The 115,343-nt window shown below is 42.0% G+C and carries 107 protein-coding genes, 19 tRNA genes, 3 rRNA genes and 1 other annotated feature (1 of these 130 only partly in view); of the genes, 113 read left to right on the forward strand and 16 right to left on the reverse strand.

Annotated features, from left to right (window positions below):
* The 30 genes from LG369_RS01685 to LG369_RS01830 all read left to right on the forward strand — a co-directional run.
* A protein-coding gene (locus LG369_RS01685) for a hypothetical protein (protein ID WP_225750046.1) crosses the window boundary here: on the forward strand, positions 1 to 367 show its 3' portion. The gene continues 2 nt to the left of window position 1, outside the view; the window shows 367 of its 369 coding nt (coding positions 3–369); its start codon straddles the left edge of the window (only 1 of its three bases is visible, at position 1); its stop codon occupies positions 365 to 367.
* Positions 368 to 499: 132 nt separating this feature from the next.
* The gene (locus tag LG369_RS01690) at positions 500 to 1,192 is read left to right on the forward strand and encodes a phosphoglycerate mutase (protein ID WP_016466134.1); all 693 of its coding nucleotides are present in this window, start codon (positions 500 to 502) and stop codon (positions 1,190 to 1,192) included.
* Between the two features lie 121 nt (positions 1,193 to 1,313).
* The gene (gene rpmG, locus LG369_RS01695) at positions 1,314 to 1,466 is read left to right on the forward strand and encodes a 50S ribosomal protein L33 (protein ID WP_001809375.1); all 153 of its coding nucleotides are present in this window, start codon (positions 1,314 to 1,316) and stop codon (positions 1,464 to 1,466) included.
* Positions 1,467 to 1,475: 9 nt separating this feature from the next.
* On the forward strand, positions 1,476 to 1,652 hold the full coding sequence (gene secE, locus LG369_RS01700; protein WP_004254104.1) for a preprotein translocase subunit SecE: 177 nt from the start codon (positions 1,476 to 1,478) through the stop codon (positions 1,650 to 1,652).
* A gap of 49 nt (positions 1,653 to 1,701) precedes the next feature.
* Positions 1,702 to 2,238, forward strand: a complete 537-nt coding sequence (nusG, locus tag LG369_RS01705; protein WP_006149705.1) for a transcription termination/antitermination protein NusG — start codon at positions 1,702 to 1,704, stop codon at positions 2,236 to 2,238.
* A 107-nt stretch (positions 2,239 to 2,345) separates the two neighbouring features.
* Positions 2,346 to 2,417, forward strand: a tRNA-Glu gene (locus LG369_RS01710).
* A 229-nt stretch (positions 2,418 to 2,646) separates the two neighbouring features.
* A 16S ribosomal RNA gene (locus tag LG369_RS01715) occupies positions 2,647 to 4,194 on the forward strand.
* A gap of 50 nt (positions 4,195 to 4,244) precedes the next feature.
* Positions 4,245 to 4,317, forward strand: a tRNA-Ala gene (locus tag LG369_RS01720).
* Positions 4,318 to 4,442: 125 nt separating this feature from the next.
* Positions 4,443 to 7,343: ribosomal RNA gene (locus LG369_RS01725) — 23S ribosomal RNA — on the forward strand.
* A 77-nt stretch (positions 7,344 to 7,420) separates the two neighbouring features.
* Positions 7,421 to 7,536 (forward strand): 5S ribosomal RNA (gene rrf, locus LG369_RS01730).
* Together the 16S, 23S and 5S rRNA genes with 19 tRNA genes alongside form the textbook arrangement of a ribosomal RNA operon.
* A 4-nt stretch (positions 7,537 to 7,540) precedes the next feature.
* Positions 7,541 to 7,613: transfer RNA gene (locus tag LG369_RS01735), tRNA-Val, on the forward strand.
* A 2-nt stretch (positions 7,614 to 7,615) separates the two neighbouring features.
* Positions 7,616 to 7,688: transfer RNA gene (locus tag LG369_RS01740), tRNA-Asp, on the forward strand.
* 18 nt (positions 7,689 to 7,706) lie between these two features.
* Positions 7,707 to 7,779 (forward strand) — tRNA-Lys (locus tag LG369_RS01745).
* A 5-nt stretch (positions 7,780 to 7,784) separates the two neighbouring features.
* Positions 7,785 to 7,866, forward strand: a tRNA-Leu gene (locus LG369_RS01750).
* 12 nt (positions 7,867 to 7,878) lie between these two features.
* Positions 7,879 to 7,951 (forward strand) — tRNA-Thr (locus LG369_RS01755).
* Positions 7,952 to 7,978: 27 nt separating this feature from the next.
* Positions 7,979 to 8,050: transfer RNA gene (locus LG369_RS01760), tRNA-Gly, on the forward strand.
* Between the two features lie 7 nt (positions 8,051 to 8,057).
* Positions 8,058 to 8,143 (forward strand) — tRNA-Leu (locus tag LG369_RS01765).
* A gap of 11 nt (positions 8,144 to 8,154) precedes the next feature.
* Positions 8,155 to 8,228, forward strand: a tRNA-Arg gene (locus tag LG369_RS01770).
* A gap of 14 nt (positions 8,229 to 8,242) precedes the next feature.
* Positions 8,243 to 8,316, forward strand: a tRNA-Pro gene (locus LG369_RS01775).
* Between the two features lie 5 nt (positions 8,317 to 8,321).
* Positions 8,322 to 8,395 (forward strand) — tRNA-Met (locus LG369_RS01780).
* Between the two features lie 13 nt (positions 8,396 to 8,408).
* Positions 8,409 to 8,482 (forward strand) — tRNA-Ile (locus LG369_RS01785).
* A gap of 10 nt (positions 8,483 to 8,492) precedes the next feature.
* Positions 8,493 to 8,582 (forward strand) — tRNA-Ser (locus tag LG369_RS01790).
* 10 nt (positions 8,583 to 8,592) lie between these two features.
* Positions 8,593 to 8,666, forward strand: a tRNA-Met gene (locus LG369_RS01795).
* A 4-nt stretch (positions 8,667 to 8,670) separates the two neighbouring features.
* Positions 8,671 to 8,743 (forward strand) — tRNA-Phe (locus tag LG369_RS01800).
* Positions 8,744 to 8,762: 19 nt separating this feature from the next.
* Positions 8,763 to 8,833, forward strand: a tRNA-Gly gene (locus LG369_RS01805).
* Positions 8,834 to 8,865: 32 nt separating this feature from the next.
* Positions 8,866 to 8,939, forward strand: a tRNA-Ile gene (locus tag LG369_RS01810).
* Between the two features lie 6 nt (positions 8,940 to 8,945).
* Positions 8,946 to 9,033: transfer RNA gene (locus LG369_RS01815), tRNA-Ser, on the forward strand.
* Between the two features lie 129 nt (positions 9,034 to 9,162).
* Positions 9,163 to 10,311: a DUF4767 domain-containing protein gene (locus LG369_RS01820; protein WP_225750047.1), complete on the forward strand. Its 1,149-nt coding sequence runs from the start codon at positions 9,163 to 9,165 to the stop codon at positions 10,309 to 10,311.
* Between the two features lie 171 nt (positions 10,312 to 10,482).
* Positions 10,483 to 11,211, forward strand: coding sequence for an ABC transporter ATP-binding protein (locus LG369_RS01825; RefSeq protein WP_225750048.1), 729 nt, complete (start codon positions 10,483 to 10,485; stop codon positions 11,209 to 11,211).
* Positions 11,204 to 12,724, forward strand: coding sequence for an ABC transporter permease/substrate-binding protein (locus LG369_RS01830; protein ID WP_004251515.1), 1,521 nt, complete (start codon positions 11,204 to 11,206; stop codon positions 12,722 to 12,724). Before LG369_RS01825 ends, LG369_RS01830 begins: the two co-directional genes overlap by 8 nt.
* A 145-nt stretch (positions 12,725 to 12,869) precedes the next feature.
* On the opposite strand, the gene LG369_RS01835 is transcribed toward LG369_RS01830, so the two are convergent.
* On the reverse strand, positions 12,870 to 13,421 hold the full coding sequence (locus LG369_RS01835) for a TetR/AcrR family transcriptional regulator (protein WP_004251513.1): 552 nt from the start codon (positions 13,419 to 13,421) through the stop codon (positions 12,870 to 12,872).
* Between the two features lie 136 nt (positions 13,422 to 13,557).
* Here LG369_RS01835 and LG369_RS01840 point away from each other — a divergent pair, with 136 nt between their 5' ends.
* Positions 13,558 to 14,451 carry a cation diffusion facilitator family transporter gene (locus LG369_RS01840; protein ID WP_225750049.1) on the forward strand — a complete coding sequence of 298 codons (894 nt, stop codon included), beginning with the start codon at positions 13,558 to 13,560 and terminating at the stop codon, positions 14,449 to 14,451.
* A 79-nt stretch (positions 14,452 to 14,530) separates the two neighbouring features.
* Positions 14,531 to 15,568 carry a zinc-binding dehydrogenase gene (locus tag LG369_RS01845; protein ID WP_225750484.1) on the forward strand — a complete coding sequence of 346 codons (1,038 nt, stop codon included), beginning with the start codon at positions 14,531 to 14,533 and terminating at the stop codon, positions 15,566 to 15,568.
* Positions 15,569 to 15,792: 224 nt separating this feature from the next.
* Here LG369_RS01845 and LG369_RS01850 read toward each other — a convergent pair whose 3' ends face one another.
* Positions 15,793 to 16,794: a LacI family DNA-binding transcriptional regulator gene (locus LG369_RS01850; protein WP_225750050.1), complete on the reverse strand. Its 1,002-nt coding sequence runs from the start codon at positions 16,792 to 16,794 to the stop codon at positions 15,793 to 15,795.
* 168 nt (positions 16,795 to 16,962) lie between these two features.
* Here LG369_RS01850 and LG369_RS01855 point away from each other — a divergent pair, with 168 nt between their 5' ends.
* From LG369_RS01855 to LG369_RS01865, 3 genes are all read left to right on the forward strand, one after another.
* On the forward strand, positions 16,963 to 18,141 hold the full coding sequence (locus LG369_RS01855; protein ID WP_225750051.1) for a galactokinase: 1,179 nt from the start codon (positions 16,963 to 16,965) through the stop codon (positions 18,139 to 18,141).
* Positions 18,142 to 18,159: 18 nt separating this feature from the next.
* Complete coding sequence (locus LG369_RS01860; protein ID WP_225750052.1) at positions 18,160 to 19,641, forward strand: UDP-glucose--hexose-1-phosphate uridylyltransferase; 1,482 nt, start codon at positions 18,160 to 18,162, stop codon at positions 19,639 to 19,641.
* 69 nt (positions 19,642 to 19,710) lie between these two features.
* A complete protein-coding gene (locus tag LG369_RS01865) occupies positions 19,711 to 20,115 on the forward strand; it encodes a PaaI family thioesterase (protein WP_006152721.1) in 405 nt (134 codons plus the stop codon).
* A 64-nt stretch (positions 20,116 to 20,179) separates the two neighbouring features.
* On the opposite strand, the gene LG369_RS01870 is transcribed toward LG369_RS01865, so the two are convergent.
* Together LG369_RS01870 and LG369_RS01875 are read right to left on the reverse strand one after the other, a co-directional pair.
* Positions 20,180 to 20,566, reverse strand: coding sequence for a bleomycin resistance protein (locus LG369_RS01870; protein WP_225750053.1), 387 nt, complete (start codon positions 20,564 to 20,566; stop codon positions 20,180 to 20,182).
* Positions 20,567 to 20,577: 11 nt separating this feature from the next.
* Positions 20,578 to 21,405 carry an exodeoxyribonuclease III gene (locus LG369_RS01875; protein WP_225750054.1) on the reverse strand — a complete coding sequence of 276 codons (828 nt, stop codon included), beginning with the start codon at positions 21,403 to 21,405 and terminating at the stop codon, positions 20,578 to 20,580.
* Positions 21,406 to 21,667: 262 nt separating this feature from the next.
* Between LG369_RS01875 and LG369_RS01880 the strand changes: the two genes are divergently transcribed.
* From LG369_RS01880 to trpA, 12 genes are all read left to right on the forward strand, one after another.
* Positions 21,668 to 23,413 (forward strand): ABC transporter ATP-binding protein, encoded by a 1,746-nt coding sequence (locus LG369_RS01880; protein WP_225750055.1) that lies wholly within the window; start codon positions 21,668 to 21,670, stop codon positions 23,411 to 23,413.
* Entirely contained in the window at positions 23,403 to 25,145 is a 1,743-nt protein-coding gene (locus tag LG369_RS01885; RefSeq protein WP_225750056.1) for an ABC transporter ATP-binding protein, read from the forward strand. Before LG369_RS01880 ends, LG369_RS01885 begins: the two co-directional genes overlap by 11 nt.
* 103 nt (positions 25,146 to 25,248) lie before the next feature.
* Complete coding sequence (locus LG369_RS01890) at positions 25,249 to 25,941, forward strand: sugar transferase (protein ID WP_004251491.1); 693 nt, start codon at positions 25,249 to 25,251, stop codon at positions 25,939 to 25,941.
* Positions 25,942 to 25,980: 39 nt separating this feature from the next.
* On the forward strand, positions 25,981 to 27,207 hold the full coding sequence (locus LG369_RS01895; RefSeq protein ID WP_004251488.1) for a DegT/DnrJ/EryC1/StrS family aminotransferase: 1,227 nt from the start codon (positions 25,981 to 25,983) through the stop codon (positions 27,205 to 27,207).
* A 60-nt stretch (positions 27,208 to 27,267) separates the two neighbouring features.
* Positions 27,268 to 27,499: a binding site (T-box leader), on the forward strand.
* Positions 27,500 to 27,684: 185 nt separating this feature from the next.
* Positions 27,685 to 28,863: a tryptophan synthase subunit beta gene (trpB, locus tag LG369_RS01900; RefSeq protein WP_004251478.1), complete on the forward strand. Its 1,179-nt coding sequence runs from the start codon at positions 27,685 to 27,687 to the stop codon at positions 28,861 to 28,863.
* 534 nt (positions 28,864 to 29,397) lie between these two features.
* The gene (trpE, locus tag LG369_RS01905) at positions 29,398 to 30,759 is read left to right on the forward strand and encodes an anthranilate synthase component I (protein WP_225750057.1); all 1,362 of its coding nucleotides are present in this window, start codon (positions 29,398 to 29,400) and stop codon (positions 30,757 to 30,759) included.
* On the forward strand, positions 30,756 to 31,322 hold the full coding sequence (locus tag LG369_RS01910; protein ID WP_225750058.1) for an aminodeoxychorismate/anthranilate synthase component II: 567 nt from the start codon (positions 30,756 to 30,758) through the stop codon (positions 31,320 to 31,322). Before trpE ends, LG369_RS01910 begins: the two co-directional genes overlap by 4 nt.
* Before the next feature lie 10 nt (positions 31,323 to 31,332).
* On the forward strand, positions 31,333 to 32,337 hold the full coding sequence (gene trpD, locus LG369_RS01915) for an anthranilate phosphoribosyltransferase (protein WP_225750059.1): 1,005 nt from the start codon (positions 31,333 to 31,335) through the stop codon (positions 32,335 to 32,337).
* A complete protein-coding gene (trpC, locus tag LG369_RS01920) occupies positions 32,334 to 33,101 on the forward strand; it encodes an indole-3-glycerol phosphate synthase TrpC (RefSeq protein ID WP_225750060.1) in 768 nt (255 codons plus the stop codon). Before trpD ends, trpC begins: the two co-directional genes overlap by 4 nt.
* Positions 33,088 to 33,687, forward strand: coding sequence for a phosphoribosylanthranilate isomerase (locus tag LG369_RS01925; protein ID WP_225750061.1), 600 nt, complete (start codon positions 33,088 to 33,090; stop codon positions 33,685 to 33,687). Before trpC ends, LG369_RS01925 begins: the two co-directional genes overlap by 14 nt.
* Positions 33,665 to 34,888 carry a tryptophan synthase subunit beta gene (trpB, locus tag LG369_RS01930; protein ID WP_225750062.1) on the forward strand — a complete coding sequence of 408 codons (1,224 nt, stop codon included), beginning with the start codon at positions 33,665 to 33,667 and terminating at the stop codon, positions 34,886 to 34,888. The genes LG369_RS01925 and trpB (LG369_RS01930) overlap by 23 nt, the downstream gene beginning before the upstream one ends.
* Entirely contained in the window at positions 34,881 to 35,663 is a 783-nt protein-coding gene (gene trpA, locus LG369_RS01935; protein ID WP_225750063.1) for a tryptophan synthase subunit alpha, read from the forward strand. Before trpB (LG369_RS01930) ends, trpA begins: the two co-directional genes overlap by 8 nt.
* Here the strand turns inward: trpA and LG369_RS01940 are convergent.
* A complete protein-coding gene (locus tag LG369_RS01940; RefSeq protein ID WP_225750064.1) occupies positions 35,632 to 36,294 on the reverse strand; it encodes a prepilin peptidase in 663 nt (220 codons plus the stop codon). The genes trpA and LG369_RS01940 overlap by 32 nt on opposite strands.
* A 70-nt stretch (positions 36,295 to 36,364) precedes the next feature.
* Between LG369_RS01940 and LG369_RS01945 the strand changes: the two genes are divergently transcribed.
* The 8 genes from LG369_RS01945 to LG369_RS01980 all read left to right on the forward strand — a co-directional run bounded on the left by LG369_RS01945 (position 36,365) and on the right by LG369_RS01980 (position 40,274).
* A complete protein-coding gene (locus tag LG369_RS01945; RefSeq protein ID WP_225750065.1) occupies positions 36,365 to 36,820 on the forward strand; it encodes a GNAT family N-acetyltransferase in 456 nt (151 codons plus the stop codon).
* An 85-nt stretch (positions 36,821 to 36,905) separates the two neighbouring features.
* Entirely contained in the window at positions 36,906 to 37,655 is a 750-nt protein-coding gene (truA, locus tag LG369_RS01950; RefSeq protein ID WP_225750066.1) for a tRNA pseudouridine(38-40) synthase TruA, read from the forward strand.
* Positions 37,645 to 38,418, forward strand: coding sequence for a bifunctional hydroxymethylpyrimidine kinase/phosphomethylpyrimidine kinase (locus LG369_RS01955; RefSeq protein ID WP_225750067.1), 774 nt, complete (start codon positions 37,645 to 37,647; stop codon positions 38,416 to 38,418). Before truA ends, LG369_RS01955 begins: the two co-directional genes overlap by 11 nt.
* Positions 38,396 to 38,863, forward strand: coding sequence for an ECF transporter S component (locus LG369_RS01960; RefSeq protein WP_195183890.1), 468 nt, complete (start codon positions 38,396 to 38,398; stop codon positions 38,861 to 38,863). The genes LG369_RS01955 and LG369_RS01960 overlap by 23 nt, the downstream gene beginning before the upstream one ends.
* Positions 38,864 to 38,914: 51 nt before the next feature.
* Positions 38,915 to 39,139: a YqgQ family protein gene (locus LG369_RS01965; protein WP_024053574.1), complete on the forward strand. Its 225-nt coding sequence runs from the start codon at positions 38,915 to 38,917 to the stop codon at positions 39,137 to 39,139.
* 5 nt (positions 39,140 to 39,144) lie between these two features.
* A complete protein-coding gene (locus LG369_RS01970; protein ID WP_225750068.1) occupies positions 39,145 to 39,525 on the forward strand; it encodes a rhodanese-like domain-containing protein in 381 nt (126 codons plus the stop codon).
* An 85-nt stretch (positions 39,526 to 39,610) separates the two neighbouring features.
* On the forward strand, positions 39,611 to 39,838 hold the full coding sequence (locus tag LG369_RS01975) for a DUF4190 domain-containing protein (protein ID WP_225750069.1): 228 nt from the start codon (positions 39,611 to 39,613) through the stop codon (positions 39,836 to 39,838).
* 190 nt (positions 39,839 to 40,028) lie between these two features.
* The gene (locus tag LG369_RS01980) at positions 40,029 to 40,274 is read left to right on the forward strand and encodes a hypothetical protein (RefSeq protein WP_225750070.1); all 246 of its coding nucleotides are present in this window, start codon (positions 40,029 to 40,031) and stop codon (positions 40,272 to 40,274) included.
* Between the two features lie 34 nt (positions 40,275 to 40,308).
* Here the strand turns inward: LG369_RS01980 and LG369_RS01985 are convergent, their stop codons facing one another.
* Positions 40,309 to 41,034 (reverse strand): pseudouridine synthase, encoded by a 726-nt coding sequence (locus LG369_RS01985; protein WP_225750071.1) that lies wholly within the window; start codon positions 41,032 to 41,034, stop codon positions 40,309 to 40,311.
* A 161-nt stretch (positions 41,035 to 41,195) separates the two neighbouring features.
* Between LG369_RS01985 and typA the strand changes: the two genes are divergently transcribed.
* The gene (typA, locus tag LG369_RS01990) at positions 41,196 to 43,037 is read left to right on the forward strand and encodes a translational GTPase TypA (protein ID WP_006148957.1); all 1,842 of its coding nucleotides are present in this window, start codon (positions 41,196 to 41,198) and stop codon (positions 43,035 to 43,037) included.
* Positions 43,038 to 43,056: 19 nt separating this feature from the next.
* Positions 43,057 to 43,311: a DUF3165 family protein gene (locus LG369_RS01995; RefSeq protein WP_004251425.1), complete on the forward strand. Its 255-nt coding sequence runs from the start codon at positions 43,057 to 43,059 to the stop codon at positions 43,309 to 43,311.
* Between the two features lie 53 nt (positions 43,312 to 43,364).
* On the opposite strand, the gene LG369_RS02000 is transcribed toward LG369_RS01995, so the two are convergent.
* Entirely contained in the window at positions 43,365 to 44,333 is a 969-nt protein-coding gene (locus tag LG369_RS02000) for an aromatic acid exporter family protein (RefSeq protein ID WP_225750072.1), read from the reverse strand.
* Between the two features lie 229 nt (positions 44,334 to 44,562).
* On the opposite strand from LG369_RS02000, the gene LG369_RS02005 reads away from it, so the two are divergent.
* From LG369_RS02005 to LG369_RS02110, 22 genes are all read left to right on the forward strand, one after another.
* On the forward strand, positions 44,563 to 45,129 hold the full coding sequence (locus tag LG369_RS02005) for a mechanosensitive ion channel family protein (RefSeq protein ID WP_225750073.1): 567 nt from the start codon (positions 44,563 to 44,565) through the stop codon (positions 45,127 to 45,129).
* A gap of 51 nt (positions 45,130 to 45,180) precedes the next feature.
* Positions 45,181 to 46,086 carry a magnesium transporter CorA family protein gene (locus LG369_RS02010; RefSeq protein ID WP_004251417.1) on the forward strand — a complete coding sequence of 302 codons (906 nt, stop codon included), beginning with the start codon at positions 45,181 to 45,183 and terminating at the stop codon, positions 46,084 to 46,086.
* A 16-nt stretch (positions 46,087 to 46,102) separates the two neighbouring features.
* A complete protein-coding gene (locus tag LG369_RS02015; RefSeq protein WP_225750074.1) occupies positions 46,103 to 46,630 on the forward strand; it encodes a YqeG family HAD IIIA-type phosphatase in 528 nt (175 codons plus the stop codon).
* 2 nt (positions 46,631 to 46,632) lie between these two features.
* Positions 46,633 to 47,739: a ribosome biogenesis GTPase YqeH gene (yqeH, locus tag LG369_RS02020; protein WP_225750075.1), complete on the forward strand. Its 1,107-nt coding sequence runs from the start codon at positions 46,633 to 46,635 to the stop codon at positions 47,737 to 47,739.
* A 213-nt stretch (positions 47,740 to 47,952) separates the two neighbouring features.
* Positions 47,953 to 48,264: a ribosome assembly RNA-binding protein YhbY gene (gene yhbY, locus LG369_RS02025; RefSeq protein ID WP_000060171.1), complete on the forward strand. Its 312-nt coding sequence runs from the start codon at positions 47,953 to 47,955 to the stop codon at positions 48,262 to 48,264.
* Between the two features lie 48 nt (positions 48,265 to 48,312).
* A complete protein-coding gene (locus LG369_RS02030; RefSeq protein ID WP_225750076.1) occupies positions 48,313 to 48,942 on the forward strand; it encodes a nicotinate-nucleotide adenylyltransferase in 630 nt (209 codons plus the stop codon).
* The gene (yqeK, locus tag LG369_RS02035) at positions 48,942 to 49,535 is read left to right on the forward strand and encodes a bis(5'-nucleosyl)-tetraphosphatase (symmetrical) YqeK (RefSeq protein WP_225750077.1); all 594 of its coding nucleotides are present in this window, start codon (positions 48,942 to 48,944) and stop codon (positions 49,533 to 49,535) included. Before LG369_RS02030 ends, yqeK begins: the two co-directional genes overlap by 1 nt.
* Positions 49,536 to 49,889 (forward strand): ribosome silencing factor, encoded by a 354-nt coding sequence (rsfS, locus tag LG369_RS02040; protein WP_225750078.1) that lies wholly within the window; start codon positions 49,536 to 49,538, stop codon positions 49,887 to 49,889.
* Between the two features lie 109 nt (positions 49,890 to 49,998).
* Positions 49,999 to 50,739 carry a class I SAM-dependent DNA methyltransferase gene (locus LG369_RS02045; protein WP_225750485.1) on the forward strand — a complete coding sequence of 247 codons (741 nt, stop codon included), beginning with the start codon at positions 49,999 to 50,001 and terminating at the stop codon, positions 50,737 to 50,739.
* Positions 50,740 to 50,748: 9 nt separating this feature from the next.
* A complete protein-coding gene (locus tag LG369_RS02050; protein ID WP_225750079.1) occupies positions 50,749 to 51,846 on the forward strand; it encodes a nucleotidyltransferase in 1,098 nt (365 codons plus the stop codon).
* 217 nt (positions 51,847 to 52,063) lie between these two features.
* Positions 52,064 to 53,677 carry a ribonuclease Y gene (locus tag LG369_RS02055; protein WP_049494305.1) on the forward strand — a complete coding sequence of 538 codons (1,614 nt, stop codon included), beginning with the start codon at positions 52,064 to 52,066 and terminating at the stop codon, positions 53,675 to 53,677.
* 136 nt (positions 53,678 to 53,813) lie between these two features.
* Complete coding sequence (gmk, locus tag LG369_RS02060; protein WP_000775049.1) at positions 53,814 to 54,440, forward strand: guanylate kinase; 627 nt, start codon at positions 53,814 to 53,816, stop codon at positions 54,438 to 54,440.
* 24 nt (positions 54,441 to 54,464) lie between these two features.
* Positions 54,465 to 54,779 carry a DNA-directed RNA polymerase subunit omega gene (gene rpoZ / locus LG369_RS02065; RefSeq protein WP_004251389.1) on the forward strand — a complete coding sequence of 105 codons (315 nt, stop codon included), beginning with the start codon at positions 54,465 to 54,467 and terminating at the stop codon, positions 54,777 to 54,779.
* Between the two features lie 84 nt (positions 54,780 to 54,863).
* Positions 54,864 to 57,260: a primosomal protein N' gene (locus tag LG369_RS02070; protein WP_225750080.1), complete on the forward strand. Its 2,397-nt coding sequence runs from the start codon at positions 54,864 to 54,866 to the stop codon at positions 57,258 to 57,260.
* Positions 57,261 to 57,271: 11 nt separating this feature from the next.
* The gene (gene fmt / locus LG369_RS02075) at positions 57,272 to 58,207 is read left to right on the forward strand and encodes a methionyl-tRNA formyltransferase (RefSeq protein WP_225750081.1); all 936 of its coding nucleotides are present in this window, start codon (positions 57,272 to 57,274) and stop codon (positions 58,205 to 58,207) included.
* Positions 58,200 to 59,513 carry a 16S rRNA (cytosine(967)-C(5))-methyltransferase RsmB gene (rsmB, locus tag LG369_RS02080; RefSeq protein ID WP_225750082.1) on the forward strand — a complete coding sequence of 438 codons (1,314 nt, stop codon included), beginning with the start codon at positions 58,200 to 58,202 and terminating at the stop codon, positions 59,511 to 59,513. Before fmt ends, rsmB begins: the two co-directional genes overlap by 8 nt.
* Positions 59,514 to 59,528: 15 nt before the next feature.
* A complete protein-coding gene (locus LG369_RS02085) occupies positions 59,529 to 60,266 on the forward strand; it encodes a Stp1/IreP family PP2C-type Ser/Thr phosphatase (protein ID WP_225750083.1) in 738 nt (245 codons plus the stop codon).
* Positions 60,263 to 62,149: a Stk1 family PASTA domain-containing Ser/Thr kinase gene (gene pknB / locus LG369_RS02090; RefSeq protein WP_225750084.1), complete on the forward strand. Its 1,887-nt coding sequence runs from the start codon at positions 60,263 to 60,265 to the stop codon at positions 62,147 to 62,149. Before LG369_RS02085 ends, pknB begins: the two co-directional genes overlap by 4 nt.
* An 86-nt stretch (positions 62,150 to 62,235) precedes the next feature.
* The gene (locus tag LG369_RS02095; protein WP_225750085.1) at positions 62,236 to 62,994 is read left to right on the forward strand and encodes a threonine/serine exporter family protein; all 759 of its coding nucleotides are present in this window, start codon (positions 62,236 to 62,238) and stop codon (positions 62,992 to 62,994) included.
* Position 62,995: 1 nt separating this feature from the next.
* Positions 62,996 to 63,445, forward strand: coding sequence for a threonine/serine exporter family protein (locus tag LG369_RS02100; protein WP_225750086.1), 450 nt, complete (start codon positions 62,996 to 62,998; stop codon positions 63,443 to 63,445).
* Positions 63,446 to 63,607: 162 nt separating this feature from the next.
* Positions 63,608 to 64,780 (forward strand): hydroxymethylglutaryl-CoA synthase, encoded by a 1,173-nt coding sequence (locus LG369_RS02105; protein WP_006155513.1) that lies wholly within the window; start codon positions 63,608 to 63,610, stop codon positions 64,778 to 64,780.
* Positions 64,780 to 66,054, forward strand: coding sequence for a hydroxymethylglutaryl-CoA reductase, degradative (locus tag LG369_RS02110; protein ID WP_225750087.1), 1,275 nt, complete (start codon positions 64,780 to 64,782; stop codon positions 66,052 to 66,054). The genes LG369_RS02105 and LG369_RS02110 overlap by 1 nt, the downstream gene beginning before the upstream one ends.
* 35 nt (positions 66,055 to 66,089) lie before the next feature.
* Here the strand turns inward: LG369_RS02110 and LG369_RS02115 are convergent, their stop codons facing one another.
* Both LG369_RS02115 and LG369_RS02120 read right to left on the reverse strand, forming a co-directional pair.
* Entirely contained in the window at positions 66,090 to 67,055 is a 966-nt protein-coding gene (locus tag LG369_RS02115) for a LacI family DNA-binding transcriptional regulator (protein WP_225750088.1), read from the reverse strand.
* Positions 67,036 to 68,490: a sucrose-6-phosphate hydrolase gene (locus LG369_RS02120; protein ID WP_225750089.1), complete on the reverse strand. Its 1,455-nt coding sequence runs from the start codon at positions 68,488 to 68,490 to the stop codon at positions 67,036 to 67,038. Before LG369_RS02120 ends, LG369_RS02115 begins: the two co-directional genes overlap by 20 nt.
* A 364-nt stretch (positions 68,491 to 68,854) precedes the next feature.
* On the opposite strand from LG369_RS02120, the gene LG369_RS02125 reads away from it, so the two are divergent.
* The gene (locus LG369_RS02125) at positions 68,855 to 70,750 is read left to right on the forward strand and encodes a sucrose-specific PTS transporter subunit IIBC (RefSeq protein ID WP_225750090.1); all 1,896 of its coding nucleotides are present in this window, start codon (positions 68,855 to 68,857) and stop codon (positions 70,748 to 70,750) included.
* 307 nt (positions 70,751 to 71,057) lie between these two features.
* A complete protein-coding gene (scrK, locus tag LG369_RS02130) occupies positions 71,058 to 71,945 on the forward strand; it encodes a fructokinase ScrK (protein WP_225750091.1) in 888 nt (295 codons plus the stop codon).
* 42 nt (positions 71,946 to 71,987) lie between these two features.
* On the opposite strand, the gene LG369_RS02135 is transcribed toward scrK, so the two are convergent.
* On the reverse strand, positions 71,988 to 73,178 hold the full coding sequence (locus tag LG369_RS02135) for a cation diffusion facilitator family transporter (RefSeq protein WP_049494294.1): 1,191 nt from the start codon (positions 73,176 to 73,178) through the stop codon (positions 71,988 to 71,990).
* A 270-nt stretch (positions 73,179 to 73,448) separates the two neighbouring features.
* On the opposite strand from LG369_RS02135, the gene LG369_RS02140 reads away from it, so the two are divergent.
* The 12 genes from LG369_RS02140 to LG369_RS02195 all read left to right on the forward strand — a co-directional run bounded on the left by LG369_RS02140 (position 73,449) and on the right by LG369_RS02195 (position 86,915).
* Positions 73,449 to 76,133, forward strand: coding sequence for a cation-translocating P-type ATPase (locus tag LG369_RS02140; protein WP_070677663.1), 2,685 nt, complete (start codon positions 73,449 to 73,451; stop codon positions 76,131 to 76,133).
* Positions 76,134 to 76,236: 103 nt separating this feature from the next.
* Positions 76,237 to 76,647, forward strand: coding sequence for a peptide deformylase (locus LG369_RS02145; RefSeq protein ID WP_006148926.1), 411 nt, complete (start codon positions 76,237 to 76,239; stop codon positions 76,645 to 76,647).
* A 119-nt stretch (positions 76,648 to 76,766) separates the two neighbouring features.
* The gene (locus LG369_RS02150; RefSeq protein WP_006155852.1) at positions 76,767 to 76,931 is read left to right on the forward strand and encodes a hypothetical protein; all 165 of its coding nucleotides are present in this window, start codon (positions 76,767 to 76,769) and stop codon (positions 76,929 to 76,931) included.
* A 79-nt stretch (positions 76,932 to 77,010) separates the two neighbouring features.
* Complete coding sequence (yaaA, locus tag LG369_RS02155) at positions 77,011 to 77,733, forward strand: peroxide stress protein YaaA (protein WP_225750092.1); 723 nt, start codon at positions 77,011 to 77,013, stop codon at positions 77,731 to 77,733.
* A 287-nt stretch (positions 77,734 to 78,020) separates the two neighbouring features.
* Positions 78,021 to 79,307, forward strand: a complete 1,287-nt coding sequence (locus LG369_RS02160; RefSeq protein ID WP_225750093.1) for a homoserine dehydrogenase — start codon at positions 78,021 to 78,023, stop codon at positions 79,305 to 79,307.
* 1 nt (position 79,308) lies between these two features.
* Complete coding sequence (thrB, locus tag LG369_RS02165) at positions 79,309 to 80,178, forward strand: homoserine kinase (RefSeq protein ID WP_225750094.1); 870 nt, start codon at positions 79,309 to 79,311, stop codon at positions 80,176 to 80,178.
* A gap of 124 nt (positions 80,179 to 80,302) precedes the next feature.
* On the forward strand, positions 80,303 to 81,241 hold the full coding sequence (msrB, locus tag LG369_RS02170; RefSeq protein ID WP_225750095.1) for a peptide-methionine (R)-S-oxide reductase MsrB: 939 nt from the start codon (positions 80,303 to 80,305) through the stop codon (positions 81,239 to 81,241).
* Positions 81,242 to 81,418: 177 nt separating this feature from the next.
* Positions 81,419 to 82,678, forward strand: coding sequence for a TRZ/ATZ family protein (locus tag LG369_RS02175; protein ID WP_225750096.1), 1,260 nt, complete (start codon positions 81,419 to 81,421; stop codon positions 82,676 to 82,678).
* A gap of 180 nt (positions 82,679 to 82,858) precedes the next feature.
* Positions 82,859 to 83,954, forward strand: a protein-coding gene (gene prfB, locus LG369_RS02180; RefSeq protein WP_142321362.1) for a peptide chain release factor 2 whose coding sequence is annotated in 2 segments (ribosomal slippage) — positions 82,859 to 82,930 and positions 82,932 to 83,954 — 1,095 coding nt in all. Because the reading frame shifts where the segments join, the coding sequence is not laid out codon by codon here.
* A gap of 15 nt (positions 83,955 to 83,969) precedes the next feature.
* The gene (ftsE, locus tag LG369_RS02185) at positions 83,970 to 84,662 is read left to right on the forward strand and encodes a cell division ATP-binding protein FtsE (protein WP_004251332.1); all 693 of its coding nucleotides are present in this window, start codon (positions 83,970 to 83,972) and stop codon (positions 84,660 to 84,662) included.
* Complete coding sequence (gene ftsX / locus LG369_RS02190) at positions 84,655 to 85,581, forward strand: permease-like cell division protein FtsX (protein ID WP_225750097.1); 927 nt, start codon at positions 84,655 to 84,657, stop codon at positions 85,579 to 85,581. Before ftsE ends, ftsX begins: the two co-directional genes overlap by 8 nt.
* A gap of 179 nt (positions 85,582 to 85,760) precedes the next feature.
* Entirely contained in the window at positions 85,761 to 86,915 is a 1,155-nt protein-coding gene (locus LG369_RS02195) for an MFS transporter (RefSeq protein ID WP_225750098.1), read from the forward strand.
* 41 nt (positions 86,916 to 86,956) lie between these two features.
* On the opposite strand, the gene LG369_RS02200 is transcribed toward LG369_RS02195, so the two are convergent.
* Entirely contained in the window at positions 86,957 to 87,577 is a 621-nt protein-coding gene (locus LG369_RS02200; protein WP_225750099.1) for a TVP38/TMEM64 family protein, read from the reverse strand.
* A 136-nt stretch (positions 87,578 to 87,713) separates the two neighbouring features.
* Here LG369_RS02200 and LG369_RS02205 point away from each other — a divergent pair, with 136 nt between their 5' ends.
* The 18 genes from LG369_RS02205 to dtd all read left to right on the forward strand — a co-directional run bounded on the left by LG369_RS02205 (position 87,714) and on the right by dtd (position 108,329).
* Complete coding sequence (locus tag LG369_RS02205) at positions 87,714 to 90,359, forward strand: DEAD/DEAH box helicase family protein (RefSeq protein WP_225750100.1); 2,646 nt, start codon at positions 87,714 to 87,716, stop codon at positions 90,357 to 90,359.
* A 52-nt stretch (positions 90,360 to 90,411) separates the two neighbouring features.
* On the forward strand, positions 90,412 to 90,741 hold the full coding sequence (locus LG369_RS02210) for a nucleotide pyrophosphohydrolase (RefSeq protein WP_225750101.1): 330 nt from the start codon (positions 90,412 to 90,414) through the stop codon (positions 90,739 to 90,741).
* Between the two features lie 15 nt (positions 90,742 to 90,756).
* Positions 90,757 to 92,487, forward strand: a complete 1,731-nt coding sequence (locus tag LG369_RS02215; RefSeq protein ID WP_225750102.1) for a DUF2075 domain-containing protein — start codon at positions 90,757 to 90,759, stop codon at positions 92,485 to 92,487.
* A gap of 53 nt (positions 92,488 to 92,540) precedes the next feature.
* Complete coding sequence (locus LG369_RS02220; RefSeq protein ID WP_225750486.1) at positions 92,541 to 92,945, forward strand: YbgA family protein; 405 nt, start codon at positions 92,541 to 92,543, stop codon at positions 92,943 to 92,945.
* Entirely contained in the window at positions 92,929 to 93,294 is a 366-nt protein-coding gene (locus LG369_RS02225; RefSeq protein ID WP_225750103.1) for a TIGR02328 family protein, read from the forward strand. Before LG369_RS02220 ends, LG369_RS02225 begins: the two co-directional genes overlap by 17 nt.
* Positions 93,295 to 93,449: 155 nt before the next feature.
* Positions 93,450 to 93,815 (forward strand): type II toxin-antitoxin system RelE/ParE family toxin, encoded by a 366-nt coding sequence (locus LG369_RS02230; protein WP_225750104.1) that lies wholly within the window; start codon positions 93,450 to 93,452, stop codon positions 93,813 to 93,815.
* Positions 93,805 to 94,098, forward strand: coding sequence for a helix-turn-helix domain-containing protein (locus tag LG369_RS02235; protein WP_000797747.1), 294 nt, complete (start codon positions 93,805 to 93,807; stop codon positions 94,096 to 94,098). The genes LG369_RS02230 and LG369_RS02235 overlap by 11 nt, the downstream gene beginning before the upstream one ends.
* 351 nt (positions 94,099 to 94,449) lie before the next feature.
* On the forward strand, positions 94,450 to 96,699 hold the full coding sequence (gene metE, locus LG369_RS02240; RefSeq protein WP_225750105.1) for a 5-methyltetrahydropteroyltriglutamate--homocysteine S-methyltransferase: 2,250 nt from the start codon (positions 94,450 to 94,452) through the stop codon (positions 96,697 to 96,699).
* A 63-nt stretch (positions 96,700 to 96,762) separates the two neighbouring features.
* On the forward strand, positions 96,763 to 97,623 hold the full coding sequence (gene metF / locus LG369_RS02245) for a methylenetetrahydrofolate reductase [NAD(P)H] (RefSeq protein WP_225750106.1): 861 nt from the start codon (positions 96,763 to 96,765) through the stop codon (positions 97,621 to 97,623).
* A 339-nt stretch (positions 97,624 to 97,962) separates the two neighbouring features.
* Positions 97,963 to 100,185: a polyribonucleotide nucleotidyltransferase gene (gene pnp / locus LG369_RS02250; protein ID WP_225750107.1), complete on the forward strand. Its 2,223-nt coding sequence runs from the start codon at positions 97,963 to 97,965 to the stop codon at positions 100,183 to 100,185.
* Positions 100,186 to 100,199: 14 nt separating this feature from the next.
* A complete protein-coding gene (gene cysE, locus LG369_RS02255; protein WP_004251281.1) occupies positions 100,200 to 100,817 on the forward strand; it encodes a serine O-acetyltransferase in 618 nt (205 codons plus the stop codon).
* Between the two features lie 34 nt (positions 100,818 to 100,851).
* Entirely contained in the window at positions 100,852 to 101,613 is a 762-nt protein-coding gene (locus LG369_RS02260) for a nucleoside phosphorylase (RefSeq protein ID WP_225750108.1), read from the forward strand.
* A gap of 43 nt (positions 101,614 to 101,656) precedes the next feature.
* Positions 101,657 to 103,000 carry a cysteine--tRNA ligase gene (gene cysS / locus LG369_RS02265; RefSeq protein ID WP_225750109.1) on the forward strand — a complete coding sequence of 448 codons (1,344 nt, stop codon included), beginning with the start codon at positions 101,657 to 101,659 and terminating at the stop codon, positions 102,998 to 103,000.
* Positions 102,993 to 103,379 (forward strand): Mini-ribonuclease 3, encoded by a 387-nt coding sequence (locus tag LG369_RS02270; RefSeq protein ID WP_004251273.1) that lies wholly within the window; start codon positions 102,993 to 102,995, stop codon positions 103,377 to 103,379. The genes cysS and LG369_RS02270 overlap by 8 nt, the downstream gene beginning before the upstream one ends.
* Before the next feature lie 2 nt (positions 103,380 to 103,381).
* Complete coding sequence (locus LG369_RS02275; protein ID WP_225750110.1) at positions 103,382 to 104,251, forward strand: helix-turn-helix domain-containing protein; 870 nt, start codon at positions 103,382 to 103,384, stop codon at positions 104,249 to 104,251.
* A 112-nt stretch (positions 104,252 to 104,363) separates the two neighbouring features.
* The gene (locus tag LG369_RS02280) at positions 104,364 to 105,494 is read left to right on the forward strand and encodes an ABC transporter ATP-binding protein (protein ID WP_074324849.1); all 1,131 of its coding nucleotides are present in this window, start codon (positions 104,364 to 104,366) and stop codon (positions 105,492 to 105,494) included.
* Positions 105,495 to 105,638: 144 nt separating this feature from the next.
* The gene (locus LG369_RS02285; protein ID WP_004251252.1) at positions 105,639 to 107,855 is read left to right on the forward strand and encodes a RelA/SpoT family protein; all 2,217 of its coding nucleotides are present in this window, start codon (positions 105,639 to 105,641) and stop codon (positions 107,853 to 107,855) included.
* Between the two features lie 30 nt (positions 107,856 to 107,885).
* Positions 107,886 to 108,329, forward strand: a complete 444-nt coding sequence (gene dtd / locus LG369_RS02290) for a D-aminoacyl-tRNA deacylase (protein ID WP_225750111.1) — start codon at positions 107,886 to 107,888, stop codon at positions 108,327 to 108,329.
* Positions 108,330 to 108,369: 40 nt separating this feature from the next.
* Here dtd and LG369_RS02295 read toward each other — a convergent pair whose 3' ends face one another.
* The 5 genes from LG369_RS02295 to LG369_RS02315 form a co-directional block, all read right to left on the reverse strand.
* Entirely contained in the window at positions 108,370 to 109,020 is a 651-nt protein-coding gene (locus LG369_RS02295) for a metal-dependent transcriptional regulator (protein ID WP_070677619.1), read from the reverse strand.
* Positions 109,021 to 109,258: 238 nt separating this feature from the next.
* Complete coding sequence (tpx, locus tag LG369_RS02300) at positions 109,259 to 109,753, reverse strand: thiol peroxidase (protein ID WP_000206542.1); 495 nt, start codon at positions 109,751 to 109,753, stop codon at positions 109,259 to 109,261.
* 120 nt (positions 109,754 to 109,873) lie between these two features.
* On the reverse strand, positions 109,874 to 110,806 hold the full coding sequence (locus tag LG369_RS02305; RefSeq protein ID WP_004251243.1) for a metal ABC transporter substrate-binding protein: 933 nt from the start codon (positions 110,804 to 110,806) through the stop codon (positions 109,874 to 109,876).
* A 26-nt stretch (positions 110,807 to 110,832) separates the two neighbouring features.
* Positions 110,833 to 111,681: a metal ABC transporter permease gene (locus LG369_RS02310; protein WP_004251242.1), complete on the reverse strand. Its 849-nt coding sequence runs from the start codon at positions 111,679 to 111,681 to the stop codon at positions 110,833 to 110,835.
* Positions 111,678 to 112,400 (reverse strand): metal ABC transporter ATP-binding protein, encoded by a 723-nt coding sequence (locus LG369_RS02315; protein ID WP_006152594.1) that lies wholly within the window; start codon positions 112,398 to 112,400, stop codon positions 111,678 to 111,680. The genes LG369_RS02310 and LG369_RS02315 overlap by 4 nt, the downstream gene beginning before the upstream one ends.
* 180 nt (positions 112,401 to 112,580) lie before the next feature.
* Here LG369_RS02315 and LG369_RS02320 point away from each other — a divergent pair, with 180 nt between their 5' ends.
* Both LG369_RS02320 and LG369_RS02325 read left to right on the forward strand, forming a co-directional pair.
* Positions 112,581 to 114,473 (forward strand): M13 family metallopeptidase, encoded by a 1,893-nt coding sequence (locus LG369_RS02320; protein ID WP_225750112.1) that lies wholly within the window; start codon positions 112,581 to 112,583, stop codon positions 114,471 to 114,473.
* An 87-nt stretch (positions 114,474 to 114,560) separates the two neighbouring features.
* Positions 114,561 to 115,325, forward strand: a complete 765-nt coding sequence (locus LG369_RS02325) for a hypothetical protein (protein ID WP_225750113.1) — start codon at positions 114,561 to 114,563, stop codon at positions 115,323 to 115,325.
* Positions 115,326 to 115,343: the final 18 nt, after the last annotated feature.

A 115,343-nucleotide genomic window follows, 5' to 3' on the forward strand; every position in this document is an offset into this window, starting at 1 on the left:
GAAGACAAAAACACTAGCACAAGTAGATGGCTTTATTGGTATTATTGCAGGGGCAATTTTAGCTTTCTTACCGATTTTTATGGTATTTCTTGCAGCCATTTCTGAAGACGAAGATGCTGCAGGGCTAATTTTGGGCATTATTTTCATTGTTTTCTCTTTAGTGAAAATTGCAACCCTCATTCTTGGAATCCTCTCACTTATCTACTATAAGGATGACAATCGTATTTCACTAGCACCATCGATTCTATTTATCGTTGGATCTGTAGTTGCCTTGATTCCTTTCCTTGGGTGGATTGGTGGAATCGTCCTTGTCATTGGTGGAGCTTTGTACCTAGCAAGCTTGAAACAATTTAGAATTGAAGAATAAATTATTTTTTAGGGAAGAGTCCAAGAGCTCTTCTCTTTTTCGTTGATTTTAACTAGCTTTTTTGTGAAAAATTGTGTAAAATAGAATAGATAAACGAGGGCGACCTCGAAAAATAAAAGGAGAATCCAACTAATGGTAAAATTGGTTTTTGCTCGCCACGGTGAGTCTGAATGGAACAAAGCTAACCTTTTCACAGGATGGGCTGACGTAGATCTTTCTGAAAAAGGTACTCAACAAGCTATCGATGCTGGTAAATTGATCAAAGAAGCTGGTATTGAATTTGACCAAGCTTACACTTCAGTATTGAAACGTGCTATCAAAACAACTAACCTTGCACTTGAAGCATCTGACCAACTTTGGGTTCCAGTTGAAAAATCATGGCGCTTGAACGAACGTCACTACGGTGGTTTGACTGGTAAAAACAAAGCTGAAGCTGCTGAACAATTTGGTGATGAGCAAGTTCACATCTGGCGCCGTTCATACGATGTATTGCCTCCAGCAATGCCTCGTGATGATGAGTACTCAGCTCATACTGACCGTCGTTACGCTTCACTTGATGACTCAGTAATTCCAGATGCTGAAAACTTGAAAGTGACTTTGGAACGCGCTCTTCCATTCTGGGAAGACAAAATCGCTCCAGCACTTAAAGATGGTAAAAACGTATTCGTAGGTGCACACGGTAACTCAATCCGCGCTCTTGTAAAACACATCAAACAATTGTCAGACGACGAAATCATGGATGTGGAAATTCCTAACTTCCCACCATTGGTATTCGAATTTGACGAAAAATTGAACGTTGTGAAAGAATACTATCTTGGAAAATAATGTAAAATAGAGTCTAGGATTAATCCTAGGCTTTTTTATTTTGAAAATAGGAAAAACTGATAATATAATTTAACTTGTCAAAGACAGGGATTCTTGTTATAATAGTTAAGATGGAGGCGCTATGGCACTGAAAAAAGCAAGTCTAGCCTGTGCGGTTTGTGGTTCGAGAAACTACTCAATTAAAATTAGTGGGAATCCAAAACCGACTCGCTTAGAAGTAAATAAATTTTGTAAACATTGTGGTAAATACACAACACATAGAGAAACGAGATAGGAGATAAAAATGGGTTTTATTAAGGATATCTTTACTCTTCTTAAAGATACAACTTGGCCAACTCGAAAACAAAGTTGGGTAGATTTTAAATCTATCATGGAATACACTGCCTTCTTTGTAGTTATTATTTATATTTTTGACCAATTAATCGTTAGCGGATTAATTCGATTCATTAATATTTTTTAAAATAGAACAAATTCACTGAAAGAAGTTTACTGTTAAGAAAGGAAAAAAGATGGATAGTTTTGACAAAGGATGGTTTGTCCTACAAACATATTCTGGTTATGAAAATAAAGTAAAAGAAAATCTCTTGCAACGTGCACAGACATACAATATGTTGGATAACATCTTGCGTGTTGAAATCCCAACTCAAACTGTACAAGTTGAAAAAAATGGGAAGAAAAAAGAAGTTGAAGAAAATCGTTTTCCAGGTTATGTTCTTGTAGAGATGGTTATGACAGATGAAGCTTGGTTTGTAGTGCGTAACACACCAAACGTTACTGGATTTGTTGGGTCACACGGTAACAGATCTAAACCAACTCCACTATTGGAACAAGAAATCAGAGATATCTTGGTATCAATGGGACAAACTGTACAAGAATTCAATATCAATGTTGAAGTAGGTCAAACTGTCCGTATTATCGATGGTGCCTTTGCTGATTACACAGGAAAAATTACTGAAATTGATAATAACAAAGTGAAGATGATTATTTCAATGTTTGGTAATGATACAGTAGCAGAAGTAAACTTGAATCAAATTGCTGAATTGTGATTGCCGACATTCTATTTGTAGCTATTGACTCTAGTCAACTAATTTTTTATAAAACCAGTTGACAAGATTCTAAAAGTAGGTATAATAGAAAGAGTTGACAAGCTCAAGGTCCGTTGGTCAAGGGGTTAAGACACCGCCTTTTCACGGCGGTAACACGGGTTCGAATCCCGTACGGACTATGGGTGTATCGCGGTTGATGGAAACAGGTTATAAAAAAAAGTTAAAAAAACCTGTTGACAGAGAAAAGTGACTGTGATATACTAATATAGTTGTCGTAAGCGCGACAAAGACCTTTGAAAACTGAACAAGACGAACCAATGTGCAGGGCACTACAACATGAAGTTGTAGTACTGAACAATGAAAAAACAATAAATCTGTCAGTGACAGAAATGAGTGAGAACTCAAACTTTTAATGAGAGTTTGATCCTGGCTCAGGACGAACGCTGGCGGCGTGCCTAATACATGCAAGTAGAACGCTGAAGTTGGTGCTTGCACCGAGCGGATGAGTTGCGAACGGGTGAGTAACGCGTAGGTAACCTGCCTGGTAGCGGGGGATAACTATTGGAAACGATAGCTAATACCGCATAACAGTAGATATCGCATGATAGCTGCTTGAAAGGTGCAATTGCACCACTACCAGATGGACCTGCGTTGTATTAGCTAGTTGGTGAGGTAACGGCTCACCAAGGCAACGATACATAGCCGACCTGAGAGGGTGATCGGCCACACTGGGACTGAGACACGGCCCAGACTCCTACGGGAGGCAGCAGTAGGGAATCTTCGGCAATGGACGGAAGTCTGACCGAGCAACGCCGCGTGAGTGAAGAAGGTTTTCGGATCGTAAAGCTCTGTTGTAAGAGAAGAACGAGTGTGAGAGTGGAAAGTTCACACTGTGACGGTATCTTACCAGAAAGGGACGGCTAACTACGTGCCAGCAGCCGCGGTAATACGTAGGTCCCGAGCGTTGTCCGGATTTATTGGGCGTAAAGCGAGCGCAGGCGGTTAGATAAGTCTGAAGTTAAAGGCTGTGGCTTAACCATAGTACGCTTTGGAAACTGTTTAACTTGAGTGCAAGAGGGGAGAGTGGAATTCCATGTGTAGCGGTGAAATGCGTAGATATATGGAGGAACACCGGTGGCGAAAGCGGCTCTCTGGCTTGTAACTGACGCTGAGGCTCGAAAGCGTGGGGAGCAAACAGGATTAGATACCCTGGTAGTCCACGCCGTAAACGATGAGTGCTAGGTGTTAGACCCTTTCCGGGGTTTAGTGCCGTAGCTAACGCATTAAGCACTCCGCCTGGGGAGTACGACCGCAAGGTTGAAACTCAAAGGAATTGACGGGGGCCCGCACAAGCGGTGGAGCATGTGGTTTAATTCGAAGCAACGCGAAGAACCTTACCAGGTCTTGACATCCCTCTGACCGCTCTAGAGATAGAGTTTTCCTTCGGGACAGAGGTGACAGGTGGTGCATGGTTGTCGTCAGCTCGTGTCGTGAGATGTTGGGTTAAGTCCCGCAACGAGCGCAACCCCTATTGTTAGTTGCCATCATTCAGTTGGGCACTCTAGCGAGACTGCCGGTAATAAACCGGAGGAAGGTGGGGATGACGTCAAATCATCATGCCCCTTATGACCTGGGCTACACACGTGCTACAATGGTTGGTACAACGAGTCGCAAGCCGGTGACGGCAAGCTAATCTCTTAAAGCCAATCTCAGTTCGGATTGTAGGCTGCAACTCGCCTACATGAAGTCGGAATCGCTAGTAATCGCGGATCAGCACGCCGCGGTGAATACGTTCCCGGGCCTTGTACACACCGCCCGTCACACCACGAGAGTTTGTAACACCCGAAGTCGGTGAGGTAACCTTTTAGGAGCCAGCCGCCTAAGGTGGGATAGATGATTGGGGTGAAGTCGTAACAAGGTAGCCGTATCGGAAGGTGCGGCTGGATCACCTCCTTTCTAAGGATAAGGAATGCACATTGGTCTTGTTTAGTCTTGAGAGGTCTTGTGGGGCCTTAGCTCAGCTGGGAGAGCGCCTGCTTTGCACGCAGGAGGTCAGCGGTTCGATCCCGCTAGGCTCCATTGGTGAGAGATCACCAAGTAATGCACATTGAAAATTGAATATCTATATCAAATAGTAACAAGAAAATAAACCGAAAACGCTGTAGTATTAATAAGAGTTTATGACTGAAAGGTCAAAAAAGTAAGGTTAAGTTAATAAGGGCGCACGGTGGATGCCTTGGCACTAGGAGCCGAAGAAGGACGTGACAAACGACGATATGCCTTGGGTAGCTGTAAGTAAGCGATGATCCAGGGATTTCCGAATGGGGGAACCCAACAGGTACTACCTGTTACCCATATCTGTTAAGGATATGAGGAGGAAGACGCAGTGAACTGAAACATCTAAGTAGCTGCAGGAAGAGAAAGCAAAAGCGATTGCCTTAGTAGCGGCGAGCGAAACGGCAGGAGGGCAAACCGAAGAGTTTACTCTTCGGGGTTGTAGGACTGCAATGTGGACTCAAAGATTATAGAAGAATGACATGGGAAGGTCAGCCAAAGAGAGTGAGAGCCTCGTATTTAAAATAGTCTTTGTACCTAGCAGTATCCTGAGTACGGCGGGACACGTGAAATCCCGTCGGAATCTGGGAGGACCATCTCCCAACCCTAAATACTCCCTAGTGACCGATAGTGAACCAGTACCGTGAGGGAAAGGTGAAAAGCACCCCGGGAGGGGAGTGAAATAGAACCTGAAACCGTGTGCCTACAACAAGTTCGAGCCCGTTAATGGGTGAGAGCGTGCCTTTTGTAGAATGAACCGGCGAGTTACGATATGATGCGAGGTTAAGTTGAAGAGACGGAGCCGTAGGGAAACCGAGTCTGAATAGGGCGCTTTAGTATTATGTCGTAGACCCGAAACCATGTGACCTACCCATGAGCAGGTTGAAGGTGCGGTAAGACGCACTGGAGGACCGAACCAGGGCACGTTGAAAAGTGCTTGGATGACTTGTGGGTAGCGGAGAAATTCCAAACGAACTTGGAGATAGCTGGTTCTCTCCGAAATAGCTTTAGGGCTAGCGTCGACATCAAGATTCTTGGAGGTAGAGCACTGTTTGGGTGAGGGGTCCATCCCGGATTACCAATCTCAGATAAACTCCGAATGCCAATGAATTATGGTCGGCAGTCAGACTGCGAGTGCTAAGATCCGTAGTCGAAAGGGAAACAGCCCAGACCACCAGCTAAGGTCCCAAAATAATTGTTAAGTGGAAAAGGATGTGGGGTTGCACAGACAACTAGGATGTTAGCTTAGAAGCAGCTATTCATTCAAAGAGTGCGTAATAGCTCACTAGTCGAGTGACCCTGCGCCGAAAATGTACCGGGGCTAAAACAATTTACCGAAGCTGTGGATACCTTTATAGGTATGGTAGGAGAGCGTTCTATGTGTGGAGAAGGTGTACCGTGAGGAGCGCTGGAACGCATAGAAGTGAGAATGCCGGTATGAGTAGCGAAAGACAGGTGAGAATCCTGTCCACCGTAAGACTAAGGTTTCCAGGGGAAGGCTCGTCCGCCCTGGGTTAGTCGGGACCTAAGGAGAGACCGAAAGGTGTATCCGATGGACAACAGGTTGATATTCCTGTACTAGAGTATGTAGTGATGGAGGGACGCAGTAGGCTAACTAAAGCAGACGATTGGAAGTGTCTGTCTAAGCAGTGAGGTGTGAATTGAGTTAAATGCTTAATTCTATAACATTGAGCTGTGATGGGGAGCGAAGTTTAGTAGCGAAGTTAGTGACGTCACACTGCCAAGAAAAGCTTCTAGCGTTTAAACATACTCTACCCGTACCGCAAACCGACACAGGTAGTCGAGGCGAGTAGCCTCAGGTGAGCGAGAGAACTCTCGTTAAGGAACTCGGCAAAATGACCCCGTAACTTCGGGAGAAGGGGTGCTGACTTTATGTCAGCCGCAGTGAATAGGCCCAAGCAACTGTTTATCAAAAACACAGCTCTCTGCTAAATCGTAAGATGATGTATAGGGGGTGACGCCTGCCCGGTGCTGGAAGGTTAAGAGGAGTGCTTAGCGCAAGCGAAGGTATGAATTGAAGCCCCAGTAAACGGCGGCCGTAACTATAACGGTCCTAAGGTAGCGAAATTCCTTGTCGGGTAAGTTCCGACCCGCACGAAAGGCGTAATGATTTGGGCACTGTCTCAACGAGAGACTCGGTGAAATTTTAGTACCTGTGAAGATGCAGGTTACCCGCGACAGGACGGAAAGACCCCATGGAGCTTTACTGCAGTTTGATATTGAGTGTCTGTACCACATGTACAGGATAGGTAGGAGTCTATGAGATCGGGACGCCAGTTTCGAAGGAGACGTTGTTGGGATACTACCCTTGTGTTATGGCCACTCTAACCCGGATAGGTGATCCCTATCGGAGACAGTGTCTGACGGGCAGTTTGACTGGGGCGGTCGCCTCCTAAAAGGTAACGGAGGCGCCCAAAGGTTCCCTCAGAATGGTTGGAAATCATTCGCAGAGTGTAAAGGTATAAGGGAGCTTGACTGCGAGAGCTACAACTCGAGCAGGGACGAAAGTCGGGCTTAGTGATCCGGTGGTTCCGTATGGAAGGGCCATCGCTCAACGGATAAAAGCTACCCTGGGGATAACAGGCTTATCTCCCCCAAGAGTTCACATCGACGGGGAGGTTTGGCACCTCGATGTCGGCTCGTCGCATCCTGGGGCTGTAGTCGGTCCCAAGGGTTGGGCTGTTCGCCCATTAAAGCGGCACGCGAGCTGGGTTCAGAACGTCGTGAGACAGTTCGGTCCCTATCCGTCGCGGGCGTAGGAAATTTGAGAGGATCTGCTCCTAGTACGAGAGGACCAGAGTGGACTTACCGCTGGTGTACCAGTTGTCTTGCCAAAGGCATCGCTGGGTAGCTATGTAGGGAAGGGATAAACGCTGAAAGCATCTAAGTGTGAAACCCACCTCAAGATGAGATTTCCCATGATTTTATATCAGTAAGAGCCCTGAGAGATGATCAGGTAGATAGGTTAGAAGTGGAAGTGTGGCGACACATGTAGCGGACTAATACTAATAGCTCGAGGACTTATCCAAAGTAACTGAGAATACGAAAGCGTAAGGTTTTCTTGATATTTGATAGATATTCAATTTTGAGTAGGTATTACTCAGAGTTAAGTGACGATAGCCTAGGAGATACACCTGTACCCATGCCGAACACAGAAGTTAAGCCCTAGAACGCCGGAAGTAGTTGGGGGTTGCCCCCTGTGAGATATGGAAGTCGCTTAGCTCGAGGGAGTTTAGCTCAGCTGGGAGAGCATCTGCCTTACAAGCAGAGGGTCAGCGGTTCGATCCCGTTAACTCCCATAGGTCCCGTAGTGTAGCGGTTATCACGTCGCCCTGTCACGGCGAAGATCGCGGGTTCGATTCCCGTCGGGACCGTAATAACGAAAGTTATTTGACTCGTTAGCTCAGTTGGTAGAGCAATTGACTTTTAATCAATGGGTCACTGGTTCGAGCCCAGTACGGGTCATATTTGCGGGTTTGGCGGAATTGGCAGACGCACCAGATTTAGGATCTGGCGCTTAACGGCGTGGGGGTTCAAGTCCCTTAACCCGCATAATAGAAATCAGCCGGCTTAGCTCAGTTGGTAGAGCATCTGATTTGTAATCAGAGGGTCGCGTGTTCAAGTCATGTAGCCGGCATTTTTTTTAATATAAACCAGAGTCGATGCGAACGTAGTTCAGTGGTAGAACACCACCTTGCCAAGGTGGGGGTCGCGGGTTCGAATCCCGTCGTTCGCTTAGAGAGGCCGGGGTGGCGGAACTGGCAGACGCACAGGACTTAAAATCCTGCGATTGGTAACGATCGTACCGGTTCGATTCCGGTCCTCGGCATATATTGAAGAGCACCCTTAGCTCAACTGGATAGAGTACCTGACTACGAATCAGGCGGTTAGAGGTTCGACTCCTCTAGGGTGCATTAAACATTAAACTCGGGAAGTAGCTCAGCTTGGTAGAGTACTTGGTTTGGGACCAAGGTGTCGCAGGTTCGAATCCTGTCTTCCCGATTGATGGCGGTGTAGCTCAGCTGGCTAGAGCGTCCGGTTCATACCCGGGAGGTCGGGGGTTCGATCCCCTTCGCCGCTATAATGATCTTGTTGGACCTTTAGCTCAGCTGGTTAGAGCTCTCGGCTCATAACCGAGTGGTCGTAGGTTCAAGTCCTACAAGGTCCATTGAAATGTTGGAGGATTACCCAAGTCCGGCTGAAGGGAACGGTCTTGAAAACCGTCAGGCGTGTAAAAGCGTGCGTGGGTTCGAATCCCACATCCTCCTTTATTATTAACGCGGGATGGAGCAGCTCGGTAGCTCGTCGGGCTCATAACCCGAAGGTCGTAGGTTCAAATCCTGCTCCCGCAATATTGGCTCGGTAGCTCAGTTGGTAGAGCAATGGATTGAAGCTCCATGTGTCGGCGGTTCGATTCCGTCTCGCGCCATTTTTTAATATGATACTATGCGGGTGTAGTTTAGTGGTAAAACTACAGCCTTCCAAGCTGTTGTCGCGAGTTCGATTCTCGTCACCCGCTTTGAACTTTGTTCAAGTACCAAGTTTTTACTTGGGCGCGTAGCTCAGGTGGTTAGAGCGCACGCCTGATAAGCGTGAGGTCGGTGGTTCGAGTCCACTCGTGCCCATTAATAGGAGAATTACTCAAGAGGCTGAAGAGGACGGTTTGCTAAATCGTTAGGTCGGGTAACTGGCGCAAGGGTTCGAATCCCTTATTCTCCGTAATTAAAGAGCTTTATAGCTCTTTTTTTATTGCCTTAGTCTTATATTATTCTTTTTATAACTCTTAAACATTTGATATAATGTAATTGAAATCACTACAATAATTAGATAACTATAAAGGAGTTGGTTATGGAAGAAAAGAGTATTTTAGGAGGGTTGCTAGTTCTATTCATAAGTCTTTTTATGTTTGGCTGTAGTAATCATAGCTCCGAAAGTTCTAATCAGGGGCTCGATTTATCAACAACTGTTAGTCAATCAAATACTAATGAACTAACTTCCGTAGAGTCTAAGAAAAATTTTAAAGAATTCTACAAGCCAGTTTTTGATAATTATCAAAAAATACTTTCTACACCGAAGGATGTAAATGCAATCTCTGGTCTCTATAAGAGTTTACAAGGCACTGAACGCCCTATCAATAGTTGGTCTCTTGAAAATGCAGTTTTTCAATCAGATAAGATGAGTTATGCCTATGCGGATCTTAATCAAGATGGTGTAGATGAATTATTAGTAGGCGTTGAGCAATCTAATGGTGATTATTTTATTTCGGGTCTTTATTATCTTGTAAATGAGAAACCGGTTCTTTTAGCAGAAGGTTTTGTAGCCGGCCATGGTGGTGCTAGAAATTCTATGAATATCTATAAGGGTGGTGATATCCTGGAATTAAGTTGGTCCTCTGGAACAGGAGAAGGTAGAGGAGTACTCTATCATCTTAATTTATACCAGCAAGTTGCAAGTAAACTACAAGAACAGGATATTCGAGTTCCTGGGAATAAAAGTTTGCACTCTGACTTTGGTAAGACAGAAGCCGAATTAATGAACTTCAAGCAACTAGATTGGCAGAAATTTGAAAGCTCTACTAGCACGACAATTTCGGGAGAAAAGCAGAAAGCACCATGGAATGCTAGCAAGTCTGCTAAATTAGAAGCCTTCATAAAAGGGTGGGGAGAAAGACTAGGACAACCCAATTACCAAAAGGGAATCTCAGGAGGAGATGTGGGGGCTGACCACCTCTATACACTTAGGGATGATGGACCAAGTGAGAAAATGAATGCTGAGTATACGGATACAGGTCTAGGAAATGCTCAGTACCGAATTGTAGAGCGTTATAGCAATTGGGATAAGTACCCGGATGTGCATAGTTACTTTTTTGCGATAACTAACACAGGAGAAACGATTGTTTTTCATTCACCAACGACAAATGGTGGAATCATGTACTTAAAACCGACAGAAAATACAGAGATCCAAGCAGAGTTTAAACGTTTGGTAGAAGAAGAATAATCAATCATAATGGAGAGTTTGGCCTTAGCCAAACTCTTTTTCTTATATATGATTTCAAGTCAAAATTGTTGACAGATGTAATTTCTAGCATTACAATATTATATTAATGATTACACTCTTATAAAAAGTGAGATAAGGATCTTAGCTTTTAAGGAGATGGTGAGGAAGAATATGATTGAATACAAACATGTAGCCTTGCGCTACACGGATAAGGACATTTTAAAAGATGTCAATCTCCGCATTGAAAATGGAGAATTCATGGTGCTAGTGGGTCCTTCAGGATCTGGAAAGACCACCATGATCAAGATGGTGAACCGTCTCTTGGAGCCGACTGATGGCAATATCTATATGGACGGAAAACGGATCAAGGACTATGATGAACGGGAATTACGTCTTTCTACCGGCTATGTCCTTCAAGCCATTGCTCTTTTTCCAAATTTAACGGTTGCTGAAAATATTGCACTGATTCCTGAGATGAAGGGCTGGAGTAAGGAACAAATAGCCACTAAAACAGAAGAACTCTTGGACAAGGTGGGTCTGCCTGCTGCAGAGTATGCAGAGCGCATGCCTAGTGAGTTATCAGGTGGGGAGCAACAACGGATTGGGATTGTGCGGGCCATCATTGCGGAGCCAAAAATCTTACTGATGGATGAGCCTTTCTCTGCTCTCGATGCCATTTCTCGCAAGCAGTTGCAGGCTCTGACAAAAAAATTGCACAAAGAGTTTGGTATGACCACTATCTTCGTGACTCATGATACGGACGAGGCCTTAAAAATAGGCGATCGAATTGCTGTTTTACAGGATGGGGAGATTTGCCAGGTCGCTGACCCTGAAACAATTTTACAAGCACCTGCGACAGACTTTGTAGCAAACTTGTTTGGAGGTGTCCTTCATGTCTAATTTCATTTCAATCTTTCAGGAGCGATTTAGTGAATGGGTAACAGCTCTGGGTCAACACCTACAATTATCTCTTTTGACCTTATTGGTCGCTATTTTTCTGACCATCCCACTTGCGGTTTATCTAAATGGTCACAAAAAAGTAGCGACCTGGGTGCTACAAGTTGCAGGTATCTTCCAGACCATTCCTTCAATGGCTTTGTTGGGGCTCTTTATTCCTTTCATGGGGATTGGAACCTTACCAGCACTCACAGCCCTTGTCATTTACGCTATTTTCCCGATTTTAGAAAATACAATCACAGCCCTGAATGGCATTGATCCTAGTCTTGAGGAGGCAGGGATTGCTTTTGGGATGACCAAGTGGGAGCGACTCAAGAAGTTTGAAATTCCACTTGCCATGCCTGTCATTGTATCGGGGGTTCGAACAGCGACCGTTATGATCATTGGGACAGCGACTCTAGCAGCTCTTGTGGGAGCTGGTGGATTGGGCTCCTTTATCCTTTTGGGAATTGATCGTCGGAATGCTAGTCTCATTTTAATCGGAGCAATCTCATCAGCCATCTTGGCCATTCTCTTTAATGTCATTCTCAAATACTTGGAAAAGGCAAAATTGCGTACGATTGTTTCGACCTTTGCTGTCATGGTCCTTGGTTTGGGAGTTAGTTATGTTCCAAGCATCATTCCACATAATGAGAAAGACAATCTCGTCATTGCTGGGAAGTTAGGACCTGAACCTGAGATTCTCATGAATATGTATAAACTTCTCATCGAGGAAAATACGGATATGACGGTGACGGTTAAACCCAATTTTGGGAAGACAGACTTTCTTTACCAAGCGCTGAAAAAAGGGGACATTGATATCTATCCAGAATTTTCTGGGACAGTGACAGAGAGTCTCCTCCAATCATCTCCACAAATTGGGCATGACCCGGAAAAGGTTTACGAGGTGGCTCGTGATGGTATTGCCAAACAGGATCAACTAGCCTTTCTTAAACCCATGGCTTATCAAAATACTTATGCTATAGCAGTTCCTAAAAAAATTGCGCAAGAATATGGGCTTAAGACGATTTCAGACTTGAAAAAAGTAGAAGGACAGCTCAAGGCGGGATTCACTCTGGAGTTTAATGACCGTGAGGATGGAAACAAGGGTTTGCAGTCTGTTTATGGATTGAATCTCAATGTGGCAACCATGGAGCCAGCTCTTCGCTACCAAGCCATCCAGTCAGGGGACATTCAAATTACAGATGCTTACTCAACAGATGCTGAAATTGCTCGCTATGATTTAGTGGTTTTGGAGGATGATAAACAACTCTTCCCTCCATACCAAGGCGCTCCACTCATGAAAGCTGAATTACTCGAAAAACATCCTGAGTTGGAAGCAGTACTCAATAAACTAGCTGGTAAAATCACCGAGAGCCAGATGAGTCAGATGAACTATCAGGTTGGTGTGGAAGGCCAATCAGCTGAAGAAGTGGCGCGTGATTTTCTAGTCCAGGAAGGATTGCTGAAGAAGTAAACTCTAGTTAGCTTTAGCTACGAACTTGTTCAAATAAGTTAGAATGATAAACCCATCTTGCTTTTGTGCAGGATGGGTTTTTGTGTAAGTTTAAGTCAAGAAATAAATACAATTAGCTAATCTAATAGAATTAAAAGTGTAAGAACTAGAGTAGTTTTTTTTCAGTCTTCATTTCCATGACGTCTAAGTAAAATCTCACTACTTGGTCTTCTTTATAAGATTTCCCCTTTTTCAGCCACCAGGTCAATGTCTCGATAAAGTTAATTACTACAAAATGCTTGAGGTAGGAAGCGGGAATGTTAGGATAGGAAACTTGCAAGTCCTCTGCTACCATAGGATAAACATGGTGTTCCAGTTCTTTCTGTAATTGACGGAGGAAGTAGTCATTTTTTGAGAAAAGAAGACTGGTCACGTGGTCTTGATTTTTCTTAAAATGCAAAAAAATATGTGTCAAATATGCTTCGATGCTAATATTTTCCTCGCGTTCAAAAAGGTGGTGAAAGAGATAGAGGCAAAGCTGGTCTAGGAGTAATTCTTTACTTTCATAATGGCTATAAAAGGTGGAACGACCAACATCTGCTAGGTCTATTATCTCCTGAACGGTGATTGTTTCAAAGTTTTTTTGATTTAGTAATTGCAAAAAAGCAGCATAGATGGCTTTTCGAGTCTTGGTAATGCGACGATCTTGAGTACTCATATGAACAATTTGAACAAACTGTTCAGTAACGTACATAGCGAACAGTTAGCCCCTATCCTTTCTTTTTGGAATGAGATATAATACTAGTAAAGATAATAATTATACTACTACTATTATACCAAAGGAGAATAAAAAAATGACAACAAATCGTGCTGTTTGGCTGGCTTTTTTCTTAAATCTAAGCTTTGCCATTGTTGAATTTATCGCAGGTGGAGTATTTGGTTCGAGTGCTGTTCTTGCTGACTCTGTTCATGACTTGGGAGATGCAATAGCAATTGGGCTATCAGCCTTTCTAGAAACAATCTCCAATCGTGAAGAGGATAGTCATTACACTTTGGGCTACAAACGATTTAGCCTCCTAGGAGCTTTGATAACGGCTGTGATTCTTATGACAGGATCTGTACTTGTCATTTTGGAAAATATCACAAAAATGTTTCATCCACAACCTGTTAATGATAAGGGCATCCTCTGGCTTGGAATCATTGCGGTTACTATAAATGTGTTAGCAAGTTTAGTGGTTCGTAAAGGAAAAACAAAGAATGAATCTATTCTTAGCCTGCATTTTCTAGAAGATACTCTGGGCTGGCTGGCTGTTATCCTGATGGCAATTATTCTCCGATTTACAGACTGGTATATTTTGGATCCGCTCTTATCTCTTGTCATTTCTTTCTTTATTCTATCAAAAGCCATTCCACGTTTTTGGTCTACTCTCAAGATTTTCTTGGATGCTGTGCCAGAAGGAGTAGATATCAAGCAAGTCAAGAGTCGCTTAGAGCAATTGGACTATGTTGCTAGTGTCAATCAGCTCAATCTCTGGACTATGGATGGTTTGGAGAAAAATGCCATTATCCATGTTTGTCTCGAGCATGTCAAGCATATGGAAGTTTGTAAAGAATCCATTCGAGACATACTCAAAGATTGTGGTTTTCAAAATATTACCATTGAAGTGGATGCAGACTTAGCAAGCCACCAGGTCCATAAGCGTAATATGGCAGAGCTAGAAGCAAACCATGATCTCGATCATCATTGATGAGGCGTAGTATAAGTGAGCGAAAGCTTCATAAAAAGTGTATACTTGAAATAAGTTAGATACAGAGAGGTAAATGTTTATGAAATCAGCAGTCTATAAAAAAGCAGGTCAGGTTGGTATTGAAGAGGTTAAACGTCCAAGCATTCAAGAAGCGGATGATGTGATTATCCGTGTGGTTCGTGCTTGCGTATGTGGTTCAGACCTATGGAGTTACCGAAATCCAGATATTAAAGCGGGACATAAAAATAGTGGACACGAAGCGATTGGAATCGTTGAAGAAACTGGAGAAGCCATTACAACGGTCAAGCACGGTGATTTTGTGATTGTACCATTTACTCATGGTTGTGGGGAATGTGATGCCTGTCGTGCTGGTTATGATGGGACTTGTGACCGCCATATTGGCACCAACTGGTCAGGTGGTGTCCAGGCTGAGTATATCCGTTTCCACTATGCCAATTGGGCACTTGTGAAAATTCCAGGTCAACCTTCAGATTATAGCGAAGGCATGCTCAAGTCACTTTTAACACTTGCTGATGTCATGCCGACCGGTTACCATGCAGCGCGTGTGGCTAATGTGCAAAAAGGCGACAAGGTTGTGGTAATTGGGGATGGGGCTGTTGGCCAATGTGCTGTCATCGCAGCTAAGATGCGTGGAGCTTCACAAATTATCCTTATGAGTCGTCACGAAGATCGACAACAAATGGCCTTGGAGTCAGGAGCGACAGCTGTTGTGGCCGAACGTGGTGAAGAAGGCATTGCCAAGGTGCGTGAAATCCTCGGAGGAGGAGCAGATGCAGCACTTGAGTGTGTTGGTACTGAGGCGGCTGTTGAACAGGCTCTGGGTGTCCTTCATAATGGCGGTCGTATGGGAATTGTTGGTGTGCCTCACTATAATAACCGTGCCCTTGGTTCGACCTTTGCTCAGAATATTTCTGTTGCGGGTGGAGCAGCTTCTGCAACAACATACGATAAGCAATTCTTGCTCAAAGCTGTTCTTGATGGTGATATCAATCCAGGTCGCGTCTTTACTTCAAGCTATAAACTAAAAGATATCGACCAAGCTTATAAGGCTATGGATGAACGCAAGACTATCAAGTCTATGATTGTGATGGATTAATACTCTTCGAAAATCTCTTCAAACCACGTCAGCTCTATCTGCAACCTCAAAACAGTGTTTTGAGCTGACTTTGTCAGTCTTATCCACAACCTCAAAGCAGTGCTTTGAGCAACCTGCGGCTAGCTTCCTAGTTTGCTCTTTGATTTTCATTGAGTATAAAAAGAAAATCCTAATAGAGAACTGAAAAGCTCTTATTAGGATTTTTTTATGTTCAAGTGTTGTACTTAATGCAAGGTGCTTTCTCTTAACGTTAGTTTGGTTCCAAGCATAGTGAGGCTTGGAATTTTACGCCCATGAAGAACTTCTCTGTTAAGAATATCCATTCCTGTACGTCCCATTTCTTCGGTGTAGACTGAGATACTGGAAAGGGGTGGGAACACTTGCTTGGTTAGAATAGTATCATTAAAGGAAATAATGCTGACGCGCTCTGGTATGCTGATGCTGGCTTCTTGAAGGGCGCGAAGGGCACCGATTGCCAAACTATCACTAGCTGCAAAAAAGGCTTGTGGAAGTTTATCTCCTAATTTTTCGATAGCCTCTTTCATCAAGTCATATCCAGATTGGGCAGTAAATAGACCTTGGAAAATGAATTTTTCGTTATAAATTCCTTTTTCTTGTGTATAGGATTTAAAGTAACCTAAGCGTTTGTCTGCGATGACTTCTTCTTGGTCAGTAGTCGTTTCAAGACCGGATAAGATACCAATCTTCTTAATCCCGTGGTCTGTAAAGTAATCGACTACCTGTCTAACAGCATTATTAAAATCTGTAATGACACAGGTATGGCCCAAGGCGATGGTGTCACTATCAAGAAAAACTAGAGGTTTTTGATATTCTTCAAATGAGGCAATCTGTGCTTGGCTAAATTTTCCAATACAAAGAATTCCAATAACTTCTTCACTGAGCGTGAAAGGCTGGTCATTAAAATAGCGCAGAATATCATAATCTAATTCTTGAGCTCTATTTTCAATCCCTAGTCGAATCTGGTAGTAGTAGAGATCTTCCAACTCTCCCTGTTCACTGACCCACTGGATGATGGCAATCTTTTGTTTCAGTTTGTGACTTTCACCAGTTTTGAGATGTTTGGTATAGCCTAGTTCTTCGGCAACGGTTAAAATACGATGTCTGGTTTCTTCTGTCACAGATAGACTCTGATCGCGATTGAGGACACGGGATACAGTTGCGATTGAGACAGAGGCTAACTGAGCAATATCTTTGAGTGTAGCCATAATTCCCCTCCTTTTTAGGTTATTATATCATATTTTTTTATCTTTTTACTCATAGTTTAGTAAAATATCGGTAAAAATGTTGACCAAAGCAAAACCCTTGGGTACAATAGAAGAAAACGATTACAAGGTAAACTTTTTTACCTAACAAATTGTCAAAGGAGAATTCATATGACACAACATCTTACTGCTGATGCACTTCGCAAGGACTTTCTTGATGTTTTTGGTCAAGAAGCAGATCAAACCTTCTTCTCACCAGGCCGTATCAACTTGATTGGGGAACATACTGACTACAACGGTGGCCATGTTTTCCCAGCTGCTATTTCACTAGGAACTTATGGAGCAGCACGCAAGCGTGATGACCAAGTTTTGCGTTTCTACTCCGCAAACTTTGAGGACAAAGGCATTATCGAAGTTCCTCTGGCTGACCTTAAGTTTGAGAAGGAGCACAACTGGACTAACTATCCAAAAGGTGTCCTTCATTTCTTGCAAGAAGCTGGGCATGTGATTGATAAAGGTTTTGATTTCTATGTCTATGGGAATATCCCAAATGGTGCTGGTTTGTCTTCATCTGCATCCTTAGAGCTTTTGACTGGTGTCGTGGCAGAATATCTCTTTGACCTAAAATTGGATCGTCTAGATTTAGTAAAAATCGGGAAATTGACAGAGAATAACTTTATTGGTGTTAACTCTGGTATCATGGACCAATTTGCTATCGGTATGGGGGCAGACCAACGTGCCATTTATCTGGATACAAATAGTTTAGAATATGACTTGGTTCCCCTTGATTTGAAGGACAATGTTGTTGTTATCATGAACACTAACAAACGCCGTGAACTTGCAGATTCTAAATACAATGAACGTCGTGCTGAATGTGAAAAAGCAGTAGAAGAACTCCAGGTGGCCTTGGACATTCAAACCTTGGGTGAATTGGACGAGTGGGCTTTTGATGAGTTCAGTTACCTCATCAAAGACGAAAATCGCTTGAAACGTGCGCGCCATGCTGTTCTTGAGAATCAACGTACCCTTAAAGCACAAGCAGCTCTTCAAGCTGGAGATTTGGACAAATTTGGTCGTTTGATGAATGCTTCTCACGTTTCACTTGAGCACGATTACGAAGTAACTGGCTTGGAATTAGATACCCTTGTTCATACAGCTTGGGCTCAAGAAGGTGTTCTTGGTGCTCGTATGACAGGAGCTGGCTTTGGTGGTTGTGCGATCGCCTTGGTTCAAAAGGATGCTGTTGAGTCCTTTAAGGAAGCTGTAGGCAAGCACTATGAAGAAATCGTTGGTTACGCTCCAAGTTTCTATATCGCTGAAGTGGCAGGTGGAACTCGCGTTCTTGAATAGTCAGAAGGAGGTTTTCTAGTGACCTTAGTAGAAAATTTTGTGACCAAAGTCATTGCAGAAAGTAGCTTTGAAGAGTTGGATCGGATCTATCTGACCAATCGTGTTTTAGCACTGGTGGGAGATGGAGTTCTTGAAGTTGAGACTGATCAGGATGATTTGATCGAACTAAAAGATCAGCTTGTCGAGGAAGCCGTTCGATTGGAAACGATTGAAGATAGTCAGGCTGCGCGTGAGATTCTCGGTGCTGACCTCATGGATTTGGTAACCCCTTGTCCAAGTCAGGTTAATCGTGATTTTTGGGATACCTATGCTCAGTCACCAGAGCAGGCAATTGCGGATTTCTACCAACTCAGTCAGAAGAATGACTACATCAAACTGAAGGCTATCGCAAAGAATATTGCTTATCGTGTACCATCTGACTACGGTGAACTAGAGATTACCATCAATCTCTCGAAGCCTGAAAAGGATCCAAAAGAGATTGCGGCAGCTAAGTTGGTTAAGTCGAGTAACTATCCTCAATGCCAGCTCTGTATGGAAAATGAAGGCTATCATGGCCGTGTCAATCATCCAGCTAGAAGCAATCACCGGATTATTCGTTTTGATATTTCTGGGCAGGAGTGGGGCTTCCAGTATTCGCCTTACGCTTACTTTAATGAGCACTGTATTTTCCTAGACAGCAAACATCGTCCTATGGCTATTAGTCGCCAAAGTTTTGAACGTTTGTTAGCGATTGTGGAGCAGTTTCCAGGCTACTTTGCTGGTTCGAATGCAGACTTACCAATCGTGGGTGGTTCCATCCTGACCCATGATCATTATCAAGGTGGTTGTCATGTTTTCCCAATGGAAGTGGCTCCTATTCAGAAAAACTTTACCTTTGAAGGTTTTGAAACTGTCAAAGCAGGAATTGTCCAGTGGCCTATGTCTGTGATTCGATTGACGTCGGATTCAAAAGACGAGCTGACTAACCTTGCGGATAAAATCTTGCTGGCTTGGCGTCAGTATTCTGATCCAAGTGTTCAGGTCTTGGCGGAAAGCAATGGAACACCGCACCATACCATTACACCGATAGCCCGTAAACGAGATGGGCAGTTTGAGTTAGACTTGGTTTTACGGGATAACCAAACATCTCCAGAGCATCCAGATGGTATCTATCATCCCCACAAGGATGTCCAACATATCAAGAAGGAAAATATCGGCTTGATAGAGGTCATGGGTTTGGCAATCTTGCCACCACGCTTGAAGGAAGAAGTGGAGCAAGTAGCAGCTTACCTAGTCGGAAAGGATGTTTCAGTAGCAGATTATCACCAAGAATGGGCAGATGAGTTGAAAGAATCCCATCTTGGATTGACTGACAAAGACCAAGCTCTTAATATCGTCCAAGAATCTGTTGGAAAAATCTTTGCTCGAGTTTTGGAAGATGCAGGAGTTTACAAGCAAACAGAAGAAGGACAAGCTGCCTTTATGCGCTTTGTGGAGCTGGTTGGTATTTTGCCCGAATAAGTGCTTCTCTCTTGCGTAGAGTCTTGAAAAGTAGTATCATAGTGTCGTTTGAAGTATCAGGAGGAACGTATGAAAGATTTTCACTTTGACGCTATATCTGCCTTTGAAAATTACGAAATTGAAAAAATGAGAGATGGTCACGTGGTGGTGACGACAAAAGTAGTGGACTCTTCACTCAACTACTATGGAAATGCCCATGGAGGCTATCTATTTACCCTTTGTGACCAAATCAGTGGTCTTGTGGTGATTTCGCTAGGATTAGACGGGGTGACACTCCAGTCTTCCATCAATTATCTGAAAGCTGGAAATCTAGGGGACGTTCTCACTATCAAGGGAGAATGTGTCCACCAAGGACGCACCACTTGTGTCGTCGATGTTGACATCATCAACCAAGATGGCCGAAATGTCTGCAAGGCAACCTTCACCATGTTTGTCACAGGACAACGATCTGAAGATAGACAGGTGAGGATATAGGAAATATAAAAAAGAGGCAGATGCCTCTTTTTTTATTACTTTTCCACTCTAATGATTTATTATTCTATTCACTAAATCTTAAAAAATAGCCATCTGGGTCTAAAACTGCAAATTCATGAGGATAGATATAATGGTCGCCAACCAGAAATTCTCTTTTGGTCAAAGGACGATGAATAGGATAGTTAGATTCGATTACTTTCTGATAGAGTCGAGGAACATCCTTTATGCCAAAGGAGATATTGACACCACGCCCGAAAGGATAAGTCAGTTGGGATAATTCTTCTGCGTTGCCTTCTTCTAGCATAAGTTGGCAGTCTTCAAGCGAAAGGAAGAGAAATTTTTCCTCTGGACGCTCGTATTCGACAGAGAATCCCAATAAGTCGCAGTAGAAGTGACGCGATTTCTCGATATCCGATACGACAAATTCAGGGATGACAGCTTGATAGTCCATTCGTTTTCTCCTTAGAAATCAATCTCCAAGACAATCGGTGTATGGTCTTGGCGTGCGCCTGAGTCAATCATGTCTGACTTGGTAACCTTGTCTGCTACACGGTTACTTGTGAGCCAGTAGTCGATTCTCCAGCCTGTGTTGTTGATTTTTGAAGTCTTGCTGCGTTGTGCCCACCAAGTATAGCGTTCTGGCACATCGCCGTGGAGGTGGCGGAAGGTATCTGTAAATCCTGTTGCTAGAAGGTTTGTAAATCCTTCACGTTCTTCGTCTGTAAATCCTGGTGAACGGCGGTTGCTGGCTGGGTTGGCAAGGTCAATTTCCTTGTGGGCAACATTGTAGTCTCCTGTTGCTAGGACAGGTTTTTGCTTGTCTAGTTGAGCCAAGTACTCTGCATATTTGACATCCCAGACTTGACGTTCTTCCAAGCGTTTGAGGCCATCACCAGCGTTTGGTGTGTAAACTTGGGTCACGAAAAATGTATCAAATTCTATGGTAATGATGCGACCTTCCGAGTCCATAGTAGAAGGAGCACCGATTTCCGGGAAGCTGATAGTTGGAGTGAGTTCTTTCTTGTAGAGGAACATGGTTCCAGCATAGCCTTTACGAGCAGGTTCTTGAGAGGAACGCCAAGTATTTTCATATCCAGGGAAGAGTTCTTCTAACACCTCGAGGTGTTTTTTAGTAGGCCCTGTAGCTGAAAGCTTGGTTTCTTGGATGGCAATGATATCAGCGTCTTCGGCTACCAAGGTTTGTAGGACATCTTGTGATAATTTCGCACGCGCAGAGTCGCTCGTCAATGCTGCATTGAGGGAATCAATATTCCATGAGATCAATTTCATAATGTTTACCTTTTCATTCAGATTATAGACAATATTATACCAGAAAAAGAAGTATTTCCCCAGCGTATAGTTTGAAAAATCCAGGTCATTCCTATATAATAAAGAATGATTTATGTAAAGGATTGAAAATAAATGAAATGTTACTCCTTTGAGTATCTTTATCGCTGAATATGACAAAGTTTAAGTTAGTGTCATCACCTATGAATAGGAAAAACCTGAGGTAGTCGCCTCAGGTTTCCATTTGTCATTAGAAAGGAATTTTATGTCCATCATCCAAAAACTCTGGTGGTTTTTTAAATTAGAAAAACGCCGTTACCTAGTTGGAATCGTAGCTTTGGTTTTGGTTTCTGTACTAAACCTCATCCCACCTATGGTCATGGGGCGCGTGATCGATGCCGTTACTTCGGGACGATTAACACAAGATGAGCTCCTGCTTCATCTCTTTTATCTCCTGCTGGCAGCTTTCGGGATGTACTACCTGCGTTATGTTTGGCGCATGTATATCCTAGGGACCTCCTACCGACTTGGACAAATCATGCGTTCAAGACTATTTGAGCATTTTACAAGAATGTCTCCTGCTTTTTATCAGAATTATCGAACTGGGGATTTGATGGCTCACGCAACCAATGATATCAATGCTCTGACTCGTTTAGCAGGTGGTGGTGTCATGTCGGCGGTGGATGCCTCTATCACGGCCTTGGTGACTCTGCTAACTATGCTCTTTAGCATTTCTTGGCAGATGACCTTGGTTGCCATTCTGCCCTTGCCATTTATGGCCTATGCGACTAGTCGTCTGGGGAGAAAGACCCATAAGGCTTTTGGTGAATCGCAAGCAGCCTTTTCTGAACTCAACAATAAGGTTCAAGAGTCTGTATCAGGTATTAAGGTAACCAAGTCCTTTGGCTATCAGTCTGATGAATTGGCATCTTTCCAGGAAGTTAATGATTTGACCTTCCAAAAGAATCTGCAAACCATGAAATATGATAGTCTCTTTGACCCCATGGTTCTACTCTTTGTTGGTTCTTCCTATGCCTTAACTCTCTTAGTCGGTGCCTTTATGGTGCAAGCAGGACAAGTAACCGTTGGGAATCTTGTCACCTTTATCTCTTACTTGGATATGTTGGTCTGGCCCTTGATGGCGATTGGTTTCCTCTTTAATATTACTCAAAGAGGGAAGGTTTCTTATCAACGAATTGAGAGTCTCTTATCTCAAGAGTCACCTGTCAAAGAACCAGAATCTCCACTTGACGGGATTGAAAATGGGCGCTTAGACTATGCCATTGATCGTTTTGCATTTGAAGACGAAGAGACGCTGAGAGATATCCGTTTTAGTCTCGAAAAAGGGCAAACCTTGGGCTTGGTTGGGCAAACTGGTTCAGGGAAAACTGCTTTGATTAAGTTGCTCTTGCGTGAGTATGATGTTGACCGAGGAGCTATTTATCTGAATGGTCACGATATTCGTGCCTATAGACTAGCTGACTTACGAAGTTTGATGGGATACGTCCCACAGGACCAATTTCTCTTTGCTAGTTCTATCATAGAGAATATTTGTTTTGGAAATCCCGACCTACCTTTCTCTGCAGTAGAGAAAGCAACTCAGTTGGCTCAAGTCTATCAAGACATTCAAGCCATGCCTGAGGGATTTGATACAGTTATCGGGGAAAAAGGTGTTAGTCTATCTGGTGGACAAAAGCAACGTCTGGCTATGAGTCGGGCTATGATTTTAAATCCTGATATCTTGATTTTAGATGATTCCTTGTCAGCTGTGGATGCTAAGACAGAGTTCGCGATTATCGATAATCTCAAGGAAACTCGCAAGGATAAAACGACTATCATCACTGCCCATCGTCTCAGTGCAGTTGTTCATGCAGATTTGATTTTGGTCATGCAGGATGGTCGCATCATTGAACGAGGTAGGCATGAAGACTTACTAGCCTTGGATGGTTGGTATGCCCAAACCTACCAGTCTCAACAGTTAGAAATGAAAGGAGAAGAAGATGCGGAATAAACAAGAACAATGGTCTGTATTGAAGCGTTTATTGTCTTATCTTAAGCCCTATAGTGTCCTCACCTTTTTAGCCCTTGCTTTTCTCCTTGCGACGACTGTTGTTAAGAGTATTATCCCCTTGGTTGCTTCGCACTTTATCGACCAGTATCTAAACAACCTTAATCAGCTTGCTGTTACAGTTTTGCTAATTTACTATGGTCTCTACATTCTTCAAACTATTGTCCAATATGTGGGGAACATCCTCTTTGCGCGCGTGTCCTACAGCATCGTTAGAGATATCCGACGTGATGCCTTTGCCAATATGGAGAAGCTAGGCATGTCTTATTTTGATAAAACACCTGCAGGTTCCATCGTTTCTCGTTTGACCAACGACACGGAGACCATTAGTGATATGTTTTCGGGGATCTTATCCAGCTTTATCTCGGCAGTCTTTATATTCGTGACGACCCTTTATACCATGTTAGTTCTGGACTATCGTCTGACTGCTTTAGTCTTGTTCTTTCTACCTTTGATTTTCCTTTTGGTCAATCTCTACCGTAAAAAATCGGTCAAGGTCATTGAAAAAACCAGAAGTCTACTGTCAGATATTAACAGTAAGCTGGCAGAAAATATCGAAGGAATTCGTATTATTCAAGCCTTTAACCAAGAAAAACGCCTGCAAGAAGAGTTTGATGAGATAAACCAGGAACACCTAGTCTATGCTAACCGTTCAGTAGCCTTGGATTCTCTCTTTTTACGTCCAGCTATGAGTTTGTTGAAGCTATTGGGATATGCGGTTTTGATGGCTTACTTTGGCTATCGCGGTCTTTATCTAGGAATAACGGCAGGAACCATGTACGCCTTTATCCAGTACATCAACCGTCTCTTTGATCCGCTCATCGAGGTAACGCAAAACTTTTCTACTCTTCAGACATCCATGGTGTCAGCAGGTCGTGTCTTTGCACTGATCGATGAGACCAACTATGAACCGGTCCAAGAAAATGGACAAGCCGAGATTAGAGAAGGGAATCTCCGCTTTGAACACGTGTCCTTCTCTTATGATGGAAAACACCAAATTCTCGATGATATTTCCTTTACCGTCAATAAAGGTGAAACCATTGCCTTTGTCGGACATACAGGATCGGGAAAATCTTCTATCATCAATGTCCTCATGCGTTTTTACGAATTTCAGTCAGGACGGGTTCTACTAGATGGTGTGGATATTCGAGAGTATAGTCAAGAGGAGCTGAGAAAAAACATCGGTTTGGTTCTACAGGACCCCTTCCTCTATCATGGGACCATTAAGTCCAATATCGCCATGTACCAAGATATCAGCGATGACCAAGTCAAGGCTGCAGCAGAATTTGTCGATGCAGATTCCTTCATTCAAGATCTTCCTTTAGGTTATGATGCTCCTGTATCTGAGCGTGGTTCGAGTTTTTCAACCGGTCAACGTCAGCTTCTTGCCTTTGCTAGAACTGTTGCCAGTCAACCTAAAATCCTGATTTTGGATGAAGCAACAGCCAATATCGACTCTGAAACAGAAGCTCTGGTCCAAAATTCCCTAGCTAAGATGAGACAAGGTCGGACAACCATTGCCATCGCCCATCGCCTTTCTACCATTCAAGATGCTAATTGTATCTATGTTCTTGATAAGGGACGTATCATTGAAAGTGGGACCCACGAGGAACTCCTAGCATTGGGTGGAACCTATCACAAGATGTATAGTTTGCAAGCAGGTGCTCTTTCCTAAGGAAGAATTCCTTTAAAACATAGATTTCTTGCACTGCCTCTTTCATTTTGTGGTATAATGTAGAATGTTAATAAAGATTATATAAAAACAGAGGAGAATGTGCATGCTGAAATGGGATGAACTACCTCAAGAAATGCAATTGAGCGAGGTAAAACCATACTACCAGCTTGTGTCTAGAAGAAAAGGCTCACTGATTTTCAAGCGTTGTCTAGATTTGTTTCTAGCCGTAGTCTTGTTAATCTTGACCTCCCCCTTATTTCTGATTCTAAGCATCTGGATCAAGCTAGATAGCAAGGGTCCAGTTATTTACAAGCAAGTGCGGGTAACCCAGTACAACCGTCATTTCAAAATTTGGAAATTCCGGACCATGGTGACGGATGCTGATAAAAAAGGAAGTCTAGTAACTTCTGCAAATGACAGTCGTATCACAAAAGTTGGAAATTTCATTCGACGTGTTCGTTTGGATGAATTGCCGCAATTGGTCAATGTCCTCAAAGGAGAGATGTCTTTTGTAGGAACACGCCCAGAAGTACCACGCTACACAGAGCAGTATAGCCCTGAAATGATGGCTACCTTGCTCTTACCTGCGGGGATTACATCCCTTGCCAGCATTAACTATAAGGATGAGGATGCCATCATCAGTCAAATGACTGCAAAAGGTATGACGGTTGACCAGGCTTATGTGGAAAGAGTCCTTCCAGAGAAAATGCACTTTAACCTAGCCTACCTACGTGATTTTAATTTCTTCGGAGATATCAAAATCATGTTCCAGACCGTAGTTGAAGTTTTAAAATAAAGTAGTCATAAGAGTGAATACAGTAAAAGGAGTAAATCAATGACAAAGTATAATATTCCATTTTCACCACCCGATATTACCGAAGCTGAAATTGCTGAAGTAGCCGATACCCTTCGTTCTGGTTGGATCACAACAGGTCCAAAGACAAAAGAACTAGAGCGTCGTCTGTCCGTCTATACTCAAACGCCTAAGACAGTCTGCCTCAACTCTGCAACAGCAGCTCTTGAATTGATCTTGCGCGTACTTGAAGTAGGGCCTGGTGACGAAGTCATCGTTCCAGCTATGACTTATACAGCATCATGTAGCGTCATCACTCACGTAGGTGCGACACCAGTGATGGTTGATATCCAAGATGATACCTTTGAAATGGACTATGATAAGCTTGAGCAAGCTATTACTGAGAAGACTAAAGTCATCATCCCGGTAGAACTAGCAGGGATTATCTGTGACTATGACCGTTTGTTCCAAGTTGTAGAAAAGAAACGCGACCTCTTTACAGCTGCTAGCAAGTGGCAGAAGGCTTTTAACCGTATTGTGATTGTCTCTGATAGTGCCCATGCTTTAGGTTCAACCTATAAGGGACAACCAGCCGGTTCAATTGCTGACTTTACTTCATTCTCTTTCCACGCAGTTAAGAATTTTACAACTGCAGAAGGAGGAAGTGCCACTTGGAAAGCCAATCCAGCGATTGACGATGAAGAAATGTACAAGGAATTCCAAATCCTTTCCCTTCACGGTCAAACAAAAGATGCTCTTGCCAAGATGCAACTGGGTTCATGGGAATACGATATCGTAACACCAGCCTACAAGTGCAACATGACAGATATCATGGCTTCACTTGGTCTAGTTCAGCTAGATCGTTATCCTGCTTTATTACAACGTCGTAAGGACATCGTGGATCGCTATGACCGTGGATTTGCAGGGACTCCTATCCATCCATTGGCTCATGAGACAGATACTGTTGAATCTTGTCGTCACCTTTACATCACCCATGTAGAAGGTGCTAGTCTCGAACAACGTAATCAAATCATTCAAGAATTGGCCAAGGCAGGAATTGCAAGTAATGTTCATTACAAACCGCTTCCGCTTTTGACAGCCTATAAGAATCTTGGCTTTGATATGGCAGATTATCCGCGAGCTTATGCCTTCTTTGTAAACGAGATTACACTACCACTTCACACGAAATTAACGGACGAAGAAGTAGATTATATCATTGAGACTTTTGTCAGAGTTTCTGAAGAAATTCTAGGTGCTTCACAAAAATAATTAAAAAAATTAGTAAAAAATGAATGAAAACGATTGACAAAGAAAAAACAATAACATATAATTAACTCAACAAATCAGAAAAGTAGTTATTTTTGATCTTCAGGGAGCCTGTGGTTACTGTGAACAGGTGGTTGAAAGTAGTGAAATTGGGCTGATTTGAAAAAATGAATTTGAAACAATGAAAATTCGGTAGGCACACCTTACAGTGCAACTTGTTGTTAGACAAGGCAGAGATGTAAAGGGGATATTCTCTTTACAATTGAGGTGGTACCGCGTTACGAACGCCCTCACATGGAAATATATTCCGTGTGTGGGCTTTTTCTATCCGTCATTTTGTATATCTTTTATTAGGGCATGAACTTAGAGTAATATTCAAGTTTTACTTGTTCTTTAAGTAAAGGCTGAAATGGTCCCCCAGACCATTTCACTACCAAAAGCAAACAAAAAGCCGGATTCATACAGAAGGAGGAAAAATTTATGACAACTAAAGGATATTTTGGACAATTTGGTGGTAGTTTTGTACCAGAACCAATTCAGGTTTTACTAGATGAATTAGAAGTGACTTTTGAAAAATACAAGGATGATCCAGAGTTTTTAGCGGAGTTTCGTCATTACTTGAAGGATTATTCAGGTCGCGAAACACCGCTCTATTTTGCAGAAAGTTTGACAGAGCACCTAGGCGGAGCTAAGATTTATCTCAAGCGTGAAGACCTTAACCACTTGGGTTCTCACAAACTGAACAATGTTTTGGGACAAATCCTTCTAGCAAAACGCATGGGTAAAAAGCGTGTCATTGCTGAGACAGGAGCTGGCCAGCACGGTGTTGCGACAGCTGCAGCTGCGGCCAAATTTGGTATGGCATGTGATGTCTATATGGGAGCAGAAGATGTGGAGCGTCAACGTCTCAATGTCTTCCGTATGGAGATGATGGGAGCAACTGTTCATGCAGTTGAAACAGGAACACGTACTCTGAAGGATGCGGTCGATGCAGCCTTTGGAGCATGGATGAATGACCTTGAAGCTTTCTACGTTTTAGGTTCTGCTGTAGGTCCTCACCCTTATCCAACTATTGTTCATGAATTCCAAAAAGTCATCAGTGAAGAATCACGTCGTCAAATCTTGGAAAAAGAAGGACGTCTACCAGACTACGTCATTGCCTGTGTGGGCGGTGGTTCCAATGCTATCGGAGCTTTTTCACAGTATGTAGCTGATGAAGAAGTAAAATTGGTTGGGGTAGAAGCTGCTGGTCATGGACTTGATACAGACAAGCACGCAGCAACTATGACTAAGGGTAGTGTTGGTATCGTTGATGGAATGAAGACCTATGCAGTCTTTAAGGAAGATGGAGAGCTCGCGCCAGTTTACTCTATCTCAGCAGGTTTGGACTATCCAGGGGTTGGTCCAGAACATGCCTTCTTTAAAGACTCTGGTCGAGTAGAATATGTAGCAGCGACAGACGAAGAAGCTGTCCAAGCCTTGCTTTTATTAAGCAAAACAGAAGGAATCATCCCTGCAATTGAAAGCTCACATGCTATCGCTGAAGCAGTCAAACGCGCACCGAAACTAAGTAAAGATGAGATTATTATCATCAATGTCTCTGGTCGTGGAGACAAGGACGTAGCTGCCATTGCAGACTACCTTGAAGCTAAAAAATAAAAGATGGAAAAGATACAGAGATTTCTCTCACAGAGAGCTTGTAGTTGCTGAAAACAAGCAGAGAAAGCTGTAAGGTTGGGTCCATCTGAAATGAGAGAAGAAAACATAATTCTCAAGGGAGTGCCCTTTATCGCACAACCTGTTACAGGAACTATCTGAGACAGGAATGAGAGATAGGAGAAATCCTATAATTGAGGTGGCACCGCGAATTTCGTCCTCACGCAAGTTATTTTGCGTGGGGATTTTTATATATTCTTCTCAGATATTGCGATTAATTTTTTAAATATTTTCAATAAATAGATCGTTATAGAATATTTGCGAACGAAGTGAGCATTGAACCGCTATTTCCCGCCATGGTGGTATCCTAGAGAAGCAAAGATGCTTCTCTAGGACGGAATTTTTGAGACACATGGCTCAAAAATTAGGGATGAAATTTCGGAGAAAGTTGCTCCCGTCCGCACTATTTAAGGGAAATAGAAAAAGATAAATTAAAACTAAAATTCTATAAAGATACGAATCGAAAGGGAAATTACAATGGAACGAATCATTCATGGAGATGTTTTATCACCAATCTTGGCTTATATGCGTTTGAACGGACAACACAAGGTCATACTTGAAAGTATCCCAAGAGAAAAAGAAAATGCTCGTTTTTCTATCTTAGCCTATAATCCAGTTTTTGAAATTAAGTTCGAGAATGGAGTTCTTTATCAAAATGGGCAAGTGATTGATCGTGATCCCTTGGATTTCCTTTATGAAGTAACTCATAAGAGTCAGCACCATTCAGAACTACCCTTTGGTGGTGGAGCTATTGGCTTTGTTGGCTACGATATGATTTCTCTCTATGAAGAAATTGGCCAGCTCCCTGAGGATACGATTGGGACGCCAGATATGCATTTCTTCGTATATGAGAGTTATATAGTTTTTGACCATAAGAAAGAAAAAATTCATATCATCGAGGATGCTCTCTACAGTGAACGTAGTAATGAAGAACTAGAAGTGGCTTTAGATCAGGTTTTAGAAGAGTTGAAAATCCCTGCTCCAAATGAATTTGAAGATTTGGATGTTTCTCCACTTCAGTTTAGACCACATATTGCACCTCAGAAATTTGAAGAGATGGTAGAAACAGCTCGCGACTTGATTCGCAACGGAGATATGTTCCAATGTGTGCTCAGTCAGCGCTTCTCCGCAGAAGTAACTGGAAATCCTTTTGACTTCTACAGAAATCTCCGAGTGACCAATCCATCAAATTACCTCTACTTTTATGACTTTGGAAATTATCAAATTATCGGTGCCAGTCCTGAGAGCTTGGTTTCCGTCAAAAATGGCATTGTGACAACCAATCCAATTGCAGGTACACGTCCTAGAGGTACCAATGATGAGGAAGATTCGGTACTTGCAAGTGATCTACTTTCTGATGAAAAGGAAACGGCAGAACACCGAATGTTGGTGGACTTGGGACGAAATGATATCGGTAGAATTGCTGAAACAGCAAGTGTCCAAGTAACTAAGTATATGGAAGTAGAACTTTTCCGTTATGTCATGCATTTGACCAGCGTGGTTAAAGGACGTTTGTTACCAGAACTGACTGCTATGGATGCCTTGAAGGCGACTCTTCCGGCAGGAACAGTATCGGGGGCACCAAAGATTCGGGCCATGAAACGCATCTATGAACTAGAAACAGAGAAGCGAGGCGTATATGCAGGAGCTATCGGTTACCTATCAGCAACTGGAGATATGGATTTCGCCATTGCAATTCGAACCATGATTCTTAAAAATAAAACAGCCTACGTACAGGCTGGTGCAGGAATTGTTTATGATTCCATCGCTCAGAATGAATACCAAGAAACGATTAACAAAGCTAAATCTATGACAAGAATGGGAGAACTAAGACCATGATCTTATTGATTGACAATTATGATTCATTTACTTATAACCTGGCTCAATATATCGGGAATTTCGCAGAAGTTCAGGTTTTGAGAAATGATGATCCAAACCTTTATGAAGAAGCTGCAAAGGCAGATGGACTGGTCTTTTCTCCTGGCCCAGGTTGGCCAGCTGATGCTGGGAAAATGGAAGAAATGATTCGTGATTTTGCAGGTAAGAAACCTATTCTAGGGATTTGTTTGGGGCACCAAGCCATTGCAGAAGTCTTTGGTGGTAAGTTGGGCTTGGCTCCTAAAGTTATGCACGGTAAACAAAGCCAGATTCGATTTGAGACCCCATCCGTTCTCTATCAAGGAATTGAGGACAATCGTCCAGTCATGCGTTACCACAGTATTTTAATCGAAGAGATGCCAGAAGAGTTTGAAGTGACAGCTCGTTCGACAGATGACCAAGCTATTATGGGGATTCAACACAAAACCTTGCCGATTTATGGCTTGCAGTATCATCCAGAAAGTATTGGAACGCCAGATGGTCTATCTTCTATTCAGAATTTTATCGAGAAAGTTGTAAAGTGAGGAACACAAAATGAAAGAAATTATTGAAAAATTAGCAAACTTTAAAGACTTATCAAGTGTTGAGATGACAGATGTGATCGAACGCATCGTGACAGGGCGAGTGACAGAAGCACAAATCGCTTCACTACTGTTAGCCCTTAAGATGAAGGGAGAAACACCGGAAGAAAGAACAGCCCTCGCTCAAGTCATGAGAGGACATGCTCAACACATTCCAACAAATATTCAAGATGCTATGGATAACTGTGGTACAGGTGGAGATAAGTCATTTAGCTTCAACATTTCTACAACTGCAGCCTTTGTTTTGGCAGGTGGAGGAATCCATATGGCTAAACATGGTAATCGTTCAATTTCCTCTAAATCTGGGTCAGCAGATGTCTTGCAAGCTTTGGGAATCAACATTGACCTTAAACCATCACAATTGGGTAAGGTATTTGACCAAACAGGAATCGTCTTTCTCTTTGCCAAAAACATGCACCCAGCCATGAAATACATTATGCCAGCACGCTTGGAATTGGGAATTCCAACCATCATGAATTTGACAGGTCCGCTAATTCACCCAATGGTTTTGGAAACACAGCTTCTAGGAATCAGTCGTCCTGAACTTCTGGAAAGTACTGCTCAGGTTTTGAAAAACATGGGTCGCAAACGTGCTATTGTAGTAGCTGGTCCAGAAGGATTGGATGAAGCTGGTTTGAATGGAACTACCAGCATTGCCCTTCTTGAAAATGGTGAAATTACTTTATCAACCTTTACTCCAGAAGATTTGGGAATGGAACGCATTGCTATTGAGGACATTCGTGGGGGAAATGCTCATGAGAATGCAGCCATCCTTGTCAGCGTTCTTAATAACGAACCAAGTCCATTCTTGGAAACAACAGTCTTAAATGCAGGTCTCGGTTTCTACGCCAATGGTAAAGCAGATAGTATCAAGGACGGAGTTGAATTGGCACGTCAAGTGATTGCCAGTGGTAAGGCCCTTGAAAAACTCAGACTATTACAGGAGTATCAAAGATGAGTCAGGAATTTTTATCACGTATCCTAGAGCAAAAGGCGCGTGAAGTTGAAAAGATGGAGCGAGAGGAGCTTCAATCCTTGCGTCAAACTTATCGATTGAGTGAATATTTAAAAAATCATCAAGACCGTTTGCAAATCATTGCTGAGGTCAAAAAGGCAAGTCCAAGTCTAGGTGATATCAATCTCGATGTGGATATCGTACAACAGGCCCAGACTTACGAGGCTAACGGCGCGGTTATGATTTCTGTTCTGACAGATGAGGTTTTCTTTAAAGGGCATTTGGATTATTTGCAAGAGATTTCTAGTCAGGTAGAGATTCCGACACTGAATAAGGATTTTATTATCGATGAAAAGCAAATCATCCGTGCTCGCAATGCAGGTGCGACCGTCATCTTGCTCATCGTAGCGGCCTTATCTGAAAAACGACTGAAGGAGCTTTATGACTACGCGACAGAACTGGGTCTAGAAGTTTTGGTGGAAACTCATAATCTTGTTGAACTGGAAGTGGCTCATAGACTTGGAGCTCAAATTATTGGTGTCAACAATCGCAATTTAACAACCTTTGAAGTCGACTTGCAGACAAGCGTAGACTTGGCCAAACACTTTAAGGATGATTGCTTCTACATTTCCGAATCTGCTATTTTTACAGAGGAGGATGCAAAACGAGTAGCACCATACTTTAACGGAATTTTAGTAGGAACAGCCCTCATGCAGGCAGAAAATGTAGCCCAGAGAATCAAGGAGTTGCAGATTGACAAAGGTTAAGATTTGTGGACTATCGACCAAAGAAGCCGTAAAAACAGCTGTGTCAGCTGGAGCAGACTATATCGGTTTTGTCTTTGCTCCTAGCAAAAGACAGGTGACCGTAGAACAAGCCATAGATCTGGCTAAGTTTATTCCTAGGCATATTCAAAAAGTTGGAGTATTTGTTTCACCCAGTCGAGCAGAACTGTTAGAAGCAATTGAAAAGGTTGGCTTGGACTTGGTGCAGGTTCACGGTCAGGTAGTAGATAAACTATTTGAAAATTTACCTTGTGGCAGCATTCAGGCTGTTCAGGTCGATGAAGGGGGGCATGTACCCAATTCTCAGGCAGATTATCTACTCTTTGACGCTCCTGTGGCAGGAAGTGGACAAACCTTTGACTGGGGTCAACTGGATACGACAGAACTAGCCCAGCCTTTCTTCATCGCAGGTGGGCTTAACGAAGATAATGTAGCAAGAGCAATTCAGCATTTCTCTCCCTTTGCAGTAGATGTATCAAGCGGAGTAGAAACAGACGGACAAAAAGATCATGAAAAGATTAAAAGATTCATAGAGAGGGTAAAGAATGGCATATCAAGAACCAAATAAAGATGGATTTTACGGAAAATTCGGTGGACGTTTTGTCCCAGAAACATTGATGACAGCAGTTTTGGAGTTGGAGAAGGCCTACCGTGAAAGTCAGGCAGATCCAAGTTTCCAAGAGGAATTAAACCAACTTTTGCGCCAGTATGTAGGACGTGAAACTCCCCTTTACTACGCAAAAAACTTGACCCAGCATATCGGCGGAGCCAAGATTTACCTTAAACGTGAAGACCTCAACCATACAGGCGCTCACAAGATTAACAATGCCTTAGGACAAGTTCTTCTGGCTAAACGTATGGGCAAAAAGAAAATTATCGCTGAAACAGGAGCCGGTCAGCACGGTGTGGCAACTGCAACAGCTGCAGCACTCTTTAACATGGAATGTACTATCTACATGGGTGAGGAAGATGTCAAACGTCAAGCACTCAATGTTTTCCGCATGGAGCTTTTAGGAGCTAAGGTAGAGGCTGTGACAGATGGTTCGCGCGTGCTCAAGGATGCAGTCAATGCAGCCCTTCGTTCTTGGGTTGCAAATATCGATGATACCCACTATATCCTTGGTTCTGCCTTGGGACCTCATCCTTTCCCAGAAATTGTTCGTGACTTCCAAAGTGTTATCGGACGAGAAGCCAAACAACAGTACCGAGAATTGACAGGTGAAAATTTACCAGAAGCCCTAGTAGCCTGTGTTGGTGGTGGCTCTAATGCCATCGGACTTTTCCATCCATTTGTGGAAGATGAGTCAGTGGCTATGTATGGAGCTGAAGCAGCAGGACTAGGTGTGGATACGGAGCACCACGCAGCTACCTTGACTAAAGGACGTCCAGGTGTTCTCCACGGCTCTCTCATGGATGTGCTCCAAGATGCTCATGGTCAAATCCTAGAAGCTTTCTCAATCTCAGCAGGTTTGGACTATCCTGGTATCGGTCCAGAACATTCTCATTACCATGATATCAAACGTGCGACTTATGTACCAGTGACAGACGAGGAAGCCTTGGAAGGATTCCAACTCTTGTCTCGTGTAGAAGGAATTATCCCAGCTTTAGAGTCCAGCCATGCCATCGCCTTTGCGGTGAAATTAGCCAAAGAACTTGGACCAGACAAGTCTATGATTGTCTGTCTATCAGGTCGTGGGGACAAGGATGTAGTTCAAGTTAAAAACCGATTGGAAGCAGACGCAGCAAAGAAGGGAGAAGCTAATGCCTAAGACTCTAACCGAAAAATTGACAACTCTTAAAGCAGCAAAAAAGGGAATTTTTGTTCCCTATATCATGGCTGGAGACCATGAAAAAGGATTAGATGGTCTCGCTGAAACAATTCACTTTTTAGAAGCTTTGGGTGTGTCTGCCATTGAGATAGGAGTTCCCTTTTCAGACCCAGTTGCAGATGGTCCAGTTATCGAAGAAGCAGGCTTGCGCAGTCTAGCTCGCGGAACCTCTACCCAGGCTTTGGTTGAAACCTTGAAAACCATTGAAACAGAAATCCCGCTTGTCATCATGACCTATTTTAACCCCCTCTTTCAGTACGGTGTGGAGAAATTTGTCAGAGATCTTGCTGATACAGCGGTCAAGGGATTGATTATCCCAGACCTGCCTCATGAGCACGCTAACTTTGTAGAGCCCTTTTTGGCAGATACAGACATTGCTTTGATTCCACTTGTCAGCTTGACGACAGGAATGGAGCGTCAAAAAGAACTCATTGAGGGAGCTGAAGGTTTTGTCTATGCCGTTGCTATCAATGGAGTGACAGGGAAATCAGGAAATTACCGATCTGATTTGGATAAGCACTTGGATCAACTTCATCAAGTGGCTGACATTCCAGTATTGACCGGTTTTGGTGTATCCACTCAGGCTGATGTCGAACGCTTCAATGCTGTATCAGACGGTGTTATCGTTGGTTCCAAGATTGTTAAGGCTCTGCATGAAGGACAAGTAGCAGAAATCGCTGACTTTATCCGAGAAGCAGTAGCTTACCAAAAATAATCACGCAAGCAGCCAGTAAGAGGAAAGGCACAAAAGGTAGTCTTTTCTTTTTCTTTAGTAGGAGAAAGGCTAGAATGCCGGTCGTGGAGGCAAATTGGATTAAAATCAGTATTTCTGTAAGAGAAAAAACAAGGGCACAAGAAGCCAGAAAGAGAAAATCTCCTGCACCTATGCGGATATCGATGAAATGAGCAATGATTCCAAGAATCAAGAAGAAAGTCATGGCCAGATTCCAACTACAGCAAACCATGAGGAATAAGTGAAAAATCAGCCAGACGATCAAGGGATATTCTTGATGACGAAGGTCATAAATTCCCAAAGTTAAGCCAGCAGTTATCAAGATGACTTGCCCCAAAGTTAAAAATCCCACAGACTCAGCTAGAAAGAGCAGTCCCAAAGACAACTCAAGGAAGGCATACCAGACAGGATAGCTTGACTTGCAATAGCGACAGCGAAAGCGATTGAATACCTGTGAGAGAAATGGAATCAAATCCAGTGGTTTCAAGGGAGTCTGACAAGAATCACAGTGACTAGCAGGAAAGATAATAGACTGCTCAGGAAAGCGGTCAATGACAAGACCTAGAAAGGAAGCAAAAATAGCTCCAACAAGAAAAAAGTAAAGGTGAATCATACTTATTAATTCGGAAAAAATAAGAGAAAGAGTATAATAGTTGGATAAAGGAGAAATTTTAGGAGCAAATATGAAAATTCACTTTGAAAAAGGACTTCAGATAGAAAATGCCCAACTCATTTGTCGCTGGTCTAATGCTTTGGGAGAAAGTTTTCAGAAGCAATGGATGGGACCAATGATTCCTTTTCCCTTGACAATTCAAGTCTTGCAAGATTTGGAAGGAATTTTTTCAATATTTGATGGACAAGAGTTTGTGGGGCTTATCCAGAAAATCAGGCTAGAAGATAGGAATCTTCATATCGGGAGATTTTTTATCAATCCCCAGAAACAGGGGCAGGGATTAGGTAGCCAGGCTTTAAGGAAATTTGTTAGTTTGGCCTTTGAAAATGAAGACATAGATAGTATTTCTCTAAATGTCTACGAGGCAAATCAAACAGCTTACAATCTTTACCAAAAAGAAGGATTTGAAATCGTTCAAATGGTTGAAGTACCTGTACGAAAATATATGATGATAAAATCTAGATAAGAATTAGATTATATCAATATTTGTCCCCGTACAATTTTTGGTTTTCAAACTTGTTGCAGAGAAATTTTCTTGATAAAATAGATATATGACTAGATATAAAGCAATCATTTCCTATGATGGCTACGCCTTTGCTGGTTTTCAGCGGCAACCACACGCGCGTAGTGTCCAAGAGGAAATTGAAATAACTTTAACCAAATTAAATAAAGGGCAGGCCATTACCATCCATGGTGCAGGGCGAACGGATAGTGGTGTTCATGCCTTAGGGCAGGTCATCCACTTTGATCTCCCCTATCAGATGGATGAGGAAAAACTTCGCTTTGCTCTTGATACCCAAAGTTCTGAAGACATCGATGTGATTTCGATTGAGATTGTGGCTGATGATTTTCATTGCCGTTATGCCAAGCATAGCAAGACCTACGAGTTTATCGTGGATAGAGGGCGTCCTAAAAATCCTATGAGACGTCATTATGTCACCCACTATCCATATCCACTTGATGTGGAACGGATGCAAAAGGCTGTAAAGAAATTAGAAGGAACCCATGATTTTACCGGTTTTACTGCTGCCGGAACCAGTGTGGAGGACAAGGTAAGAACGATCACGGAAGCCAGTCTTAGGGTTGACGAGACCGGTCAATTTTTGACCTTTACCTTCTCTGGTAATGGCTTCCTCTATAAGCAGATTCGAAATATGGTCGGGACCTTGCTGAAAATTGGTAATGACAGAATGCCGATAGAGCAGATTGACCTGATTTTGGAGAAAAAAGACAGACAGTTGGCAGGTCCAACTGCAGCACCCAATGGTTTGTATTTGAAGGAGATTCGTTATGAAGAATAATCGTATTTTAGCACTTTCAGGAAATGATATTTTTAGTGGTGGTGGACTAGCTGCTGACCTTGCGACCTATACTTTAAATGGTTTACATGGTTTTGTAGCTATGACTTGCTTAACTGCTTTGACGGAAAATGGTTTTGAGGTCTTCCCAACAGATGAGACTATTTTCCAACAACAGTTGGATAGCCTCAAGAGCGTAGACTTTGGAGGGATTAAGATTGGTCTCTTACCGACTGTTGGTGTTGCTGAGAAAGCTCTTAACTTTATCAAGGAACGCACAGGAGTTCCAGTGGTATTGGATCCAGTTCTCGTTTGTAAGGAAACGCACGACGTTGCAGTCAGCGAACTCTGTCAAGAGTTGATTCGCTTTTTCCCTTATGTGACTGTAATTACACCCAATCTACCTGAGGCAGAATTGCTAGCAGGTCAAAAGATTGAAACCTTGGACGATATGAAGGCTGCAGCTCAAAAATTACATGACTTGGGTGCACCAGCAGTCATTATTAAAGGTGGGAATCGCCTTAGTCAGGATAAGGCTGTGGATGTCTTTTATGATGGAGTGAATTTTACCATTTTTGAGAATCCAGTCATAGAAGGACAAAATGCTGGTGCAGGATGTACTTTTGCATCGAGCATTGCAAGTCAATTAGTCAAGGGAGAGGGGCTATTACCTGCGGTTGAGAGTTCCAAAGCCTTTGTTTACCGTGCCATCGCACAAGCAGATCAATATGGAGTAAGACAATATGAAGCAAACCAAAACAAGTAAAATCGCCCTATTATCAATACTGACTGCCCTATCGGTAGTTTTAGGTTATATTGTCAAAATCCCAACCCAAACAGGAATCTTAACTCTTTTAGATGCTGGTATCTTTTTTACTGCTTTTTATTATGGAAAACGAGAAGGAGCTATTGTGGGAGGTCTAGGAGGTTTCATTATTGACCTGATCTCAGGCTATCCTCATTGGATGTTCTTCAGCTTGCTTTTCCATGGTTTGCAGGGTTACTTTGCAGGTTTTAAAGGAAAATGGAAGTGGCTTGGATTAGTTTTAGCAACTTTTCTCATGGTAGCTGGATATGCATGTGCGACTTCTTGGATGAAAGGTTGGGGTGTAGCTCTGACAGATATTCCTCACAATTTGTTGCAGAATTTTGTTGGAATGATTGTTGGGTATCTTCTCTATCAGAGTATTAAGAAAATTAGTAAGCAGTAAAAAGGAAGTCTTCCCTGGGAACTATTGAAAAAAATCTGATTATTTGCTAAAATGAAAGCTATGAAAACACTCTACGATGTGCAACAATTTCTCAAACAGTTCGGCATTCTTGTCTATATGGGCAAACGTCTTTATGACATTGAATTAATGAAGATTGAACTATCTCGAATCTATGATGCTGGTTTGATGGATAAACTGGATTATCTAGAAGCGGAGGCTGTTCTTCGCAGAGAGCACAAACTAGAATTAGACTATTTAGAAAAAAATGGAGATTAGATATTATGGTAACTTGGGTATTATGGGGACTTGTAGTGGCGATGTTGGCATGGATGGGATACAACTATCTTCGTATTCGCCGTGCAGCAAAAATTGTAGACAATGCAGAGTTTGAATCTTTGATTCGTACTGGTCAGCTAATTGACTTGCGTGAGCCAGCTGAATTCCACAGAAAACATATCCTCGGAGCTCGTAATATTCCTTCAAATCAATTGAAGACAAGTCTTGCAGCTCTTCGCAAGGATAAACCTGTCCTTCTATATGAAAACCAACGTGCGCAACGTGTGACCAATGCAGCACTTTTTTTGAAAAAACAAGGTTTCTCAGAAATTTATATCCTTTCTTACGGATTGGATTCTTGGACAGGGAAGGTTAAGACCAGCTAACATTTTGTAAAAAGTTATTGAATTGTAGATAGATCTAGCTTTTTATGATATAATTAATTTGTATTAAATTTAAGGAGTTTTTATTATGCAAGAAAAGAAAAAAGCATCACTTGTTTTAGGTATCCTATCTATCGTCCTTGGTTTGTTATCTCCAATCGTAGGTCTTGTTTTGGGTATCATTGGTCTTGTCTTGGCTAATTCGCACGAAAAACAATCTGGACTAGTGTATAAAACAGAAAAAATTCTCAATATCGTAGGGCTTGTCATTTCTGTACTTAACTGGATTGCAGCCCTCGTAATGATTTTTGGTTAATCAAAAACAAAAAAGCTTTATGTTTAAAGCTTTTTTTGTTTTATCCACTTTTCGTTAAGTGGTTTTTAATCATTTTTAATTTTTTTGGTTCAGGGACAGGTTTTCATAGTTCTAAAACTTGTTACCTAATAGATAAATCCGGTTTGTATGGTATAATGAATGCGTAATAAGTTTAAGGAGATTTTAGAGCATGCAAGAAAAGAAAAAAGCATCACTTGTTTTGAGTATCCTGTCTATCATATTTGCCTTTGGATTTCCAGTGTTAAGTATTATTTTTGGTATTTTTGGTTTGATCTTGGCTAATTCACATCAAAAAGAGTCTGGACTAGACTATAAGACAGAAAAAATTCTCTCTATTTTAGGGATTGTGTTAGGGATTGTGATTTCTGCACTTATCTGTATCGTACTTATCTCACAACTTTCGGGAATTCATTAAAACAAAAAAGCTTTAGTTTTAAAGCTTTTTTATTTTATCCACTTTTCTCTAAGTAGTTTTTAATAATTTTCAATTCCCCTTGATTCAAGGGTCGGTATTGACCTTCTGCTAGGTCAGGATCTAATAGAAAATCTCCGAACTGAACTCGTTTGAGGGCAGTGACCTTGACACCAATTGAGAGGAACATTTTCTTGACCTGATGAAATTTCCCTTCAGAGATGGTGATGGTGGCTCGGCTGAGACTAGGGCTTGAAGATAGAATCTCAAGCTGAGCAGGTTTACAAAAAGTTCCATCAAGAAAGACAATCCCGTTTTTGAACTGCTGGATGTGATCTGGTGTGAGCAAGCCGTTCACCTCAACTTGATAAGTTTTATCGACATGATATTGAGGGTGGAGAAGTTGAAAACCTAGAGGGCCATTGTTTGTTAAGAGGAGAAGTCCTGTCGTATCTCGATCTAGCCGACCGATAGCATAGAGTTGGTCTGATTGGAGGTGTTGAGGTAGTAAGTCCATAACCGTTGGGAGCTTCTTGTCCTTGCTAGCTGTCACGACACCATTTGGTTTGTGAAGCATGAGATAGGTGTGCTCATATCCTTGGATTTTTCTCCCCTGAAAAATCAACTCTTGTAATCCCGTATCAACATTCTGTGCAAGGGAAGTAGCAGGGACTCCATCTACTAAGATTTCTTTTTTTAGGAGAGCCTGTTTCATGGCTTTTCGACTGATTTTTTCCTGAGCTAATAAATTATCTAAACGCATACCAGCCTATCTTATCACAAGTCGGTATTTTTGAAAAGAAAAGAGAAGGAATGAATTTTCTTTTGAAAACATTTACACTTACTTGAGTTAAGTCATTTGCTGAAAATTGTGGTATAATCGTTCAGTTAGAAAATAAATTTTTGAATATAATAGAGGAAATCATGACAAAATTAAGAGAAGATATCCGTAATATCGCGATTATCGCCCACGTCGACCACGGTAAAACAACCCTCGTTGACGAATTGTTGAAACAATCTGAAACTCTTGACGCACGTACAGAATTAGCTGAGCGTGCAATGGACTCAAATGATATTGAAAAAGAGCGTGGAATCACGATTCTTGCGAAAAATACAGCCGTTGCCTATAACGGAACTCGTATCAATATCATGGACACACCAGGACACGCGGACTTCGGTGGAGAAGTTGAACGTATCATGAAAATGGTTGACGGTGTAGTCTTGGTAGTGGATTCCTACGAAGGTACTATGCCTCAAACTCGTTTCGTATTGAAAAAAGCTTTGGAACAAGACCTTGTCCCAATCGTTGTTATCAATAAAATTGACAAACCATCAGCTCGTCCAGCAGAAGTAGTGGATGAAGTTTTAGAACTTTTCATCGAACTTGGTGCAGATGATGATCAGCTTGACTTCCCAGTAGTCTATGCTTCAGCAATCAACGGAACATCTTCATTGTCAGATGATCCAGCCGACCAAGAAAAGACTATGGCGCCAATCTTTGATACCATTATTGACCACATTCCAGCTCCAATCGATAACTCAGATGAGCCACTTCAATTCCAAGTGTCTCTTCTTGACTACAATGACTTCGTTGGTCGTATCGGTATCGGACGTGTCTTCCGTGGTACTGTTAAGGTCGGAGACCAAGTTACTCTTTCTAAACTTGATGGTACAACCAAGAACTTCCGTGTTACAAAACTCTTTGGTTTCTTTGGTTTGGAACGTCGTGAAATCCAAGAAGCTAAGGCTGGTGACTTGATTGCCGTATCAGGTATGGAAGACATCTTCGTTGGGGAAACAATCACTCCAACAGATGCAGTTGAAGCTCTTCCAGTTCTTCACATCGACGAACCTACTCTTCAAATGACCTTCTTGGTTAACAACTCACCATTTGCTGGTCGTGAAGGTAAATGGGTGACTTCTCGTAAGGTTGAAGAACGTTTGCAAGCAGAATTGCAAACAGACGTATCTCTTCGTGTAGATCCAACAGACTCACCAGATAAATGGACAGTTTCAGGACGTGGGGAATTGCACTTGTCAATCCTCATCGAGACTATGCGTCGTGAAGGTTATGAGCTTCAAGTATCTCGTCCAGAAGTTATCGTCAAAGAAATTGACGGTGTGAAGTGCGAGCCGTTTGAGCGCGTGCAAATCGACACACCAGAAGAATACCAAGGTTCTGTTATCCAAAGTCTTTCTGAACGTAAGGGTGAAATGTTGGATATGATTGCAACTGGAAACGGTCAAACTCGTTTGGTCTTCCTTGTTCCTGCGCGTGGTTTGATTGGATACTCAACTGAGTTCTTGTCAATGACTCGTGGTTACGGGATCATGAACCATACCTTCGACCAATACTTGCCATTGATTCCAGGCGAAATTGGTGGACGTCACCGTGGTGCCCTCGTTTCCATCGATGCTGGTAAAGCAACAACCTACTCAATCATGTCGATCGAAGAACGTGGTACTATCTTTGTTAACCCAGGTACTGAGGTTTACGAAGGAATGATCATCGGTGAAAACTCTCGTGAAAATGACTTGACTGTTAATATCACGAAAGCAAAACAAATGACTAACGTTCGTTCTGCTACTAAGGACCAAACAGCGGTTATCAAAACTCCTCGTATCTTGACACTTGAAGAATCACTTGAGTTCTTGAATGACGATGAGTACATGGAAGTAACGCCTGAATCGATTCGTTTGCGTAAGCAAATCCTCAACAAGGCAGAGCGTGAGAAAGCAAACAAAAAGAAAAAATCAGCTGAATAAGAGCTAGAAAGAGATAAAGATGGTCTATTTAATCATAGGGATACTCTTATTATTACTCTATGTATTTGCGACACCTCAAAGTATCAAGGGGACGGTCAATGTTGTAATATTAGTCTTTGGACTTGTTGCCCTCGTAATCTTGTTGCTCTTGTCTGCCCTACAGATTTTCCAACTTCCAGCAGAAATCTTTATTACATTGGGAATGCTGGCTCTTACTTACTTTAGTTTGAGAGACATCAGTCTCATGTCGATTCGAAAGAAGCGCGAAAATTAAATCTATTCATAACAAAAAACTTCTATCAGCAACTCAGTTGCCGATAGAAGTTTTTATTTGTTACTGTTTTTGTCAGAATAACGGTTGTAGAAATCTACTTTTATCTGGATAAAATGTTCTAATTCACGAAAGAGTTGTAGAAGCGTAGCCCGTGTCTCAAACTCTTCTCTAGTTTTAGGGAGAGATCGATTGCGAAACACCTCTAGGTAGCTTTCAATATCATTCAATAAGTCGTAGGCTGGATTTGTTTGACTCAATTGACTAGCTGTTTTTGAAAAGAGCTGAGCGACAATCAAACTCTCACTAGCGGCTAGTTGGCATGTGTTAATCTGTTGAGCCATATTTCTTAAGATACGCGTTTGTCTTTGTCGCATCTCAAAGTAGTGGATATGATAATCTGTCTGGTGAAAGAGATGGTCAGAATGATCGAGGTAAACTAACTTAAGAGCATCCTCAAGTAGTTGATCAAGTTCATTTACAAGTTGAGCCTGATTACGGCCATCTCCTCTTTTCAGATAGTAAGAAAGTCGTAGAAGAACATCTCTGAGTTTTTCTTCAACAAGAGTATGATAATGTTGAATTTCTTTTTCACGTGAAGGCATATAGAGATTGACCAGAAGCGCAAATCCAGTACCGATTAGGAAGAGTAAGAGCTCATTCAGTAAAAGTGCTGGTGCTGTTGATTGTTGGATTAAGAGATGGCTGACCAGAACGCTACTAGGAGTGATTCCAATTTCCCAACCGAGTTTATAGGCAAGGGGAACATAGATTGCTAAGTAGAGTCCAAAGCTCCAGATATGATAACCAGTTAGTTTGAAAGCTATAACACCGATCATTAACGCCAGCAAGGTTGAAAAAAGACGATTGCGGGCTAGCTTGATCGTGCTTCTTCGAGTATCAGAAAGACTCAAGATAGCAATGATACCAGCTGATACAGCGGATGACAAATCAAAAAAGTAGGCTAGTAAACAAGCAAAACAGGTTGCCAAGACTAGTTTAAGAGTGCGTTGTGTGATAGACATAGAATACTTCCTTGAGATAAATACTTTAAAGTTTTAGTAGTAGGTGAGGTAGAAAGGTCTATTCTAAGAGAGTTATTGAGAAAGTAATTTGTTCTCCATGTAGTGGTTTGATTATAGTATAAATATGTTTTGAAATCAAGTGAATCTAATAATAGTTTAGGAAGAATGAATATTTACCAAACTGGTTCAGATATCGTTTTATGGTATAATGTTAGGAAAGGAGCTTACTATGCCAACATTTATTCAAAATTATATCGATAAGTTAAATATCAACAGTATTCTAGAAGAGTTGTTTTCAAAATCAGTCTCTCTAGTCCTTCTTTTTATTGTCTTTTATATCGTTAAAATAATTCTCCATCAAGTTGTGAAAAGAGTCGTTAAACCATCCTTAAAATTTTCCCAGAAAGATGAGGCGCGCCAAAAGACAATTTCTAGATTGATAGAAAATATTTTGAACTACACCCTCTATTTCTTTTTACTCTACTTTGTTTTATCTACTCTAGGCTTACCTGTATCAAGTCTACTGGCAGGTGCTGGGATTGCTGGGGTGGCAATAGGGATGGGTGCTCAAGGCTTCTTGTCAGACGTGGTCAATGGCTTTTTCATCCTCTTTGAGCGCCAGTTAGATGTTGGAGATCAAGTTGAGTTTACGAATGGTCCGATTACAATCTCTGGTAAGGTTGTGAGTGTCGGTATTCGTACGACTCAACTGCGCAGTGAGGATGGAGTCCTTCACTTTGTTCCCAATAGAAGTATCACGGTTGTCAGCAATTTTTCAAGGAAAGAAGAGAACTGAAATTTTACCTCTTTTATGGTACAATAGAAAGAGTTTGGTAAAGGAGAAACGATGTTTTTAGATGAGCAATTAGGAAATGGTTGTGTTTGGATCAATCTAGATGTAGAAAAAATTAAAAATCTTGAAGATTTATCTGAAATCTACGGATTGGATAAGGAAACCATAGAATATGCGCTTGATAAAAATGAACGTGCCCATATGGATTACAACCGTGAGAATGGGACTGTGACCTTTATCTACAATGTTCTGGACTTAGAAAAGGACAAGGATTACTATGAAGCGATTCCCATGACCTTTATCGTTGAAAACAAACGAATGATTACCATCAGCAACCATAAGAATGCTTATGTCATTGATCAGATGTTAGCTTATCTGGATAGCCATGAGTTGCTTTCTATTTACAAATTTCTTTTTGCTAGTCTAGAAATCATTAGTAACGCCTATTATCCAATCATTGAAAAGATGGATAAGAGTAAAGATGAAGTCAACAGCTTACTTCGTCAGAGAACAACAAAGAAAAATCTCTTCGCCCTCTCTGACTTGGAGACTGGTATGGTTTACTTAACAGCAGCGGCAAAACAAAATCGACTCCTCTTAGAACATATCCAGGGCCATGCTCTTTATCGGAGATTTAATGAAGTCGAACGAGAGCAGTTTGATGATGCAATGATTGAAGCCCATCAGTTGGTATCTATGACAGACTTGATTTCTCAAGTCTTGCAACAACTCTCATCTTCTTACAACAACATCCTAAACAATAACCTGAATGATAGTTTGACAGTTTTGACTATTATCTCCGTCTTACTAGCAGTACTTGCGGTTATTACAGGTTTCTTCGGAATGAATGTTCCTCTACCATTTACAGAAGAGCCAAATGCTTGGATTTATATCTTAATGGCTAGCTTGATTTTATGGGCAGCCTTATCTCAATGGCTGAAGAAAATTACTAGAAAATAAAAGAGAAGGAGCCAGAATGGCGATTGAAAATTACATGCCAGATTTTACTGTAGAAGCAGTTTATGATTTGACAGTAGAAAGCCTGCAAAAACAAGGGATTAAAGCTGTTTTGGTGGATTTGGACAACACTCTGATTGCTTGGAATAACCCTGATGGGACTCCAGAGATGAAACGATGGTTGCATGACCTTCGTGATGCTGGTATTCGCATTATCGTAGTGTCTAACAACTCTAAAAAACGAGTTCAACGTGCGGTTGAAAAATTTGGGATTGACTATGTTTATTGGGCTTTGAAGCCCTTTACTTTCGGGATTGATCGTGCCATGAAGGAATTCCACTATGATAAAAACGAAGTGGTCATGGTTGGGGATCAACTCATGACGGATATTCGAGCGGCTCATCGAGCAGGGATTCGTTCGATTTTGGTCAAGCCCTTAGTTCAGCACGACTCTATCAAAACGAAGATTAACCGCGCTCGTGAGCGCCGTGTCATGAAACAAATCACTGAAAAGTACGGGCCTATTACATATAAAAAAGGAATCTAACTATGGAAGAAATTCTCTGTATTGGCTGTGGAGCAACCATTCAGACGACAGATAAGACTGGTCTTGGTTTTACGCCTCAGTCAGCACTTGAAAAAGGTTTGGAGACTGGTGAAGTTTATTGCCAACGTTGTTTTCGTCTTCGTCATTACAATGAAATCACAGATGTGCAACTGACGGATGATGATTTCCTCAAACTCTTGCACGAGGTGGGAGACAGTGATGCCTTGGTGGTCAATGTTATTGATATCTTTGACTTTAATGGCTCTGTTATCCCAGGATTGCCTCGCTTTGTATCAGGCAACGATGTTCTCTTGGTTGGAAATAAAAAAGACATCCTCCCTAAGTCTGTTAAGCCTGGTAAGATTAGTCAATGGCTTATGGAACGTGCCCACGAAGAAGGTCTACGTCCTGTTGACGTCGTTCTGACTTCAGCCCAAAACAAGTATGCTATCAAGGAAGTCATTGATAAAATTGAGTACTATCGTAAGGGTCGTGACGTCTATGTAGTTGGGGTTACCAATGTTGGGAAATCAACTCTTATCAACGCCATTATCCAGGAAATTACGGGTGACCAGAACGTTATCACAACTTCACGTTTCCCAGGGACAACCTTAGATAAGATTGAAATTCCGCTTGATGATGGTTCTTATATCTATGATACACCGGGAATTATTCATCGTCATCAGATGGCCCATTACTTGACGGCCAAAAACCTCAAGTATGTCAGTCCTAAAAAGGAAATCAAACCTAAAACCTACCAGCTAAATCCTGAGCAAACTCTCTTTTTAGGAGGTTTGGGACGATTTGATTTCATTGCAGGAGAAAAGCAAGGGTTTACAGCTTTCTTTGACAATGAACTCAAACTTCATCGTACCAAGCTTGAAGGAGCGAGTGACTTTTACGATAAGCACCTTGGAACCCTCCTTACACCACCAAATAGCAAAGAAAAAGAAGAGTTTCCAAAACTGGTCCAACATGTCTTTACTATCAAGGATAAGACAGACCTCGTTATCTCAGGACTAGGCTGGATCCGTGTAACAGGAACTGCCAAAGTAGCCGTCTGGGCACCAGAAGGCGTCGCAGTCGTCACACGAAAAGCAATTATTTAAACACAGAAAGGAAAGGGTTGTCTTTATAAAGGCGAGCACTGCGAGCCCCTAGAAGATACTTTTCGCCGTGGTGTTAGTTGGTACAAGTGATTGTACCAACTGAGGAAAATTTGAGACCTTAGGTTCAAATTCTAGTCATGAAAATCCAGAGGACTTTGCTGACGTCCGTCACCACTTCAGAAAAGTATAAAAAGAAACTCTTTTAAATGAATTATGTCATTAACATCAAAACAACGTGCCTTCCTCAACAGCCAGGCACACACCCTCAAACCCATTATCCAAATTGGAAAAAATGGACTCAACGACCAAATCAAAACCAGCGTTCGTCAGGCACTTGATGCCCGCGAATTGATCAAGGTTACTCTCTTGCAAAACACAGATGAAAACATCCACGAAGTAGCTGAAATCTTGGAAGAAGAAATCGGTGTGGATACAGTACAAAAAATCGGTCGTATCTTGATTTTGTATAAACAATCAAGCAAGAAAGAAAATCGTAAGATTTCTAAAAAAGTTAAAGAAATCTAAAAATATACTCCCAAACTGTTTTTACAGAAGACTAAAGGAGATTAGCCTATGGCAATCGAATTATTAACTCCCTTTACAAAAGTGGAGTTAGAGCCAGAAATCAAGGATAAAAAACGTAAGCAAGTTGGAATCTTAGGGGGAAATTTTAACCCTGTTCACAATGCCCACCTTATCGTCGCAGACCAAGTGCGCCAACAGTTGGGATTGGATCAAGTTCTGCTTATGCCTGAATACCAACCACCTCACGTAGACAAAAAAGAAACCATTTCTGAACACCACCGCCTCAAGATGCTTGAATTGGCAATTGACGGAATCGAAGGTTTAGCTATTGAGACAATTGAGCTAGAGCGCAAGGGTGTTTCCTACACCTACGACACCATGAAGATTTTGACAGAGAAGAATCCAGATACAGATTATTACTTTATCATCGGTGCTGACATGGTAGACTATCTGCCTAAGTGGTATAGAATTGACGAATTGGTCGACCTCGTTCAGTTTGTAGGAGTTCAACGACCACGCTACAAGGCTGGGACTTCTTATCCCGTCATCTGGGTGGATGTGCCTCTTATGGATATTTCATCCAGTATGGTGCGTGATTTCATCGCCCAAGGTCGCACACCTAACTTTCTCTTGCCAAAACCAGTGCTAGACTATATTGAGAAAGAAGGGCTTTACTGATGGCATACAAAGACTATATCAACTGTTCACGTGAAGAATTGTTGGAAAAAATGGCAGAGCTCCTACCTGAAAAACGCCTAACCCATTGTTTGGGTGTAGAGCGTGCGGCCATAGAATTGGCTCAGCGCTTTGGTGTGGATGTTGAGAAAGCTGGTTTAGCTGGTCTCCTTCATGACTATGCTAAAAAGCTATCAGATCAAGAATTTTTAGACTTGATAGATCGTTATCAACTAGACTCTAATCTTAAAAACTGGGGCAATAATGTCTGGCATGGCATGGTCGGTATCTACAAGATTCAGGAAGATTTGGATTTGAAAAATCCTGAAATTTTGCGAGCTATTGAAATCCATACAGTTGGAGCTGGTCAGATGACGGACCTTGATAAGGTTATCTACGTCGCAGACTACATCGAGCATAATCGTGCCTTTCCAGGGGTGGACCAGGCGCGTGAGATTGCAAGTTTGTCACTCAATAAGGCAGTAGCTTATGAAACAGCTCGCACTGTGGAGCATTTGGCTCGCCAAGGATTGCCTATTTATCCCCAAACCCTTGAAACCTATAACGCCTATGTGCACTATTTGAAAGAGGACTAAATGAACGAAAAAGAATTATTAGAACTAGTCGTGAAAGCGGCTGATGAGAAACGTGCGGAGGATATCCTCGCACTTGACGTACAAGATTTGACTAGCGTGACAGACTACTTTGTTATCACTAGCTCAATGAATAGCCGTCAGTTGGATGCTATCGCTGACAATATCCGTGAAAAAGTAGCTCAAGCGGGCTTTAAAGGTAGCCATGTTGAAGGTGATGCAACTGGGGGCTGGGTTTTACTTGACCTTGGTGGTGTCGTAGTGCATATCTTCTCAGAAGAAATGCGTGCCCACTATAACTTAGAAAAACTATGGCATGAGGCGGATTCAGTAGATTTATCTGAAACCTTGGCCTAGTCGACGAACTCAGTTGTAGTCAACTGAGTTTCTTTGCTTATTTTAGAGGAAAATTGTTAGAAAGGTAAGGGCTAGTGGTGTTTACCATGGGGTTCTTGGTATCATGAATATGGCAACATACGAGACTTTTGCAGCTGTTTACGATGCAGTCATGGACGATAGTTTATACGATAAATGGACGGATTTTTCGCTGCGTCATTTGCCCAAGACTAAGGAGAGAAAGAAACTCTTGGAGCTGGCTTGTGGGACAGGCATCCAGTCCGTTCGCTTTTCTCAAGCTGGATTTGATGTAACAGGACTCGACTTAAGTGCAGATATGCTGAAAATTGCTGAGAAGAGAGCTGCTTCAGCCAAGCAAAAGATTGATTTTATGGAAGGCAATATGTTGGATTTGTCCAAGGCAGGTCAATACGACTTTGTCACGTGTTACTCGGACTCAATCTGTTACATGCAGGATGAGGTTGAAGTCGGGGATGTCTTTAAAGAAGTTTATAATGCCCTCAATGAAGATGGGGTCTTCATCTTTGATGTGCATTCGACCTACCAGACAGATGAAGTCTTCCCAGGCTATTCCTACCATGAAAATGCGGAAGACTTCGCTATGCTTTGGGATACCTATGAAGATGATGCACCACATTCTATCGTGCATGAGTTGACCTTTTTTATCAAGGAAGCAGATGATTCCTTTAGTCGTCACGACGAAGTGCATGAGGAGCGTACATACGAGGTCTTGACCTATGATATTTTGTTGGAACAGGCTGGTTTTAAGTCCTTCAAGCTTTATGCTGACTTTGAGGATAAAGAGCCTACAGAAACTAGCACCCGTTGGTTTTTCGTCGCGCAGAAGTAGGAGATTGCCATGACCATCACAGGTATTATCGCGGAGTTCAATCCTTTTCATAATGGCCACAAATACCTGCTAGAACAGGCAGATGGGTTGAAAATTGTTGTCATGTCTGGAAATTTCATGCAGAGAGGCGAGCCGGCTATCGTTGACAAGTGGACACGGGCTCAAATGGCACTAGAGAATGGAGCGGACTTAGTTGTAGAATTGCCCTTTTTAGTCAGTGTTCAAGCAGCAGATTTTTTCGGTCAAGGTGCTGTTGAACTCTTGGCTCGTTTGGGCATAGATACCCTTTCCTTTGGGACAGAGCAAGTTTTGGATTATCAAAAAATCGTTGACTTATATGCAGAGTGTGGTCAAGAGATGGAGGATTTTGTGGATAAACTGCCTGACTCCCTCTCCTACCCTCAGAAAACGCAAGCTATGTGGAAGGAATTTGCAGGTCTTGATTTTTCGGGTAATACGCCCAATCATGTCTTAGCTCTTGCCTACGCCAAGGCAGTTGCTGGGAGAAACATCAAACTCCAACCGATTAAACGTCAGGGAGCTGGATACCATTCGGTGGACAAGGATGTGGACTTTGCCTCGGCAACAGCCCTCCGTCAGCACCAAAGGGACAAAGATTTCTTAGAACGCTATATGCCTTCTGTTACTCTTTTTGAACAGACGAGTAAGGTGAGTTGGGAAGATTATTTTCAACTTTTACGCTATCAAATCTTGTCAAATTCAGACTTAAGTACTATTTATCAGGTCAATCAAGAAATGGCGGTGCGCATCAAGGAAGCCATCAAAATAGCAAAATCTATTGAGGAATTGGTTGAGTTAGTGGCTACCAAACGCTACACAAAGGCACGTGTGCGACGCCTCTTGACCTATATCTTGGTGCAGGCTAGAGAAAGTGACTTGCCAGAAGCCATTCATATCCTTGGTTTTACCGAAAAAGGCAGACAACACCTTAAAGCTCTCAAGGAGCAGGTCAATCTCGTCAGCCGAATCGGTAAAGAACCCTGGGATGCCATAACACAAAAGGCAGACCAAATTTATCAACTAGGACACCCTAGTATAGCAGAACAAAATTTTGGCAGAGTGCCAATCAGAATCGAATCGAACTAAGTCTACTGTGAGGTGGACTTTTTTCTTATTTTTTGCAAAATAATTCTTTTAAAAAATAGTTAGGTTTAAGCAGCTTATTTTACTAAGGAAAATGGAGATATTGCTCCTAAAAATAACTAAAACAACTTCCATTTAAGGTTTGTTAAAAATATTTTTTTGTGGTAAAATGTATAAGAATGCATGTCATTCAGATAAACAAATAAATTGAGGTAAAAACATGGAAATTATGACAATTGTTATAGTTGTTTTTGCCGTCATCATTGGTTTAGTCATTGGATATGTCAGCATCTCAGTCAAGATGAAATCATCACAAGAGGCTGCAGAGTTGATGCTTTTAAATGCTGAACAAGAAGCAACTAATTTACGAGGACAAGCTGAGCGCGAAGCGGATTTATTACTAAATGAAGCCAAGAGCGAAAGCAAATCCCTTAAAAAAGAAGCACTATTGGAGGCTAAAGAAGAAGCCAGAAAATACCGCGAAGAAGTGGACGCTGAATTTAAGTCGGAGCGTCAAGAACTCAAGCAAATCGAAAGTCGTTTGACGGAGAGAGCTACGAGCCTTGACCGTAAAGACGATAATTTGACGAACAAAGAAAAAACACTTGAACAAAAAGAACAAAGTATTTCTGATAGAGCAAAAAACCTTGATGCACGTGAAGAGCAACTAGAGGAAATTGAAAAGCAAAAGCAAGCAGAACTAGAGCGTGTCGGAAGTCTGACACAGTCAGAGGCAAAAGATATTATTTTAGCCCAGACAGAAGAAAACTTGACCAAGGAAATTGCTAGCCGCATTCGTGAGGCGGAGCAAGAAGTCAAGGAACGTTCAGATAAGCTTGCTAAGGATATCCTGTCCCAAGCGATGCAGAGAATTGCTGGTGAGTATGTAGCTGAGTCTACCAACTCGACAGTTCATCTGCCTGATGATACTATGAAAGGTCGTATCATTGGTCGTGAAGGTCGTAACATCCGTACTTTTGAAAGTTTGACAGGGGTTGATGTTATCATTGATGATACTCCAGAAGTGGTAACCTTGTCAGGTTTCGATCCTATCCGCCGTGAGATTGCCCGTATGACGATGGAAACCTTACTTAAGGATGGACGAATTCACCCAGCTCGTATCGAAGAGTTGGTTGAGAAAAACCGTCAAGAAATTGATAACAGAATTCGTGAATATGGTGAAGCTGCAGCCTATGAAATCGGCGCACCAAATCTTCACCCAGACTTGATGAAAATCATGGGTCGCTTACAGTTCCGTACTTCATACGGACAAAATGTCTTGCGTCACTCGATTGAAGTGGCTAAGTTAGCTGGTATCATGGCTAGCGAACTTGGTGAAAATGCAGCCCTAGCCCGTCGTGCAGGATTCCTTCACGATATTGGTAAAGCCATTGACCGAGAAGTAGAAGGTAGCCACGTTGAGATTGGTACTGAATTAGCTCGCAAGTACAAAGAGCATCCAGTTGTGATTAACACGATTGCTAGTCACCACGGAGATGTAGAACCTGAAAGTGTGATTGCAGTTCTCGTTGCTGCAGCGGATGCCTTGAGTGCAGCCCGTCCAGGAGCTCGTAGTGAGTCGCTTGAAAGCTACATCAAACGTCTCCATGATTTAGAGGAAATCGCTAATAGCTTTGAAGGTGTTCAAAATAGCTTTGCCCTTCAAGCAGGTCGTGAAATCCGAATCATGGTAAATCCAGGTCAAATCAAGGACGACAAGGTCACAATCTTGGCTCACAAAGTTCGTGAGAAAATCGAAAGTAACCTCGATTACCCAGGAAATATCAAGGTAACCGTGATTCGTGAACTTCGTGCAGTTGATTATGCAAAATAAATAAGAAAGAGCAGTTGAAAAATTACTGCTTTTTTGTTACACTAGATAGAAAGATTGTAGTAAGCAGAAATGCCTTCACAAAGAGAATTCTGAATGAATTTCCAAGGCATTTCACAAACTATCCAAAGGAGACATCATGGCAGACCGTGGCTTACTAATCGTTTTTTCAGGTCCTTCAGGAGTTGGAAAAGGAACGGTTAGACGAGAAATTTTTGAGAGTTCTGAAAACCAATTCCAATATTCTGTATCTATGACAACACGGGCTCAACGTCCAGGTGAAGTAGACGGAGTTGACTATTTCTTCCGTACGCGTGAAGAATTTGAAGAATTGATCCGTCAAGGACAGATGTTAGAGTATGCAGAGTATGTAGGCAACTACTACGGAACTCCTCTGACCTATGTCAATGAAACCCTTGATAAGGGGATTGACGTTTTCCTTGAAATTGAAGTGCAGGGAGCTCTTCAGGTCAAGAAAAAAGTTCCAGATGCAGTCTTTATCTTTTTGACACCACCAGATTTGGAAGAATTGCAAGATCGTCTCGTAGGCCGTGGTACCGATAGCGCAGAAGTGATCGCCCAACGTATCGAAAAAGCTAAAGAAGAAATTGCTTTGATGCGTGAGTATGACTATGCTATTGTCAATGATCATGTTCCTCTTGCCGCAGAACGTGTCAAACGTGTGATTGAAGCAGAACATTTCCGCGTCGATCGTGTCATCGGTCACTACCAGGATATGCTACCAAAGTCTCCAACTATTCGATAAACTATAGAAAACAGGTACAAACAAATGATGCTTAAACCCTCTATTGATACCTTGCTTGACAAGGTACCATCAAAATATTCACTCGTAATCTTGGAAGCAAAACGTGCTCACGAATTAGAAGCTGGAGCAACTCCAACACAAGAATTCAAATCTGAAAAATCTACACTTCGTGCCTTGGAAGAAATTGAATCAGGGAATGTAACCATCCACCCAGATCCAGAAGGAAAACGCGAAGCTGTTCGTCGTCGTATCGAAGAAGAAAGACGATTGAGAGAAGAAGAAGAAAAGAAAATCAAAGAGCAAATCGCGAAAGAAAAAGAAGAAGGTGAAAAAATTTAAGGTTGGGGGGACTCAATCTTATTTTTTCTATTGCAAGAATACTCAATCAATTGAAACGATTTAAGTAAAGAAGGAGGTGAGGATATGGCTATTGCAAAAATCATTGTAGATGTTCCCTTGATGCAGACGGACCAGCCCTATAGCTACAAGATTCCAGAGGAATTTGAAGGGATGCTGGAAATTGGTATGCGGGTTCATGTGCCTTTTGGGAAGGCCAATCGCTTGATTCAAGGGATTGTTCTTGGAATGAAACAAGAATCTGATGTAGATGTGGCAGATGAGGACTTGAAAGAAATTGCTGAGGTGCTGGACTTTTCTCCTGTCTTAACGGAGGAACAACTCTGGCTGGCCGAAGAACTACGTAAGTCAGTTTTTTCATACAAGATTTCTATTCTAAAAGCTATGCTTCCAGGATTTTTGAATTCTAGCTATGATAAAATCCTCTATCCTCTGGAAGGCTTGAGTCAGAAAGACAGAGACCGTTTGTTTGGATCGCAAGAATCCTTAGCATTTTCATCTCTAGACTTAGAAAAGCAGGCCGAGATGATGCGATTGACTCGCAAAGGACTTTTGAAGTTAGAGTATCAGGCTATAGACCAGAAGAAGGTCAAAACACAGTCTTGGATTCAAGTGAATCTTGACAAATTAGAAAAGCTAGAAATCTCAAACCGTGCCAAGAAGAAATTGGAACTGCGAGATTATTTATTAGTACATCCAGAAAGTACCCCTTTGGCTACTTTGTTAGAACATTATTCTCGCAAACAAGTCAATTTCTTTGTGGAACAGGGTGCTTTGACGATTCTTCAAAAGGAAGTTCAACGTTCAGCTGCCTACTTTGAAGGAATCGAGTCAAATCAAGCCTTAGAGTTAAATCCAGAGCAAAAACAAGCCTGTGAGGCGGTTGTTGGAGCGATTGGAAAGAAACATCCTCCCTTTCTTCTACAAGGAATCACTGGAAGTGGGAAAACTGAGGTTTACCTGCAGATTATCCAAGGGGCCCTGGATATGGGGAAAACAGCGATTGTTCTAGTTCCAGAAATCTCTCTGACACCTCAAATGACCGAGCGCTTTATTGCTCGTTTTGGCGATAAAGTCGCCATCCTCCACTCTGGCTTGTCAAATGGTGAAAAGTATGATGAGTGGCGCAAGGTGGAACGTGGAGATGCTCAGGTAGTTGTTGGGGCTAGGTCTGCTATTTTTGCACCTTTGAAAAATCTAGGGGTTATCATTATCGATGAAGAGCACGAGGCTAGTTATAAGCAAGACAGCAATCCTCGTTATCATGCTAGAGATGTGGCTCTTTTACGTGCCCAGTACAATCAAGCTGCCCTAGTTCTTGGTTCTGCAACACCAAGTCTAGAAAGTCGTGCGCGTGCTGGTAAGGGTGTTTATCAACATCTACGTCTGACTCAACGGGCCAATCCTTTAGCAAGTATTCCTGAAGTTCAACTGATTGACTTTCGTGATTACATTGGGCAGAATGAAACATCAAACTTTACACCACCACTGATTGAGGCCATTCAAGATCGACTGGATAAAAAAGAGCAGGTTGTTCTCATGCTCAATCGTCGTGGTTATTCTAGTTTTGTCATGTGTCGGGAATGTGGAACTGTTGATACATGTCCTAACTGTGATATTTCCTTGACGCTACATATGGATACCAAAACCATGAACTGCCATTATTGTGGCTTTTCGAAGGAAATTCCCCATGTCTGTCCAAACTGTCAGAGTCGTAGTATTCGATACTATGGAACGGGAACTCAAAAGGCCTACGATGAGCTAGCGGAACTCTTTCCAGAGGCACGCATTCTACGCATGGATGTGGATACAACTCGTAAAAAGGGCAGTCACCAAGCTTTACTTGAACAATTTGGCAAAGGGGAGGCAGATATCCTGTTGGGAACCCAGATGATTGCTAAGGGCTTGGATTTTCCAAATGTGACCTTGGTTGGTGTTCTCAATGCGGACACAGCCTTGAACCTGCCTGATTTCCGTTCTTCTGAGAGAACCTTCCAACTCTTGACCCAGGTAGCAGGTCGCGCCGGTCGTGCTGAAAAAGCAGGTCAGGTCTTGATTCAGTCTTATAATCCTCAGCATTATGCCATTCGATTCGCAAAGGATCAGGATTACGAAGGTTTTTATGCCTATGAAATGGGCATCAGACGTCAGTTGGGTTATCCACCTTATTATTTCACTATTGGAATCACCTTATCTCATAAAAAAGAAGAAGAGGTTCTTAGACGTGCTTATCAAGTCATGGAGATTTTGCGGTCGGGTTTGTCGGATGCTAGTGTCATCCTTGGACCAACGCCTAAACCTATCGCTCGCACTCATAATCTCTATCATTACCAAATTTTGATTAAATACCGTTTAGAAGATGAGTTGGCTTCCACCCTTAATCAGGTCTTAGCCCTAACTCAAGAACGTGAAAATAGCGAACTTCGTCTCAGTATTGACCATGAACCGCACCAATTTTTATAGAAGGAGAAAAGATGACAAAACTAATCTTTATGGGAACTCCCAATTTTTCAGCAACTGTTTTAAAGGGGCTTTTGGCAGATGACCGCTACGAGATTATAGCGGTTGTAACTCAGCCAGATCGTGCTGTCGGCCGTAAAAAAGTTATCCAGGAAACCCCAGTGAAACAAGCTGCCAAAGAGGCAGGCTTACCCATCTACCAACCTGAAAAATTATCAGGTAGTCCAGAAATGGAAGCTATCATGAATTTGGGAGCTGACGGGATTGTGACTGCAGCTTTTGGACAATTTCTCCCAAGTAAACTCCTTGATAGTATGGATTTTGCAGTCAATGTCCATGCTTCACTCCTTCCTAAGCACCGTGGTGGAGCTCCTATTCATTACGCCTTGATTCAGGGTGATGAGGAGGCAGGAGTGACCATTATGGAAATGGTCAAGGAAATGGATGCAGGGGACATGATTTCTCGTCGCAGTATTCCAATTACTGATGAGGACAATGTTGGAACTTTGTTTGAAAAATTGGCCATTGTTGGGCGTGATTTGCTTTTGGATACTCTACCTGCTTATATAGCTGGTGAAATTCAGCCTCAACCACAAGACCCAAGCCAAGTAACTTTCTCACCAAATATCAAACCTGAGGAGGAAAAACTGGACTGGAACAAGACCAACCGTCAACTTTTCAACCAAATCCGTGGGATGAATCCATGGCCAGTTGCTCATACCTTCCTCAAGGGAGAACGCTTCAAAATCTATGAAGCTCTGCCTGTAGAAGGTCAGGGTAATCCGGGTGAGATACTCTCCATCGGTAAGAAAGAATTGATTGTCGCAACGGCAGAAGGAGCTCTATCTCTCAAACAGGTTCAACCTGCAGGAAAACCTAAAATGGACATTGCTTCCTTCCTCAACGGTGTTGGACGAAATTTGGCTGTAGGAGAACGATTTGGTGACTAAAGTAGAAACGGCTAGAAACTTAGCCTTAAAGGTGCTAGAGGATGTCTTTGTCAATCAAGCCTACTCCAATATTGCCTTAAATAAACACCTCAAGGGAAGTCAACTGTCAGCAACTGACAAAGGTTTGGTGACTGAGCTTGTTTATGGAACCGTAGCCCGTAAACTAACTTTGGAATGGTATTTGTCTCACTTTATTGAGGATAGAGACAAGCTAGACAACTGGCTCTATGTTTTGCTTCTCATGAGCGTCTATCAACTCCAATACTTGGATAAGCTTCCTGATCATGCAGTGGTCAATGAAGCGGTAGAAATTGCAAAACTTCGTAAAAAAGGTAGCGAAAAACTGGTCAATGCAGTCCTTCGCCGTATCTTGCGAGAAGGTTTGCCAGATATTGCCAGTATCAAACGTAAGAACAAGCGTGATTCTATCGCCTACTCTTTGCCAGTGTGGTTAGTTTCTAAGCTCAAAGAAGAGTACGGGGAAGAACGGGCGCAAGCGATTTTTGAGAGTCTTTTGCAACGCAATAAAGCTAGTATTCGGGTGACAGATTTGAGTCGAAAAGAAGAAATCAAAACTTTGCTTAGTGCAAGTGATTCTATCTTATCAAATACTGGTCTGGTCAAAGAACAAGGGCATTTTGCGGATCTTGACTTATTTTCGGAAGGGCTTATTACTATCCAGGACGAGTCTAGTCAACTGGTTGCACCAACACTAGAGCTACAAGGAGAGGAGCAGGTTTTGGATGCCTGTGCAGCTCCAGGTGGGAAAACAGCCCATATGGCGTCTTATCTAACGACAGGTCAGGTAACAGCTCTGGATCTCTACGACCACAAACTCACTTTGATTCAAGAGAATGCCCAGCGTTTAGGCGTAGCAGACCGTGTTCAAACACAAAAATTGGATGCCCGAAAGGTTCACGAGTTTTTTGGTAAGGATCAATTTGATAAGATTCTTGTTGATGCTCCTTGCTCAGGGATTGGTCTATTGCGTCGGAAACCAGATATCAAATACAACAAAGACACTGCTGATTTCGCGTCATTACAGGAAATTCAGTTGGAAATATTAGGTAGTGTTTGTCAAACGCTACGTAAAGGTGGTATAATAACTTATAGTACCTGCACTATTGTCTCTGAGGAGAACTTTCAAGTGGTTCAAGCATTTTTAGAAAGTCATCCAGAGTTCGAGCAGGTTAAACTAGAACACGAATGCAAGGATATCCTAAAAGATGGCTGTATCCTCATTACTCCAGAATTGTACGGAAGTGATGGATTCTTTATTAGCCAATTTCGCAAGATATCCAATTAGGAAGGAACTGACACAATGGAGATTTCATTATTAACAGATGTGGGTCAGAAACGTACAAATAATCAAGACTATGTCAATCTTTTTGTCAACCGTGCCGGTCGTACGATGATTATCTTGGCTGACGGGATGGGAGGACACCGAGCAGGTAATATTGCCAGTGAGATGGCAGTTACGGACTTAGGTGTTGCCTGGGTAGATACTCAGATCGATACCGTGAATGAAGTTCGTGAATGGTTTGCAGAACACCTAGAAATTGAAAATCAAAAGATTTATCAAATGGGACGTGATGAGGCCTATAAGGGAATGGGAACAACTCTAGAAGCCCTTGCAATCATTGATAACCAAGCCATCTATGCTCATATTGGTGATTCTCGTATCGGCTTGGTTCGTGGAGAAGAGTACCACCAATTAACGAGTGATCATTCATTAGTAAATGAGTTGCTCAAGGCAGGTCAATTAACACCTGAAGAAGCTGAAGCGCATCCGCAAAAAAATATCATCACCCAGTCTATTGGACAAAAAGATGAGATTCAACCTGATTTAGGGATTGTGAGCTTGGAACCTGGTGACTATATCGTTATGAACAGTGATGGTCTCACGAATATGATTTCAGGAAGTGAAATCTATGACATCGTGACAAGTGATATTTCACTTGAAGACAAGGCGGCAACCTTAGTACGTTTTGCAAACAATGCCGGAGGGCTTGATAACATTACTGTTGCCTTGATTGCGATTGAGGAGGAATCAAAATGATCCAGATCGGCAAGATATTTGCCGGACGATATCGGATTATCAAACAAATTGGCCGTGGCGGGATGGCAGATGTCTACCTGGCCAAAGATTTGATTCTGGATGGGGAAGAGGTAGCGGTGAAGGTCCTGAGGACCAACTACCAAACGGATCCAATCGCTGTTGCACGTTTTCAGCGTGAAGCACGTGCGATGGCGGACCTAGATCATCCTCATATCGTTCGAATTACGGATATCGGTGAAGAAGACGGTCAACAATATCTAGCTATGGAATATGTAGCTGGGCTTGACCTCAAACGTTATATTAAAGAACACCACCCTCTATCAAACGAGGAAGCTGTTCGTATCATGGGTCAAATTCTCTTGGCTATGCGTTTGGCGCATGCAAAGGGGATTATTCACCGTGATTTAAAACCTCAAAATATACTCTTGACTCCTGATGGAACCGCAAAAGTTACTGACTTTGGGATTGCAGTGGCCTTTGCAGAAACCAGTTTGACACAGACCAACTCCATGTTGGGTTCTGTTCACTATCTATCACCTGAGCAGGCGCGTGGTTCTAAGGCGACCATACAGAGTGATATTTATGCAATGGGAATTATCTTTTTCGAAATGTTGACAGGCCATATTCCTTATGATGGAGATAGTGCTGTTACCATTGCACTTCAGCATTTCCAAAAACCGCTTCCTTCGGTCATTGCAGAAAACCCATCAGTACCACAATCCTTGGAAAACGTAGTTATAAAAGCGACAGCTAAAAAGTTGACAGACCGTTATCAAACTGTCTCAGAGATGTATGTTGACTTATTGAGTAGTCTTTCTTATAACCGTCGAAATGAACCAAAGCTGGTATTTGAAGATACAAGTAAAGTTGACACAAAAACCTTACCGAAAATTTCACAATCTACTTTAACAGCGATTCCCAAAGTGCAACCAAAGGAAGAAAGTCCTCAGAGCCAAAAGCCGACTCAAAAGGCAACTAGTAAAGGAACTGTTGCAAAACCAGTCAAGAAACGTCGTTTCAAAGCAAGGTATTTTGTGCTTTTAGCTAGCTTTATACTTGTTTTGGCTTCCCTTTTCTGGATTGTATCGAAAACACCAGCTACTGTTGAGATTCCAAAAGTTGCAGGTCAAACTGTAGCTGAAGCTAAGGAAAACCTGAAAAAAGCAAATTTTGAGATTGGTGAGGAGAAGACCGAAGCTAGTGATACGGTAGAAGAAGGTCGAGTTATCCGAACAGATCCAGATGCTGGTTCGTCTCGTAAAGAAGGAATAAAAGTTAATCTTATTATCTCTTCAGGTCAACAATCCTTCAAGCTTGGAAATTATGTTGGTCGTAAATCAACAGATGTTATAGCAGAATTGAAAGGGAAAAAGGTTCCTGAAAATCTCATCAAGGTTGTTGAAGAAGAATCAAGTGAAACAGAGGCAGGACTTGTTTTGAGACAGAGTCTGCCAGAAGGAACCACTTATGATCTTAGTAAGGCGATAGAGATTACCTTGACAGTAGCCAAGAAGGTAACTAGCGTTCCTATGCCAAGTTATATTGGATCAAGTCTTGAATTTACCAAGAATAATTTGATTCAGATAGTCGGTGTTAAAGAGGCGAATATTGAAGTGGTAGAGGTTTCTACAGCACCAGAAGGGACTGTTGAGGATACTGTAGTTAGTCAAAGTCCAAAACCAGGTGAAGGTGTAGATTTGAATACAACTCGTATCAAAATTTCTATCTACAAACCGAAAACAACAACAACGACAACAAATCCTTCACAAGGAAATCCATATCGTGGAGCGACATCACCACAGATTAGAGAACCTCAAACTACGACAGCACCGTCATCTCCGTCATCGAATAATCAGTCGGAGAACCATAATGGTGAGAACTAATCAATCTTTGTCACAGTTTTTGTGGCAAAGATTTTTTTTCCTTAAAATTTATGATAAAATAAAAGGAGTTTAAAAAGGAGGGGAACATGGACGAATCAAAAAAACTGAATGCAGTTATTGATGTCATTATGTTAGCAGGAACAATTCTGCTTCGCAATGGATCTGAAATCTATCGTGTCGAAGACACCATGATTCGAATTGCTCATTCACAAGGCATCATGGATTGTAATGTTTTGGCCATGCCTGCAGCTATTTTTTTCTCCATTGAAAATACAAATATCTCTCGAATGAAACGAGTAACCTCCTCTGCTTATAATATTGAGAAGGTGTGTGATGTCAACCAGATTTCACGGCAACTTGTATCAGGGCAGCTTGATTTGGAGACAGCCTTTATTCAACTCAAGCAATTAAATGCTAAGGCATCTCCCTACACCAATGTTCAGCTAACTGCTGCAGCGACCCTTAGTGCTCCCTTCTTCTCGATCATGTTCGGGGGGAATGCCTACGATGCCATTGGTGCAGGAGTAGCAACCATCTTTGCTTTCACCTTTTCTCTTTACGTAGAAAAATTTATTCGTATTCCCTTTATGACAGCTTTTGCAGGTGCTCTTGTTTTTGGTTTGATTGCACAATTTTGGGCGCGCTATTCTGGCTTTCCTTCGACAGCTGATTTGGTCATTGCAGGTGCGGTCATGCCATTTGTACCGGGAATTGCTCTGACCAATGCTGTTAGAGATATTATGACCAATCACATTAACTCTGGTATGAGCAAGATGTTTGAATCCTTGCTGGTTACCCTTGCCTTAGGGGCAGGCACCTCTGTCGCCCTCGTACTCATGAACTAATATGACTCTAACAACATTTTTATTGCAGGCTCTAGCTAGTCTGCTAGCTATTATCACTTTTTTAATCGTTTTAAACGTCCAACGTTCCATGCTCATTCCTGGTGGAGTTTTGGGAATGTCAATCTGGCTGCTCTATCTAATACTCAAGGAGCCAACCAATGTTATTTTGGCGACCTTTATTGCCGCTGTGATTGGTTCTTGTATCAGCCAGATTATGAGTATAATTTACAAAACACCAGCAGTTGTCTTTGCTTTGGCCATCTTGGCTCCGCTGGTACCAGGTTATCTCTCTTATCGAACGACTTCATTTTTTGTGACAGGTGACTATAGAAACGCCATTGCCAGTGCAATGTTGGTGATGATGTTGGCTCTTGTTATTTCAATAGGAATGGCAAGTGGGACAGTTGTACTGAAGTTGTATCACTATCTCAAAAAGAATCGAGCTAGCTAAGTCTCGATTTTTTCGTGGGTAGAGTGGCTGAAAGAATATGAGTACGGCGATAGAAATGAACTTGATTTGGGGAATCAAGTCTTTTTTCGCTCATTTGACCTCAATTATGATAAAATAGAGGTGAACGAATTTTTACAATGAATGATAAAAATAGAGGTAAATATGAAAATCGGTATTGATAAGATTGGTTTTGCGACCAGTCAATACGTTTTGAAATTACAAGATTTAGCAGAAGCTCGAGGAACTGATCCTGAAAAATTGAGTAAAGGACTCCTTTTAAAAGAATTGAGTATTGCTCCTTTAACAGAGGATATTGTTACCTTGGCTGCCAGTGCAGGAGATTCTATCCTGACTGAAGAAGAGAAGCAAGAGATTGATATGGTTATCGTAGCGACAGAATCTGGAGTCGATCAAAGTAAGGCGGCTGCGGTTTTTGTACACGGTCTACTTGGAATTCAACCTTTTGCTCGTAGTTTTGAAATCAAAGAAGCTTGCTATGGTGCAACTGCGGCCCTTCACTATGCTAAGTTACACGTAGAAAATTCTCCTAAATCAAAAGTTTTGGTACTAGCTAGTGATATTGCAAAATATGGTGTCGAAACTCCTGGGGAACCAACTCAAGGAGCAGGTTGTGTTGCCATGTTGATTAGTCAAAATCCACGTGTTATGGTCTTCAACAACGATAACGTTGCGCAGACTCGTGATATCATGGACTTTTGGCGTCCAAATTATTCAACGACACCATTTGTAAATGGAGTCTACTCAACACAGCAGTATTTGGATAGCTTAAAAACGACTTGGGAAGAGTACCAAAAGCGTTATGATTGCGACTTGAATGATTTTGAAGCTATTTGTTTCCATTTGCCTTATCCAAAGCTAGCTCTCAAGGGATTGAAAAAAATTCTTGACAAATCTCTACCTCAAGAGAAAAAGGATTTACTTCAAAAACACTTTGATGAGTCCATTATTTACAGCCAAAAGGTTGGGAACATCTATACGGGTTCACTCTTTTTAGGACTCTTGTCTCTTCTTGAAAATTCTGATAGTCTCAAAGCAGGGGACAAGCTAGCTCTCTATAGCTACGGAAGTGGTGCTGTATCTGAGTTCTTCAGTGTGGAATTGGTTGAAGGCTATGAACAGCAATTGCAGAAAAATCGCTTAGAATTGCTAGACCAGCGTCAAGCATTGAGCGTAGCTGATTATGAACGAATCTTCTTTGAGGAAGCAAACTTGGATGAGTCAGGTTCTGCAACCATGTCAGGCTATGAAGGACAGGACTATGCTCTGGTTGAGATTGTAGAACACCAACGTCGCTACAGCAAGGTTGAAAAATAATGAAAAAAAATTGGAATGGATTTGCTAAAAAATCAATTCAAGAGCGCCTTGAGTTCGTTAAGTCTCAGGCGCTTACTTCTATGGAAGCCCAAGAAAGTCTTGAGCAAAATGAAAATCTTAGTATAGCAGTTGCGGACCAACTGAGTGAAAATGTAGTGGGAACCTTCTCACTACCCTTCTCAGTAGTTCCAGAAGTGTTGGTAAATGGTCAAGAGTATACAGTTCCTTATGTAACAGAAGAACCATCCGTCGTTGCTGCGGCTAGTTTTGCTAGTAAGATTATCAAACGTGCGGGTGGTTTTACTGCTCAGGTTCATCAACGCCAAATGATTGGTCAGGTAGCTCTTTATCAGGTTCCAGATAGGGATAAAGCATGTCAGGCTATTTTGAGTCAGAAAGCAGAGCTACTCGAACAAGCAAACCAAGCCTATCCATCTATTGTCAAACGTGGTGGTGGAGCCAGAGAGCTAACAGTTGAGAAAATTTCTGGTGAGGCTGACTTTTTAGTGGTTTATCTCCACGTGGATACTCAGGAAGCCATGGGAGCTAATATGCTCAATACCATGCTTGAAGCTTTAAAACCTAGCTTAGAGGCTCTAAGTCAAGGGCAAAGTTTAATGGGAATCTTATCCAACTATGCCACAGATTCTCTAGTAACTGCAACTTGTCGGATTGCCTTTCGTTATTTGAGTCGCCAGAAGGATGAAGCGCGTGAACTAGCTGAAAAAATGGTTTTAGCCAGCCAGTTCGCTCAAGCAGATTCTTATCGAGCAGCTACCCATAACAAAGGAATTTTTAATGGGATTGATGCTCTCTTGATTGCGACAGGAAATGATTGGCGTGCCATCGAAGCAGGAGCGCATGCCTATGCCAGTCATGATGGTGCTTATCGAGGTCTCAGTCGTTGGACTATGGATTTGGAAACAGAAGAGCTAATAGGAGAGATGACTATGCCGATGCCGGTTGCTACCAAGGGTGGATCGATTGGTCTCAATCCTCGAGTAGTCCTCAGCCATGAGTTGCTAGGTCATCCATCAGCTAAGGAATTAGCTCAAATTATCGTTTCGATTGGTCTTGCACAGAATTTTGCAGCTCTTAAAGCTCTTGTCAGCACAGGGATCCAGCATGGACACATGAAACTTCAGGCAAAATCGTTAGCTCTTTTAGCAGGTGCGACTGAGGCAGAAGTGCCTAAGTTGGTAGAAAGCTTGATTGCTGAAAAAACTTTTAACCTAGAAAAAGCACAGACTCTTTTGAAAAAATTAAGATCATAAGAAAAACTCAGACTGTTTCAGTCTGAGTTTTTTGTTTAAATACTTTTACCTGGTAAGAGACTAACTGGTAAGAAATAACCAGTCGTAGCAACTTCTTTCCCCTCAATTTTTTGAAGTAGTAAATCAACTGTCAGGCGAGCAATTTCCTCCAAAGGTTGTTTAATGGTAGTAAGGTGAGGATAGAAATTCTCGATAAAATAAGTTCCATCGTAGCCAATAACCTTAAGTTGTTCTGGAACAGAAATACCAAGTTCCTGAGCAATCTTCATCACCAAGATGGCTGTCAAATCATCCGATGCGAAAATAGCATCTGGTTTTTGTTTGGTTAGGATAGTTTTGATTTCCATTTCCTTGCGGAGGGGTGAAAAGTCACTGGAAATATTGATGATGGGAGCTTTAGGGAAGATAGAAGCAAAGCCTGCATGACGAAGTCCAGTTGGTGAGTTGGAGTTGTCATTACCTGTAATCATAATAACAGACTTAGCTCCGGCTTTAGATAAGGTTTCAGCAGCCAGAATCCCACCAGCATAGTTATCAGAAGAAACCACTGGAATGTCTGGCGATAGGTTACGGTCAAAAGAGATGATTGGGGCCGTTACGCGATTGTAGTCTTCAATTCCCAAGTTATGACTACCAGAGATGATTCCATCCACTTGGTTGGCTTCTAGCATTTCAAGGTACTCACGTTCTTTTTCCGAATCGTGCTCACTATTGCAGATGATCGTCTTGTAGCCTTTTTTGAAGAGTTCGTGTTCCAATTTGTCAATCAATTCAGCATAGAAAACATGGCTGATTTTTGGAAAAATCAAACCGATTAATTTGGCTGATTTTCCTTGGAGGCTACGAGCAAGATTGTTAGGTTTATAGCCCAACTCTCGCATGGCCTCATTGACCTTTTGGATGGTTTTTTCAGACAGATAGCCTTTTTTATTGATGACACGTGAAACGGTAGTAGGGCTGACGCCAGCCAATTTTGCGACATCAGTTAGTTTTGCGACCATATTCTAATTCGTAGTAAGTTCCAGTTGGGTTTCCAGATTTAATCACGATTCCATTTTGGTTCTCATGTGGGAAGACACGACCAGAAAATACTTTTTCTCCTTTATTGATGAAAATTTCAAAGACTGAATTGTCGATGAAGATATTTACGGTAGTAGCTTGGTTATCAATTGGACATGAGCGAGTAGTTCCAAATTCTTGAGCGTATTGCTCACCTGCCTGACTGCGGTCAACGGTAACTTGGCCATTGACAAGATCAAAGTTGATCGAGAGTCCTTTGCCGTCTTTATCTGCAAGAAGGACGATTTCACTTTGACTATTAGCCTCTAAGTTAAGCTCAAGTTCGTAAGTGTTTTTGGTTTCAGAGCGATTTGAAAATTCCTCTTCTGAAGCACGGAGTTCTTTGATAGCAGCTACAGGATACTGATAGAGTTTGCCATCTTTAATGGTAAGTTCTTTGACCAATGAGAAAGTTCCTTGGTGATCAAAGCGATCAGATGGATAAGAAACATCTGGCAAACCAAGCCAACTAACAGCAAGAGCACGTCCATCAGGAGCGTTAAAAGCTTGAGTAGCATAGGCTTCGAAACCATAGTCTAGATTGTGTAGTTCAGACACATCTACCATACGTGCATTTTTAGAATCGAAGGAAGCACCAATTTTATACATATTTGGATAGATATTGTCATAGTCAAGAACCTTTTTATCCAAACCTTGTGGGCAGTAGAGAAGGACAGGCTGTTCTCCGACAAAGACCAGATTAGGACATTCCATCATGTAGGCAGTACGGTCGTTAGCAAAGTCAAGGTCGCCAACTACTTGCCAGTTCGTGTAGTCGTTGTCTACAGCCTTATAGAGACGGATGAATCCTTTTTTCTCCAAGTCCTGACCACCGACGATAGCGTAGTATTGTCCTTTAAAGTTAAAAATCTGTGGATCACGGAAGTGGTCAGTAGCATCAGCTGGTTGATCAATCAAGACTTTGTCAATTTTTTCAATCTTGCCGTCCTTATCCATTAAGGCACCAATCTGATAAGGGTGGCGAACCCAATTTTCATCACGGACATTTCCTGTATAGAATAGGAACAATTGATCACCAAACTGCATAGCAGATCCAGAGTAAGCGCCGTGGCTATCAAGTGGAGTATCAGGTAAGATTTTTACACCTGTTTCAGTAAAGTGAACCAAGTCGTCGCTTTCAAGCTGAACCCAAGATTTTAATCCATGAGCTGCACCAAAGGGGAAGTTTTGGTAAAAGACAACCCACTTGCCATCAAAGTAAGAAAAACCGTTTGGGTCGTTAAGGAGTCCTTCCTTTGGTTCAATGTGATAGCTGACATGCCATGGGGATTGTGCCATCTTTTCTTGGATTTCTTTTCTTTCTTCTTGTGTCCAATCTTCATAACGTCTGTAACGACGTTCAGTAGTCCATTCCATTTATATTCCCTCCATAAATTCTACTATCTTTATAGTAAACGTTTCCTTTTAAAAAAGCAAGTCTTTTATCATAAAATTAAGAAAAAAATGTCAAACGATTGACAGAAACAGATTGAAGGATTTTATGAAAATAAATGAAAAAATGAAAGAATTTGTAAAAAAATCTTTAAAAACCTCACAATAATAGGTAAAATATTGCTTGTTTTATTTCAAAAACATCAAAAACAATCAAAAAATTCAAAATGCTAAAATTTTTTCTGCAAAACGCTTGACATATTTTAAAAACATGATAGAATTATATGCGTAGGGTGGATAAAATCGCTTTCAAACATTTTACAAATTTTTTATAAGGAGATTTTTGCAAATGACGAATACAGAAATTGCAAAAAAAGTCATCGAAGCCTTGGGTGGACGTGAGAACGTTAACAGTGTTGCGCACTGTGCGACTCGCCTTCGCGTTATGGTTAAAGATGAAGCGAAAATTAACAAAGATGCTATCGAGAGCTTGGAAAAAGTTCAAGGTGCTTTCTTTAACTCAGGTCAATACCAAATCATCTTTGGTACTGGTACAGTAAACAAGATGTACGATGAAGTCGTAGCCCTTGGTTTGCCAACTTCAACAAAAGCTGAAATGAAAGCAGAAGCTGCTAAACAAGGAAATTGGTTCCAACGTGCCATCCGTACTTTCGGTGACGTCTTCGTTCCAATCATTCCTGTTATCGTAGCAACTGGTCTCTTCATGGGTGTTCGTGGTCTCTTGACTGCTCTTGGAATGACACTTCCAGAAGATGTGACAACTTATACTCAGATCTTGACTGACACTGCCTTTATTATCTTGCCAGGTTTGGTTGTTTGGTCAACTTTCCGTGTATTCGGTGGTAACCCAGCCGTTGGTATCGTTCTTGGTATGATGCTCGTTTCTGGTTCGCTTCCAAATGCCTGGGCTGTTGCGTCTGGTGGTGAAGTAACTGCAATGCAGTTCTTCGGATTTATCCCAGTTGTAGGTTTGCAAGGTTCAGTTCTTCCAGCCTTCATTATCGGGGTTGTCGGAGCTAAGTTTGAAAAAGCAGTTCGCAAGGTTGTTCCAGATGTACTTGACCTCTTGGTAACACCGTTCGTAACACTCCTTGTAATGTCAATTCTTGGATTGTTTGTTATCGGACCAGTCTTCCACGTTGTTGAAAACTACATCCTCATTGGAACTAAAGCAATTCTTAACTTGCCATTCGGACTTGGTGGTTTCTTGATTGGTGGAGTTCACCAATTAATCGTCGTATCAGGTGTTCACCACATCTTCAACTTGCTTGAAGTTCAATTGCTTGCTGCTGACCATGCTAACCCATTCAACGCTATCATCACAGCTGCCATGACTGCTCAAGGTGCTGCGACAGTAGCCGTTGGTGTGAAAACTAAAAATCCTAAACTTAAAACACTTGCTTTCCCAGCTGCTCTTTCTGCCTTCCTAGGTATTACTGAGCCTGCTATCTTCGGGGTTAACTTGCGTTTCCGTAAACCATTCTTCCTTTCATTGATTGCTGGTGCAATCGGTGGTGGATTGGCATCTATCCTTGGACTTGCTGGTACTGGTAATGGTATCACAATCATCCCTGGTACAATGCTTTACATTGGTAACGGACAACTTCTACAATACCTTCTTATGGTAGCTGTATCATTTGTACTTGGTTTTGCTCTTACTTACATGTTTGGTTACGAAGATGAAGTAGAAGAAGTTTCAGGAGCAATTTCTGAAGCTGAAACTGACCGTTTAACAGAAGAAGCAGTAACTGGTACTGTGGTTTCACCTAGCGAAGGTGTTATCCAAACACCAATCGTTGGTGATGTCGTTGCTCTTTCAAATGTGAATGATCCAGTCTTCTCAAGTGGAGCTATGGGACAAGGTATCGCTGTAAAACCAAGTGAAGATGTTGTTTACGCACCAGCTGATGCTGAAGTGACAATTGTCTTCCCAACAGGACATGCTTATGGGCTAAGAACAGCTAACGGAGCTGAAATCTTGATCCACGTTGGTATCGACACTGTTTCAATGAACGGTGAAGGATTCAACCATAAAGTTGCCCAAGGTGACAAGGTTAAAGCTGGAGATGTTCTTGGAACATTTGACTCAGCTAAGATTGCTGCTGCAGGACTTGATAACACTACTATGGTTATCGTAACAAACACTGCAGACTTTGCTTCAGTAAATCCAGTAGCTTCTGGATCAGTTGCTAAGGGGGATGCAATCATCGAAGTTAAAGCTTAATACTCTTCGAAAATCAAATTCAAACTGCGTCATACTCGCTTTGCCGTATGTATGTGTTACTGACTTCGTCAGTTCTATCTACAACCTCAAAGCTGTGCTTTGAGCAATCTGCAGCTCGATTCCTAGTTTGTTCTTTGATTTTCATTGAGTACACTACTTTCGATTTAATAGATCAAAAAACGAACAAATGTCATGTTTGTTCGTTTTTGATTGAATGGTAAAATTTACAGAGGAAAATCTAAAATATTGAGCAATTTTCAGCATGGAAATATGCTATAATAGAGAAAATAAATACAAGAGGTTAATCATGACAAAACTATACGGAAGCTTGGAAGCGGGCGGTACAAAATTTGTCTGTGCTGTCGGAGATGAAAACTATAACGTTGTAGAAAAGGTACAATTTCCTACAACAACACCTATTGAAACAATCGATAAAACCATCGAGTTCTTCTCAAAATTCGACAATCTTGCAGGACTTGCCATTGGTTCATTTGGTCCAATCGATATCGATAAAAACTCAAAAACTTACGGATTTATCACAACAACTCCAAAACCTAACTGGGCAAATGTCGACTTGCTTGGTGCTCTTCGTCGCCCTCTAAACGTGCCTATGTATTTTACGACAGACGTAAACAGTTCTGCATACGGTGAAGTGGTTGCTCGTAATAATGCCGGTGGTCGTATCGAAAACTTGGTTTATTACACAATCGGTACAGGTATCGGTGCAGGTGTTATCCAACGTGGCGAGTTTATTGGCGGTGTTGGTCACCCTGAGATGGGTCATTATTATGTGGCTAGACACCCAATGGATATTGAAAAAGAATTTAAAGGTGTTTGTCCTTTCCATAATGGATGTTTGGAAGGTTATGCAGCTGGTCCAAGTTTGGAAGCTCGTACAGGTGTTCGTGGGGAAAACATTGAACTCAACAACTCTGTCTGGGATGTTCAAGCCTACTACATTGCTCAAGCTGCAGTGAATGCGACTGTAACTTTCCGTCCAGATGTCATCGTCTTTGGTGGTGGGGTTATGGCTCAACAACATATGCTTGACCGCGTACGTGAGAAATTCACAGCCCTACTCAATGGCTACCTACCAGTTCCAGATGTACGTGACTATATCGTGACTCCAGCTGTTGCTGGCAATGGTTCAGCTACACTAGGAAACTTCGTTCTTGCTAAGAGCGTTGCAAAATAAGAATATAAAAAACTCCCAACTGAGAAAGTTGGGAGTTTTGCTTTAGTCTTTTTCTATTTTGGTTTCCTGATGGAAAATATTTTGCCAAGTTTCGTGGCGACGCCAGATGCTGGTATGAATGGTATCACCGACTTGGTAGCGGATGAGTTTAGTCTTTTGACTGATAGAAGTTAAATGAAGCTCCTTGATAGCAGAGGTTAGTTCTTTTTCAGCCTTATAGGCTCCCTTGTCAAGTTCTTGTCCGTCCTGGCGGATATAAACGAAGTCTTCTGCAAGTAATTCTTCCAGTTGATTTCCTTGGTCAATCAGTTGCTCTCTCATGAGCAATTTTTTATATACATTATCTAGGATTTCATCCTCAGGGATTGGTGCTGGTTCGATATGAATGTCTGTATCAAAGACACCAAATCGTTCTGATAACATGGATTCGACTTGGTCTGCAATTTCGTGACTTTCAAAAACAGACAGGTCTGGGTTCATCTCAAGTGTGATATCCAGATAAATATTGCTTCCGTAGGTACGACCGCGTTGTGATTTAACCTTGCTAATCTTAGGAATTTCCATGATAGCTTTTTGATAATCTTCTAGCAAGTGTTCGTCAAAACCATCAGAAAGGCTGAAGGATGACTCGATAAAGATGTCATAAGCTGTTTTAAGGATAAAGAAGGTAATGATAATCGCGACTAACTTATCCACGATTGGATAGTTGAAGCTGCTAGCCAGGATAGCAATAGAAGTTCCAAGAGATGTTACCGCATCTGATAAATTATCCTTAGCGGCTGCCTTGAGAGCCTTTGATTTAGCTTGCTTACTCAGATGGGTATTGTAGAGATAAACGGCAAACATGATGATAGCAGAGATGACTCCCAGAGTCGCACCAAGTGGGTCAATGACCGTTTGTTCTCGGCTGAGTATCTTTTGAATGGTGTCACGTAGAACATCAAAGCCAACGTAAAACATGATGATGGAAGTGATGAGACTTGCCAAATCCTCTATTTTCCAGTGGCCGAAGCGATGATCTCTATCTGCCGGTTGGCGAGCCAAACGAATCCCGATGAGAAGGGCCACGTTTCCAACGATATCTGAAACGTTGTTAAAACCATCTGCCACCAAACTGGATGAATGGAGGAGGTGTCCGGTCGCTAGCTTAGCTGCAGACAAGAATAGATAGGTCAAGATGCTGATAATGGCACCACGCTCAGCTAATTTTAAGTTTGAAACCGATTGATTCATCTAACTCCCCTTCTAGCATTTTAGTATTCTTTCATTATACTGGTTTTCCAAGGAAAATTCAAATGTGGGAAGTAAGTTAAATACACCTCAAAACTTGAAAACTTTTGAATTTCTGATATAATAGAACTACTCAAGGGAGTAGCTGGCGGGAAACCGCGATAGTGTCGTCATTACGAATTTTTTCCGGCACTATATTAAACAGCGAGACTTGTTTTTTTAAAAAACAGGTCTCTTTTTTTGTAAAAAGAGGCCAAAAAGGAGGAGACTGTTTTGTCAAAAGAACAAAATAAAGACTTGTTTTACACACAGACCTCAGAAGAAGTCCTAAAGAACTTAGACTCATCTATCGAGGGTTTGTCAACTGCTCAAGCTCAAGAACGACTAGCGACTTATGGTCGTAATGAGTTGGAAGAGGGAGAGAAACGTAGCCTACTAGCTAAATTCCTTGATCAATTTAAGGATTTGATGATTATCATCTTGCTTGCGGCAGCGGCACTTTCTGTGATTACAGAAGGAATGGACGGCCTAACGGATGCCATTATCATCTTGGCCGTTGTTGTCTTGAATGCTGCCTTTGGGGTTTACCAGGAAGGGCAAGCAGAAGCAGCCATTGAAGCTCTGAAAAATATGTCTAGCCCGATGGCTCGTGTTCGTCGTGATGGTCATGTCATTGAGATTGACTCAAAAGAATTGGTACCTGGAGATATCGTCTTGCTTGAAGCGGGAGATGTCGTGCCCGCAGATATGCGTTTGTTTGAAGCAGCTTCCCTTAAAATTGAAGAAGCAGCTCTTACAGGAGAGTCTGTCCCAGTTGAAAAAGATGTGACAGGACTTGTTGAAGCAGATGCTGGTATCGGGGATCGTGTTAACATGGCTTACCAAAACTCAAACGTAACATACGGTCGTGGGATTGGTGTCGTGACCAACACTGGTATGTACACAGAAGTTGGTAAGATTGCGGACATGTTGGCTAATGCTGACGAGACAGAGACACCATTGAAGCAAAGCTTGGAACAATTATCTAAGGCCTTGACTTACTTGATCGTTGTGATTGCAGTGATCACTTTCTTGGTTGGTGTCTTTGTTCGTGGAGAACATCCATTAGAAGGCTTGATGGTGGCGGTTGCTCTTGCGGTTGCTGCGATTCCAGAAGGTCTCCCTGCCATTGTAACCATCGTTCTATCTTTGGGAACAACAACCCTTGCCAAACGGAATTCGATTGTTCGTAAATTACCAGCGGTTGAAACTCTTGGTTCAACAGAAATCATCGCATCTGATAAAACAGGTACTTTGACCATGAACCAAATGACGGTTGAAAAAGTTTATACCAACGGTCAATTGCAAAGCTCGGCATCCGAGATTGCTGCTGACAACAATACCCTCCGTATCATGAACTTTGCCAATGACACCAAGGTAGATCCATCTGGTAAGTTGATTGGGGACCCAACTGAGACAGCTCTTGTACAGTTTGGTTTGGACCACAACTTTGATGTTCGTGAAGTCTTGAAGGATGAACCACGTGTAGCTGAATTGCCATTTGACTCAGACCGTAAACTCATGTCTACCATTCATAAGGAAGCAGACGGTTCTTACTTTATCGCTGTCAAGGGTGCACCTGATCAGTTGCTCAAGCGCGTGACTCGTATTGAAGTCAATGGGGAAGTTCGCCCCATCACAGAAGAAGATAAACAAGCTATCCTTGCTACCAACAAAGACTTAGCTAAACAAGCCCTTCGTGTCTTGATGATGGCTTACAAGACAAGTAACGAAATTCCAACCTTGGAATCTGAAATTGTTGAATCTGACCTTATTTTCTCTGGTTTGGTCGGCATGATTGACCCTGAACGTCCAGAAGCTGCAGAAGCTGTTCGTGTCGCTAAGGAAGCGGGTATCCGTCCGATTATGATCACTGGTGACCACCAAGATACAGCGGAAGCTATCGCTAAACGTCTCGGTATCATCGATCCAAATGATACAGAAGACCATGTCTTCACGGGTGCTGAGTTGAATGAACTCACTGATGAAGAATTCCAAAAAGTCTTCAAGCAATACTCTGTTTACGCGCGTGTATCACCTGAGCACAAGGTTCGTATCGTGAAAGCATGGCAAAATGAAGGTAAGGTTGTCGCTATGACGGGTGATGGGGTCAACGATGCGCCTTCACTTAAGACAGCGGATATCGGTATCGGTATGGGGATTACAGGTACAGAAGTTTCTAAGGGAGCTTCGGATATGGTCCTTGCTGATGATAACTTTGCAACCATTATCGTAGCGGTAGAAGAAGGACGTAAGGTCTTCTCAAATATCCAAAAATCAATCCAATACCTCTTGTCTGCCAATATGGCTGAAGTTTTCACCATCTTCTTTGCAACCTTGTTAGGTTGGGATGTGCTTCAACCAGTGCATTTGCTATGGATTAACCTGGTAACAGATACGCTACCAGCCATCGCTCTTGGGGTGGAACCAGCTGAGCCAGGCGTTATGACTCACAAACCTCGTGGACGTAAGTCTAACTTCTTTGATGGTGGTGTCTTCGGAGCAATCATTTATCAAGGGATCTTCCAAACCATGCTCGTTTTAGGTGTTTATGGTTGGGCTCTTCTCTTCCCAGAGCACCAAAGTCATACTGAGATCCATGCGGATGCCCTTACCATGGCTTTTGCAACTCTCGGTTTGATCCAATTGCTCCATGCCTTTAACGTTAAGTCGGTTTACCAATCAATCTTTAAAGTGGGACTCTTTACAAACAAGACCTTTAACTGGTCTATCCCTGTTGCCTTTGTCCTCTTTGTGGTGACAATTTTGGTTCCTGGATTTAATAATCTCTTCCACGTGTCACATTTGAGTTTGACTCAATGGATGGTGGTCGCTGTAGGAGCACTTATGATCGTGGTCCTTGTTGAGATTGTCAAAGCAGTTCAACGAGCACTTGGAAAAGATAAAAACGCTATTTAAGCATTGAAAAGTCATCTTCGGATGGCTTTTTGCTTTTATATATGGTAAACAGAGATAGATTTTATGCTATAATCAAGTTGAGAAAAAGATGGAGGAATAGTAGTTGGAAAAGAAAATTGTAAAAGATATCTTGTTTTTGTCGCAGGTATCTCAGCCTGCTAGTCAGGAAGATTTACCCCTAGCAAAGGATTTGCAGGATACCCTATTGGCTAACCGAGAAAGCTGTGTTGGACTAGCGGCCAATATGATTGGGGTACAAAAACGCGTCATTATTTTTAATATCGGAATGATTCCCATGGTTATGTTTAATCCAGTTCTCCAATCTTTTGAAGGATCATACGAGACAGAGGAAGGTTGTTTGTCTTTGACAGGTGTAAGACCGACAACTAGGTATGAGAAGATTACAGTAAGCTACAGAGATATCCATTGGCAAGAGCAGACCATTACCCTGACAGGTTTTCCGGCTCAGATTTGTCAACACGAATTGGATCATTTGGAAGGGATTATCATATAGGCCTTGTATCCCAGATCAGGGTACATCCTTTAAGCTTAAGGAAACAACCTCGTTTTTCTTGCACTCTTGTTTGAAATTTGTGATAATAAATGAAAGAATAATAAATGGAGGACAGTCAAATGGGGTTTTATCTGATGATTGGTTCGATGTTGCTTGGTCTTTTCGCTTTGAAGATAGGATTTTCTCATCTAAAGGAGAAAAAGTTTAATCTGTCATCTATCTTGGCAAGCTGCCTTGGGACAGCACTAGTTCTCTTTGCAATCTGGTTAGGATTGCCAAAATAAGGAAAGAAGCCTCGGTATTCACCGAGGTTTTTAGGCTCAAATCCTTGGTAGTCCTAAAAAAATATGCTACACTAACACTATGAAAATTCTAATCCCAACCGCAAAAGAAATGAACACCGAAATCCCTCGTTTAGAGGCTAAACCCTTGTGTCCTGAAAGTCAGGCAGTGCTGGATGAATTGGCGACATACTCTGCCCAAGAGCTGGAGAGTTTTTACAAAATATCTGCCGGAAAAGCGCAAGAGGAGTATGACCATATCCAGGCCTTGAAAAATGAAACTGCGACAAACTATCCAGCCTTGCACCTCTTTGATGGACTCATGTATCGCAACATCAAACGGGACGATCTCACCAAGGAGGAGCAAACATATCTCGAGAAACACCTCATGATAACGTCAGCTTTCTATGGTGTGATTCCAGCCTTTGAACCGATTGCGCCTCACAGACTGGACTTTTTGATGAAACTAAAAGTCGCTGGAAAAAGCTTGAAAAGTCATTGGCAGTCAGCCTATGAGGAGTCAATGAAAGACCAGGAGTTAATCTTTTCTCTCTTGTCATCAGAATTTGAGAATGTTTTTCCTAAAGAAATCCGTGAAAAAATGGTGACCTTCAAGTTTATGGAAGAGCGAGATGGAAAACTAAAAATCCACTCAACCATTTCTAAAAAAGCCCGAGGAGCCTTTTTGACAGCTTTGATGGAAGGTCAGGTAACTTCGGTTGAAGAGATTAAAAAGCTAAGCTTTGCGGGTTTCAATTATCGAGAAGGCTTGTCTAGTGACAAGGAATTGGCTTTTGTGAAATAGATAGAAAATAGAGAGAGTGGGACAGAAATCGGTAATTCGTTAGAATTCGATTTCGTCGTCCCACCTCCGCACAGTTGAGTAGGGCTGTAAAAGCTGATGAAATCAGCGTAGTTAGAGCCCACTCAACCACTGCGTCTTGCTCGACAATCCAAAGGCAATTGAGAGGCTAGGACTTTTGTCCCAGCCTCTTTTTGTGATTTGGTGCTCCTATTTTTAGTTTAGAATGGTAGGAATTTTCACACAATTTTGGTATAATAGGACTATTAGAAAATTTCGAGGAGACAAACATGTCAGTTAAGATTGCTTTACTTGGATTTGGTACAGTAGCCAGTGGTGTGCCATTCTTGCTAAAGGAAAATAAAGAAAAAATTGTTCAAGCAGCCCAGTCAGAAATTGAAGTAGCTAAAGTTTTGGTCAAAGACGATCAAGAGAAAGCCCGCTTACTTGAAGCAGGAAATGATTTTAATTTTGTAACAAATATCGATGAAATTTTGTCAGACAAAGACATTACTATTGTTGTTGAGTTGATGGGGCGTATCGAACCTGCTAAAACCTTTATCACTCGTGCTTTAGAAGCAGGGAAACACGTTGTGACAGCTAACAAGGATCTTTTGGCAGTCCATGGTGCAGAATTGCTTGAGGTAGCCAAAGCTCACAATGTTGCTCTATACTATGAAGCAGCTGTTGCAGGAGGAATCCCAATTCTTCGTACTTTGGTTAACTCATTAGCATCAGACAAAATCACACGCGTTCTTGGTGTTGTCAACGGAACATCTAACTTCATGATGACCAAAATGGTAACAGAAGGTTGGTCTTATGAAGATGCTTTGGCAGAAGCCCAACGACTTGGCTTTGCTGAAAGCGACCCTACCAATGACGTTGATGGAATTGATGCGGCTTACAAGATGGTCATCCTCAGTCAGTTCGCCTTTGGAATGAATGTTAAGTTTGAAGATGTGGGTCACCAAGGAATTCGCAACATCACTCCAGAAGATGTGGCAGTAGCTCAAGAACTTGGTTATGTTGTGAAATTAGTTGGTTCTATCGAAGAAACAGCTTCAGGAATTGCTGCTGAGGTTACGCCAACCTTCCTTCCTAAAACTCACCCGCTTGCAAGTGTTAATGGTGTTATGAATGCTGTCTTTGTTGAGTCTATCGGTATCGGCGAGTCTATGTACTATGGACCAGGTGCAGGTCAAAAACCAACTGCAACAAGTGTTGTGGCTGATATTGCCCGCATCGTTCGTCGTCTGAATGATGGAACAATTGGAAAAGCCTTTAATGAATACAGCCGTCCAGTAGTCTTGGCTAAGCCAGAAGACGTCAAAGCCAACTACTATTTCTCAATCTTGGCTCCAGATTCAAAAGGTCAAGTCTTGAAATTGGCTGAGCTATTTAACGCAGAAGATATTTCCTTCAAGCAGATCCTTCAAGATGGTAAGCAAGAAGGCAAGGCTCGTGTTGTCATCATCACTCATAAAATCAACAAGGCCCAGCTTGAAAATATTACAGCAGCTTTGAAGGCGGTAGCCGAGTTTGAACTTCTCAACACCTTCAAGGTTTTAGGAGACTAAGATGAAGATTATTGTACCTGCTACAAGTGCCAATGTGGGTCCTGGTTTTGACTCGGTTGGAGTAGCTGTAACTAAGTATCTAGAAATTCAGGTTTGTGAGGAACGTGAAGAATGGATGATTGAGCACCAATTAGGCAAATGGATTCCACGTGATGAGCGTAATCTTTTGCTGAAGATTGCTCTACAAATTGCTCCAGATCTACAACCTAGACGCTTGAAGATGGTTAGTGATATTCCTCTTGCGCGTGGGCTAGGTTCTTCTAGTTCAGTCATCGTTGCTGGGATTGAACTAGCAAATCAATTAGGGAATCTCAAATTAACTGATCATGATAAGTTACAATTGGCAACTAAAATCGAAGGGCATCCTGATAATGTTGCGCCAGCTATCTATGGTAATCTAGTCATTGCAAGCTCAGTCGAAGGTCAGGTTTCAGCTGTTGTGGCGCCTTTCCCAGAGTGTGCCTTTCTAGCTTACATTCCAAACTATGAATTGCGAACTCGAGATAGTCGTGGTGTCTTGCCTAAGAAACTCTCTTACAAGGAAGCCGTTGCGGCAAGTTCTATCGCCAATGTGGCTATTGCAGCCCTACTGACTGGAGATATGGTCAAAGCAGGCCAGGCGATTGAGAGTGACCTTTTCCATGAGCGTTACCGTCAAGAACTGGTGAGAGAATTTGCGACCATCAAGAAAGTTGCTAAGAGAAATGGTGCTTATGCTACCTACTTGTCTGGTGCTGGTCCGACTGTTATGGTCTTGGCTGATCCTGACAAGATGCCTAAGATTAAGGCTGAGCTTGAAAAGCAACCCTTCAAAGGCAAGCTTCATGATTTGCAAGTAGATACACAAGGCGTTCGCGTCGAAGCAAAATAAATTTAGCAATAGGATGGGGAAACTCTCTATTAGAGGGCTTCCTGTCCTTTTTTTGAAAATGAAAGATGGGATATGAAATGTTTCCCGTGTTTAGCGACCGACAGACGGTCAAGGAGGATTTGAAATGGCAGAAATATATCTAGCAGGCGGTTGTTTTTGGGGCTTAGAGGAATACTTTTCCCGTATTTCTGGAGTGTTGCAAACCAGTGTTGGTTATGCCAATGGTCAGATAGAAACCACCAATTATCAACTGATCAAAGAAACAGATCATGCAGAGACTGTTCAAGTTATTTATGATGAAAAGGTAGTTTCGCTCCGTGAGATTTTACTCTATTATTTCCGAGTTATCGATCCCCTTTCTGTCAACCAACAAGGCAATGACCGTGGTCGTCAATACCGCACAGGGATTTATTACCTAGAAGAAGCTGATCTACCAACGATCAATACAGTAGTTCGCGAGCAAGAACTCCTCATCGGTCGTAAAATAGCGGTAGAAGTGGAGAAGCTTCGTCACTATATCCTGGCTGAAGACTATCACCAAGACTACCTCAAGAAAAATCCTGGAGGCTATTGCCATATTGATGTGAGGGATGCGGAGAAACCACTGATTGATGCGGCCAACTATGAAAAACCTAGTCAGGCAGCTTTAAGAGAAAATTTGTCAGAAGAATCTTATAGAGTTACCCAAGAAGCAGCAACGGAAGCTCCATTTAGAAATGCTTACGACCAAACTTTTGAGGAAGGAATTTATGTCGATATCACGACTGGGGAGCCCCTCTTCTTTGCCAAGGATAAGTTTGCCTCAGGCTGTGGTTGGCCAAGTTTTAGTAGACCGATTTCTAAAGAGCTGATCCATTACTATCGTGACTTGAGTCACGGTATGGAGCGTATTGAAGTGCGGTCACGTTCGGGCAATGCCCACTTGGGACATGTCTTTACAGACGGACCTCAGGAACTAGGTGGTTTACGCTATTGTATCAATTCTGCTTCTTTACGATTCATTGCAAAGGATGAGATGGAAGAGGCTGGTTATGGCTACTTACTTCCATATTTGAACAAGTAAAAAAGATGGTGGTTTTTCCACCTTCTTCATTTTGGAAATAGAAGGGACTCATGAAACACTTACTTTCTTACTTTAAACCTCATAAACAATAAGAAAAGTTGCCTTCGGGTGACTTTTTTGTTACAATAGCTAGAAAATTATCCAGTATGAATACTTATATAGAAAAGGAGCCTAGGGATGAAAGTCTTTCAGCATGTAAATATCGTGACTTGTGACCAAGATTTCCACGTCTATTTGGATGGGATTTTGGCTATTAAAGAATCTCAAATCGTCTATGTCGGTCAGGAAAATCAAGAGATTCTTAAACAAGCAGATCAAATCATAGACTATCAGGGTGCCTGGATTATGCCTGGCTTGGTTAACTGCCATACTCACTCTGCCATGACAGGCTTGAGAGGTATTCGTGATGATAGTAATCTCCATGAATGGCTAGAGGACTATATCTGGCCAGCAGAAGCAGAATTCACACCAGAGATGACTACAAAGGCCGTCAAAGAGGCGCTAACAGAAATGCTCCAGTCTGGAACAACAACCTTCAACGACATGTACAATCCTAATGGAGTGGATATAACTGAGATTTATGAGGCAGTCAAGGCATCCAAGATGCGTTGTTATTTTTCTCCAACCCTCTTTTCTTCAGAATCTGAGACGACGGCTGAAACTATAGCCAGAACTCGATCTGTTATCGAGACAATCAAAGGCTACCAGGATACAAATTTCAAGGTGATGGTGGCTCCTCATTCGCCCTACAGTTGTAGTCGAGATTTGCTGGAGGCAAGTCTTGGGCTAGCAAAAGAAGAAAACATTCCTCTTCATATCCATGTTGCAGAAACACAGGAAGAGTCAGGCATTATCCTGAAACGCTATGGCAAACGCCCATTAGCCTTCCTAGATGAGCTCGGCTATTTAGATCATAAAGCTGTCTTTGCCCATGGTGTGGAGTTAAATGAAGCAGAGATTGCCCGCTTGGCAGATTCGCAAGTCGCTATCGCCCACAATCCTATCAGCAACCTCAAATTAGCCTCAGGGATTGCACCAGTCGTCCAACTTCAAAAAGCAGGAGTAGCAGTTGGTATTGCGACGGATTCAGTTGCTTCTAACAATAACCTGGATATGTTTGAGGAAGGGCGGACAGCAGCACTCTTACAGAAGATGAAGAGTGGCGATGCCAGCCAATTTCCAATTGAAACTGCCCTCAAGGCACTGACAATAGAGGGTGCTAAGGTGTTAGGAATGGAAGATGAGATTGGTAGTCTAGAAGTCGGCAAACAGGCTGATTTCCTCGTCATCCAACCTCAAGGAAAAATCCATCTTCAACCTCAAGAAAACATGCTATCTCACCTCGTTTATGCCGTCAAATCCAGTGATGTTAATGATGTCTATATCGCTGGTGAGCAAGTCGTAAAAGACGGACAAGTGTTGACGGTTAACTTGTAAAAAAGTAGTATAAATTCTCTAAATCTCACGGGAAAATTCTTGTGAGGTTTTTAAAATTTTGCTAGAAATCAGGCGAGTAGATGTCTTGCAGAAATATATTGATACTAAATTAGAAAAACACCTATTAGATAAAAAAAAAAAATTGTGGTATAATAATAAGATGCAAAAAAAGGAGTATCTATGGACATTTCAGAAATTCGTCAAAAAATTGATGCAAATCGTGAAAAATTAGCTTCTTTCAGGGGGTCTCTTTGACCTCGAAGGTTTAGAGGAAGAAATTGCCATTTTGGAAAACAAAATGACAGAACCTGATTTTTGGAACGATAATATTGCGGCCCAAAAAACGTCGCAAGAATTAAACGAACTCAAAAATACCTATAATACCTTCCACAAGATGGATGAGTTGCAGGATGAAGTTGAGATTTTACTGGACTTTTTGGCAGAGGACGAATCTGTGAAGGATGAGTTGGTTGAAAAACTCTCTGAGTTAGATCAGATGATGACTAGCTACGAAATGACACTTCTCTTGTCAGAGCCCTACGATCACAACAACGCCATCCTTGAAATCCATCCAGGTTCTGGGGGAACAGAGGCTCAAGACTGGGGCGATATGCTCCTTCGTATGTATACTCGCTATGGAAATGCCAAAGGCTTCAAGGTTGAGGTATTGGACTACCAAGCAGGTGATGAGGCAGGAATCAAGTCAGTAACCTTGTCTTTTGAAGGACCAAATGCTTATGGTCTTCTCAAGTCAGAGATGGGAGTTCACCGTTTGGTCCGTATCTCACCATTTGACTCTGCTAAACGTCGCCACACCTCATTTACTTCTGTAGAAGTTATGCCAGAGTTGGATGATACTATCGAAGTTGAAATCCGTGAGGATGATATCAAGATGGATACCTTCCGTTCAGGTGGAGCAGGTGGACAAAACGTCAACAAGGTTTCAACAGGTGTCCGCTTGACTCACATTCCGACAGGGATCGTCGTAGCATCAACCGTCGACCGTACTCAGTACGGAAACCGTGACCGTGCTATGAAGATGCTTCAGGCAAAACTCTACCAGATGGAGCAGGAAAAGAAAGCTGCTGAGGTAGACTCGCTCAAGGGTGAGAAAAAGGAAATTACATGGGGAAGCCAAATCCGCTCCTATGTATTTACGCCTTATACAATGGTAAAAGACCATCGTACCAACTTTGAAGTAGCGCAAGTAGATAAGGTAATGGATGGAGACCTAGATGGTTTCATCGATGCTTATCTGAAATGGCGTATCAGTTAAAAGAAAGGAAGTCACATGTCAATCATTGAAATGAGAGATGTTGTCAAAAAATATGACAACGGGACAACAGCCCTACGTGGCATCACTGTAAATATCGATGCAGGAGAATTTGCCTACATCGTAGGACCTTCAGGTGCTGGTAAATCAACTTTTATCCGTGCCTTGTATCGTGAGGTCAAAATCGACAAAGGAAGCTTGCAAGTTGCAGGTTATAACCTCGTTAAGATTAAAAAGAAAGATATTCCGTTCTTGCGTAGAAACGTTGGAGTAGTCTTTCAGGATTACAAACTTTTGCCAAAGAAAACCGTTTATGAGAACATTGCTTACGCCATGGAGGTTGTTGGTGAAAGTCGTCGTAACATCAAAAAACGTGTTATGGAAGTCTTGGACCTTGTCGGTTTGAAGCACAAGGTTCGTTCATTCCCGAATGAACTTTCAGGTGGTGAGCAACAACGTATCGCCATTGCGCGTGCTATTGTAAACAATCCTAAGGTTTTGATTGCCGACGAACCAACAGGAAACTTGGACCCAGATAACTCATGGGAAATCATGAACCTCTTGGAACGTATCAATCTTCAAGGGACAACTGTTTTGATGGCGACCCACAACAGCCAAATCGTAAATACCTTGCGCCACCGCGTTATTGCCATCGAGAATGGTCGCGTGGTACGTGATGAAGCGAAAGGAGAGTACGGATACGATGATTAGTAGATTTTTCCGCCATCTGTTCGAAGCTTTAAAGAGTTTAAAGCGTAATGGATGGATGACCATTGCTGCTGTCAGTTCAGTAATGATTACCTTGACCTTGGTTGCTATCTTTGCTTCAGTTATCTTCAATACTGCGAAATTAGCAACTGATATTGAAAACAACGTCCGCGTCATGGTTTATGTTCGTAAAGACGTTGAAGACAACAGTGAAACCATTGTAAAAGAAGGCCAGACAGTCACGAACAATGACTACCACAAGGTCTATAACGCCCTTAAAGCTCTGCCAGCTGTAAAAAATGTAACCTTCTCAAGTAAAGAAGAGCAGTACCAAAAGCTGACTGAAACTATGGGTGACGAGTGGAAGGTGTTTGAAGGAGATGCAAACCCTCTTCATGATGCCTACATCGTAGATACCAATTCACCAAGTGATGTAAAACCTGTAGCTGAAGAAGCTAAAAAGATTGAAGGTGTCTCTGAAGTTCAAGACGGTGGTGCCAATACCGAACGTCTCTTCAAGTTGGCTTCCTTCATCCGTGTATGGGGATTGGTCATCGCAGGACTCTTGATCTTCATCGCAGTCTTCTTGATTTCAAATACCATCCGTATTACTATCATTTCACGTAGCCGTGAAATCCAAATCATGCGTTTGGTTGGTGCCAAGAACGGTTATATCCGTGGCCCATTCTTGCTAGAAGGTGCCTTTATCGGATTGTTGGGAGCAGCTCTTCCGTCAGCATTGGTTTACTTTATCTATAACCGAGTGTTCCAATCTGTCAACCCATCCTTGGTTGGTCAAAACCTATCTTTGATTACACCGAATACCTTTATTCCAATGATGATCGGTCTCTTGTTCCTCATCGGAATCTGTATCGGTTCACTTGGTTCAGGAATCTCAATGCGTCGATTCTTGAAAATCTAAGTCACATAACTTGATAAAACACATAAAAAAGTGGGATGTCATCAAGACTTCACAGCTCTTGATGCCCCGCTTTTTCTTTTGGTCTTGGTGCTCAGTCGCTTGCCAATTTTAGGTAAAGAGTGTATGATAGGAAAGGACCTTTTTACTAATATGAAAAATGAACAATGAATGAGGAAAAGATGAAACAATTTTTGGAAAAAGTGAGCATACTCTCCCTATCGTTAGTATTGATCACATCGTTTTCAATTTCGAGTGCCCTACCTGCCATGTTTGACTATTATCAGGGCTATTCGACTGGTCAGGTCGAACTCTTGGTCAGCCTCCCATCCTTTGGGATTATGGCCATGCTTTTATTAAACGGAGTTCTAGAGCGTATTTTTCCTGAACGCCTCCAGTTGACCTTGGGACTTTTGATTTTATCAATCAGCGGAACAGCACCTTTCTGGTATCAGGGTTATTACTTTGTCTTTGCGACACGCTTTTTATTTGGGCTTGGAGTAGGAATGCTCAATGCCAAGGCTATCTCGATCATCAGTGAACGCTATCACGGGAAAACACGTATCCAGATGCTTGGTTTTCGTGGATCGGCTGAGGTAGTAGGAGCCTCTATCTTGACGCTGGCAGTCGGTCAGCTCTTAGCCTTTGGCTGGACAGCAACCTTCCTAGCCTATGCAGCTGGTCTAGTAGTTCTCGTACTCTTCCTTCTATTTGTCCCTTATGGAAATCCAGAAGTTCATGAGTCCAAGCATCAGACAGAAGAAGCAGTAAGATTGACTGCTTCTATGAAAAAGCTCATTTTCTTCCTTGCTATTGCAGCCGCAGTGATTGTATGTACCAATACGGCTATCACCTTCCGCATCCCTAGTCTCATGATTGAGGCAGGATTTGGAGATGCTCAGTTGTCCAGTTTGGTACTTAGTGCCATGCAGTTGATTGGGATTCTAGCTGGAATCAGCTTTTCTTTCCTGATATCGACCTTTAAGGAAAAACTTCTATTGGTCGCTGGTGTCACTTTTGGTATCGGGCAAATCATCATTGCTCTTTCCCCTTCACTCTGGGTGGTGGTTGCAGGTTCTATTCTGGGAGGATTTGCCTACAGCATCGCTCTGACGACAGTCTTTCAGTTGATATCTGAACGAATTCCTGCAAAACTCCTCAACAAAGCAACTTCCTATGCTGTTTTGGGATGTTCTTTTGGAGCATCATTAACACCCTTCGTTCTTTCAGGGATTAGCTTGGTGACTACGGATGGTCGAATGACCTTCATCATTCTAGGAGCATGGATGATTGCTACATCAGTCATTGTTTCCCTCTTATTGAAAAAAGAAGCCTAACAAAGAAAAACTCAAGGATGAATCCTTGAGTTTTTTGTCTATTAGCCAAACATCTGCCAAAAGTAATCGATGATGTAGGTCAAGCCATAGGTGTAAACGACCAGGGTAAAGGGTTTGGTCAGGATGATAATGGTCATATACCGCTTGAAGCTCATCTTGGTCAGGGCAGCCAACATGCAGAGAAAATCAGCTGGACTAACTGGCCAAATCATCATAAAGATAAAGAATCGGTCAAAGCGATTGCCCTCATCCAGCCAACCGATATACTTGTCATAGGTACGCTTGCTGACCATGGACTGGACAAAGGGTGCTCCGTAGAGACGGACTAAGTAAAAGATGATGGCACAACCAATGACAATACCGATATAGTTGTAAATGGTCCCGATGATATGTCCGTAGATAAAGACACCTGCAACGGAGGTAAGAGCTCCTGGAATGATAGGAACAACTGTCTGCAAAATCTGTAAAAAGATAAAGAGTGGTGGGCCCCAGACACCCGCCTGTTGGATAAAGGCAGATAGGGTTTCCTTGGAGTGCAAGATACCAGCCTGATAGGCCCAGATACAGAATATTACAGTAGCAACTCCACCGACGATGGAGGAAATATGAATGGCTTGCTGTAGAAGGGGAGAAACAGCTTTCATTTCTTTCTCGTGTGACATGTAAACTCCTCTTGTGTAGTATGATTCTACTATACCATATTTTAGGGAGAAAGACTACATGGGATACTTCATGTGACTTTGCCTCAAGTATGGTAAAATGGGAATAAGAAAATGGCAGCTTAGAATGAGGAAAATCATGTTAGGATTGAAGTTTAATGGCACTTGGCGCAACTACCAAAGACAGGTCTTGAATAACTTTCAGGAATATCAAACAGATGGCCATGTCCACTTGGTGGCAGCACCAGGTTCTGGGAAAACAACCATTGGTATCGAGTTGATTGCCCGCTTTGATAAGCCAGCTCTGGTTTTGGTGCCGACGGTTACCATTCGGGAACAATGGGTGGATAGGATTCGCCAGGCTTTTTTAGAGGATGAGGACCAGATTACAAGTCTCGTGTCTCAAAATCTCAAGGACATGAAGCAAATCACCATCGCCACCTACCAAGCCTTTCACAGTGCTATGCAACAGGTACAATCTCAAGAAGATAATGGCGAGGTTGAGGACTTTGTCGGCTTTGACCTGCTTGCCAGACTCAAGGAAAAGGGCGTTGAAACCCTCTGTCTGGATGAATGCCATCACTTGAGAAATGAATGGTGGAGAAGTTTAGAAGATTTCCGTAAAAACTACCCGCAACTGCAAGTCATCTCTCTCACAGCAACACCACCTTACGACAGTGAGCCAGAACTCTGGGAACGCTATCTCCAGATGTGTGGCGAGATTGACCAAGAAATCACAGTGCCAGAACTAGTCAAGGAAGATACCCTCTGCCCTCACCAGGACTTTGTCTATATCTGTTTTCCGACTAAGGAAGAGGACAAGCGCTTGGAAGAGTTTGAAGACACCAAGTGGCAGTATGTTAGTCAACTAGTCGATGATCCTGACTTCCAAGAGTTGATTCGGAGTTCCAAGGTTCTCAAAGGGGAAATTTCTGCGGATATGCTCCTTGAAGATCCCAAGTATCTCTCAGCACTCCTCATTTATCTACAGGCTCAAAAGCTGGAAATCCCCAAGTATCTACGAGATTTACTAGGTGCTGAAGGCTTGCCTGCTCTTAATTACTACTGGCTAGAAGTTCTCTTGCAAGGACTTCTCTATCAGACACCTGACTGGTATGAGGATCCGCAAGAGACAAAGAAAAAGATAGAAGCAGAACTGAAATCAAGAGGGTTGATTGAAAAACGTCAGGTTTTCTTGGTCAAATCCAAGGCCAATGACCAAATCCTCAACCAATCTCTAGGAAAACTAGCTGGCATTGCATCTATTTTTGAAACCGAGTATGCCAGTCTAGGAAAGGACTTGAGACAGTTGGTCTTGGCAGACTATATTCGCAAGGACTTTGCCAGTTATCTGGGAGATGACCAAGCCCCAATCACGCAATTAGGTGTCCTCCCTTACTTTGAAACCATTCGCCGAAGTGCGCAAAAACAAGGTCTTTCTGTCCCAATAGCAGTCCTTTCAGGTAGTGTCGTTATCATACCGGCCAGTGTCAAGGAAGAACTCGAAGCCCTCACCCCAAATACCAGCTTAAGCTTCTCTGCTATCGGAAAACTCGACCAAGGCGCCTATCTCCAAGTAGGATTTCCATCTAGCTTTAAGGGGATGGTCGCAGCAGTGACCGAACTCTTCCAACGTGGTTCTATCCAGGTCTTGGTCGGCACTAAGTCACTCTTGGGAGAAGGATGGGATGCACCTTGTGTCAACTCTCTCATCCTAGGAAGTTTTGTCGGAAGCTTTATGCTGAGTAATCAGATGCGAGGCCGTGCTATCCGTATCTGGCCAGGACATCCAGATAAGACCAGCAATATTTGGCACCTAGTAGCCATCAAACCTTACAAAAATCCAGCCTTTTCTAATGAAAATCAAGAAGAACAAGACCTCAATCCATATCAAGACCTGCAGACTCTTGCCCGTCGTATGGACCACTTCCTTGGCTTGTCCTATAAAGAAGATACCATCGAAACAGGTTTGGATCGCTTGAACTTCCCTGAGTTTCCATTTAAGAAAAAGAAACTCGAAGACTATAACGAGAAGATCAAGGAACTATCCAAGGATCGTGCCTCCCTTCGTAAAAAATGGCAGGACTCTCTCATCATTGCTGATAAGATCGAGATTGTCAATGAAGTAGCGACCGACAGTAAACGAATCCCTCTGCTTGCCCTAGCGGATGCTGAAAAGTGGCTTCGCTATGCTTTTATGGTATCTGCCATTAGTTTCCTAGCCTATGTCTTTAGACTAACCTTCTTTGCCTTGCCATGGTTGACAGCTCTTTGTGTCCTCTTCCTAGCTATTACAGCCTTTCGCTATTACAGTTACAAGAGTCCCTATAAACGCTTGCGCCAAATCGGTGAATCTATTCGCAAGGTCATGGTGACTGCGGGACATTTGTCTGATGACCAGTCGCGCGTGCAGGTCGATGAGGACAAGGAAAGCTTTAATGTTTTCGCCTATCTAAAAGGTGGAAGCATGCGAGACAAGGAGCTCTTTTCGAAGGTTTTAGGAGAATTCTTTGCGCCAGTGGACAATCAACGCTACCTCTTAGTAGCTCAAAAAGCACCAGCCGGCCAGTCCAAGTATTTCGTAGTCCCTAGTCTCTTTGAAAAACGCAAGGAAGATGCCCAGCTCTTCCAAAATGCCGTCGCACCACACATAGGCAACTACCAACTCGTCTATACCCGCAACGAAGCAGGCAGAAAAATCCTGCTCGAAGCCAGACTCAAATCCTTAGCCAATAAAAACGACCGCATCATCACCAAAAAGAAGGTTAAAAGTGCTTTGAAGTAGGAATATGATATAATAGTAAATAATTAAGATTAACAGATTGTGGAGAGTGAATATGCAATCAACCATTGATAAAATAAATAAATTTCGAGATGATAGAGATTGGAGAAAATTTCATAACGAAAAAGATTTAGCGATTTCAATTTCGATAGAAGCAAGTGAACTTTTGGAATTGTTCCAATGGAAACAACCTGAAGAAGTTACAGACAAATCTCTTGAAAGAATTAAAGAAGAGTTAGCAGATGTACTAATATACTCAATGATGTTAGCTGATAATTTAGATTTGAATATAGACAATATAATTGAAGAGAAATTAGAAAAAAATAATGAAAAATATCCAGTTTCTCGTAGTAAAGGAACGAATAAAAAATATACTGAATTCTAGTGTTAAGTAACTAATATGAGTAAAATATCTAAACCAGTAATTGAAGAAGTAAAATATGAAAGTGGCTCATTAGACACTTTACAGGAAACTTTAAAAATCAGTTTTCGTGATGAAAACAAGATGCTTTTATTTGAATATCCAACTCTGTATATCGTAAATGATAAAAATTCAGATGGATATAGTGTTTATGTAGGTGAAACCACAGATATTGTACGTCGTACAAATCAACATTTAGGTGAAATCAGAGAAGATTGGATGAAATTTTCAAAATCGAATACCACTAAAATGTTTGTTATAGGTCATCGTCACTTTAATAAGTCTTTGACACTTGATATAGAGAATAGACTAATGTTGTATTTGTCAAGTGTTGATAAGGTTTCAAGTATTCAAAATAGGCGAGGAAATCCTCAAAATAAATATTATACTTCTAATGAGATTGATGAAATTTTTACCAAGATTTGGCGTTCATTAAATAAGAAAAATCAGTATTTGTTTCCAGCTGAAAGTATTGTTAGAAATTCCGCAATTTTTAAATCTTCTCCTTTCCATAAATTAACCAATGAGCAAATAAAAGCAAAAAATGAAATCATTTTTAAAATTACTTCAGCACTGAGTAAGAGCGAGTTTGGAACTTTAATCTTGGTTAAAGGAGAAGCTGGTGCTGGTAAAACGGTACTAATGAGTTCTTTAATTGATGATTTATTGAATTCTGACGATACAGAATTTATAAGAGAAAATAATGCAATAAATCTAGTTGTCAATCATGACGACCAATTAAGTGTCTATAAAGAAATTGAGAAAAAACTTGAGTGGAAAAGTGGCTCAACTCTTGATGTTGCTATGAAACCAACCCAGTTTTTAAATGCATTGAAAAAACAAAATGTAGATGCTGGTGTAGTCGTTATTGACGAAGGACACTTACTTTTAACGGCAAAAAATCAAGCTTATCAAGGTGGTAATCATTTAAAGGATATTCTTTCAAAATCTAAAGTGGTCGTTCTAGTTTATGATGATAATCAAATAATGAATAAATCCCAAATATGGGTAGATGATTCATTTTTGACTTTACAACATCAAGCAATGGTTTCTGGTAATTTAATTGAATTAAATAATCAAATGCGTATAAAAGCTAGTGATTCAACAATTAGTTGGATTAGAAATATCATTGATAAAAGAGAAATTACCAAATTAAAAGAAGACAAGAACTATGATATACAAATATTTAATTCTCCGAAGGAATTACAGGATGCTATTAAATTAAAAGACAAGAATCAGCATTTAGGGATTTCTAGATTGACAGCAACTTATGATTGGGAATATAGTAGTCAATCTAAACCTAAAGATAAAGATTATTGGTGTGTGGAAATAGATGATTGGTCATGCCCGTGGAACAGAGAATTACCTAGAGATAAAAAATCCTCGAAACTATCTTGGATTGAGCAACCACAAACTATTAATGAAGTTGGTTCGACCTTTACAGTGCAAGGTTTTGATTTGAGTTACGCTGGGGTAATTATTGGTCCATCAGTTAAATACAGAGATGGTGAAATTAAGTTTGATATTTCTGCAAGTAAAAATAAAGGTGCGGTTCAAAATAGAAAAATTGAAAATGGTGAGATGAAGAACTTTGGTGAAGATCTTTTGAAAAATGAATTAAATGTTTTACTAACTAGAGGAGTCAATGGACTTTATATATACGCAGTAGATGAAGAACTTCAAGCAGCTTTAAAAGAGGCAATTTTATAAGTACATAATGTAATAAATAATGTTTTTGACTCAAACATGGTATAATGTCAGTTATGAATAACAACAACCAACGCGCCCTTTGTCAGCAACTCTGGGCGGAAAATAAATACCTTGTTTTGAGCCATTCCAGTAATATTTATAAGGATATTCGCCAGTATCTCAAGCAAGAAGTGGTGGAGCTGAGTCAGGTTCAAGAGATGATTGACCGTGCCTGCCAGATTCCAGAGCACAGGGGTCAGGTTTGCAATGCCTTTCAGCATATTTGGGGTTACTTCAAAAAGCAAGCCAGCCTTGATGAGCGCAAGGACTATATGCTCTTGCTGGATCGCTATCGCTTTGGTCAGGCTTCCAAGGAAGATTTGATTGCTAGGACTCGAGATTTGCTTGAGCGTTACCCAAATACTTATCTGCAACATTCGACCTTGCTGAAAGGAGACTCCCATGAGACTTTGGCATGAAGCTTTGATACCACAACTTCCCCGCCCGCAGCTCTTGGGACAACATCGAGAGTGCTGCGCCCTGCGTGGCAATGGCTGGGGCAGAAAGCATGCGACGGTTGACTATGTCTTTACCCACTCGCCCTATCGTCTCTATGCCTATCATCGCTTGATCATGGAGGAGATGGCTGGCCGTGGCTACAAGGTCAGTCCAGAGTGGCTGGACAAGAACTACCGAGGCAAGACCTGCCCTCCTTATCAAGACTTAGCTGAGGAAAAGCTGAATAGTCCTATCTATAGCGAGCATGACCATGCCTACTATGAGGAGTGTCTGGCAAATCTCCGTGACAAGGGGATAGAGCTGGAGTAAGAGTATGGATTAGCTCCACTTTATAACTCTTTTAGTAATTTTTTCGAATAATTAAAATAAGACCTTTAGAATGATTCTAAGGTCTTCTTTTATAAGTATTTGGATTTACTTTTAATAACTTTTAAGTTATAATTTAATTGAAAAGAGGTTGCTTGGTGCACACAATTTACTTCTATAAGGACAAAAATGGGAATGAGCCAGTATTGGATTATATGAGAGAATTGGCTAGTCGTAAAAGTAAAGATAGTCGCATTAAATTGAATAAACTAAACGACTATATCGAGCTACTTAGTCAGCATGGGACTAGAGCTGGTGAACCCTATATGAAACATTTGGAAGATGAGATATGGGAATTAAGACCTCTTAGGGATAGGATTTTATTTGTAGCTTGGTTTGATGGGAGTTTTGTTCTTTTACATCATTTTATCAAAAAGACTCAAAAGACCCCTAGAAGAGAAATTGAAAAAGCCAAGCGTGAACTGAAGGACTTAAAAGAAAGAGGAGTAAGTGATGAAAAATAGTGCCATTGGGAGTAACTGGAAGGATGTTCGATCTCAACTCTTTACCAAGGAGGAAATCCTTGAAAGTGATATGCGAGTAGCTATCATGAGTGAGTTAATTGAAGCTAGACATGAGCAAGGTATCAGTCAGAAAAAACTAGAAGAACTCAGTGGAGTGAGCCAGCCTGTCATAGCCAGGATGGAAACAGGCAAGACCAGTCCTCAGTTGGATACGGTCTTGAAAGTTCTAGCCAGTTTAGGCAAGACACTCGCAGTTGTCCCGCTTGAACAGGAAAAAGGTTGATAGGGATGGAATGACTTGGTTTGCTAAAATCATCCACTGGATAATTTTACCTCCCGTCCTCACTTTATCAGGGAAATATCAGAATTACAAAAGAAAACCAACTTATAGTCTTTTCTAATAACAAGCCATAGTCAACTATCTGTTTACTCAAGTTTGACTATGAATAGGACTATCTTGAAATACTGTTAACCATTGTCTATCAAAGGATTTGGGGAATTTTCTCCAAATCCTTTTTTGTGCTTCAAAAAGAGATATAGTTTCAAACTATATCAAAGCCTAAATTTTTACAATTATACAGATGATTTCTTTTCTGTTAAGATAGTTTCAACAACAATTTTTGGAGGACAAAACATGTCAACTACAATTATCGGTTTCCCTCGTTTGGGTGAATTCCGCGAATTAAAATTTACAACTGAAAAATACTTTAGAAAAGAAATCTCAGAAGAAGAACTTTTGGCTGCTGCGAAAGAATTGCGTGCAAAACACTGGAACATCGTCAAAGAAAAAGGCATTACTGAAATCCCATCAAATGACTTTTCTCACTATGACAACTTCCTTGATGCTGCCTTCCTTTTCAACGTAGTTCCTGCATCTGTTCAAAACTTGGACTTGTCTGATCTTGAACGCTACTTTGCTTTGGGACGTGGTTACCAAGGAGAAAAAGGGGATGTTCGTGCCCTTCCGATGAAGAAATGGTTCAACACCAACTACCACTACATCGTTCCAAAATTTGAAAAAGACACTCAAGTAAAATTGGCTGGTCACAAGATCTTTGATGAGTTCCAAGAAGCTAAAGAATTGGGTCTTAACACTCGTCCTGTCCTTGTCGGTCCATTTACTTTCCTTCAATTGTCAGACTTTGAAGAAGGTGTGAAAGCAGAAGACTTCGTAGATAGCTTAGTAGCTGCTTACCAAGGTGTTTTTGCGAAATTGGCTGAACTTGGTGCAACTCGTATCCAACTCGATGAAGCTGCTCTTGTCAAAGACTTGTCAGAAGAAGAAAAAGCCCTCTTCTTGAACATCTACAACAAACTCTTGGCTGATAAAAAAGGTCTTGAAGTCTTGCTTCAAACTTACTTCGGTGACGTTCGTGACGTTTACGCTGACCTTGTGAAATTGCCAGTAGATGCGATCGGTCTTGACTTCGTGGAAGGTAAGAAAACTCTTGAACTTGTTAAAGGTGGATTCCCAGCTGACAAGACTCTTTATGCAGGTATTGTCAATGGTAAGAACATCTGGCGCAACAACTACGAAAAGAGCTTGGCGATTCTTGAGCAAATCCCAGCTGAAAACATCGTTTTGACTAGCTCATGTTCACTTCTTCATGTGCCATTTACAACTGCTAATGAAGAATTTGAACCAGCTATCTTGAACCACTTTGCATTTGCAGTTGAAAAATTGGATGAAATCCGTGACTTGGATGCTATCCGCAACGGTCAAGGTACAGAAGCTCTTGCAGCAAACAAAGAACTCTTTGCAACTGAACGTGTTGGTGAAAATGCTGAACTTCGTGCGCGTATCGCTGGATTGACAGACGCAGACTACACTCGTTTGCCAGCCTTCGCAGAACGTGAAGCGATCCAAGAAGAAGCTTTCAAACTTCCAGCTCTTCCAACAACTACCATCGGTTCATTCCCTCAAACCAAGGAAGTACGTGCCAAACGTTTGGCCTTCCGTAAGGGTGAATTGTCACAAGAAGAATACGATGCCTTCCTTGCTGAAACCATCGACGAATGGATCAAATGGCAAGAAGAAGTTGGATTTGACGTGCTTGTACACGGTGAATTTGAGCGTAATGACATGGTTGAGTACTTCGGTCAAAACTTGTCAGGTTACCTCTTCTCTAAGAACGGTTGGGTACAATCATATGGTATGCGTGGGGTTAAACCACCAATCATCTGGGGTGATGTGACTCGTCTCAACCCAATCACTGTTAAATGGTCTAGCTACGCACAAAGCCGTACGGACAAACCTGTTAAAGGTATGTTGACTGGACCTGTTACAATCCTTAACTGGTCATTCCCACGTGAAGACATCTCTATCAAGGATTCTACTCTTCAAATCGCTCTTGCAATCAAGGATGAAGTTCTTGACCTTGAAGCTGCAGGCGTGAAAATCATCCAAATCGACGAGGCTGCTCTTCGTGAGAAATTGCCACTTCGTCGTAGCGACTGGTACGAAGATTACCTTGACTGGGCTATTCCAGCCTTCCGTTTGGTACACTCAACAGTAGCGCCAGACACACAAATCCACACTCACATGTGTTACTCAGAATTTACAGATATCATCCCAGCTATCGACAACATGGATGCAGACGTTATCTCATTTGAAGCTAGCCGTTCAAACCTTGAAATCTTGGACGAACTCAAAGCGAAAAACTTCCAAACAGAAGTTGGACCTGGGGTTTACGATATCCACTCACCTCGTGTGCCTAATGAAGGCGAAATCGACCACACAATCGAAGCTATCCTTGCGAAAGTACCAAGCAAGAAAGTTTGGATCAACCCTGACTGTGGTTTGAAAACACGTGGTATTCCAGAAACGAAAGAAAGCTTGATCCGCCTTGTAGAAGCTGCCAAAGCTGCGCGTGAGAAATTGTAAGATAAGACAGTTCTCCATACATGGTTGATCAGTAAGAAATCAACTAGAAAAAGGTTATTACATATGTCGCGTCAAACACCGTCACTCTCATTTGAAGTTTTCCCTCCAAACCCAGCAGTAGGCAATGACAAAATTATTGCAGCTCTGAAAGACATGCAGGGCTTGGCACCACACTTCATCAGTGTAACTGCTAGCAATAATAAATTTAATATCAAAGAGACGACGGTTCGTTTGGCAGACTATATCCAAAATGACTTGGAGATTCCGACCATTGCTCACTTGCCAGCTATCTACTTAACTAAGGATAAGGTGGCTGAGACCATTGCAGATTTGGATAAGGTTGGGGTTCAGAAAATCTTGGCACTTCGTGGAGATATCATTCCGGATGTGGAGCCACAAAAGGATTTTCGTTACGCCACAGACTTGATTGAGTTTATCAAGGAACAGGCACCGCATTTTGATATCATCGGAGCTTGTTATCCAGAGGGGCATCCTGATTCGCCAAACCAAATCTCAGATATTCAAAATCTCAAGAAAAAAGTGGATGCAGGCTGTTCAAGCCTTGTCACTCAGCTTTTCTTTGACAATGAGCGTTTCTACGATTTCCAAGACAAATGTACCTTGGCAGGGATTGATGTTCCTATTCATGCAGGTATCATGCCAATCCTCAATCGTAACCAAGCTCTTCGTCTCTTGAAGACTTGTGAGAATATCCATCTGCCACGTAAGTTCAAGGCTATCTTGGACAAGTATGAGAATGACCCTGAGTCACTCAGAGCAGCAGGACTTGCCTATGCCGTAGACCAAATCGTGGACTTGGTAACGCAAGACGTAGCAGGCGTGCATCTCTACACCATGAACAACGCAGACACTGCTCAGTACATTCACCAAGCAACCAATGCCTTGTTCAATCACCAACCTTAAAATAATAAAAAGCAAACCATTCTTCTTTTCATAGCAGAATGGTTCCTTTTTTATAGAAAAGACCGTACTTTTTAAGAAAAATATGATAAAATAGACTCTGTACGTACTTGATACAAAGATGAGGGTATTTAGGTTATAAAGGTTGCGAAAACGAAACTCAAAAAATCCAAAATGTCTTGAGTAATTGAACCCGGCCGAAAAGCTGTGTAAAAAAGATAAACTGTCTTGTCTTCATCGAAGACTTCGTCAGTTTCCTATTTTTACTTTGCTTTTGACGGCCTTGGTATCTTGATCTTTGTAGGCAAGGCGTATAATTTTATCAATCCAAAGGGGATTAAAATGACAAAACATGTGTTTCAAACGACTTTTGCGGGTCGTGAATTGATCGTAGAGACTGGTCAGGTTGCTAAGCAAGCAAATGGCTCTGTTGTCGTGCGTTATGGTGAGTCAACTGTCTTGACTGCAGCCGTTATGTCTAAGAAGATGGCAACTGGGGATTTCTTCCCGCTTCAAGTCAACTACGAAGAAAAAATGTATGCAGCTGGGAAGTTTCCTGGTGGCTTTATGAAACGTGAAGGACGTCCTTCAACAGACGCGACTTTGACAGCGCGTTTGATTGACCGTCCAATCCGTCCAATGTTTGCGGAAGGTTTCCGTAACGAAGTGCAGGTCATCAACACAGTCCTTTCTTACGATGAAAATGCATCTGCACCAATGGCAGCTATGTTTGGTTCATCATTGGCCTTGTCTATCTCAGATATTCCATTTGACGGCCCAATCGCTGGGGTACAAGTAGGCTATGTTGATGGTCAAATTATCATCAACCCAACGCAAGAACAAGCAGAGCAATCGCTTCTTGAATTGACAGTAGCTGGTACGAAACACGCTATCAACATGGTAGAGTCTGGTGCCAAAGAATTGTCAGAAGAAATCATGTTGGAAGCTCTTCTGAAAGGACATGAAGCTGTCAAAGAATTGATTGCCTTCCAAGAAGAAATCGTTGCGGCAGTTGGTAAAGAAAAAGCAGAAGTAGAATTGCTTCATGTAGATGCTGACTTGCAAGCTGAAATCATCGCAGCTTACAACAGTGACCTCCAAAAAGCGGTTCAAGTAGAAGAAAAATTGGCTCGTGAAGCTGCAACTCAAGCAGTGAAGGACCAAGTCACAGCCGTTTACGAAGAAAAATATGCAGACCACGAAGAATTTGACCGTATCATGCGTGATGTGGCTGAAATCTTGGAACAAATGGAACACGCAGAAGTACGCCGTTTGATCACAGAAGACAAGGTACGTCCTGATGGTCGTAAGGTCGATGAAATCCGTCCTTTGGATGCGGTTGTTGACTTCGTTCCACGTGTGCACGGTTCAGGTCTCTTTACTCGTGGGCAAACTCAGGCTCTTTCTATCTTGACTTTGGCGCCAATGGGTGAAACGCAAATCATCGATGGTTTGGATCCAGAGTACAAGAAACGCTTTATGCACCACTATAACTTCCCACAATACTCTGTTGGGGAAACTGGACGTTACGGTGCACCTGGTCGTCGTGAAATTGGTCACGGTGCTCTTGGGGAGCGTGCCCTTGCTCAAGTATTGCCAAGCTTGGAAGAATTTCCATATGCGATTCGTTTGGTAGCAGAAGTATTGGAATCAAACGGTTCTTCATCTCAAGCCTCTATCTGTGCCGGCACTCTTGCCCTTATGGCTGGTGGTGTGCCAATCAAGGCACCAGTAGCAGGGATTGCTATGGGTCTCATCTCAGATGGAAACAACTATACAGTATTGACAGATATCCAAGGTTTGGAAGACCACTTTGGAGATATGGACTTTAAGGTTGCAGGTACTCGCGACGGGATTACAGCCCTTCAAATGGATATTAAGATCCAAGGGATTACTGCTGAAATCTTGACGGAGGCTCTTGCTCAAGCCAAGAAAGCTCGTTTTGAAATCCTTGATGTGATCGAAGCAACTATTCCTGAAGTTCGTCCAGAATTGGCTCCAACTGCTCCGAAAATTGATACTATCAAGATTGATGTTGATAAGATTAAGATTGTCATCGGTAAGGGTGGAGAAACCATCGATAAGATTATCGCTGAAACAGGCGTTAAGATTGACATCGACGAAGAAGGTAACGTATCTATCTACTCTAGCGACCAAGCTGCCATTAACCGTGCTAAAGAAATCATTGCTGGTTTGGTTCGTGAAGCCAAAGTGGACGAAGTCTACCATGCCAAAGTTGTTCGTATCGAGAAATTTGGTGCCTTTGTCAACCTCTTTGACAAGACAGATGCCCTCGTACACATCTCTGAAATGGCTTGGACTCGTACTAATAATGTAGAAGATTTAGTTCAAATTGGTGATTTTGTCGATGTGAAGGTTATTAAGATCGATGAAAAAGGTCGTGTAGATGCTTCTATGAAGGCACTCTTGCCACGTCCGCCAAAACCAGAACATGCAGAAGAAAAAGGGGAAAAAGGTCATCGTCATGGCGATCGTCCTCGTCACCACCACAAGGACCACAAACCTAAGAAAGAAACTACAGAAACACCAAAAGACTCAGAATAAGAAAGGAGAAATGTATGGGATGGTGGCGTGAAACCATTGATATCGTAAAAGAAAATGATCCAGCGGCTCGCACTACCTTGGAAGTCTTGCTGACTTATCCTGGTGTCAAGGCCTTGGCTGCTCACCGTCTCTCTCATTTTCTCTGGAAACATGGCTTTAAGCTTTTAGCTCGTATGCACAGCCAGTTTTGGCGTTTTTGGACGCAGATAGAGATTCACCCTGGTGCTCAGATCGAATCAGGTGTCTTTATTGACCATGGAGCAGGACTTGTGATTGGGGAGACAGCTATCGTTGAAAAAGGTGTTCTTCTCTACCACGGAGTGACTCTCGGTGGGACAGGTAAGGATAGTGGCAAACGCCATCCGACTGTTCGTAAAGGAGCTCTCATCTCTGCTCATGCCCAAGTCATCGGACCTGTAGAAATCGGTGAAAATGCCAAAGTCGGTGCCGCTGCGGTCGTTGTGGCAGATGTTCCTAGTGATGTGACGGTTGTCGGTATTCCTGCTAAAATTGTCCGAGTGCATGGGCAAAAGGATGAACCAACCATTCACGAAGTCGAAGAAAAACGTGAATACTATGTCAATAAACTTGAGCATGCTAGAGAAGCCAGTCACAGGTCGTCTGGTTTGTAATGGGAAGTGACTCTTTAATTAGGAGGTTAGGCCGATGCTATTAGAAGAATTTGAAAATGTACCTGCTGTTATCGAGCCAACTGATCGAAGCCTCCTTAGTGGTGGAGAAATCTGTGATACGATTATTTTATCTTTTAATGGAGAAATCGTTGAACGAGTAAAGCAGTTTGAAGATGTTTACGAAGGTGGCTATCTAACCAATCTAAATGGTAGATTTCCATGGTATATCTATGAAAAAGATGGGAGTAAGGTAGCAGTTGCTATAGCTACGATTGGAGCCCCGATGGTTGTTGGACTCTTAGAAGAACTCAAAGCAAGAGGATTTAAGAACTTTATTGTTTTGGGTTCTTGCGGAGTTCTAGATCAGTCTATTCAGGCAGATAAGATTATCCTACCAAGTTCAGCTCTACGTGATGAAGGTACAAGTTACCATTACGCTCCTGCAAGTGATGAAATAGCTTATGATGAAACTCTACTCCTAACCATAGAAGAAGCTTTAAACAAATCTGATGTTGAGCACATTCGAACAAAGGCTTGGACCACAGATGCTTTCTATCGTGAAACAGCTGATAAAGTCAAACGTAGACTAGCAGCAGGTGCGACTGTTGTAGATATGGAAGCCTCAGCAATCATGGCTTGGGCACAATTTCGACAAGCAAAAGTTTATCAATTTTTTTATACGGCTGATTATGTTGACCATCATAATCATGAATGGGATGCTAGACGCGAGGATAGAAATGCGGATGTTATGACTTTCTTTGAGATAGCATTAGTAATTGCTAGAGAGTTGGATTGAAACGACTCTTTACGATAAACAAGACACAGAAAGGAGTCAGTGAGTGATTAAAATCTATGACACCATGTCTCGTGATTTGCGAGAATTTGTCCCAATCGAGGACGGCAAGGTCAAGATGTATGTCTGTGGGCCAACTGTATACAATTATATCCACGTGGGGAATGCTCGTTCGACAGTAGCCTTCGATACCATTCGTCGCTACTTTGAGTACCGTGGCTATGAGGTTGCCTATATTTCTAACTTCACGGATGTGGATGATAAGATTATCAACCGTGCTAAGGAAGAAGGTATCACACCTCAAGAAGTAGCGGATAAGTACATCGCTGCCTTTCGTGAAGACGTGACGGCTCTTGGTGTTAAGCCTGCGACTCGTCATCCTCGTGTAGTGGAGTTTATGGCGGATATCATCCGCTTTGTCTCTGACCTGATTGAAAAAGGTTATGCCTATGAGAGCCAGGGGGATGTATACTTCCGTGTGGAAAAATCCCATAACTATGCTAAGTTAGCCAATAAAACCCTAGAAGACTTGGAGTTAGGTGCTTCAGGTCGGACAGACGAAGAAACAGCTCGAAAGGAGAATCCTGTGGACTTTGCTCTTTGGAAAGCAGCCAAACTAGGTGAGATTTCTTGGGACAGTCCTTGGGGGCCTGGTCGTCCAGGCTGGCACATCGAGTGTTCGGTCATGTCAACGGAGATTTTAGGCGATACCATCGATATTCACGGTGGTGGAGCTGACCTTGAGTTTCCACACCACACAAATGAAATTGCCCAGTCAGAAGCCAAGACAGGTAAGACCTTTGCTAACTACTGGATGCACAATGGCTTTGTCAACATCGACAATGTCAAGATGTCCAAGTCCTTGGGGAATTTCATCACCGTGCATGATGCCCTCAAGACCATTGATGGCCAAGTGCTTCGTTTCTTCTTTGCGACTCAGCATTACCGCAAACCTATCAACTTTACGGAGAAGGCTGTGCGTGATGCCGAGACCAATCTCAAGTATCTCAAGAACACTTATGAGCAACCATTTACTGGAACTGTAGATGCGGGGGAGTTGCAAGTTTTTAAAGATAAGTTCGTAGCTGCCATGGATGAAGATTTCAATACAGCAAATGGTATCACAGTCGTCTTTGAAATGGCCAAGTGGATCAACTCAGGCAACTATGATGCAACGGTTAAGGAAGCTCTTACGGCTATGTTAGAGGTCTTTGGTATTGTTTTCGTCGAGGAAGTTTTGGATGAAGAGATTGAAGCCTTGATTCAAAAACGTCAAGAAGCGCGTGCCAATCGTGATTTTGCGACAGCTGACCAAATCCGTGACCAATTGGCTGCTCAAGGGATTAAGCTACTGGATACCAAGGATGGAGTGAGGTGGACACGTGATTGATGTCAATCTCATTAACGGGATTGCGCTAGCCTTTGAAGGAGATGCGGTGTATTCTATGTATATTCGACGTCACCTCATCCTAAAAGGCATGACCAAGCCCAATAAACTCCACCAAGAGGCAACCAAGTATGTGTCAGCCAAGGCTCAGGCACGCTTGATTTCCCTTATGTTAGAAGAAGAAGTCCTAACGGAAAAGGAAGAAGAAATTTATAAACGGGGCCGTAACACCAATAGCCATACCAAGGCAAAGAACGCAGATGTTGTTACCTACCGTATGTCTACAGGTTTTGAAGCGGTCATGGGTTATCTTCATATGACCGAAAATGTGGAGCGCCTTGAAACCTTGATTTCTTGGTGTATCCAAAAAGTGGAGGGCTAGGAATGATTGCAAAAGAATTACTAGATTGGTTTCCACAAGCTCAAATCGTAGACCAGCCAATTGATAAGGAAGGTTTTCTTACGCTGCCAGTTTCCTCGCAACAGTGGATTTTACTGGAGGAAGTTGGACTAAGTGAACGTGAGAAACAGTTGGTAGCTCTCCTAACCCAGCAAGAGCAAACGATCTCGCTCAATCCTTGGTATAGTTATTTGATTGAGGGCAAGGGACAAGCACCGCAAAGTTTTAAAAAGCTACAAGTTGTCTATTGTCACCTTTCCTATTACCAACAGGAAAACTTGACTTCTTGGTTGGATATGATGAAAACCCTCTTTCCTAATTGCGAGACAGTGCTTCAGGTGGGAGCTCAGGATTACCTATTTGTTCTCCAACAGGACAAATACACTTCTGTTCGGTCTATCTTGATGGATACCTTGGAAGCCGTAGAGTATGACTTTGGGGTTCGCTTATCTATCATGCTGGGGCAGGTTTGGTCGCAAACAGGAAATCAGAGTTTGACAGATCTCATCAAAGCAGAACGTGACTTATTTAAAAACTGGTGGCGTCAAGGTCATCAAGGATTCCATACGTTTTCTCAACTCTACCTTTGGAGTATGGGTGAAAAAATGGTGGATCTCGAAATGATAAAAGATTATCTCCACCAGATGATTTTGGATCAGGATCAAATTCAGGAAATCATTCTCTCCTTATGGGAAAATAGTGCAGTCCTAACTAAAACAGCACAGCAACTCTATTTGCACCGCAATTCTCTCCAATACAAGATTGATAAATGGGAAGAATTGACAGGGCTTCAGTTGAAAGAATTGACAGATTTGACCTTGTGTTATCAATTGATTTTACCAGATATTATTTAAAGTTTTGTGCAAGTTGCACAGAACTTTTTTATTTTTTTGGTCATCTTGCCATAGAAATGTAAAGCGTTTTCATCTATAATAAAACTATCAAAAATAAAAGGAGTTCACCGAAATGGTAGAATTAAATCTTAAAAACATTTACAAAAAATATCCAAACAGCGAACACTACTCAGTTGAAGACTTCAACTTGGACATCAAAGACAAAGAATTTATCGTTTTCGTAGGACCTTCAGGATGTGGTAAATCAACTACTCTCCGTATGATTGCAGGTCTTGAAGACATCACAGAAGGTACTGCATCTATCGATGGCGTTGTTGTCAATGACGTAGCTCCAAAAGACCGTGACATCGCCATGGTATTCCAAAACTACGCTCTTTACCCACACATGACTGTATACGATAACATGGCTTTCGGTTTGAAATTGCGTAAATACAGCAAAGACGACATCGACAAACGTGTACAAGAAGCAGCTGAAATTCTTGGTTTGAAAGAATTCTTGGATCGTAAACCAGCTGACCTTTCAGGTGGTCAACGTCAACGTGTTGCCATGGGTCGTGCGATCGTCCGTGATGCTAAGGTATTCTTGATGGACGAACCTTTGTCAAACTTGGATGCGAAACTTCGTGTATCTATGCGTGCTGAAATCGCTAAAATCCACCGTCGTATCGGAGCTACAACTATCTACGTAACTCACGACCAAACAGAAGCGATGACACTTGCAGACCGTATCGTTATCATGTCAGCAACTAAAAACCCTGCTGGTACTGGTACTATCGGACGTGTTGAACAAATCGGTACTCCTCAAGAAGTTTACAAAAACCCAGTTAACAAATTCGTAGCAGGATTCATCGGAAGCCCAGCTATGAACTTCATCAACGTTAAATTGATCGGTGACCACATCGTTGGTGACGCCTTTAACTTGAAAGTTCCAGAAGGTGCTTTGAAAGTTCTTCGCGATAAAGGTTACGAAGGTAAAGAATTGATTTTCGGTATCCGTCCAGAAGACGTGAACGCAGAACCTGCTTTCCTCGAAACATTCCCAGAATCAGTTGTGAAAGCAACTATCTCTGTATCAGAATTGCTTGGTTCAGAATCTCACCTATACTGCCAAGTTGGTAAAGATGAATTCGTTGCTAAAGTTGACGCACGTGACTACTTGCAAGCTGGTGCAACTGTGGAACTTGGATTTGACTTAAACAAAGCTCACTTCTTCGATGTAGAAACTGAAAAGACAGTTTACTAAGATAGATTTGAATAAAACAACACTACTAGAGTTTTTCTAGTAGTGTTGTTTTATAAAGTTTAGAAACTCGGATAGAAGGAGACTTTACTAGTTTTCTTATTCACTAAAAAGTGTTAAAATGGTAGGAAGAACTGGAGAGTATGCATGCCAAAAGAAGTAATTTATTCTGGCGATGAAGTCGTCGCTTTAACGCAAAAATATTTATCGAAAGAAGATGTGGCTTTTGTCCATAAGGCCTTGGTTTATGCTGTAGAGTGCCACAGTGGCCAATATCGTAAATCAGGCGAGCCTTACATTATCCACCCTATCCAGGTCGCAGGTATCTTGGCTAAGCTCAAGTTGGACGCTGTCACTGTTGCCTGTGGTTTTTTGCATGACGTGGTAGAAGACACAGATGCTACTTTGGATGACTTAGAGCGCGAGTTTGGCCATGATGTTCGAGTGATTGTAGACGGTGTTACCAAGCTTGGTAAGGTCGAATACAAGTCTATAGAAGAGCAACTAGCTGAGAATCACCGCAAGATGCTTATGGCCATGTCAGAGGATATCCGCGTTATCTTGGTCAAACTCTCTGACCGCCTGCACAATATGCGTACCCTCACGCATCTTCGTAAGGACAAGCAAGAACGTATTTCCCGAGAAACCATGGAAATTTACGCACCACTTGCTCACCGTCTGGGGATTTCAAGTGTTAAGTGGGAACTAGAGGATCTTTCCTTCCGTTACCTCAATCCGACAGAGTTTTACAAGATAACTCACATGATGAAGGAGAAACGTCAAGAACGTGAAGCCTTGGTCGATGAAGTTGTGACGAAGCTTGAGGAGTATTCATCTGAGCGCAATCTTACAGGAAAAATCTATGGTCGTCCAAAGCATATCTACTCTATCTATCGCAAGATGCAGGACAAGAAAAAACGCTTTGAGGAAATCTATGACCTGATTGCCATTCGCTGTATCCTAGATACCCAGAGTGATGTTTATGCCATGTTGGGTTACGTTCATGAGCTATGGAAACCAATGCCAGGACGTTTCAAGGACTACATTGCCAATCGTAAGGCCAATGGTTACCAGTCTATCCATACGACTGTTTATGGACCAAAAGGCCCAATCGAGTTCCAGATCCGTACCAAGGAAATGCACGAGGTTGCTGAGTACGGGGTTGCGGCTCACTGGGCCTACAAAAAAGGAATGAAAGGCCAAGTTAATAGTAAAGAATCTGCCATTGGGATGAACTGGATCAAGGAGATGATGGAACTCCAAGACCAGGCGGATGATGCCAAGGAATTTGTAGATACGGTCAAAGAAAACTATCTGGCTGAGGAGATTTATGTCTTTACTCCAGATGGGGCGGTTCGTTCTCTTCCAAAGGATTCGGGACCGATTGACTTTGCCTATGAGATTCATACCAAGATTGGGGAAAAAGCGACTGGTGCCAAGGTCAATGGCCGTATGGTTCCTTTGACTACCAAGCTGAAAACGGGTGACCAGGTTGAAATCATCACCAATCCAAATTCATTTGGACCAAGCCGTGACTGGCTCAACATGGTTAAGACCAGCAAGGCCCGCAACAAAATTCGTCAGTTCTTTAAAAACCAAGACAAAGAATTGTCCATCAATAAAGGCCGTGAAATGCTGATTAGTCAGCTCCAAGAAAACGGCTATGTGGCCAATAAATTTATGGACAAGCGCCACATGGATGAAGTCCTTCAAAAAACCAGCTACAAGACAGAAGAAGCTCTCTTTGCAGCCATTGGTTTTGGAGAAATCGGAGCCATCACCGTCTTCAATCGTTTGACGGAAAAAGAGCGTCGTGAAGAAGAGCGTGCCAAGGCTAAGGCAGAAGCAGAAGAACTGGTCAAGGGTGGCGAAGTCAAGGTAGAGAACAAGGACACGCTTAAGGTGAAGCATGAGGGTGGAGTTGTCATCCAAGGTGCTTCTGGGCTCTTGGTTCGGATTGCCAAATGTTGTAACCCTGTTCCCGGTGATGATATCGTTGGTTATATTACCAAAGGTCGCGGTGTTGCCATCCACCGTGTGGACTGTATGAACCTTCGTTCACAGGAAAACTATGAGCAACGTCTGCTAGATGTTGAATGGGAAGACCAATTCTCAACCAAGGAATATATGGCTCATATCGATATCTATGGACTCAACCGTTCTGGTCTTTTGAATGATATCTTGCAAGTCCTATCAAACACAACTAAGAATATCTCGTCAGTTAATGCCCAACCGACCAAGGATATGAAATTTGCCAATATCCATGTATCCTTTGGAATTTCTAACCTTTCAATGTTGACAACTGTGGTTGATAAGATTAAGAGTGTACCAGAAGTCTACTCAGTCAAACGGACCAATGGTTAAGTATGATCGATACAGTCAGAAAGGATTTCTATGAAAATCATCGTTCAGCGAGTCAAGCAAGCTCAGGTTTCTATTGAGGGGCAGATTCATGCTCAAATCAAACAAGGTCTCTTGCTCCTAGTGGGTGTTGGACCTGAGGATCAGCAAGAGGATTTGGAGTATGCAGTCAGAAAACTTGTCAATATGCGGATCTTTTCGGATGACGAAGGCAAGATGAACCTATCTGTTAAGGATATCCAAGGAGAAATTCTCTCCATCTCTCAATTCACTCTGTTTGCTGATACCAAAAAAGGCAATCGTCCAGCATTTACAGGTGCTGCCAAACCTGATATTGCTGAGGCCTTCTATCAAGATTTTAACAAGGAACTAGCCAAAGAGGTTCCTGTTGAAACAGGTGTCTTCGGAGCAGATATGCAGGTAGAACTGGTCAATGATGGGCCGGTAACTATCATCCTTGATACAAAAAATAGATAAGAAAAACCAAGCTTGTTAGCTTGGTTTTTTTGTGACGGATTTAGTTCATCTTTTCAACATAGAGCTGTTTGGCGATTTCTAGACTTACCAAGAGTTCTTCATTGTTGTGAATTAAAGTAAAGGTATTAGAGAAATCATCAAACTGTTGAACTTGGAGTTTGTCTCCGATATTGATGGCATGTTTTTCCAGATATTTTAGGAGATCAAAGCTATCGTGAACCCGAGTTAGGAGATAGGTTCCAGCTTCTTTGGTTTCTGATAGTGGTAGGTTGTTGATTTCAACCAAAAGCTCTCCTTTAGCAGGAATGGTACCACCGTGAGGGCAAGTTTTTGGGAAACCTAGCATACTTTCTAATCTCTCTACAAAAAAGTCTGAAACGGTATGTTCTAATACTTCAGCTTCCTCATGAATTTGGTCACTGGTATAGTCTAGATGGTGGACCAGAAAAACCTCAATCAGACGATGTTTACGATAAAGTTCTGATACAAGTGTTAGCCCAATATTGGTTAGCAAGTATCCTTTTTTCTTATCTTTTAAGATGAGATTTTCAGACTGCATGCGCTTAATCATTTCAGTTACAGCTGGAGGAGATACCTGCATTCGAGCAGCAATTTCCTTATTGGTAATCTTAGGAACATCCATGCCAATCTCATAAATACATTTTAAGTAGTCTTCTTTATTTGGTGTCATTCGCATTTCCTTGTTTATTATCTCCATCTAGTATACCAAAAAAGAGGCTGGGACAAAAGTCCTAGCCTCTCAATTGTCTTTGGATTGTCGAGCAAGACGCAGTGGTTGAGTGGACTCTACTACGCTGATTTCATCAGCTTTTATAGCCCTACTCAACTGTGCGGAGGTGGGACGACGAAATCGAATTCTAACGAATGACCGATTTCTGTCCCCCTCTCTATTGCTACAAGAGCTTGACTTAGTTGAGTTCTTTTGCAGCTGCAATAGCGGCTTCAAAGTCTGGTTCGCTGTTGATATTATCCACATATTCGACGTAGCGGATGGTATTATCGGTATCGAGAACAAAAACTGCGCGTGCAAGCAGATGCCATTCATTGATTAAGAGGGCGTAATCGCGTCCAAAGGAATGGTCGAAGTAGTCTGAAAGCATGATGGCATTCTCAATTCCCTCAGCACCACACCAGCGTTTTTGTGCAAATGGAAGGTCCATAGATACCGTTAGGACAACAGTGTTGTCTAAGCTAGCCAATTCTTGGTTAAAGCGACGAGTCTGTAGCGAGCAGATGCCTGTATCGATAGAAGGGATGACACTCAAGATCTTTTTCTTGCCTTCAAAGTCAGCCAGTGTTTTTTTAGAGAGGTCAGTCGTTGTGAGAGAGAAATCAAGTGCTTTGTCTCCTACTTGTAGTTGTTTTCCTGTAAACGTAACAGGGTTTCCAAGAAATGTAGTCATAAGCTACTCCAATCTTTTTTCTTTCATTTTACATTAAACGTTCAGACTCTTCCAATAATTTGACCGAAATTTAAATAGACAAAAAACGCCAATTCATGGTGACTGACGTTTTTAAAATGATTATTTAGCTAAACCTTCAGAAATCTTGTCAAGATTGTATTTCATCATGTTGTAGTAGCTATCGCCTTCTTTACCTTCTTCAGCGATTGAGTCCGTAAAGATTTGAGCATAGATTGGGATGTTTGTGTCTTTTGAAACAGTCTTCATTGGACGATCATCGACACTGGATTCAACAAATAGTGATGGAACTTTCATTTGGCGAAGTTTTTCAACCAAAGTCTTGATTTGGTCAGGTGTTCCTTCTTCTTCAGTGTTGATTTCCCAAATGTATGCACTTGGGACACCGTAAGCTTTAGAGAAGTATTTGAAGCACCCCTCGCTGGTTACGATGAGTTTCTTGTCCGCATCAATAGCGTTAAATTTCTCTTTGGCTTCCTTGTCAAGCTTGTCTAGTTTTTCAGTGTATTCTTTGAGATTCTTTTCGTAGAATTCCTTGTTGCTAGGGTCTTTGGCGATGAGTTGCTTAGCAATATTTTGAGCATAGATGATCCCATTTTCAAGATTGAGCCAAGCGTGTGGGTCTTCTTTCCCTTTTTCATTTTCCCCTTCTAGGTAGATGACATCAACGCCTTCACTAACTGCAAAGTAGTCTTTGTTTTCAGTTTTCTTAGCATTCTCAACTAATTTTGTAAACCAGGCATTTCCACCTGTTTCAAGGTTGATACCATTGTAGAAAATTAAGTCGGCTTGCGAAGTTTTCTTGACGTCTTCTGGTAGTGGCTCGTACTCGTGTGGATCTTGTCCTACAGGCACGATACTATGAAGATCAATCTTGTCTCCTGCGATATTTTTAGTAATATCAGCGATGATAGAGTTAGTTGCTACAACCTTTAGTTTTTGGTTTGTAGATGCTGTGTCTTTTTTTCCGCTAGCACAGGCAGCTAATCCAATGATAGCAAGAAAAAGAACAAGCAATGTACCTAATTTTTTCATTAGATTCCTCCAGAGGGGCTCCCTCATTATTGTTTGATTTTTTTATTTTTCAGCTTCAGATAACGTTGTTTTGGTGCGATAAAGAAACTGATGAGAAAGAAACTTGCAGATGTCAGCACGATACTTGAACCTGCAGCCAGGTTAAAGCTATAACCGATAAAAAGTCCCAAGACAGAAGCTAGAGCTCCCAAGCCTGATGAAAGAAAAATCATGGTCTTTAGACTATTGGCGTAAAGATAAGCTGTCGCGGCTGGAGTAATCAGCATGGCTACGATAAGGATGGTTCCGACACTTTGCATAGCAGTCACTGACACCAAAGTCAAGAGTATCATGAGTAGATAGTGGTAGAAATTAACTGGCATGCCCATAGCTTTGGCTAGGAGTTCATCAAAGGATGTAATCAAGAGTTGCTTGAAGAAAATCCCGATAATCAATAGAATGAGAGCTCCCATACCGATGGTAATATACATGTCTATGTCTTGCACAGCTAAGATATTCCCAAAGAGAATATGGAAGAGGTCAGTCGAGCTTTTAGCCACACTAATCAAGATAATGCCCAGAGCCAATAAAGATGAAAAGGTAATCCCAATGGCAGTGTCACTCTTGATAATAGAGTTCCCCTTGATGTAGGTGATGATGACAGAGGCAAGCAGTCCAAAGATGATAGCACCAATAAAGAAGTCAATTCCTAAAATAAAAGAAAGAGCTACACCAGGTAAGACAGCGTGCGAGATAGCATCTCCCATAAGGGACATACCACGGAGAATGATAAAGCATCCGACCGCTCCAGCAACAATACCAATCACAACAGCTGTAATCAAGGCATTTTGGAGAAAGTGGAAGTTCTGCAATCCATCTATAAATTCTGCAATCATAGGTCACCTCCATTGAAAAAGAGTCGGTCACCATAAGCTTGTTTGAGATTGGCTTGGGTGAAGGTCTCCTTTGTTGGACCAAAGGCAATTAGCTCCTTGTTGAGAAGGAGTACCTGGTCAAAATAATGGGCAACCTTGCCGAGGTCATGGTGAACGATAAGGACAGTCTTGCCAGCTTTTTTAAGTTCTCTCAGCGTGTTCATGATGATCTCTTCACTGACAGAGTCAATCCCCACAAAGGGCTCGTCTAAGAGAATATAATCAGCATCTTGAACTAGACAACGGGCAATCAAGACACGCTGGAATTGGCCACCAGAGAGTTGACTAATCTGACGATCTGCGTAGTCAGAAAGTCCAACAATTTCTAGTGCTTCAGCCACCTTTTGCCAGTGGTTTGCTTTTAAAGTGTGAAAGAGTGGAATGGATGGATAGAGTCCCAGAGAGACACATTCTTTTACCTTGATAGGGAAGTTGTAGTCGATATGAATTTTTTGCTCGACATAGGCAACTTTCTTAAGAGATTTTTTCATTTCTTTATCTTCGATAAAAGCATGTCCTTCATGTGGGATAATGCCCAGCATACCTTTTAATAATGTTGATTTCCCGGCGCCGTTTGGACCAATAATTCCGGTAATCGTTGGTCCTTGGAGCACTAGTGAAATATCCTTAAGTGCCAACGTTTCTTTGTAGGAGACACTGAGGTTTTCGATACGTATCATACAGTTGTATTCCTCCTGGATTTTAATATACCTTAATTTTATTTTTAAGTCAAGTTAATTTTGGTAAAAATTTAAAATATTAATGATGAAATCGATCAGTAAGAGGCGGCATTTTTAATTGCATTCCCCAGGGAATTTTGCTAAGCTAGGAATAAGTGAAAATAGGAAAGTGAGAACAAGATGACACGTTATCAAGATGATTTTTATGATGCTATAAATGGTGAATGGGAAAAGACTGCAGTCATTCCAGCTGACAAATCACGAACAGGTGGTTTTATTGACCTTGACGAAGAAATCGAAGAGTTGATGCTAACAACAACCGACAAATGGTTGGAAGGTGAAGATGTGCCAGAAGATGCCATCTTAGCAAATTTTGTTAAGTACCATCGTATGGTCAGAGATTTTGACAAACGAGAAGCAGATGGAATCAAACCAGTTCTTCCTATGCTTAAGGAATACCAAGATTTGGAAAGTTTTGCAGATTTCGCAAGTAAACTAGCAGCATTTGAATTAGCTGGTAAACCAAACTTCCTTCCATTTGGAGTATCACCAGACTTTATGGATGCTAGAACCAATGTTCTCTGGGCTAGTGCTCCAGGAACTATCTTGCCTGATACAACCTACTATGCGGAAGACCATCCTCAGCGTGAGGAATTATTGAACCTTTGGAAAGAAAGTACTTCTAATCTCCTCAAAGCCTATAACTTCTCAGATGAAGAAATCGAAGATCTTTTAGAGAAACGATTGGATTTGGACCGTCGTATCGCAGCAGTGGTTCTTTCAAACGAAGAAAGTTCAGAATATGCAAAACTCTATCATCCATATGCTTATGAAGATTTCAAGAAATTCGCCCCTGCCCTACCTCTAGATGATTTCTTCCAAGCTGTTCTTGGGCAAGTGCCTGACAAGGTTATCGTAGATGAGGAACGTTTCTGGCAAGCAGCAGACCAATTTTATAGTGAAGAAGCTTGGCCTTTGCTTAAGGCAAGCTTGATCTTGAGTGTGGTCAATCTTTCAACCAGCTATCTCACAGACGAGATTCGTGTCTTGTCAGGTGCCTACGGACGTGCCCTTTCAGGTGTTCCAGAAGCTCAGGATAAGGTCAAGGCAGCCTATCACTTGGCCCAAGGTCCCTTTAAGCAAGCCCTTGGTCTCTGGTATGCGCATGAAAAATTCTCCCCAGAAGCTAAGGCAGACGTAGAGAAAAAAGTGGCGACTATGATTGACGTTTATAAGGAACGTTTGGCTAAGAACGACTGGCTCACGCCTGAAACGCGAGATAAGGCCATTGTCAAACTCAATGTCATCAAGCCTTATATCGGTTATCCAGAAGAACTGCCAGCTCGCTATAAGGACAAGGTAGTGGATGAATCTGCTAGCCTCTTTGAGAATGCCCTAGCATTTGCGCGTGTGGAAATTAAGCACAGTTGGAGCAAGTGGAACCAGCCAGTTGACTACAAGGAGTGGGGAATGCCTGCTCATATGGTCAATGCCTACTACAATCCACAAAAGAACTTGATTGTCTTCCCAGCTGCTATCTTACAGGCACCATTCTATGACTTGCATCAGTCATCTTCTGCCAACTATGGTGGTATTGGAGCAGTTATTGCCCATGAAATTTCTCACGCCTTTGATACTAATGGAGCTTCCTTTGATGAAAATGGAAGTCTTAAGGATTGGTGGACTGAGAGCGATTATGCAGCCTTTAAAGAAAAAACGCAGAAGGTTATCGACCAGTTTGATGGTCAAGAATCTTACGGTGCAAAAATCAATGGCAAATTAACTGTATCCGAAAACGTTGCCGACCTAGGAGGTATCGCTGCAGCCTTGGAAGCTGCTAAGAGAGAACCAGACTTCTCAGCTGAAGAGTTCTTCCATAACTTTGCTCGTATCTGGCGAATGAAAGGTCGACCAGAGTTGATGAAACTCATGGCTAGCGTCGACGTACACGCACCAGCTAAACTTCGTGTCAATGTCCAAGTGCCTAACTTTGACGACTTCTTTACAACTTATGATGTCAAAGAAGGCGACGGCATGTGGCGTTCACCAGAAGACCGTGTTATTATTTGGTAAAATGATTTCTTAATCAAGTATAACTTGGCGTGAATGATTCATTTTTGAAGTTTATACATCTGAAAATGCAATGCTATCGAGGTTAATATGAAGAAATTTTTAATGATGCTTTCAGCTATTTTTTCGATTTCAGTTTTGGCATCTTGTGGTCTCAATAAAAATAATAGCAATACAGAACCTTCATCTCCGCTATCATCTGTTTCCAAAGACGATAAGTCTAGTATATCAACAGAAGCAAAGACTGAAAATACAAGCGACTCGTCAACCAAAGTGTCTCAATCAACTGTTGAAAATAAGAAGGAAACGGGACCAGATTTGTATAAAGAAGTGATTGAACGTTATAATCACTATACAGAGCTTTTAAAACAAGGTAATAGAGAAGATTTATACGAGGAAAATAAACAACACAAGATTGCTTCAGAAGAATATGGCATGATTTTCTCTCGTATGGATTATCAAAATGCACCAGACTTTAAATATGCCCTTCTTGATTTGAATAAAGATGGGCAAGATGAGTTGCTTATTGGGGATGAAAAATTTGTTTCAGCCATTTATTATTTGGAAAATCAAAAACCAAACTTACTTCATACAGCTTATGTAGCTTCTGCAGGTGGTTTTCGCTCAGGCTTTGTTATTTACGAAAATGGTCTAGTCTCTTATGCAGACTGGCAGTCAACTCGTCCAGAAATGAACCTGGCTCTATATTCATTTGATAAAAATGGAGTGCAGAAGATTAAAGAAGCAACTATTCAAATCGGTGGTAATGAAAAAGCAGAGCAAGTTTTAGATATTTCTTCTGAAAAGCTTGATTTGTCTAACATTGACTGGAAAGAATTGAATCCAACAAATTAGTTTTGAATTATTTTTCTA

The organism is Streptococcus sp. Marseille-Q4154, from assembly GCF_916700545.1.
GTDB lineage: Bacteria > Bacillota > Bacilli > Lactobacillales > Streptococcaceae > Streptococcus > Streptococcus infantis_I.

Bases quoted from the DNA above. Each gene is read 5' to 3' on its own strand.
- LG369_RS01690 (WP_016466134.1), top strand. From the start codon at position 500: ATGGTAAAATTGGTTTTTGCTCGCCACGGTGAGTCTGAATGGAACAAA.
- rpmG (WP_001809375.1), top strand. From the start codon at position 1,314: ATGGCACTGAAAAAAGCAAGTCTAGCCTGTGCGGTTTGTGGTTCGAGA.
- secE (WP_004254104.1), top strand. From the start codon at position 1,476: ATGGGTTTTATTAAGGATATCTTTACTCTTCTTAAAGATACAACTTGG.
- nusG (WP_006149705.1), top strand. From the start codon at position 1,702: ATGGATAGTTTTGACAAAGGATGGTTTGTCCTACAAACATATTCTGGT.
- LG369_RS01820 (WP_225750047.1), top strand. From the start codon at position 9,163: ATGGAAGAAAAGAGTATTTTAGGAGGGTTGCTAGTTCTATTCATAAGT.
- LG369_RS01825 (WP_225750048.1), top strand. From the start codon at position 10,483: ATGATTGAATACAAACATGTAGCCTTGCGCTACACGGATAAGGACATT.
- LG369_RS01830 (WP_004251515.1), top strand. From the start codon at position 11,204: ATGTCTAATTTCATTTCAATCTTTCAGGAGCGATTTAGTGAATGGGTA.
- LG369_RS01835 (WP_004251513.1), bottom strand. From the start codon at position 13,421: ATGAGTACTCAAGATCGTCGCATTACCAAGACTCGAAAAGCCATCTAT.
- LG369_RS01840 (WP_225750049.1), top strand. From the start codon at position 13,558: ATGACAACAAATCGTGCTGTTTGGCTGGCTTTTTTCTTAAATCTAAGC.
- LG369_RS01845 (WP_225750484.1), top strand. From the start codon at position 14,531: ATGAAATCAGCAGTCTATAAAAAAGCAGGTCAGGTTGGTATTGAAGAG.
- LG369_RS01850 (WP_225750050.1), bottom strand. From the start codon at position 16,794: ATGGCTACACTCAAAGATATTGCTCAGTTAGCCTCTGTCTCAATCGCA.
- LG369_RS01855 (WP_225750051.1), top strand. From the start codon at position 16,963: ATGACACAACATCTTACTGCTGATGCACTTCGCAAGGACTTTCTTGAT.
- LG369_RS01865 (WP_006152721.1), top strand. From the start codon at position 19,711: ATGAAAGATTTTCACTTTGACGCTATATCTGCCTTTGAAAATTACGAA.
- LG369_RS01870 (WP_225750053.1), bottom strand. From the start codon at position 20,566: ATGGACTATCAAGCTGTCATCCCTGAATTTGTCGTATCGGATATCGAG.
- LG369_RS01875 (WP_225750054.1), bottom strand. From the start codon at position 21,405: ATGAAATTGATCTCATGGAATATTGATTCCCTCAATGCAGCATTGACG.
- LG369_RS01880 (WP_225750055.1), top strand. From the start codon at position 21,668: ATGTCCATCATCCAAAAACTCTGGTGGTTTTTTAAATTAGAAAAACGC.
- LG369_RS01885 (WP_225750056.1), top strand. From the start codon at position 23,403: ATGCGGAATAAACAAGAACAATGGTCTGTATTGAAGCGTTTATTGTCT.
- LG369_RS01890 (WP_004251491.1), top strand. From the start codon at position 25,249: ATGCTGAAATGGGATGAACTACCTCAAGAAATGCAATTGAGCGAGGTA.
- LG369_RS01895 (WP_004251488.1), top strand. From the start codon at position 25,981: ATGACAAAGTATAATATTCCATTTTCACCACCCGATATTACCGAAGCT.
- trpB (WP_004251478.1), top strand. From the start codon at position 27,685: ATGACAACTAAAGGATATTTTGGACAATTTGGTGGTAGTTTTGTACCA.
- trpE (WP_225750057.1), top strand. From the start codon at position 29,398: ATGGAACGAATCATTCATGGAGATGTTTTATCACCAATCTTGGCTTAT.
- LG369_RS01910 (WP_225750058.1), top strand. From the start codon at position 30,756: ATGATCTTATTGATTGACAATTATGATTCATTTACTTATAACCTGGCT.
- trpD (WP_225750059.1), top strand. From the start codon at position 31,333: ATGAAAGAAATTATTGAAAAATTAGCAAACTTTAAAGACTTATCAAGT.
- trpC (WP_225750060.1), top strand. From the start codon at position 32,334: ATGAGTCAGGAATTTTTATCACGTATCCTAGAGCAAAAGGCGCGTGAA.
- trpB (WP_225750062.1), top strand. From the start codon at position 33,665: ATGGCATATCAAGAACCAAATAAAGATGGATTTTACGGAAAATTCGGT.
- trpA (WP_225750063.1), top strand. From the start codon at position 34,881: ATGCCTAAGACTCTAACCGAAAAATTGACAACTCTTAAAGCAGCAAAA.
- LG369_RS01940 (WP_225750064.1), bottom strand. From the start codon at position 36,294: ATGATTCACCTTTACTTTTTTCTTGTTGGAGCTATTTTTGCTTCCTTT.
- LG369_RS01945 (WP_225750065.1), top strand. From the start codon at position 36,365: ATGAAAATTCACTTTGAAAAAGGACTTCAGATAGAAAATGCCCAACTC.
- truA (WP_225750066.1), top strand. From the start codon at position 36,906: ATGACTAGATATAAAGCAATCATTTCCTATGATGGCTACGCCTTTGCT.
- LG369_RS01955 (WP_225750067.1), top strand. From the start codon at position 37,645: ATGAAGAATAATCGTATTTTAGCACTTTCAGGAAATGATATTTTTAGT.
- LG369_RS01960 (WP_195183890.1), top strand. From the start codon at position 38,396: ATGAAGCAAACCAAAACAAGTAAAATCGCCCTATTATCAATACTGACT.
- LG369_RS01965 (WP_024053574.1), top strand. From the start codon at position 38,915: ATGAAAGCTATGAAAACACTCTACGATGTGCAACAATTTCTCAAACAG.
- LG369_RS01970 (WP_225750068.1), top strand. From the start codon at position 39,145: ATGGTAACTTGGGTATTATGGGGACTTGTAGTGGCGATGTTGGCATGG.
- LG369_RS01975 (WP_225750069.1), top strand. From the start codon at position 39,611: ATGCAAGAAAAGAAAAAAGCATCACTTGTTTTAGGTATCCTATCTATC.
- LG369_RS01980 (WP_225750070.1), top strand. From the start codon at position 40,029: ATGCAAGAAAAGAAAAAAGCATCACTTGTTTTGAGTATCCTGTCTATC.
- LG369_RS01985 (WP_225750071.1), bottom strand. From the start codon at position 41,034: ATGCGTTTAGATAATTTATTAGCTCAGGAAAAAATCAGTCGAAAAGCC.
- typA (WP_006148957.1), top strand. From the start codon at position 41,196: ATGACAAAATTAAGAGAAGATATCCGTAATATCGCGATTATCGCCCAC.
- LG369_RS01995 (WP_004251425.1), top strand. From the start codon at position 43,057: ATGGTCTATTTAATCATAGGGATACTCTTATTATTACTCTATGTATTT.
- LG369_RS02000 (WP_225750072.1), bottom strand. From the start codon at position 44,333: ATGTCTATCACACAACGCACTCTTAAACTAGTCTTGGCAACCTGTTTT.
- LG369_RS02005 (WP_225750073.1), top strand. From the start codon at position 44,563: ATGCCAACATTTATTCAAAATTATATCGATAAGTTAAATATCAACAGT.
- LG369_RS02010 (WP_004251417.1), top strand. From the start codon at position 45,181: ATGTTTTTAGATGAGCAATTAGGAAATGGTTGTGTTTGGATCAATCTA.
- LG369_RS02015 (WP_225750074.1), top strand. From the start codon at position 46,103: ATGGCGATTGAAAATTACATGCCAGATTTTACTGTAGAAGCAGTTTAT.
- yqeH (WP_225750075.1), top strand. From the start codon at position 46,633: ATGGAAGAAATTCTCTGTATTGGCTGTGGAGCAACCATTCAGACGACA.
- yhbY (WP_000060171.1), top strand. From the start codon at position 47,953: ATGTCATTAACATCAAAACAACGTGCCTTCCTCAACAGCCAGGCACAC.
- LG369_RS02030 (WP_225750076.1), top strand. From the start codon at position 48,313: ATGGCAATCGAATTATTAACTCCCTTTACAAAAGTGGAGTTAGAGCCA.
- yqeK (WP_225750077.1), top strand. From the start codon at position 48,942: ATGGCATACAAAGACTATATCAACTGTTCACGTGAAGAATTGTTGGAA.
- rsfS (WP_225750078.1), top strand. From the start codon at position 49,536: ATGAACGAAAAAGAATTATTAGAACTAGTCGTGAAAGCGGCTGATGAG.
- LG369_RS02045 (WP_225750485.1), top strand. From the start codon at position 49,999: ATGGCAACATACGAGACTTTTGCAGCTGTTTACGATGCAGTCATGGAC.
- LG369_RS02050 (WP_225750079.1), top strand. From the start codon at position 50,749: ATGACCATCACAGGTATTATCGCGGAGTTCAATCCTTTTCATAATGGC.
- LG369_RS02055 (WP_049494305.1), top strand. From the start codon at position 52,064: ATGGAAATTATGACAATTGTTATAGTTGTTTTTGCCGTCATCATTGGT.
- gmk (WP_000775049.1), top strand. From the start codon at position 53,814: ATGGCAGACCGTGGCTTACTAATCGTTTTTTCAGGTCCTTCAGGAGTT.
- rpoZ (WP_004251389.1), top strand. From the start codon at position 54,465: ATGATGCTTAAACCCTCTATTGATACCTTGCTTGACAAGGTACCATCA.
- LG369_RS02070 (WP_225750080.1), top strand. From the start codon at position 54,864: ATGGCTATTGCAAAAATCATTGTAGATGTTCCCTTGATGCAGACGGAC.
- fmt (WP_225750081.1), top strand. From the start codon at position 57,272: ATGACAAAACTAATCTTTATGGGAACTCCCAATTTTTCAGCAACTGTT.
- LG369_RS02085 (WP_225750083.1), top strand. From the start codon at position 59,529: ATGGAGATTTCATTATTAACAGATGTGGGTCAGAAACGTACAAATAAT.
- pknB (WP_225750084.1), top strand. From the start codon at position 60,263: ATGATCCAGATCGGCAAGATATTTGCCGGACGATATCGGATTATCAAA.
- LG369_RS02095 (WP_225750085.1), top strand. From the start codon at position 62,236: ATGGACGAATCAAAAAAACTGAATGCAGTTATTGATGTCATTATGTTA.
- LG369_RS02100 (WP_225750086.1), top strand. From the start codon at position 62,996: ATGACTCTAACAACATTTTTATTGCAGGCTCTAGCTAGTCTGCTAGCT.
- LG369_RS02105 (WP_006155513.1), top strand. From the start codon at position 63,608: ATGAAAATCGGTATTGATAAGATTGGTTTTGCGACCAGTCAATACGTT.
- LG369_RS02110 (WP_225750087.1), top strand. From the start codon at position 64,780: ATGAAAAAAAATTGGAATGGATTTGCTAAAAAATCAATTCAAGAGCGC.
- LG369_RS02115 (WP_225750088.1), bottom strand. From the start codon at position 67,055: ATGGTCGCAAAACTAACTGATGTCGCAAAATTGGCTGGCGTCAGCCCT.
- LG369_RS02120 (WP_225750089.1), bottom strand. From the start codon at position 68,490: ATGGAATGGACTACTGAACGTCGTTACAGACGTTATGAAGATTGGACA.
- LG369_RS02125 (WP_225750090.1), top strand. From the start codon at position 68,855: ATGACGAATACAGAAATTGCAAAAAAAGTCATCGAAGCCTTGGGTGGA.
- scrK (WP_225750091.1), top strand. From the start codon at position 71,058: ATGACAAAACTATACGGAAGCTTGGAAGCGGGCGGTACAAAATTTGTC.
- LG369_RS02135 (WP_049494294.1), bottom strand. From the start codon at position 73,178: ATGAATCAATCGGTTTCAAACTTAAAATTAGCTGAGCGTGGTGCCATT.
- LG369_RS02150 (WP_006155852.1), top strand. From the start codon at position 76,767: ATGGGGTTTTATCTGATGATTGGTTCGATGTTGCTTGGTCTTTTCGCT.
- yaaA (WP_225750092.1), top strand. From the start codon at position 77,011: ATGAAAATTCTAATCCCAACCGCAAAAGAAATGAACACCGAAATCCCT.
- LG369_RS02160 (WP_225750093.1), top strand. From the start codon at position 78,021: ATGTCAGTTAAGATTGCTTTACTTGGATTTGGTACAGTAGCCAGTGGT.
- thrB (WP_225750094.1), top strand. From the start codon at position 79,309: ATGAAGATTATTGTACCTGCTACAAGTGCCAATGTGGGTCCTGGTTTT.
- msrB (WP_225750095.1), top strand. From the start codon at position 80,303: ATGGCAGAAATATATCTAGCAGGCGGTTGTTTTTGGGGCTTAGAGGAA.
- LG369_RS02175 (WP_225750096.1), top strand. From the start codon at position 81,419: ATGAAAGTCTTTCAGCATGTAAATATCGTGACTTGTGACCAAGATTTC.
- ftsE (WP_004251332.1), top strand. From the start codon at position 83,970: ATGTCAATCATTGAAATGAGAGATGTTGTCAAAAAATATGACAACGGG.
- ftsX (WP_225750097.1), top strand. From the start codon at position 84,655: ATGATTAGTAGATTTTTCCGCCATCTGTTCGAAGCTTTAAAGAGTTTA.
- LG369_RS02195 (WP_225750098.1), top strand. From the start codon at position 85,761: ATGAAACAATTTTTGGAAAAAGTGAGCATACTCTCCCTATCGTTAGTA.
- LG369_RS02200 (WP_225750099.1), bottom strand. From the start codon at position 87,577: ATGTCACACGAGAAAGAAATGAAAGCTGTTTCTCCCCTTCTACAGCAA.
- LG369_RS02205 (WP_225750100.1), top strand. From the start codon at position 87,714: ATGTTAGGATTGAAGTTTAATGGCACTTGGCGCAACTACCAAAGACAG.
- LG369_RS02210 (WP_225750101.1), top strand. From the start codon at position 90,412: ATGCAATCAACCATTGATAAAATAAATAAATTTCGAGATGATAGAGAT.
- LG369_RS02215 (WP_225750102.1), top strand. From the start codon at position 90,757: ATGAGTAAAATATCTAAACCAGTAATTGAAGAAGTAAAATATGAAAGT.
- LG369_RS02220 (WP_225750486.1), top strand. From the start codon at position 92,541: ATGAATAACAACAACCAACGCGCCCTTTGTCAGCAACTCTGGGCGGAA.
- LG369_RS02225 (WP_225750103.1), top strand. From the start codon at position 92,929: ATGAGACTTTGGCATGAAGCTTTGATACCACAACTTCCCCGCCCGCAG.
- LG369_RS02235 (WP_000797747.1), top strand. From the start codon at position 93,805: ATGAAAAATAGTGCCATTGGGAGTAACTGGAAGGATGTTCGATCTCAA.
- metE (WP_225750105.1), top strand. From the start codon at position 94,450: ATGTCAACTACAATTATCGGTTTCCCTCGTTTGGGTGAATTCCGCGAA.
- metF (WP_225750106.1), top strand. From the start codon at position 96,763: ATGTCGCGTCAAACACCGTCACTCTCATTTGAAGTTTTCCCTCCAAAC.
- pnp (WP_225750107.1), top strand. From the start codon at position 97,963: ATGACAAAACATGTGTTTCAAACGACTTTTGCGGGTCGTGAATTGATC.
- cysE (WP_004251281.1), top strand. From the start codon at position 100,200: ATGGGATGGTGGCGTGAAACCATTGATATCGTAAAAGAAAATGATCCA.
- LG369_RS02260 (WP_225750108.1), top strand. From the start codon at position 100,852: ATGCTATTAGAAGAATTTGAAAATGTACCTGCTGTTATCGAGCCAACT.
- LG369_RS02275 (WP_225750110.1), top strand. From the start codon at position 103,382: ATGATTGCAAAAGAATTACTAGATTGGTTTCCACAAGCTCAAATCGTA.
- LG369_RS02280 (WP_074324849.1), top strand. From the start codon at position 104,364: ATGGTAGAATTAAATCTTAAAAACATTTACAAAAAATATCCAAACAGC.
- LG369_RS02285 (WP_004251252.1), top strand. From the start codon at position 105,639: ATGCCAAAAGAAGTAATTTATTCTGGCGATGAAGTCGTCGCTTTAACG.
- dtd (WP_225750111.1), top strand. From the start codon at position 107,886: ATGAAAATCATCGTTCAGCGAGTCAAGCAAGCTCAGGTTTCTATTGAG.
- LG369_RS02295 (WP_070677619.1), bottom strand. From the start codon at position 109,020: ATGACACCAAATAAAGAAGACTACTTAAAATGTATTTATGAGATTGGC.
- tpx (WP_000206542.1), bottom strand. From the start codon at position 109,753: ATGACTACATTTCTTGGAAACCCTGTTACGTTTACAGGAAAACAACTA.
- LG369_RS02305 (WP_004251243.1), bottom strand. From the start codon at position 110,806: ATGAAAAAATTAGGTACATTGCTTGTTCTTTTTCTTGCTATCATTGGA.
- LG369_RS02310 (WP_004251242.1), bottom strand. From the start codon at position 111,681: ATGATTGCAGAATTTATAGATGGATTGCAGAACTTCCACTTTCTCCAA.
- LG369_RS02315 (WP_006152594.1), bottom strand. From the start codon at position 112,400: ATGATACGTATCGAAAACCTCAGTGTCTCCTACAAAGAAACGTTGGCA.
- LG369_RS02320 (WP_225750112.1), top strand. From the start codon at position 112,581: ATGACACGTTATCAAGATGATTTTTATGATGCTATAAATGGTGAATGG.
- LG369_RS02325 (WP_225750113.1), top strand. From the start codon at position 114,561: ATGAAGAAATTTTTAATGATGCTTTCAGCTATTTTTTCGATTTCAGTT.